Origin of the sequence: Bacteroides sp. CAG:633, from assembly GCF_000435115.1 — a bacterium.
In the GTDB taxonomy this organism is placed as follows: Bacteria; Bacteroidota; Bacteroidia; order Bacteroidales; family Bacteroidaceae; genus Bacteroides; species Bacteroides ndongoniae.
Genome location: NZ_FR882971.1, coordinates 1 through 91,613, shown reverse-complemented (window position 1 = coordinate 91,613; position 91,613 = coordinate 1). Strand labels below are relative to the sequence as shown.

Below are 91,613 nucleotides of genomic sequence, written 5' to 3'. Positions count from 1 at the left end.
TACCTGATTACAACAAATATATATAAAGGTGAGCGCAGAGGCAAACGAAAACAACGTTTTCTGGTTTGCATATGCCGAGTCGTATCCTATCTTATGGAGAGATAATGAAAAAACTACAATGTGGGAACTGGTTGCAAGGAGACAAATGGGAGGCAGCTTCTGTTTCCTTTGGCCATATATGCGGAACGGGCCGGGGATTACCCCAGCCCGTTTTTGCGTAATAATTCTTCTATTTCGTGTGAGGAAATGTTCTCGCGTTCGGCCTTGTCGTAAATGTAAAGTAGGTTGATTTCCGTTTCATCGACCGCGGCGATTACGGTAAATGTGATGACCCGCGCTCCGCCACTTTTTCCTCGTCCTTTCGAGGTGATGGCCATGCGTATCTTACGCAGACCACCGCCGAGGTCGGTACCAAGGTGGGGATTTTGTTCCAAAGCCTCAATCAGCGTTTCATAGTCTTTGGCAAACGAACGGTAATGTTTGGCCATCCGTTTGGCTTCCCGTTGGAAGGTTGGCTTAACCAATATCTTGTAGTTCATACAGAAACTCTCTTGCTGTTTTTTCTTCCAACTTTCCTTCTCGCGTTTGTTTGACTTCCTTCAGCCCCGCATCAATTCCTGCCAGAATTTCTTCCTTGCCGATGCTTTCCTCTTCTGTCTGAAGATCTTCAATCAGTTTGTCGGCCAGCCATTTTTTATTCTTTGGTGACAATGACTGAATGGTTTGCCACAGGCTTTCCATTGAGATGGTTGCTTTCATACGTTGGTTCTCCTTTTTAATCTATTTCTTGATTACAAAGATACGATATTCTTCGTAATAGCCTTGTAGAAAAGAAGATAAAAAATCCTTTTCCCGTCGTTGCTGCAAACGTTTTCCGGTAGGTTGAGAGCGGTTTGTGTACGAAGTTGCTGTAGGTTTGCCATATTTTCCCTATTATTGCAAACAGAAAAATAGAGACACAACTTATATCAACAAAAGCTATGAAACATCGTTTTCTTACTCTGTTGGCCGTACCCGTACTGATGTCATGTGGGTCGGCAGACAAAACTCCTTCTATTCCTGCACTGACAGTTGATGAACTGGGCGTGGAGGTCGCTCCCGAAGCAAACCGTGAATATTCGTATACCGACAAGAAGGCGGGATACTGGTATGGACGCACACATCAGGACGAGCCTACCGATTGGTATGCCGGATGGAATCAGGCTAAACGCCGTATTTTCTCAGACTACGCTTTGACAGTGGATGGTAAGCCTCTGTTAAGGAGCAAATCGCAAGTGTGTGTTTACCCCGACCGACTGGTACGTCGTTGGCCTGTCGCAATCGAAACACTGGCCATGGTGGACAACCGGGAATTGCTTAGTATTGTAGTGGACAAGGTGCAGGGCGACAGCATCGCCATTACACTGAATGAAACGCTGCTGAAGGATGCCAACCGACAGACTGACGCATTGTGTTACACACCACAGGAGGCAGAGAATAACCGGTTGAAGGTAGTCCCTTTGAATCCCGTTGGCATCAGCTTCAATGGTAACTGTATGCAGGCACCCGCATCTGCCGGAGGCTTCCTCATTGCTTATGGTACAGAGGCACATTGCGACTCGCTCATCGCCGGTTATCGGCAGGAAGGGGCGGAATGGCTGGCTCAGCGCAAGGCACGCATGAATCGTCTGATTACCGAAAACAATCCTCTGCATACCAATCTGCCCGAGCTGGATAAAGCTTTGGCTTGGATTACCCTGACCATGGACGAACTGATTACCGAGCAGCAGGGTAAGGGCATTTATGCCGGTCTGCCCTGGTTCAACGAGTATTGGGGGCGCGACATGTTTATCGCCATGCCGGGTGCTACACTTGTTACAGGCCAGTTTGAAGTAACGAAAGATATTCTGAAGGATTTCGCCAAGTTGCAGGATCGCGATACCACTTCAGTGACTTGCGGCCGCATCCCCAATCGCGCCAATCTGGAGGGGATTCTCTACAATACTGCCGACGGTACGCCGCGCTACGTCATCGAGGCTGAAGAACTCCTTCGCTATTCGGGCGACCGCAGTTTCCTTCGTGATATTTATCCTTCCGTTGTCCTCAGTATCGACCAGAGCTTGCGCCATCACACGGACGAGAAAGGTTACCTGCTGCATGCCGATGCCGACACGTGGATGGACGTGAAACGTAATGGCATCCCTGGTTCACCTCGCGGCAATCGTGCCAATGATATCCAGTATTTGTGGTACAAACAGCTGGAGGCCGGTGCCCACTTGGCTCGTCTGATGGATGATGCACCTCATGCCGAAGCCTGGCACGAAGCAGCCGTTCGCCTGGCTCGCAACTTCGAGGCCGACTATTGCAACAAGGATAGCCTTCTCATCTACGACCACCTGAATGCTGACGGCACTCCCGACCTGCAATACCGTCCCAATCAGCTTTATTGTTTCGACCTGATAGCCGATGAGGATTTCAAGCAACGCGTCACCCGTCGTGTGTGGGAAGAACTGGTTTATCCGTGGGGTGTGGCTTCATTGGCGCAATGGGATCTTCAGTTTCATCCGCAGCACGAGAACTGGCATTATTACCATAAAGATGATGCTTATCACAATGGCACCGTCTGGTTGTGGAATAACGGCATTGCCATGCAACGCATGATAGAGTATGGTCAGCAGGAGACAGCTTGGAAACTCTTCCAAAACATGAACCGACAAGCCTTACACGAAGGTGCAGTGGGCAGTCTTAGCGAAAACGCTGATGCCCATCCGCGTGAAGGACACTCGTGGGCAGGCCGTTCGGGTACTTTCCTGCAAGCGTGGAGCAACTCCGAACAACTGCGTGTATGGTACCAGTATTTCCTTGGCATCCGTCCCGACCTGATGAGTGGCACGGTGACTGTCGAGCCCAAGTTACCGGCTGATATCACAGAATTGCAGACTTCGGTCAAGATAGGCCGTGGTACATTATATTATACGTATAAGAATGGAAAGTTCGATGTACGTCTCGAAGGTGAGGATGCCAAGGTCAATCTCATTCTGCCTCAGGCTGCTGCTCCCAATCTGATATTCGACGGTGTAGACTTCTGTCTGCCTCGTCCGTTGGAACATTATCCATGTTTTGACACGTATCATGAAGAGGCGTTGACATACTAAAGGAATTACTTTACAAGTCATATAGTATTACCCGGATTTTCACAGATTAATGCACTGTGATAGTCCGGGTAATGTCGTTTCTGTATTCCCTTTTATTTCAGCAGATACCAGCAGGAGGTGGAGAAGAAACCGCGCAGTATGGGAAAACGGCTGAGCGGCTTCCACAGTTTGCGGGGGTACAGGTGGAATTTGGTTTCGTAGTGCGGATTGATGAACCACAGCTGTCGGTCGGCAATCCGGTAGTGCTGGCGGGCCAGTTTCTCGAATTGTTCGATGGTAGTACGTGTACGGCGGATATTCATCAGTTCGTTGATGCCACCTTGGGGTTCACCAGCCAGACGGAGTAGTCCTCGATAGGCTACTCGTGGCAACAGATGGATGAAGGGCAAGTGGGCAAGCAAGGTATGATGGCAAATCTGCTGGTGGCCACCGAAGGGCATCTGCCAGGCAGGAAAGGCGATGAAAAGGAGGCCGCCGGGCGACAGGAGATGCTTGATAGCGGCGAGCAACTGCCCTTTGTCTGCAATGTGCTCGATGACGTCGTGCATCAGGATAAGGTCGAAGGTTTCTTTTGTCACTGGTGCATATTGCAAGATGTCGGCAGCGAGGAAAGTACCTTTTGCTTCGGCCTGACGGAAGAAACGACGTGCCTCTTCAATACGCGTGGTAGCCAGGTCGATGCCTGTCACCCGGCAACCGGCTTGTGCGAAAGGTAGAAGGTTGCCACCTTCGCCGCATCCTATTTCCAATACACGAGTTTGGGACGTGATGCGGATAAAAGATTGCACATAGGGAATGTAGTGAAGGCGGCAGGTCTGTACCTGCTCGCGGAAGTAGAGTTCTCTGTTTTGATGTCTTTGCTGCATGTTGTTTTTGGTTTTGATGATGCAGCAAAGTTACGGGCTAATCTATGGTAGACGAAAAGAAACGGATGACATGATGATTTTGCTAAATGCTGTATTTCAGTATATTATGAACTATTCGCATGACATTTCATTTCCGGTTGCTTCCATGCGTAGTTTCATGCGTCGTTTGCGCTGGGCCACGATGCCTGTATCCGTATTGCCAAAGCAGAGGGCAATGGCAAACGTTCCGAAGCCTGCCGATGCCAGGCAGTGATAGAGCAGGTCGCCTTCGGTAAGGCGCGGATAGCGCTCTTTCAGGCGGGCGGTTTCATCGGCGTAGATGTCGGTTACGGCTTTTCGCAATTCGGTCTGTTCCTTCTCGGTCAGTACGCGAACATTGCGCTTGTCTTTGCTGTCTTGTTCGGACAGCAGGAGGATGCGGCGGCCAATGGCAGTGCGTTTCAGGGTCACGGCTCGCAGGTGGGCAATCTGTTCCTCGGTGTGTTGCAGCAGTGCTTCGCGTTCGCGGTCGTTTGCGTTCAGGTTATCCTTCAGCAAAGCTATTTTTTCGTTGAGTCCTTGTAGGGCAGCTTCGTACTTCAGTTGTTCTTCCCGTTTCTTGCGCCGCTGGTTTTGCAGGGCGAGGAGGAAAGCACTTGCGGCCACAGTCAGTGCAAGTATGCCCAAACCGATGTAGAGCCGGTGGCGCTCTTCTACCTGACGGATTTTCAGTTCGGCTTCGTGCTGGTAGGCCAGTTTTTCTATTTCGAGAGTCTTTTGTTGGGCGTATAGAGTGTCGGCAGATAGGGTATAGGTCAGTAGTTGGTTATAGGCTGTCGAGTCGTTTCCCAGGTGATGTTCCAGTTGGGCGCTCAGCATCAGACTGGTCATACGGTCCTTGGTGTCGGGTGCATGGATGCCTAAGTTGAAGTAATAACGGGCAGAATCTACGTCGAACCGATGTCGGTGGATTTCGGCCAGTGTGGCATAGAGTTTGGCCGGCTTTTGGCTGAAGTCTATGCTGAGGCGGGTATAAAAGGCAGCCGAGTCGAAATTGTTTTTCTCCAGAAAGTGCCAGCCGTGCAGACGATAGATTTCGGCTAAGTTGACCGAGTCCTTAATCAGTCGGGCCAGGTGGATAGCACGGTTATATAAGCGGATATTTCCGATGCTGTCTCCTAAGATATGTCGTATGGTGCCAAGGGCTTCCAATGTCTTGACCATGTCCGACGTGTCACACAATAGCGAATCCCGTTGGTAAGCCTGGGTATAAGCATCGGCGGCTTTATCGAAAACTCTGTCCCACAAATAAATGCTTCCCAAGTTATAATAACTGCGTGATTGGATGTGTGGATCGTCTGTCCGGCTCAGTACCTCGTAGTACAGGGCCATTGCTTCGGTCGGACGTTTGTTTCTCTGCATTTCGGTAGCTTGTTCGAATATGTCTTCTACATCGGGGCGTGGACGCAAGTTGCAGGCTTGTGTCAGCAGAAGCAGAAACAAAACGGGGATAATTGCAGGCTTGCAGTTCTTGATTCTCATGTTAAGGTGTTGTTGGTGTGAATGGAAGTATTGCCTAGAGGAACAGAGCTACAGTCCACATCCGGAAGTAGTCGAGGCTCATGTACATCAGTCCGTGATAGCGGTTGTTCGTTCCCCACGAGTTCTGTGCCACGAAGTAGGGACGGCCTTCGTTGTCTGTTACCCATCCTACAAGCAGCAAGGTGTGGTTGTCGTCCAAATGGCCACGGCGGTAATTGTTTTCGCGGTCGTCGGGACTGACGGGTGCATCGTGCCAGATGGCCAATCCTTCGCGCCAGTAGAAGCCGTTGTTGCTTGTGTCGCCTTCCCATACTACGGTGCCGCCTTTCTTCACTGTCTGTTCGGCTATGCGGCAGAGTGAGTCGAGGGGCAGGTTCAGGAAGGTTTTCCGTTCGTAGTTGTCAGGATAGTCCAGCACTAGTTCTTGGTTATAAGGCGTGTATTGGAAACTGGTCAGGCGTTTTACGTCGGGCATGCCGGCGGTCAGTCGGTGGTAATATTCTAGTGGCGACAGGGAGAGGCTGTCTGTCCCTATTCGTTCGGGCAGTGTACCCATGTAGCGGTCGAGTACGGTGTTGACTTCTTGTAGAAAGCGTTTACCGTTGTCCGTATCTTTACGATGTTGTTTCAGCAAGTCAGCCAGTTCACGGTTCATATCTTTCAGTCGGGTACGCGGGCGGCAGGGATATTCGTCTTGCGGAACAATGCCATAGCGTCCGGCCAGTGATAGAAAGGTATGTCCCATTCCGCGGATAGAAACCTTGCGGGCTTTGTCCTGCCAGGCGCGGAGGGCAGCTTCTTCGTAGGCTTTCCGTGTGATGAACCAAGGGGAAAGTGCGATTGTATCACCGCATAACATCAGCCGATTTTCCAGACGGGCGGTCATAGAGTATCCCCAGCAACTTTCTGCTTGTCCCTGATTGCGGGGTGGAGCGGGCAGTGGGCTGAGACATTCGTTGTGGAAAGTCAGTTCGGGCGCAGCCGGTTTGGAAGTCCATTGACAACCGGTTGTCATCAGCATACTGATTAAGACATAGAGCAGAAGATAGTGAGTTTTCATGGTGCTGTATCGACTTTATTCTTTTGGGTAAATGTTTTTGGGTGCAAATATCGCCTTTTTAAAGGATTCTCAGGTTAGTTTCGGGTTACTATTTTTGTGAATCGTTAAGTTGGAAAAGAGAAAGAGACTATTCCCTTTGGTCAGGAATAGCCTCTTTCTTATTGTATATTGGAATACTTTCCGCTTATTTGCGATAGTTTTCCAGCTCTTCAGCCTTGAACTTGCGGATGAAGTTGAAGTGTTTCTCAACTTCGGCTTCAGCGTAGTTGACGTACACTTGTGCTGACTGAGCGAAGAGTTCGGGAGCCTTTGTAGCATCCTGAATAATGAGTTGCGACATCACGCAGTCGGCAGCCATCTCGTAGAGGCGGCGTGCGGTGAAGTCGAGCAATTCCTGATTCTGGGCTTCCTTCACGGCATTGGTGCAAGCTTCCAGTTTGTTGGTCATTTCCTTTACACGGTCCATCAGCGGTTGCATGGCTTCGCTACACGGGATTTGTTCGTACTCGCGCAGGATAGAGGCATAAGTACCGTTTGTCACGTAGCGGATGGCAGCAACCGTTTGCAGCTGGGTAGTACCTTCGTAGATGCTGGTGATACGTGCGTCGCGGTAGATGCGTTGGCAAGCATATTCCATCATGAAGCCCGAACCACCGTGAATCTGAATACAGTCGTAAGCGTTCTGGTTGGCATATTCAGAGTTCATACCTTTGGCCAGCGGTGTGAAGGCATCGGCCATCTTGGCGTAGCGCTTCTGCTCCTGACGTTCTTCGGGCGTCAGCTTGCGTTCGCGGGCGATGTCATCCAGGGCTTTGTAGATGTCAACATAACGCGAAGTTTGGTAAAGCAGCGAGCGACCAGCGTCGAGTTTTGCCTTCATGGTAGACAACATGTCGTATACGGCAGGGAACTCGATGATGGCTTTGCCAAACTGCTTGCGGTCCTTGGCGTAGGCCAGACCTTCGTTGTAGGCTGCCTGGCTGAGGCCGACAGACTGTGCGGCGATACCCAGACGGGCACCATTCATCAGCGCCATTACGTATTTAATCAGACCCAGCTTGCGGTCACCGCAAAGTTCGGCCTTGGCATTCTTATAAACCAATTCGCAAGTGGGTGAGCCATGGATACCGAGCTTATTCTCGATGCGGCGTACGTCTACACCGCCGTCGCGCTTGTCGTAGATGAACATGGAGAGGCCGCGGCCGTCGTGTGTACCTTCTTCGGAGCGGGCCAATACGAGGTGCAGGTCAGCGTCGCCGTTGGTGATGAATCGCTTCACACCGTTCAGGCGCCAGCACTGGTTGGCTTCGTCGTAGGTAGCTTTCAGCATGACGCTCTGCAGGTCGGAGCCGGCATCGGGCTCGGTCAGGTCCATAGACATGGTTTCGCCGGCGCAGATGCGGGGGATGAAACGGCTGTGCTGGTCTTCGTTACCGAATTCGTACAGCGTTTCGATACAGTCCTGCAACGACCAGATGTTGCCGAAACCAGCATCGGCCTGAGCCACGATCTCCGCACACATGGTGTAGGGAGTGATGGGGAAGTTGAGACCACCGTAGCGGCGCGGCATGGTCATACCGTTTAGGCCAGCCTTCACCATAGCGTCGAGGTTCTGCTTTGTACCGCTGGCATATTCCACACGGCCGTTGGCACAATGAGGCCCTTCTGCGTCTACGCCTTCTGCGTTGGCGGCAATCACTTCGCCGGTAATCTCGCCGGTGATTTCCAATACTTTGTCGTATGAGTCCATAGCGTCGGCATAGTCCTGCGGCGCGTAGTCGTACTCATCCTTGTCTTTATATCCGCGTTCCTTGAGTTCGCAGATACGTTCCATCAACGGGTTGTTCAAGTGGTACTTGAGTTCCGGATGTTCGGTATAAAAGTTTGCCATAATTGTTAAAACTTTATTGTTTTATCTTGCAGGTGAAATGGAACACATTATATCCTTGATGAAGAAAAGTGTTTGTACAGGTTTACCATCTATCATACCTGGAGTGAAGGTTTGGCCTTCCAAAGCTGGTAGGACTTGGTCAAAACATTCTTCATTGAATTTTGGATCATCTGTACGAAGAATACACAGGTCTGTTACTTTTCCTTTTGGATCAATCCAAATGCCGATATCTGCAGTTAACTTATACAATTTATTGTCTGCCATATACTCTATCAGACCTTTAGAAAGCTTCATGTTGTGACTGATAACTTGAATCAATCCATTGATTCCGTTTGCATATTCAGCTCTCTTGTAGAAAGGTGTAAATTCGAGTGGAGTACCTTCAGCCGACAAAAAACTTCCCCCTTGGGAAACATCGTCTTTATAGATTTCCTGGCGTTTTGTTTTTCCGTTGGGGTAGAATTGTTGCAGCAATCCATTTAGCATGCCATCTTTGTATTGCCCTTGTGCCATGATTGCTCCGTCTGGGTAATAGTATGTTGCTAATCCGTTTCGGCGGTTATTGGTGTAGAACACAAATAGGCTATCCTGCGTACTGCCAGAGAATTTGTAATGTGTTTCTCCATGCAGTATACGAGAAGAGGCTTGTTTCTTGAATTTGCTGTACTCACTGCTTTGTGTAAGTTTCCCATTCAGTGTATAGAAAAATACCGTTGTCTTTTGTTTGCTTTCTTCTTGTACCAATGCGCATGAGGAGGCTTTGGCCTTTTTCTTGATAACATTTTGTTGTGCGTCAAGATAAAGGGTATCTTGTTGCGCCTGCATGGAAACACTGGCTAAAGCAAAGAAGAAAACTAAGAAAAGACGTCTCATGACTGCAAGATATATTGTGATTATTTACTGTTCTTCTTATAATACTTAATCATTTTAGGAATTACCTCTTCCACCGTTCCGTTGATGACATAGTCGGCGATGGCGTTGATGGGGGCATTCTCGTCGTTGTTGATGGAGATGATGATACCCGCATCCTGCATGCCGGCGATGTGTTGGATCTGGCCGGAGATACCGCAGGCGATGTACAGCTTGGGATGAACCGTTACGCCGGTCTGGCCAATCTGACGGTCGTGGTCGGCAAAGCCGGCATCGACGGCGGCACGGCTGGCACCAACTTCGGCGTGGAGTTCCTTGGCCAGTTCGAACAGCATGTCGAAGCCTTCCTTCGAACCCATGCCATAACCTCCGGCCACTACGATGGGAGCACCCTTCAGGTTGTGTTTGGCCTTTTCTACGTGGCGGTCGATGACCTTGACTACGTAGTCCGTTTCGGGCACGTACTTGGCCACGTCGTGACGGATCACTTCACCCTGATAGTCGGGGTCGAGGATTTCTTTCTTCATTACGCCTTCGCGGACGGTAGCCATCTGCGGGCGGTGTTCGGGATTGACGATGGTGGCCACGATGTTGCCGCCGAAAGCAGGACGGATCTGGTAGAGCAGGTTCTCGTACGTCTTGCCTACTTTCTTGTCCTCGTGGCTGCCGATTTCCAGCTGTGTACAGTCGGCGGTCAGTCCGCTGGTCAGGGCCGAAGATACACGCGGGCCGAGGTCACGGCCGATGACAGTGGCACCCATCAGACAGATCTGAGGCTTTTCTTCCTTGAACAGGTTGACAAGGATGGAAGTGTGGGGCAGGGAAGTATAGGGGAAGAGGCCCGGAGCGTCGAACACGTGTACGCGATCTACGCCGAAAGGCAACACTTGTTTTTCTACACCTTCGAGGCCGGTGCCGGCGCAGATGGCTTCCAGTTGGCAGCCCAGCTCATTGGCCAGCTTGCGGCCCTTGGTCAAAAGTTCGAGACTGACGTCGGCAACATGGCAGCCGTCCATCTCACAATATACAAATACGTTGTTCATAGTCTTTTTATCCAATCGTATGATTTGCAATCAGTTCTACAATCAGGTTCTCTACATCTGCGTCGCTGCCTGTCAGGGTCTTGCTCTCCTTGGCCTGGAAGACGATGTTCTCGATCTTCTTCACCTTGGTGGGCGAGCCGCTAAGACCGCATTGCTTGGTGTCGCCGTTGACGTCGGCTACGCTCCACTCTGTGATGTTCAGGTAGGGGCGTTGTTCGTACAGGTAGGCGTAGGGCAATTCGGGCAGGGCGTTGGGGTTGCAATGAGTGGCTGTCAGGGCTGCTTTCTCCTGTCCACCCATGGCACGTTTGTACTTTTGTACCAGTTTGGCATTGCGCGGACGGCAGGGAGCGGCGCTACCGTTTACGGTGAGTACGATGGGCAGCGGACCTTCTACGGTCTCCACGCCGCCGTCGAGGTGGCGTTTCACGCGGATGCGTCCGTCTTTCACTTCCTCAATTTCTTCTACATACGTTATCTGTGGCAAGCCCAGCTTTTCGGCTACTTGCGGGCCTACCTGTGCTGTATCGCCGTCGATGGCCTGACGACCGCCGACGATGATGTCATACTCGCCGATTTTGCGGATGGCTGTGGCCAGGGCATACGATGTGGCCAGTGTGTCGGCACCGGCAAAGGCGCGGTCGGTCAGCAGATAACCGCCGTCGGCACCGCGGTAAAGTCCTTCACGAATGATTTCGGCTGCACGTCCCGGTCCCATGGTGAGCATGGTGACGGTCGATCCCGGGTGTGCGTCTTTCAGGCGGAGCGCCTGCTCCAGCGCATTGAGGTCTTCCGGATTGAAGATGGCCGGAAGGGCCGCACGGTTGATGGTACCGTCGGCATTCATGGCATCCTTGCCCACACAGCGTGTGTCGGGCACTTGTTTTGCCAATACTACGATTTTCAAACTCATGATATTAAATAAATAATTAGTATAAGTATTTATCTTTTGTCGGAGCCAATGCCGGCAGGAGGGTTTGGGGCCTGTCCTGTCAGGATATGCAATTGGCTATCAGCTTGCAAATTTACTGAAAGTGTCGGGTTTGGCAAGAAATAGGAGCAGAAAATGCACAAAGCAGATGGAACTGAGCAATTTCTTTGGTTTCTTGTAGTACTCTGCTTGGTATATTTCCGGCGTTTGGCTTACGTCTTGGCTGCCGGGATGTATATCCCGGCGCGCGGGATGCACATTTCAGCACGCGGGATGTATATCTCGCGGCGCGAGATGAAACGTAAGTAAGGGAAAGAACATAGAAAGGCCACGCGTAAGTGCTACGTATGGTGGTAGTATGGGCAAGGCGGTACTGGCTTTGGATATGCAAAATGCCCGCCTTCCTCGTCAATAGGGGAAGTGCGGGCATTGCTTTAAAGGAATCTATTACTGGTTTAAAACAGTCGGACAGATGGTCAGAAGATGATACCGAGGCGGAATCCTGCGTTGTTCTGACCTTCGATGTCGCCGGTCAGTGTGGCCGTACGGTTGGTGGCATAGCTGTAGTAGCCGGCCAGGTGGAATCCCCAGTTCTTCTGCTTCGTGGGATAGATTTTCAGGCCGACTTCGGGCGAGGCATAGAAACCCCATGCCTTGTCGTAGAGGCCGCGTGTGCCGAAGTAGGTGGTGTTGCGGGCAAACATGGCTCCCAGCTTGGCGCCTACATAGGGGCACACTTGCGAGTGTGTGCAGAGTGCGTAGTTGACGGTGGCTCCGAAAGGCAACTGGAAGGCCGACCGTTGCTGGTCGGTCGTAAGGCTTTCGGTTGGCGAAAGTTGCAGTGTCTGCCGGCCGACGTATTGGTGATTGGTGTGAAACGATACGAAGGCACCCGCCGAAAGTCGGGGTGTGATGTCGTACAAGCCTTCGAAGTTCATTCCCCAGCCGCTTATCTTATCGGCAAAGTCGGTGTTCAGCGGGGCGTTCATCTGCCAGTCTACAATGAGGTGCGCCCTACGTTCGGGGTTGCATTGTGCGTTGGCTTGCTGGTTGATGCCCAGGATAAGGCAGGAAGCCAGCGTCAGGGTTTTCATCAGAGTTTTGATATATGTTTTCATTGTTTACCTCCGTTTCTTATTTGTTGGATTGGATATAGGGTGACTGTTCGAAAGCCTGTCCGATGGCATCGGTCATCAGCTGGATGTTGTACCAGGAGTTGTACTGGTAGCCCGAAGCGTTGGCGTACCAGATGACGGGCAGTTTGGCATTCTCGGTGCCATTGTCCGACAGGTCTATCATTTCCATCACCAGTGTGTTGGTGTCGTAGCTGTAGCTCACGGTGTAGGGGTAGTACCAGCCTCCCCACCAGGGACCCCAGTAGCCGTAGTCCCACCATCCATTCCAGTAACCGCCGCTTACGACGTGAGTGGTCTGTTCGATGTACGACAGCTGTACGCCCAAGTCGGCCTCGTCTTTCTGTTCGGGGTCGGTGATGCGTTGATATCCACGGCTGTTCATGGCGCTTTCGACGGCTTTAATCAGCTTTTGGGCGTTCTCGTCTTTCCAGTAGGTGGCACGGTAGGTCCCGGCTTCGAGAATACTGTCGGGCAGGAAGTAAGTTTGAAACTTGCCGAAGTCGGCTTCATTGTCATAGTCGGTGTAGACTACCATGTCGTTGTCCAGTTGGTCCATATCCGGATCTTTCTCGCATGACATTATGGCCAATGCCATGCAGGCCAATAACAAAATCTTTTTCATAATCTTCTGGTTTATTTTCTATGGTGAAGGAAAGCCCGTACGGATGGGGCTTTCCCGAATAAGTTTGCTTATCCGTTCTTCTGTATCAGAGGGAGCGTCCTTTGAATACGGTACTTTTCTCGATGGGCACGATGAAGCCGTTGAGCGTCATGCGGTTGGAGTTGAAGTTGGGGGTAATGTTTACGGATGCCTTATTACTGCCTTTGTAGAGCGTGATGTCTACGCGGGCTGAAATGCCGGTACCCATGACGTTGATGGACAGGTTAAGGTTCCCTTTCTTGTCTTTACGCAAGTCGTAGTCCGAGAAGCTGCCTTCTACCGTCACACCTCCCAGTCCGTTGGGACCGCTTACCGGTATGTTGAACGCCACCTGTACGACGGCTCGCTTGTCTTTGACGGATACGAAGTTGGTGTTGGAAGTCACGTAGGCGGTTTGACCGTATTTGAATACTACCCTGTCGGCTTCGAGGGTGAAGGCACGGTTTTCGAGTGCTTGTTCGGCTTCGACAAACAGCAGGCTGTCGATGTGCTCCTGCAATGCTTTCTTTTCGGCTTTCGTCAATTCTCTTTCTTGTTCTTGTTGTGCTGCGGCACTTCCTGCCAATAGAAGCAGGAACATTGTCATCATTAGAGTCAATTTTTTCATAATTCTGGTTTTTTAAGTTAGGCTTTATTTTTTGCTTGTCTGTTTATAAAACAAATTGAATCAGCTTTTACTGCTTAGTGTTTGATTAATAATGTTTAAGAACTGTTCTCTTTATCCTTTTTTAATCTTTGAACACTGCTGGAATGCTTTTTCCGGGATAAAGATAGCAAACGTTAACATAGCCGCAGTGCAGTAGTTGCCGAGCCGTACGAAAAGCGTGCTGAAGTGGTGGTGTATAGGGCTGAAAACAAAACGGGCCTCCACTTGGTGGAAGCCCGTTGCTGTATTAAGTCTGTTGTAAGTGAATTATTTGATTCCCAGTTTAGCCTTGATTTCGGCAGGCACAGCATCCTTGTGTACCAGGATGTTCATAGTCTTGTATGCTACGAAAGCTTTCGATGCATACCAGATGCCTTTGTACTTGCCGCTCAGTCCCCAAGAGTTCTTCACCATGAAATACTCTTTTCCGTTCTGATCCTTGGCAATACCGTAGATTACCATGCCGTGGTCGTCGGTAGTTTCCCAGTTGTCGAAAGCTGTCTGACGCATTTCCTGAGTAACATTGACTTCGGGCAGCGGTTTGCTGGTCAACTCCTTGCGCTTGTCAGCAGCAGTCATGCCTGTCCAGCGTGCCATGTCCGAACCGGTCAGTTCGGCACCGCGTGCTGCGTCGGGCATTACGGCGATACCGTCGCGGGTAAAGCCCTGTTCGCTTACGTCGCTACCCCAGGCAAAGGTGTAGCCTGTGCGGATGGCGTTGTCCATAACAGCCATCAGCTCGTCAATCGGCAGGTTGTAGGACAGACCGTTGCGCCAGTTGTCCTGGATTTCGATAGAGAACTGAGTGTAGAACGGATGGTGTGTGTACGAAGTCAGCGATACATAGTCGTCCGGATTGATGCCCAGGCTTTCGGCAAAGCTCTTCGGAGTGTATTGCTTGCCCTGATAAGTAAACGTTTCGGGGCATTTACCCAGATAAGTATCGTAGATGGCGCTGATGCCGTTCTTCCAGACCGGAGTCAGCTTGCTGAAGTTTCCTTTACCGATGGCTTGTACATAAGCTCCGGCTACGGCATCCAGTTCGTTGTGTACAGGCAGAGAGTCGCCGTACATGATGCCCGGCATGGCTTCCTGGGGTACAAGACCGTAATTCTTCATACAGTACATGATGTCGTAAAAGCTTCCGCCCGGCGAGAAAGAAGCATCGCCGTGGTAGCGTACGTAGTTAACTGCACGGTCGACCATCGTGTGGTGAACGACGAACATCTCGGAAAGGTCGTAAGTACCTTTGCCCAGACGCAACAGTTCGCTTTCCAGGAATCCGAGGCTGGAGAAGCTCCAACACGTGCTCGAACGGTTCTGGTTCTTGATACTGGTGATGGGGTTTTCTTTAACTGTGGTGAACACGAAACCCTCTTCTTTGGGTTCGGTCTTCTTCTTGGCCGACATGTCGAAGGCTACGAGAGCCAGTGCGGCAATGAGGATAGTTTTTTTCATCATGATTAAATTAGTTGGAAAATTCTGTTACCGATGGCAAAGATAGTGAGAATATCGCTAACAAAAGCTATCTTTGAGCGTTAATTCAAATGAATATATGAAGAAAACAATACAGATAGACAACAGTACGGGACTGGTGCTCGAAGGTGGAGGCATGCGTGGCGTGTTTACCTGCGGCGTGCTCGACAGCTTTATGGACCGGGGCATCCGTTTTCCGTATGTCATAGGGGTCAGTGCCGGGGCATGCAACGGACTTTCCTACATGTCGGGGCAGCGCGGAAGGGCCAAGTTCAGCAATATTGATCTGTTGGAGAAGTATCATTATATCGGTCTGAAGTATCTGTTGCGCAAGCACAATATTATGGATTTTGACCTGCTGTTTCACGACTTTCCCGAACGTATTCTGCCTTATGACTATCAGGCCTATTTCAACAATCCGGCCCGTTACGTCATGGTGACAACCAATTGCCTGACGGGTGAGGCCAACTACCTGGAAGAGAAGAAGAACAAGGAACGGGTGATAGACATTGTGCGTGCTTCGAGCAGTTTGCCGTTTGTCTGTCCGATAGCCAGGGTGGATGGCATCCCAATGCTGGATGGTGGTATTGTTGACAGCATTCCCTTGTTGCGGGCACGTGCCGACGGGTGTCGTAAAAACGTGGTTGTGCTGACTCGCAACCGGGGATACCGCAAGAAAATTCAGGGAACACGTGTGCCCCGTTTCATTTACAAAGAATATCCTTTGCTGCGTGCGGCCATCAACCGCCGCAGTCTGCTCTACAACGAACAGCTGGAACAGGTGGAAAAACTGGAAGAACAAGGCGAAGTCATTGTGATACGCCCCGTGCGGCCTGTTGAGGTAGACCGCATTGAACGCGACACTAAAAAACTTCTGGCACTTTACGAGGAAGGTTACCGATGTGGTATGGAACTCGAAGAAGTGACCTCGCATCCGTAAAAGGGGGCTTACACCATGTCTTCTCCCGTATGGATAACCGGCACGCGTACTGTTTTATGGAATGGAATGAAGCGCGAAACGATGGCAATGACCAGCGTAACGATAAAAAGCCATCCCAGAATATGCTTTAGTGCCAGCAGAGTGCCCTGTTGTTGCAATACGTTGTAGAGGGTATTTGTAGCCAGCTGCATAGCTTCGTCTATGCCATGCCCTTGTGCCAGACTGCTGCTTAATGTAGATTGCCACCGGGCGGCTGCCAACGGATCAGTGGCTGTGAGCGACTCGGACAGCTCTACCATATATTTCTGTTGCAGGTGGTAGAGCATGTTGCTGTAAAAGGCAGATGCGGCGACCGGCGTCAGCACCGAGCGGAAAAAAATGAGGAAAAAAGCATTCGACAACAGAAGTTTCGGTGGCATGTCCTCGACAGCAAACAGGGCGAAGGCTATGATAAGTGTCAGCATACCCAATCCGCGAAGAAACATCGGCAGGTAAAGCATCTCGTAGGTACTGTCGGGCGAGATACCGAAATAAAGCATCCCGAAAAACAGAGCAAAACAGGTCATGCCACCGGCTATGAGAAAACGAAACCGCCACCGTTGCCACCTGAACCACCAGAAACAGATGAAAGCTCCTAACATATAGCCCGGCAACAGCCAGATGTAGAGGGTATAGGTGTGAGTGGTGTCAACACGCAGAATGGTTGTCAGGTAGCTGGTGATCAGACTTGTGGAAGTACTGAAGAACATGACCATCATCATATAGAAATATCCTACAATGGCTTTCCACTGAAACAATGGCTTCAGGCTGACAAACGGATGTGAGGAATGGAACTGTTCCCAAAGAAAGAGGGCTATCAGCAGCGGAGCGATTACAATATAGATACAGATGCGGGTAGAGGCCATCCAGTCGAGCGTCTTGCCGTAAGTGATGACGTAGATAAGCATCAGAAGGCCGGTAGAGATGATGAGCATCTCGCGCGGATGCAGTTCTTTCCAGGGAATAGGGCGCGAAGGACGGTCCTGACGGAAGAACAGAATGACAGCCAGGATGGCCACCAGCAGAAGCAACATCATGAAGTAGTACATGTATTTCCAGTCGTAATGATAGGCCAGCAGGGCCGTGATGACCATCGAAAGTTGCCCGCCACCGAATACCAGTGGATAGAAGTAGGCATAGAATTCGCTTCGGATGTCTTTCGGGCTGAAGATGAACTTGATGCGCCGGATAATCCAAAGCATGAGGAAGCCTTTCAGAAATCCGATGATGAAGCTGGCGGCTATCAGCAATTCGATGTTGGCCTGACGGGCACAGAACCAGCTGAGAAAGAATTGGAGTGTAAGGTCGATGAGGAGCAGCGATTTGCCAGACAATGCTCCCAGAATTTTGGGTACGATGGGGTAGGCTATGGCCATGCCTGCCGATGCAGCATAGTAGCCGATGGTGATGTCTTCGGTGTAGACGCCCAGCGTGTTCGATACTTCTACCATACTGCCGGTATACGTGCCGTTCAGCATGGCGATGGGCAGCATGATCAGAAAGACGGTGGCTACTGACAGACGGTCGGGCACCCATTTCCGGGCAGGAATGTCAAGTTCGCGTGCTGTTTTCATTTCTTTCGTAAGGCTTCGGTTTCTACCATCATGCCTGCCCGGAGCAGGCTCATGCTTTTTTCGTCCACATCGTCCAGGTCGATGCGTACGGGGATGCGCTGCTGCACTTTGACAAAGTTTCCGGCGGAATTGTCGGTAGGTACGAGCGAGTACTTCGAACCGGTTGCTTCGGAGATGGCTGTTACATGTCCGTGAAGAATGCGATTGGGCAGGCCGTCTACTTTGATGCGTACGGGTTGTCCTATGTAGATGTTGGCAATCTGGGTTTCACGATAGTTGGCAGTAATCCATTTGTCCGACTGACGTACGATGTACGAAAGTGTTTGTCCGGCACTGACGTACTGGCCCGGCTCCAGTGTGCGTCGTCCCATATAGCCGTCGTAGGGCGCGGTTACTACCGTGTATGAAAGGTTCAGATTGGCCAGGTCGAGGGCTGCTTCGGCACGCAGGATTCCCGCTTCAGCATTTACATGCTTCTTGTTGGCTTCGTCGTATTGCGAATTGGCTGCTTCTTTCTGACGTAAGAGGGCATTGTAGCGGGCACGGGCAGCGTCGTAGTTGGCTTTAGCCTGGTCGAACTGTTGTGCGGGGACGGATTCTTCCTCTAACAGACGTTCGTAGCGGTGATAATCTTGCTCGGCTTGCCACAGTTTGGCTTGCGCTTCGGCCAGATTGGCATCCTGCTCGGCGATATGTGTGTGCGAGGTTCGAATGCCCGAGGCCAGTACGTCGCGTGAACCTTGCGCATCGAGCAGGGAGGCCTGTGCTTCTTTTTGGCGAATCAGGTATTCGCGGTTGTCGAGTACGACAAGTGTATCGCCTTTGTGTACAAACTGGTGTTCGGTGAAGCGTACTTCCTGAATGTAGCCGCCTACCCGGATATTTATGGGTGCGATATACTGATCGACAAAGGCGTCGTTGGTTATTTCGTAATTGATGTATCTCCAGAAATAGTTGGCGGTCCAGGTCAGTCCGGAACCGGCTATGAGGATACATATAATATTAAGGATGATGTTGCGCCGCTTTTGGCGTTTCAATCTTCTATATTTGGCTTGTAGTACAGACATGGTGGTTATGGATTGGTTAATGAAATTAGGTAATGGATGTTTCGGTCTGTATGTTCCCGATAGCTCGGTAACTATAATGCTCCCACTGCACGTTGCAGTTCGTAATAGGTGTATACGACTTGTGTACGTGCTGTTGTGAGTTGCAGTTCTGCGTTCAGGCGCAGGTTGTCGGCATCGAGCAAGTCGGTTAGAATGGCCAGCTGGTTCATATAGCGGTTTCGCATGATGCGGTAGTTTTCTTCGGCTTGCCGCACCGAGAGCTTCAGGGCTTCCACGCGTTCGGTTGCTTCGCGATGCTTCAGCAGTGCTTTTTGTATGGTCATGCGTATGCTTTGGGCTTTCTGCTGTTCGGCATTGCGCATCAGCAATACATTCTGTTGGGCCTCTTTCAATTTATGCTTGTTGCGATAGAGTGCCGACAGAGGATATGAAAACGAAAGCCCGATGTTCCAACTGTTGTTGTACATGTCGGCCAGCGTACGCGATACGGGTCGGGCCAGCGTGTTCGATGCAGTCAGTGACACTTGGGGCAACTGTTCGGCACGTGTCAGCCTGATGCTGTTTTCTGCCAGTTCGGTTTGCTTGCGCAACAGAAGCATGGAGGGATCAGTCTGTTCGGCCTGTTCTATGTAGTCGGCATACAGACCTGTATTGCATTCGCGGCTGAGCAATGCCGTGTCGGGGAGCAGGAGCAAGTGTTCGTCCAGTCCCAACAGGATGTCCAGCTGTTGCGATACAATCCGGATGTCATTCTCCGTCTCTGTTACGGCCAGGCGGTCGTCGGTTAGTTGCATTTCGCTACGCAGCACATCATTGTTTGTAATGATGCCTTCGTCCTTCATGCGTCTGATGTCTTTCAGTCTCCGTTCCGATTCTTCAATGTTGCGGCACAGTACGATGTGTTGTTTGTACAGGCTGAACAGGCTGAGGTATTGTTGTAGCATAGCCAGCTTGATGTCCGCTTGGTCGGTAGCTGTTTGCAGTCTGGCTATCTCTTGCTGAAGATCGGCCTGTCGGATGCCATATTTTATTTTGCCGCCTTGATAGATAGGTTGGCTGAAGTCTATGGCATAATTTTGCTGCCAGTCGGGCGATTCGGGATGTGTAGGATGGCTCAGTCCGTTTTTCCATACGACAGGCTGTCCTAAAAAGCCTCCACGTAGTCCGATGCTGATTTCGGGCAGGCGGGCAGAGCGTGCAGTCCGTGTCCGTTCTTCGGCCATTTGTTCTTTCAGACGGTCAGCGACCAGTTGGAGATGCTGGCGGGTAGCCTGTTCGAACAGTTGGTCGACGTTCAGATAGAGCGTATCGTTCGTAGCTTGGGCAAAGGTACAGGCGGGCACAAGTAGCAGGCATCCGATTGCGGCAAACAGTTTAATACGTTTCAATGGCATGTTGCAACTCTTTTAATAATTCATCGGTCTGTTTGAGTTTCTCGGTTCCGAGTATCTGTTCCAGCCGTTCATAGTAAGCCGTCAGTACGGGGGCAATCCATTGGTGGAATTCTTCACCTTTTTCGGTGAGATATACAAGCTTGTTACGGCGGTCTTTCGGATCTTCGTGCCGGCATACGTATCCCTTGCGTTCCAGATTCAGCATCAGGTTGGTCAGGCAGGCCTTGTCTTTGGCCGTGCGGACGGCCAGTGTCTGCTGGCTGATGCCTTGTTCGCTCCACAAACAACTCATTATTTGCAGCATTTCGAAAGTGATACCCGCGCCACTTTGTTTCAACAGCTTTTGCATAGCCTGTCGCGAGGCCATACGTGTCCGTATCAGTTGCAGAATACAATCTCTTGATGTCATAAAACTCATTCTTTGGAGGGCGCAAAGGTAGTATATCTCTGGTAAATAGTCAAATGTTTGACTATTTTCTTTGGGAAGCAGCAAGAACTTGATGGCAGGCTGGTAGTGGAGATGTTGTTTCCCGTTGTGAAGAATTGGAGTACAGAAGAGTCTATGAATCAGTTTTTTATTTCCTGTCTGTAGAATGAAATCAAGGAATAGAAAATCCCCCGACGCGGTTCCCTGCTTTTATTGAGTGATATAGACAAAGAGCATGAAGAGAGATGCCGGAAACTGGTCGGGGAATGGGCTGAGTAGTTTTGCCGAGGGCATTATCGTATCTGTCCTCCACCTAAGGCCTAGTAGAGGTTGATAAGACTTTGAATTTCTTTAAACCGGTTGGCGGTTTGTGATAACTGGGCTGACAGCAGGCTTTGACGTGCAGTGAGCACTTCTAGGTAAGTCGTATTACCGTTTTCCATCAATAGGGAAGTGCCGTTATAGGCGCGTTCCAATGCATCGATTTGTTGCCGGTAGTTGTCTTTCTTCCGTTTGCTGGTCTGGTAAGAGACAAGAGCGTCATTTACTTCGGTTCCTGCGTTAAGCAACTGTTGCCTGAAGGCCAGCAGAGCTTCTTCCTGTTGTGCCTTGGCTATCCGGCGTTTGGCTATCAGACTTCCCCGGTTGAACAATGGCTGGGTGAGCGAAGCTAAGGCAGAAGCAATGAACTTGCCGGGATTGGTTATCAGTCCGCCAATGGAATTGGTCCATCCTGCGCTTCCACTAAGCGTAATGGATGGATAAAAAGCAGCATTGGCTTGATTGGTAACATAGAAAGCCTGTTCCAACTGCCGTTCGGCCATACGTACGTCGGGACGTTGTGACAGCATTTGCAAGGGGATACCGGTACTTAGCTTTGCCGTAAACTGTTGTTCGGACAGCTTGCCACGCCGGTAGCTTTGGGGAGTCTCGGCTAAAAGCAGTGAGAGACTGTTTTCTACCTGGCTGATTTGTTCTTCCAGGTCGATAACCGAGTTCTTGACCTCAAGGTGGGTGGCCTGCATTTGTGAAACGGCTGTTTCATCGGCCAGTCCGGCCTCCATCAATGCTTGTGTGGACGATACGGTTTCTTCCCAGCTCCGGGCTGTCTGGCGGGAGATTTCCAATTGCTCGTCGAGCATTAACAATGTGTAATAAGTATTGGCTATGTTGGCTATCAGGTTGGAGTAGACGGCTTGTCTGTAGTCTTCGCTTTGGGCATAGGCTGCCTGAGCCTGTTTCTTTGCATTTCGCAGTTTGCCGAAAATGTCCAGCTCCCAGCTTGCCGTAACAGGCAGGGTATAGGTGCGCGAAACCTGGCTTTCCACTGCACTCAGACTTCCTTGAGGCCCAAGTGCAAAGGAGGGCAAAAAGGCAAGTTTGGCAGAGAGCAACGATGCCTTTGCCTCTTCGATACGCAGTCCGGCGGTCAGTACGTCGGTATTCTGTTTCAGTCCCCTTTCGATGAGTTCCTGCAGGTGAGGGTCGCTGAAGAAATCGTGCCAGTCAATGTTGGCTATACTGGCCGTATCGGCAGACAAGTCTGTAGCTTCTTCTCCGTACAGGCCTTCGGGGACAGATGCTTGCGGTTCGTATTTGGTGTATATACCGCAACCACTCAAGAAGAGTGGTGCGATTGCTATAAGGATTTTCTGTTGTATGTTCATAATAATCTCAGTTTACTTTTCTGTATTGAAGGCACTTTTTTCTATCAGTGTCTTTTCTTTCTCGTAGATGATTTGTGCATCGGGTTCTTTATGCATCGGGCCACGCAGTTTTTCCTGCAAATATTCGAAGACGATAAAGAAAACGGGGACCACGAAGAGCAGTGCTATGGTTCCGATGAGCATACCGCCCACAACACCTGTACCCAGCGAACTGTTTCCGTTAGCTCCGGCACCGGTCGAGAACATCAGTGGAAGCATTCCGAAAATCATGGTAAGAACAGTCATAAGGATCGGGCGGAAACGTGCTTGTGCTGCCGAGTAGGCTGAAGAAATGATTCCCATGCCTGTACGTCGGCGTTCCAACGCATATTCTGTAATCAGAATGGCTGTTTTGGCTAAAAGTCCGATCAGCATGATGGCTCCTGTTTGCAAGTAGATGTTGTTTTCAAGTCCTGCAATGCGGGCAAAAAGGAAGCTTCCCATCAAGCCAAAAGGAACGGACAGTATGACAGCCAGTGGTACGAGAAAACTTTCGTAAAGACATGTCAGGATGAGGTAGATGAGAACGGTACAGAGGGTGTAGATAAAAATAGTCTGTGCTCCACCGCTGTTGGCTTCCTCACGGGCCATACCGCCATATTCGTAACCATATCCTGAAGGCAATATCTGTTCTGCCACTTCACGGATGGCTTGTTGGGCTTCACCCGTAGAATAGCCTTCGGCTACATTGACATTTACATTGATTGTATTGTAAAGGTTGAAACGTTTGGCTATTTCTGCACCAAGTACGGTACGCAGTGTGACAAACTGACTGATAGGAGCCATTTCGCTGCCATTGCGTACGAACATGTTGTCTAATGCATGTTGGTCAAGACGGTTTTGCGGCGAGGCCTGAATCATTACACGATATACTTTTCCGAATTTGTTGTAATTGGAAACATACGAACCACCACAGTAGGCTCCCATCGCATTGAGTACGTCGTTTGGACTGATGCCGGCACGTTTGCATTTGGCGGCATCTACATCGACGGCTACCTGGGGAAAATTCATGGCATACGAAGTGTAGGCCATGGCTATTTCCGGTCTTTGATTCAGTGCACCGATATATTGCATGACTGATTTGTAGAAAGGTTCCATCTCACCGCCGGTTTTGTCTTCCATATAGAGTTCGATGGAGTTACCTGTACCATAGCCGGGAATCATGGCAGGCTGGAAACAGAATACTTGTGCTTCTTTGATGGCGCTGAACTGGGCATTCAGCCGTTTCATTACAGCATCTACAGTGTGTTCTTTGCCTTTTCGTTCATCCCAGTGGTACAGACGGATAATGACTGTACCATACGAAGTGCCCTGGCCGGAAATCAAACCGAAACCTGTGGTGCGTGAGTAGTGCTGGATTTCAGGAGTAGCCTTCAGTATTTTTTCTACTTTGTCCATGACTTTATTGGTTTCGACCAATGAATTACCGGGTGATGCGCTGATATTGATCATCATGGTTCCCTGGTCTTCTTGGGGTACGAGACCGGTCTTGGTGGTTGCCATCAGATAAACCAGCAATACACAGGAAATGCCCAATGAAGACCATACCATCCAGCGGTGGCGGAAGAAGAACATCAGTCCTTTTTTGTACTTGCCCAACATGGCATTGTAGGATGCGTTGTAGACTGCCCGTACCCGTCCGTTGAGGCTTCGTGCGCTTTTCTGTCCGTCTGCAGGTTTCATCATCATCGCACATAAGGCCGGACAGAGTGTCAGGGCGTTCAGACAGGAGATGCCGACTGCTACAGCCATGGTCACACCAAACTGAGTGTAGAACACACCTGAAGTACCTCCCATAAATTTGACAGGGATGAATACGGCCATAAAGACGCATGTACACGAAATGACAGCCATGGTTACATCGTTCATGGCATCTTTGGTAGCCAGATAAGGAGAACGGTAACCGACGTCAAACTTTGCCTGCACAGCTTCTACTACAACGATGGCATCGTCTACTACCGTACCAATAGCCAATACTAAGGCGAACAGAGTCAGGATATTGATACTGAATCCTGCGACAGACAGGAAAGCAAATGTTCCTATCAGCGAGACAATGATGGAAATCGAAGGAATAAGTGTGCTCTTGAAGTCGTGCAGGAAGAAATATACCACGAGGATAACCAGCAGTATGGCAACAATCAGTGTCTCGACCACATTGTCGATAGATGCGAAAAGGAAATCGTTGACACTCATCATGGAGAGGAAGTGCATACCTTCGGGCAAATCTTCAGCCAGTTCATTCAGCAGCTTGCTGATTTCTTCATTTACGGCTGTAGCATTGGCACCGGCAACCTGATAGACCATAAACATGACTCCTGGCAGTCCGTCGGCTTCGCCATGAAAGCCGTATGATTCACGTCCCAACTCTACCTCGGCAATGTCTTTCACGCGGAGTACCGATCCGTCAGCTTGCGAACGTATCACCATATTTTCGAACTCTTCCACTTCTTTCAGCCTTCCTTTGTATTTCATGGTGTATTGGAATACATGGTCGGAGTTTTCGCCTAACGAGCCAGTGGGCGCTTCGATGTTCTGTTCGCCCAGTACGGCTGTAATGTCAGAAGGTACCAGACCGTATTGTGCCATTTTCTCGGGCTTCATCCAGATACGGAGGCTGTACGTATTGCCCAACAGTTGCACATCGCCTACTCCCTGAATACGTTTGATCTGAGGGATGACGTTAATATCCAGATAGTTGGACAGAAAGTTCTCGTCGTAGCGTCCGTCCGGACTGATGAGGCTGTTGATTTGCAGGTAACTGTTCTGTCGTTTCATGGTGCTTACACCGATGGCCGTTACTTCGGCAGGTAGCAGGCCTTGTGCTTCGGATACGCGGTTCTGCACGTTAACGGCTGCCATATCAGGATCGGTTCCCTGTTTGAAATAAACCAAAATTTCGGCTGTACCGGCATTGGTGGCTGTGGAGGTGATGTATATCATGTTTTCTACACCGTTGATGCTTTCTTCCAGTGGCATGATGACACTGTTCATCACAGCATCGGCATCCGCTCCCGTGTAGGTAGCATCTACCTTGACTGTAGGTGGGGCAATGTCCGGATATTGTTCTACCGGTAGGGTATAGAGTGCTATAAATCCGACAATAAGTATCAGAATGGATATAGACATGGCCATAACCGGCCGTTTGATGAATATGTTTCCTTTCATAAGCGTCTGTTATTTTACTTGGGTTCCTTCGCGGATCATACCTGCTCCGCTGGCAATGATTTCATCGCCTGATTTCAGTCCTTCCACTACTATGTATTCTTTTCCATCGTTTACCGGGGCTACTTTGATGAGGGTTGATACCGCTTTTCCATCTACTATTTTGTAGACTAACAGCTGGTCCTGCAATTGTACGGTTGCTCCTTGAGGAATGACAATGCAGTTGGTATAAGTGCTGGGAATGAGAATGTTGCCTGATGCTCCACTGTGCAGCAGACGTTCTGGATTGGGAAATACAGCGCGTACGCCTACAGTGCCGGTAGACTTGTCGATGACTCCGCTGATTGATTCGATTTTTCCGCTTTCTTCGTAGAGCGAACCGTCATTCAGCTGTAATTGTATGGCAGGCATCTTTTGCAGGGCATTTTCGATGGTGCCGTATTGTCGGGCCAGTGACAGCAGCTGGTTTTCGGTCATGGAAAAGTAGACGTACATGTTTGAATTGTCGGACACAGTAGTCAGTGGCTGGGGCATACTCGAACTGACCAGTGTACCTACCCGATAGGGTAGCATGCCTACTACACCGTTGCTTGGACTTTTTACTTCGGTGTACGAAAGGTTGTTTCGGGCATTCACTTCCTGTGCCTCGGCCTGTGCCAGCTGTGCTTTGGCAGTCAGGTAAGCGTTTTTGTTGGTTTGCAGGTTGAAGTCGGAAACCACTTTCTGTTCGTGCAGCTTTTGACTGCTTTTGTAGGTAAGTTCTGCGGTGGCCAGGCTGGCTTTTGCCACTTCTACATTAGCTATAGCTGTTTGCAAAGCTGCTTTGTAGGGCACTTGGTCGATGACAAACAGCACTTGTCCCTTGTGTACAATATCGCCTTCGGCCACATTCAGTTTCTCAATGTATCCTGATACTTGCGGATAAATATCGATATCTTGCATACCTTCGATAGAGGCGGAATAAGAGGTTGTTATCTCTTTTTCAGCATTGGTGCTGATGGTGGTGATACTATATTCCTGTTGAGATTGTTTCTGTTGTTCCGAATGGCAAGCAGCGAAGATACCCATACTGCTGACTAAAGCAACAAGCCGTATTCGGTTTTGAAAGTTTTTTGTTGTCATATTACTCTTTTTAAAAATTTGCGCAAAAGTACTTTCTTGCATTTTATAAGTGACAACGAATTTTCTTGCAGATATATTGTATTTTCTACTTATATAGCTTAAAAAGAAACAAATATGGAAAATAGAATATATCTGGTGGAAAATGAAATATTGGATATATGACAGAATTTTCCATCTTTGCCGAAAAAATAGATGGAAGAAAATATTAAGTATATCGACATTAAAGCACTTAAATTGTATAACGAGCATGGAGGTTGTGTAGATGATTATCTCTTTATGACCGATAATTTGGATGATATCATGCAGGGGGATAAAACTGTTAAGCTAAAAGTGTTTATGATGTTGTATTGCATAGAAGGGGAGATAAGGTTGGAGTTGAACAATATAACATGCCGGTTAAAGGCTGATGATCTGTTGGTCAGTCTCTCGAATATGGTGATGAGTGAGGTGATGATATCTTCGAATTGCCGGGTGAAGATTATTTGTTTTTCTGGCCGTTTCATACAAAGACTTACACAAACCCAGAAGTATACATGGAAGTCCTTCCATTATTTGCATCGGAATCCGGTCAAGCATTTTAATGAGGACGAAAAGAATTTGTTTTCCAGATATTTGGAACTGATTGAGAAAAAGACTGCTTTGAGCACTGATCCGTTTCAGAAAGATATTCTGTTATATTTGTCGTCTGCGTTTTTTACAGAACTGATAGCTGCTGTCAGTCGGAAAATGTTGTGTCTGGAAGAGAAAGGCGACAGACGTGTCAATCAGCCGGACTTTATATTCAAGCGCTTTATGGAGGCTTTGGCTGCCGATAGTGGCAGACACCGGACTTTGGAGTATTATGCCAATCAATTCTGTTATTCTCCCAAATACTTGTCGCGTATTATCAAACGTGTGAGTGGAAAGAATGCCTTGACATTAATTCATGATAATGCTATAGAGCATATTATACAGGAATTGAAATTTTCCAGCAAAAGTATCAAGGAAATAGCAGCAGATTTTGAGTTTTCCAATGTATCTTTTTTTGCTCAGTATGTGAAAAAGCATTTGGGTGTTACGCCTTCCGAATACCGAAATAATAATTTTGTCCAGGAAGCGGGCATGTAAATCAGGAAAAAACAAGGTGCAGCTTCCGGAAACTGTCTGCTGATATAGTTGATAAAACAAAAAGCGCTAAGTTAAATCAGGAAAAGAAAAGGCGGAAATAGAGAAAAAAAAGTGCACCAGTTATTGCACTCATAGTGCAATAGTCACTGCACTGTCAATGCAGTAGGTAGTGCACTCGCAGTGCAATAACTGGTGCACTGATGATGCATAAGCTGGCATTGTGGTTTCTTCAATATACAACAATCCCCTGCAAGGTTTTGTGCCTTACAGGGGATTGTTTATGGTATCAGAAAGAAGTGGGAGCATGGTCCCCTTCTTTCTTTTTCTGAGCATTTGGCTTATTCAGCAACTTCTGTTCCCCAGTTTTCGCGGGCCAGACGCTTGTAGCTGTTGTAACGCCACTTAGCGTTGTCCTCGGCAGCCTGGAAGAGTTGTTCAGCTTCTGCAGGATATTGCTTCATTACAGATGCGTAACGAACCTCACCCTTCAGGAAGTCTTTGAAGCCTTCCCATTCGGGCTCTTTGCTATCCAGTGTGAACGGATTCTTGCCTTCAGCTTCCAAAGCCGGGTTGTAACGCCACAAGTGCCAGTAACCACACTTAACAGCTTTTTCTTCCTCAGCCTGGCTCTTACCCATACCAGCCTTCAGACCGTGGTTGATACACGGAGCGTAAGCGATGATGAGTGACGGACCGGGATATGCTTCAGCTTCGCGCAGAGCCTTCAGAGTCTGAGCCTGATCGGCACCCATAGCGATCTGTGCTACGTAAACGTAACCGTAAGTAGTAGCCATCAGACCGAGGTCTTTCTTACGTACGCGCTTACCGGCAGCAGCAAACTTAGCGATAGCACCTACCGGAGTAGCCTTAGAAGACTGACCACCCGTGTTAGAGTAAACCTCTGTATCGAGTACGAGGATGTTAACGTCCTTACCGCTGGCGATAACGTGGTCGAGACCACCGTAACCGATATCGTAAGAAGCACCGTCGCCACCGATAATCCACTGGCTGCGTTTTACGATGTATTGTTTCAGGTTGTAGATACCTGCGCAAACCGGACACTTGTCTTTAGCAGCTTCCAACATCGGAACGATGCGTTCGTAGATGTCTTTCGTCTTGTCAGCATCCAAAGCGTTGTCCAACCATTCCTGGAAGATAGCTTTGTACTCAGCCGGAGTAGCTTCGTTTTCGATGCCTTCCTGCATCAGTTTGGCAATGCGGGCACGCATCTTTTCGTTGGCCAGTTCCATACCCAGACCGAATTCGCAGAAGTCTTCGAACAGAGAGTTAGCCCATGCCGGACCGTGACCCTTCTCGTTCTTGGTGTAAGGAGTAGAAGGAACAGAACCAGAGTAGATAGAAGAACATCCTGTAGCGTTGGCTACCATTTCGCGGTCGCCGAAGAGCTGAGAAATCAGTTTCACGTACGGAGTTTCGCCGCAACCCGAGCAAGCGCCTGAGAACTCGAACAACGGAGTAGCGAACTGAGAGTTCTTCACGTTGGCCTTGATGTCTACCAGGTGTTGTTTGGTCTTCACGTTTTCTACGCAGTAAGTCCAGTTGTCGGCTTCGGCCATCTGGCTTTCCAGGTGAACCATTGACAAGGCTTTGCCACCCTTCTTCGGATTGCCCGGACATACGTCAACACAGTTACCGCAACCCAGACAGTCGAGTACGTCAACCTGCATGCGGAATGTCATGCCGTCGAATACCTTACCAACAGCTTTCAGCTGAGTGAAGTTAGCACCCTTCTGCTCTTCAGCATCGAGGATGAACGGACGGATGGCAGCGTGAGGACAAACGTAAGCACACTTGTTACACTGGATACAGTTTTCGGCATTCCATGCAGGAACGAATGCGGCAACACCGCGTTTTTCGTACTTGGCAGTACCTTGTTCCCAAGTACCGTCTTCGATACCCTTGAATGCAGATACCGGCAGCAAGTCGCCGTCCTGAGCATTGATAGGACGAACTACTTCGTTGATGAAAGCAGGATCGTTGTTGGCAGCCTTTTCGTCGTCGGCCAGGTTAGCCCATGCCGGATCGATAGTCAGCTGCTTGTATTCGCCACCACGGTCAACGGCAGCATAGTTCTTGTTCACAACGTCTTCACCCTTCTTGCCATAAGACTTCACGATGAACTTCTTCATTTGTTCTACAGCCAGGTCAACGGGGATAACGCCTGTGATGCGGAAGAATGCAGACTGCAGGATAGTGTTGGTACGGTTGCCCAAACCGATTTCCTGTGCAATCTGAGTTGCGTTGATGTAGTAAACGGTGATGTTGTTCTGTGCGAAATATTTCTTCACCTTGTTCGGCAGGTTCTTTGCCAGTTCTTCGCCTTCCCAGATGGTGTTGAGCAGGAACGAACCGTTCTTGCGCAGACCGCGGGTTACGTCATACATGTGCAGGTAAGCCTGTACGTGGCAAGCTACGAAGTTAGGTGTATTAACCAAGTAAGTAGAGCGGATAGGAGTGTCACCGAAACGCAGGTGAGAGCAAGTGAAACCGCCTGACTTCTTAGAGTCGTAAGAGAAGTATGCCTGACAGTGCTTGTCGGTATTGTCACCGATAATCTTCACTGAGTTCTTGTTGGCACCTACTGTACCGTCGGCACCCAGACCGTAGAACTTAGCTTCGAACATGCCTTCGCCACCTACTGCGATTTCAGCTTCCTGAGGCAGAGAAGTGAAGGTAACGTCGTCTACGATACCGATAGTGAAGTGGTTCTTCGGAGTCGGCAATGACAGGTTGTCGTAAACGGCAAAGATTTGTGCCGGAGTGGTATCTTTCGAACCCAGACCGTAACGTCCGCCAACGATAAGCGGAGCATTTTCCTGTCCGTAGAAGCAGTCTTTAACATCCATATAAAGCGGTTCGCCGTTGGCACCCGGTTCCTTTGTACGGTCGAGTACGGCAATGCGCTTAGCAGTCTTAGGCACAGCAGCCAGGAAGTGCTTGGCAGAGAACGGACGGTAGAGGTGAACAGCTACCAAACCTACTTTCTCGCCTTTGGCGCGCAGATAGTCGATTACTTCGCGGATAGCTTCGGTTACCGAACCCATAGCGATGATAACGCGTTCTGCCTCTGGATCACCGTAGTAGTCGAACAGACCGTAGTTGCGGCCAGTGATTTCGCTGATCTTCTTCATGTAGTCTTCTACGATAGCGGGAACAGCATCATAGAAGCTGTTGCATGATTCACGGTGTTGGAAGAAGTGGTCGGGGTTTTCAGCCATACCACGTGCTACCGGAGTCATAGGATTCATAGCGCGGCTACGGAATTCAGCCAAAGCTTCCTGATCGATCAGCGGAGCGAGGTCTTCGTTGTCCAGCTTCTCGATCTTCTGGATTTCGTGTGATGTACGGAAACCGTCGAAGAAGTTGATGAACGGAACGCGTGCCTTCAGTGTAGACAGGTGAGCAACACCGGCGAGGTCCATCACTTCCTGTACAGAACCTTCAGCCAGCATGGCGAATCCTGTCTGGCGGCAAGACATTACATCCTGATGGTCGCCGAAGATACACAGAGCGTGGCTGGCCAGTGTACGTGCAGATACGTGGAATACGCAGGGCAAGTTTTCACCGGCAATCTTGTACATATTGGGGATCATCAGCAACAGACCCTGAGAAGCAGTGTAGGTGGTAGTCAGCGCACCTGCCTGCAGTGAGCCGTGTACGGCACCGGCAGCACCGGCTTCCGACTGCATTTCCTGTACCAATACTGTTTCGCCGAAGATGTTTTTACGACCTGCGGCAGCCCATTCGTCTACGTGTTCAGCCATCGTAGATGACGGGGTGATGGGGTAGATGGCTGCTACCTCGGAGAACATGTACGAGATGTGTGCAGCGGCTTCGTTACCATCACAAGTGATGAATTTTTTCTGTTTAGTCATAACTAAATGAATTTTATAAAGTAAAAAATCGTTTTTCTTCTGTTTGGAAGTATTTGTTTTTCTGGGCTATATGCTTCTTTAGTATAAAAATCCGAATAGCCAAAGCGGTATCTGGTTATTACGTCCTATCTCTGCTTTGTGCAGGGCGTAGGTGATACCGGGGTTGTTCTTAATCTTCATACCTTCCGGGCATATCTTGAACGGCATGACCTCGTCTACCATAAACGAGACGTTCTTATCGCCTTTGTTCACCTTGTGGTCTTTCCACATGGTGTTTACAAAGAAGGTGTCGAGAACGTCCTGTTCTTCTACTTTCACCGGATAGATGGAGTACATCAGGTTGGGGTTGTGCATCATTATCTTCGATGGTTTTTTGGGGAATTCTTCTCCTTTCGGATAGACCATGTTGATAAGGCGTGCATCTGCCAGATATTTGATGTAATTCATCACCGTGGCACGCGATGTCTGTATGTCGTTTGCCAGTTGGCTGACGTTCGGAGCTTTCGGCCCGTCTACAGCCAGCAAATATAATAATTTTTTTATTTTAGAAAGATATTTCAGCTCGATTTGTTTGATAAGCAGGATGTCTACTTCCACCATCATGTTCATGGTCTTCAACAGATTCTCCGAGAAGTTGCGTTTTTCAAGGAAGAAAGGGTAGAATCCGTGGTGGATATAGTCCTGAAAATAATCCAGCGGGCGTACTTTCGATAAGATGCCTTTGGCTATCTGTTCGTGGCTGCTCAGGATTTCCTCCAGCGTATAAGCATGGAATTTCATTCCTGTCTGCAGGTTCAGGAATTCGCGGAAGGAGAATCCGCGCAGGTTGTAGCTTTTTACCACATCGCGCAGTTCAAGGTTCTCTTCTTTCAGTCGCATGACCGACGAACCGGTAAATACTATTTTCAGGTTGGGGAAGCGGTCGTAGCACATTCGCAGTTCCTGACTCCAGTCGGGGTGTTTGAACACCTGGTCAATCAACAGCACTTTTCCCCCACGGCGTTGAAACTCGTAGGCAAAATCGACCAAGCTATGTCCCGAGAAGTAGAAGTTGTTCATGTTGATGAACAGGCAGGAACGGTCGGTGCCGAATTTTTCTTTGGCATATTGCAGCAGGAAAGTTGTTTTGCCTACGCCACGTGTGCCTTTGATGCCGATGAGACGGTCGTTCCAGTCGATCTCGTCCATCAGGTCGCGGCGGACAGGGGCGTTGGTATGTTCTACCAGATAAGCGTGCGTACGATAAAATGCTTCCATGCTTTATATTCCATATTTATCAGGCGACAAAGATATAGCTTTTTTATAGATTTGCAAAGTGGAGATAGCAAAATATTGGAAATTAATTCTTATCTTTCCTCCCGGAAACAGCAGAAACAGGTGTATATGGAACTCTATCTTTTCAATCCCGATGCCGACATGGCGCTTGCAGACAACGGCGGACATTACATTGCTCCGGCTTCCGTACGTCGTATGACTGCGGATTTGGCTTGGTTACCTTTGTGGTATGCCGCACCGGGAAGCGGTGTGCTGATGTCGGAAGAGGCAGAATATGATTTTGCCGGGCAGATGCGACAATATTTCCCGTTGGATGTGAGGCCGGTAGTATGGAATCAGTTGCCGGAAGTTTCACCTGCAAGCTTATATCCCTGGGGATGGAATGTTTCTTTGCGCCGTTCTTTACTGAAAGCTGGAGTGTGCGAAGACGCATTGCCGACGGTGGAAAGTCTGAACCGGTTGCGGGCTTTAGCGGGACGCGATGTAGGATTGCGTATTCTGCAAGCCTTGGCAGGATTGCCTTTTTGTTGTGGTAGTGGTGTGGTTCTGTTGGATGTACAGGCGTGTAGCGATTACGCCCGCAGGCTGGGTAGTTGTGTGTTCAAGACTCCCTGGTCGGGCAGTGGAAAGGGATTGCTGTGGTGTCGTAGTGGCTTTACGGAGTTGATGTCCAGCCGGTGTGCGCGCATTATCCGTGAGCAGGGATTTCTGACAGGATTTCCTATATATAATAAGGTATTGGACTTTGCATTGGAATATCAGTCCGACGGGCAGGGAAATGTGGATTTCATTGGTTATTCACTGTTTGATACAGATGAACGAGGTGCTTATTCGGGTAATAGGCTGTTGTCCAATGAGGCAATCGAACAACAGATTCTGCATTTTCTTCCTTTGGCGGCCTGGCAGCAGATATGTATCTGTCTACAGCAAGAACTTACCAGTTGTTATGGTTGGGCATACAAAGGCTTCTTGGGAGTAGATATGATGATTTGCAGGGTGGGGGATGAGGAGAATGGTGAATATCGTGTTTTTCCTTGTGTGGAGGTAAACCTGCGTATGAACATGGGAGTGGTGGCCCGTCTCTTCTTCGACCGTTTTATGTTACCCTCTGCTAATGGATGTTTTCGCGTGGAATATTTCTCCGATCCTGCCAGTCTGCACCGTGCGCACGAGGCTGACAAGCGGGAGTCGCAGGCTGTGATACGCGATGGTAAACTTTTGTCGGGTTATTTACCATTGGTGCCAGTCGGTTCGGAAAGCCGTTATCGGGCTTACGTTAAAGTTGCTGAGTAACAGTTTTGCTATCTGTAATGTTCAAAAAATGTCCTTATCGTTTTATATATTCTTCCTTTTTATTATTTTTGCATAATGCAGCCGGAATTTTCCTGACTACTGAAAAACATTATCCATGGAAGACTATGATAAATTAATCAACGGACAGTTGGAAAGCATTTTGTCCGTAATGGACCGGCGTAACGTGTCGGCCGAAGATCGTATACGCATTAGGGAAGCGTTCGAGTTTGCCCGAGAGGCTCATGCCGGACAGAAACGTAAAAGTGGTGCACCCTATATTATACATCCGGTAGCAGTGGCACGGATTGTGGCCGAAGAATTGCAACTGGGGCCTAATCCGGTGATTGCTGCGTTTCTGCACGACGTGGCCGAAGATACGTCGTTTACACTCGATGATATAAAGGCACGTTTTGGTCCCGATGTCGCCTACTTGGTCAGAGTCGTGACGAAACAGAAAAAAATGCAGTATGAAACTTCCAAGCAGGTGGAAAACTTCAAGCAAATGCTCGACTCGCTGCATTACGACATCCGTGCCATCCTTATCAAACTAGCCGACCGCTTGCATAACATGCGTACGCTGGACAGTATGCGTCCTGAAAAGCAGATGAAGATAGCGGGCGAAACCGATTACTTCTATGCTCCGCTGGCCAACCGTCTGGGGTTGTACGGTATTCGTCGCGAACTGGAGAATCTAAGTTTACGCTACCGTTGTCCGCTGGAGTATCAGGAACTGGAACGAGCCATCGAAGCCGATAAGGCTGAAGACCGTCAGCGTCTGGATGCCTTTACCGGCGAAATGCTGGAGTTGTTGCGCCGCAAAGGCATTCAGGCGCGTACGGAAGTGCGCTATCGTATGCCTTACAGCATCTGGCGGAAGATACAGTCTACCGGGCGTGACTTCAAGCATTTGGATTACCGTCATGTAGTCCGGTTGATTTATCCGGCCGAACGTGAAGAAGATGAAAAGCGCATCTGTCTGCACATCTATTCCATCCTGACCGACCGTTTCAAGGAAAAACCGGGCAGCATCGTCAACTTTATCGACTCTCCCAAGGAGAACGGTTATCAGAGTTTCCATATCCGTCTGCTTAGCGAGCATGGCATTTGGGAAGAAATCCATATCTCTTCCGAACGTATGGTACTCAACTCCAAGCTGGGGTGTGCCGTTGAACGGATGGAAGGGGCGTGGGACAACTGGATTGCCAAGTTCCGTGCCTTGCTGAAGGATGCGGCCAGCCAGACTGCCGAAGGCTGGTTCATGGACAGTGTGGTAAGTTCGCTTTACAACGAGGATATTACAGTTTTCACTCCACAGGGTAAACCTATCAATCTGCCACAACGGGCTACGGTGCTCGACTTTGCTTTCGAACTGCACAATTCGATCGGGGCGCATGCCCAGTATGCCAAGGTGAATGGTAAACTGTGCTCGGTCAAGACTGAACTTCATCATGGTGACTGTGTGGAAGTCGGGGTTAATCCGGAATTTGCTCCTCGTCCCGACTGGCTCGACTGTGTGCAGACGTATAAGGCCAAGAGCTTCTTGCGTTCTTATTTGGGTCAGATAAAGTCTATTCCCAAGAACCGTTGCCTATGCTGCCATCCGTTGCCGGGCAATGAAGTGATAGGTTTCAGAGAGTTGGATGGTACGATAACCATCCATAAGCGCGATTGTGCTTTGGCTATCCGCCAAGCGTCGCAGGACGGTGATTCCATTGTCTCAGTCGATTTTCCAGAAGATAAGGATGTGTTCTATCCCGTGCGTATCAATGTACGTGCTGTCGACCGCTATCATTTACTGATCGATCTGGTGGATTGCATTACTAACGGCATGAAGCTTTCCATCTCTAGTCTGAATACGGAGACTGTTGACGAGATTGCCGATTGTACTATCAACTTTTCGGTTCATTCGTTCAGCGAGCTGCAGAAGGTGATAGCATCCATTAGCAGTATCGACGGAGTAGACGAGGTTCATCGGGTAGAACTGTAAGACTCGGCTGCCGTTGTGCTTTCGTTGCCACAGCGGTCTAGTGCGGTGACGGCAAAGTAGCGTTTCACGGTCCAGGGCAGTATAGGGGCATAGATGAATTCTGTGCCCTGTATGCGTTGTGCTACAATATTCTCGGGACGGCTGGTGTCGACAGGGTAGGTGTCGGATGCATAAATCACGTAGGTAGGTGCATTACGAGAATCATTGTCGGTGCCAGGTTTCCAGCTTAGTTTCCAGTAGCCTTCTTTCAGCTTTTCCACTTTCAGTGCAGTGGGGGCGGTAGGCGGTATGCTGTCTATCCATGTCATGGGTGGTTGCAGGGCAGGGGCTGTGTAATACTTTTCAGTCAGGATGTCGTACAGTTCCTGTGTGTTGTCCATCAGGTATTTTACCCGGTAATGTCCTTCTCCGTCCAGCTTGTGGGTACGCACAAAGTGAATCTGTCGTTCCACTTCGTCCACAGTCCAGTTGCCTTCGCTGGGATCCAGAAAGTAAATGCCCAAGCCGGGGATGACTTGTCGTCCGTTGGATTGTTCTTTCCAGTCGAGTGCGAAGGGATAGAATCCGTTGCCGCGGAAATACATCATGGGATACACCTGATCCTGTATGCCTTCTCCCAGCCAGCCTTGTACGTCCTGATAGACGGTGTGGAAGGCGTTCCATCCGCGCGAGGAATAACGCGAGGTGTCGCGGTACTTTCCGACCGGACAGGTGCTCACCTTGACCCAAGGCTTCAGTTGTTTTACACCTTTATATATATAGCGCACGATTTCCGTGATGTTGTCTCTTCTCCATTGGTCCAATGTGCGTCCCTTGCCGTATTTGCGGAAGTCGTACTTGTCGGGGAAGTTGGGGGCGTTTTCCGGATAACGCAGATAGTCGAAGTGCACGCCGTCTACGTCGTATCGTTCTACCACTTCGCGCACCAGGCTCATCAGGTATTCTTTGGTTTGCGGATTACCGGGATTCAGAAAGTATTCCCGTTTGTAAGGCACACAGATGGCAGGTCTTTTCTTGGTAACCGAGGCTTTGCCCAAGGCGGAAACGTGTTTCCGGTTTCCCAAAGGGATGGTTACCATCCAGGCATGGCACTCCATACCACGTTTGTGGCATTCTTCGATGGCAAAGGCCAGCGGGTCGTAACCGGGATCTTTTCCGACCTGTCCGGTCAGAATGGAGTTGTATGGCTCGATGGCCGATTGGTACAGCACATCGCCCCGCGTACGGGTCTGAAACAGTACGGTGTTGAAATGTGCATCCCGTAGTTTGTCCAGTATTTCTATCAGTTCATTTTTCTGTTGTTGTATCTTTTGGGGTGAGGTGGCACGTGTCCGGGGCCAGTCCAATCCGTAAACGGCGGTAACCCATGCTGCTCTGACTTCTTGTTTGGGCTGGGCTGTAAGTTTTTGCATACTTCCCAGACAGATTAGGGATATCAGAAGAAAAATGAGTCGTTTCATTTAAATCGTTCTTTTTTGTGCCAAAGATAGCAAAAATGCGAATAAAGTTGTGCCATTATTTAAAATACTGTTACATTTGTGCACTCTAACATAATAAAAAGAAACACACAATGATTACTTTTACACTTTGTTTACTTGCTCTTATTGCAGGCTATTTCATTTACGGTCGTTTTGTAGAACGGATTTTTGGTCCGGACGACCGTCAGACTCCGGCTTTGACGAAAGCCGACGGAGTAGACTATATGCCACTTCCCCGTTGGAAAATCTTTATGATTCAATTTCTGAACATAGCAGGTCTGGGACCTATCTTTGGTGCTATTATGGGAGCCAAATTCGGTATGGCTTCTTATTTGTGGATTGTGTTGGGTAGTATATTTGCCGGTGCTGTTCACGACTATCTGGCGGGTATGCTGTCTTTGCGACATGGCGGAGAAAGCCTTCCTGAAATAGTCGGACGCTATTTGGGACTGACAACCAAGCAGATTATGCGTGGTTTCACGGTGATTCTGATGATTCTGGTCGGTGCTGTTTTCGTGGCTGGTCCTGCAGGATTGCTGGCTAAGCTCACCCCGGATGCGCTGGATGTGACTTTCTGGATTATCGTGGTGTTCCTTTATTATATTCTGGCTACACTGTTGCCGGTGGATAAGATTATCGGTAAGATCTATCCGTTGTTTGCCATCGCATTGCTGTTCATGGCGGTAGGTATTCTGGTGATGCTGTATGTCAATCATCCTGCATTGCCCGAACTTTGGGACGGTGTTGAGAATACTCACCCGAATGCCGATACCTTACCTATTTTCCCTATTATGTTTGTCAGTATCGCCTGTGGCGCTATCAGTGGTTTTCATGCAACTCAAAGTCCGCTGATGGCACGGTGTATGACCAGCGAGCGTCACGGTCGGCCTATTTTCTACGGTGCTATGATTACCGAAGGAATCGTCGGACTGATATGGGCTGCCGCAGCTACTTACTTTTTCCATGAAAACGGTATGGCAGAAACGAATGCAGCTGTCATTGTCGATGACATCACCAAAAACTGGTTAGGTACGGTTGGCGGTGTGCTGGCTGTTTTGGGAGTAATTGCCGCTCCTATCACCAGTGGTGATACGGCTTTCCGTTCGGCTCGTCTGATTGTAGCCGATTTCTTGGGTATAGAACAAAAATCCATGCGGAAACGTTTGTATATATGTATTCCGATGTTCCTGGTGGCTATTGCCTTGTTGCTGTACAGCATGCGCGATGCGGCTGGCTTTGATATGATATGGCGTTATTTCGCATGGGCCAATCAGGCGTTGTCGGTATTTACTTTGTGGGCTATAACGGTTTATCTGGCACGTGAACGGAAAGGATACTATTTCTATGTCACTTATTTGCCGGCTTTGTTTATGACAGCTGTTTGTACTACGTACATTTGTGTAGCTCCCGAAGGTATTGGTTTGTCGGTGGATAAAGCGGCGATCATAGCTGTACTGGCTGCGGTGGTTGCTGCAGTGTGGTTCAGGATATGGTATTTCAAGACTGCTAAAAAACTTTGTTGATGAAGAAAATCAGAAAATCGACCGGACTGACCATTGCTTTGCTGATCTATGTTTCGGCAACGGCTGCTTATTTCCTGCCCCGTAATACGGAAATTGAGCAGGCGGAGAAGTATATTACGGTAGTGGCTTCGTACGTCATAGTGCTGTTGCTCTGGCTGGTGCTCCGTAAGAAAGAACAGCTGCAGCAGAAGCGGTGGGATGAAGAGCGTAGAAACTGAATATTTACGGATTAAAATTGAAATAATATGAAAAAACTGATGTTGCTTGTTTGCCTGTTGGTCGCTTCGGTAGCCGCCCGGGCACAGTTCGAGAAAGGAAAATGGGTTGTTAATCCTTCGCTGACAGGATTGGAACTGTCGCACGATACCGGTACGGATAAGACTTCTTTCGGACTGGAAGTTAAGGGAGGTGCTTTTTTGATTGATAACGTGGCTTTGCTGGTGAACGGTGCCGCCAAGTGGAATGAGAATGGAGCCGACATCTATTCGTTGGGTGTGGGTGGCCGTTATTATTTCAGTAAGGTGGGTGTGTTTCTGGGTGCTAATGTTAATGTGGATCGTTACGACTGGGGAAATCTGGATGACACCAAGTTCTCATTCGGGATGGAGGCTGGATACGCATTCTTCCTTTCGCGTACGGTGACCATCGAGCCTGCCGCTTACTGGAATGTGAATGGCGACCGCTCTAAGTTCGGAGTAAAAGTCGGGTTCGGATTGTATTTCTGATAGAACTGCTTTTCTGTGTGCCGCTTTGGCAAACAGGAGGATATAATAAAGGTGTGAACAGGGCAAGAAGATGCGCTGTCCACACTTTTTTTTATGCGAAGAGCTGGGCATAAAATTTTCTTCTGCTTTCTGTTTTTTCCCTTATTGTCTCTCATTTTTTCTCAAAGTATGAGAAGGGTATTCTCATAAGTATGAGAATAGTTTTCTCATAAGCGTGAGAATGTTGTTCTCATACTTGTGAGAAACGAATAAAATTATAGGGCGTTATGTGAAAAAGTAAAGTTGGCTTATGTTTCTTTGATATTACCATCCGCACCCTATAGGGAGATGCTCTCCTCGTCGGGTGCGGATGGTGCTGTTTTTATGCCTGTAGTTTTTCTTGCAGGAACTGTCCGGTATAGCTGGCTGCACATTGGGCTACTTCTTCCGGAGTGCCTGTGGCTACGATGTAACCACCTTTGTCGCCACCTTCGGGACCAAGATCGATGACATAGTCGGCACACTTGACAACGTCGAGGTTATGCTCGATGATGACAATGCTGTGTCCCCGCTTGATCAGCGAGTCGAAAGCTTCGAGCAGTTTTCGGATGTCGTGGAAATGCAGGCCGGTGGTAGGCTCGTCGAAGATGAAGAGGGTAGGGTCGGCCTTTTCCTGACTCAGGTAGTAAGCCAGTTTGACGCGCTGGTTTTCGCCTCCCGACAGGGTGGACGAAGACTGTCCCAGCTTGATGTAGCCCAAACCGACTTCCTGCAACGGTTGCAGCTTCTTTACAATCTTTTTCTGTCCGTGCTGCGTGAAGAATTCGACAGCCTGATTGACCGTCATTTCCAGTACGTCGTAGATGCTCATGTCGTGGAACTTCACTTCCAGCGTGTCGGCCTTGAAACGTTTGCCGTGGCACGATTCACACTCCAGTACCAGGTCGGCCATGAACTGCATTTCGACGGTGATGGTACCTTCGCCCTTACATTCCTCACACCGTCCGCCTTCGCTGTTGAAGCTGAAATAGCCGGCGGTGTATCCCATTTGTTTGGCCAGTGGCTGTTCGGCCCAGAGTTTTCGTATCTCGTCGTAAGCCTTGATGTAAGTCACTGGATTGCTTCGCGATGATTTTCCGATGGGGTTCTGGTCGACAAACTCTACGTTGCGCAGACTCTTCAGGTCGCCTCCTATCGATACAAACTCACCGGGGCGTTCGGTGCACTCGTCCAGTTCGCGCTTCAGGGCACGGTAGAAGATGTCGCGTACCAGTGTACTTTTTCCCGATCCGCTGACACCGGTGACTACCGTCATCACGTTGAGGGGGAAGCGTACATCCACACCTTTCAGGTTGTTCTCGCGCGCACCTTTTATTTCGATGTAGTTGTTCCAAGGCCGGTGGTGGGTCGGTACAGGGATGGTTTCTTCGCCCAGCAGGTAGCGTACGGTGTAGCTTTCGCTGCCCTTCTGCAAGTCCTTCATGTCCCCCTGGTAAACTACTTGTCCGCCCAGTCGTCCGGCTTTAGGACCGATATCGATGATGTAGTCGGCTGCGCGGATGATTTCCTCGTCATGTTCTACTACGACAACGGTGTTGCCCAGTTGTTGCAGCTGCCGCAGTACGTGTATCAGTTTGTCGGTATCGCGGCTATGCAGTCCGATGCTGGGTTCGTCCAGAATGTACAGACTTCCTACCAGACTGCTTCCCAACGATGTGGCCAGGTTGATGCGTTGGCTTTCACCGCCCGAGAGTGAATTGCTGAGTCGGTTCAGGGTCAGATAGCCCAGTCCTACGTCGAGCAGGAACTGCAGCCGGCTGTTTATCTCGGTCAGAATGCGTCGGGCTACGTCAGCATCGTGCTTGCTTAGTTTCAGGTTATCGAAGAAGACTTTCAGTTCGGTGACAGGCAGGTCTACCAGTTCGGAAATGCTTCGTCCGCCCACTTTCACGTAGCCGGCTTCGGGTTTCAACCGTGTGCCGTGGCATTTGGGGCAGAGGGTTTTTCCGCGATAACGGGCCAGCATGACGCGGTATTGTATCTTGTATTGGTTTTCCTGCAACATCTTGAAGAAAGCGTTGATGCCTTCGAAGTAAGGCGTCCCCTCCCACAGCATGCGGCGTTGTTCGTCGGTCAGCTGATAGTAGGGAGTGAAGATGGGGAATCCTGCTTTTTCGGCTCCTCTGATCACCATGTCTTTCCACTCGCCCATCTTTTCGCCACGCCAGCACACTACAGCACCGTCGTATACCGAAAGGGAGCGGTTGGGAACTACCAGGTGTTCGTCGATGCCGATCACCCGTCCGAATCCTTCACACTCGGGACAGGCACCGATGGGCGAGTTGAACGAAAACATCTGGTCGTTGGGCTCTTCGAAGGTAATGCCGTCCGCTTCGAACTTTGTACTGAAGCGGTAGAGGCTGGTTCCGCCGTCCGCCTGATAGAAACGCAGCAAGCAGGCACCGTCGCCCTCGTACATGGCAGTTTCGGCCGAATCAATCAGGCGGCTGATGCTGTCCTTCTCGGTCGAGACAGTCATACGGTCGACCAGCAGGAAGATGGTGTCGCCTTCCCGGGGCTGATATTCATCGATGCGTACCATCTGGCCGTTTACCTCCAGCCGGTTGAATCCTTGTTGCATGTCCACCTCCAGCTGCTGGGCCAGTGTGCGGTCTTCGCGCAGCAACAGAGGAGCCAGTACGGTGAACCGGGTTCCTTCGGGGTATTCGGTCATGCAGTTTACGATGTCCTCGGTAGAGTGTTTCTTTACCTCCTGCCCGCTGATGGGGCTGAAAGTTTTGCCCACCCGTGCATAGAGCAGGCGCAGGTATTCGTATATTTCAGTCGATGTGCCCACGGTAGAACGCGGGTTACGGCTGCTTACTTTCTGTTCGATGGCGATGGCGGGCGGTATTCCTTTTATAAAGTCGCATTCGGGTTTGCTCATTCTCCCCAGAAACTGGCGTGCATAGCTGCTGAGGCTTTCCACGTAGCGGCGTTGGCCTTCGGCATACAGTGTGTCGAATGCCAGCGACGATTTTCCCGAACCGGACAGTCCGGTAATGACAACCAGCTTGTTGCGCGGTATTTCGACATCAATGTTTTTCAGGTTGTTGACCCGTGCACCCTTGATGATGATAGATTTTGATTCGCTCATGTTTCGTCTTTCGCTTATTAGGATGCAAACTTACGCAAAAAACGGATGAAACAGTAATTTTGGGGTGGATTTTATAAGGTCCCACATGTTTCTACGAGCGTTTCCGTCTTCTGTACTCTGTTGGCGTCATCTGGAATCTTTCTTTGAAATGTTGCCGGAAGAGTTTCGGAGAAGTAAAACCGGTACGATCCCCGATTTCGTTGACGTTGTATTCCGGATGGGTATCCAATAGTCTGGCTGCTTCCTGTATGCGAATGTCTAGAATGAATTCTAACGGAGTCTGTCCGGTTGCCTTTCTGCACTTGGTGAACAGCAGTGTACGGGATATACCTAATTCTTGAGCCAGAAGTTGGACAGAGAGATCCGAATTTTCCAAATGTCTGCGTATTGCTTCTGTCGCTTTGTTGATGAAGTCCTGAGACTGAATGTCGTTGGCCAATTGCTGGGGAATATGCGTTATGGTGGAGGAAGGATCGGTTAATTGTTCTTTTACTCTCATCCGGTTTTTTATCAGGTTGTTGCATCGTGAAATTAGCAACTGGATATCGAATGGCTTCACAATGTAATCGTCCGCACCGGTTTGCCATCCTTTTAATATCTGCTCTTGCTCGATGCAAGCTGTAAGAATGATGACGGGGATGTGGCAGGTTGCTTTGGTCTCTTTGATAAGGCGGCACAATTCTGTTCCTTCCATTTCAGGCATTACTACATCGCTCAGTACAATGTCGGGCAATTCTGCCTGCACTTTTTCCCATCCTTCCTTGCCGTTGACAGCCGTCTGTATGTGGTAGAAAGGTGTGAAAAGCTCTACCAACATATTCCGTAGTGTCTGTTGGTCTTCTACTATGAGCATCTTGCATTTGCTTGCGGGAGAAGTCGCAGTTGTTTCTGCGTCTTTATGATCGTCGGTTAGGGGCAATGGCTCAGCTAAATTCTCTTCATTATCAGTAACTTCTTTGCTTTCCAACTCTTCTGCATTTGCTGGGGAAACAGGTTCTATTTCTTCCGGTTTGAAATGTGAATATCCTGTTAGTAAATGTACGCGGAAGGTGGTTTCGTCGCCAGGATTGCTGTAGGCCTCGATGCGTCCGTGGTGTAGTTCTACAATACCTTTAGTCAGATTCAGTCCGATACCGGTTCCGGTAGACGAATGGGTATAGTCTGCCTGATAGAAACGGTCGAATATACGGTTGATATCTTCCGGCTTGATGCCATTGCCGGTGTTGGTTACTTCAATAAGTACTTCTTCGTCGGCTTTCCGTACCGACAATACAATTCGACCTTTAGGCGATACATATTTGAATGCATTGGATAATAAGTTGTTTATAACTTTCTGCATTTGCTTGTCGTCGAACCAGAGGAGGATATGTTGATGGCTTTTTTCGAAGCGGAAATCTATGTTTTTTTGAAACGCATAATCTTCGAAGTAACGGTATTGTGAGTGGAGGAAGCCGACAATGTCTTGTTGTCGGGCATGAATCGTCATAAAACCTTGTTCCAATTTCCTGAAATCGAGCAATTCGGTAATCAGACTGTTCAGCTGCTGGCAGTTTTGATAAACCCTCTTCAATGCTATGTGCAAAGAACTGCCGGCCTGTTGCCGGGCCAATAATATCTCCATTTGTCCTAAGATAATGCTTAAAGGAGTCCTGAATTCGTGTGAGATGTTGGTGAAGAAACTTAGTTTAGACTGATTCAGCTGTTCTATGTCTTCGGCATGTTTCTTTTCGTAAATAATCTGTTCGGACAAGCGGATGCGTGTGTTGTGCATTTTCTGCAAGTAGAGCACAATCAGTAAAGCTGCTGCCAGGTAGATTGCATAAGCCCATCCGCTTCGATACAGGGGAGGAATTATCCGGATATGGAGTTGATGGGCAGACAAAGTCTCTCCGTTTTCGTCTGTTGCCTTGACTTTTAGTGTGTAATTACCAGACGGCAAGTTGGTGTATGTAATGAGATTTTCTTCGTTGAGTGGAATCCACTTCTCAGAATAACCATCCAGCTGGTAGGATAGCCGGTCTCGTTTGACTGGTAGAAAATTGGTGGTTGTGTATTCTAAGGTAAAGACATCCTGACCGGCATGAAGAGTAATCTGATCGGCCATTGAAATATCTTGTTTCAGAATTCCGGTTCCGTCCTGCACCGAAACAACGGCACCGTTAACAGTCAGCTTGTAAGGGTAAATGGAGTAGGTATGAGGCTTTTTGTGAAGGATATCTTCCTGGAAAGAGACCATACCGTCCAAGCCACCGATAAAGATTTCTTTGGTGGTCGTAGAATAATATAGAGAATGTTCGTTGACTGAGTTCAGGGGGAAGTCACGCCCACGTTCATAGTTGGTGAATGTTTTTGAAGCTTCGTTTAGGACGGAGAACCCTTGATCGGTCGTTACAATCATTTTGCCATCGGACAATTCGCGTATTTCATAAACGACATTACTGCCCAGTCCATTTTTGTCGGTATCAAAGTTTTCGAAACGGTCGGTTTCGGGATGATACAGATCCAGTCCATTTCCGTTGGAACAAATCCATATTCTATGATAGCTGTCTTCGTAAATGGCGTTGAACAGGTTACCGTTGATGCTGTTGGGAGTATTTGGGTCGTGCTTGTATTCTTTCAGTGTACGGCGTCGGATATCATATTTACAGAGCCTTTGGCCTGCACCGCTTATGATCCACAAATTATTTTGACTGTCAACATGGAGGGCGTATGTATAATTGGTAATGGCTTGTTCTTCTGTAGAAGAGAAGAAAGGTACAGATTTTCCCGTACTGGGGTTGAACAGAGCCAGTTGGCCTTGGCCTCCCAAAAGAAGTCTGTTCTGATGGGGAGTTATGCTCATAATGATGTCCGATGGGATGGTGGTTGTATCTTGCGGGTTGTGGCGGTAATGTTTAAACTGTCCGGTTGAGATGTCCATTCGGTTTAATCCTCCTAAATGGGTACCGATCCACAGAAAGTCGTTTTCGGCATCGTAGTATAAGCATTTTGCATGGTTGTGCGACAGACTGTTGGACGACTCATTATGTCGGTATTGTTGAAATCTGTTTTCTTTCTGTATGTAACGGCATATTCCACCACCTTCCGTGCAAAGCCATAAGTCTCCTCTGATATCGGTGGTCATTTCTCCTATAATAGGTGAGCTTAATCCGTTCTTGTTGTTAGGCACTGCATAATACTTCTGATAATATTGTGAAGTTGGAGTGAAATAGTTAACGCCTCCGTAATAGGTGCCAGCCCAGATGATTCCTTGACGGTCGCACATCAATCCCCAGACAGACGATTCTGTTAGTCCATTGGCTTCTGCTGCGTAGTAAGCTGTGAATTTACCTGTTTCTCGGTTGTATTTGTCCAGTCCGTGGAATGTTGAAATCCAGATATTACCGTTATGGTCTTCACAACAACGGTGTGTCTGGTTATGACTGAGGCTTTCCGGATCGGAATTAGAATGGGAAAAATGTTCTATCTTCCCATTTTTCAGGCAATATAATCCTTTCCCGTCATAGCTGGTTATCCATATCCATCCGTGGGAGTCGCAGAATAAGTCACTGGGGCGTACGTTCTCTATCAGACAAATCGTTTTTCCTCCTTTCAGCAAATAGAGTCCATTGCTTGTGCCTGCCAATAGAGAGTCTGCTTTTTGTAACAGGCATAAGATGTTTTGTCCGGCTGCACGTTCTGTTAAATGGAAAACCTCCTCTTTTTCCCCTTTTTCTTTCCATCGGTAAATTTGATCTCCCTGGCAATAATAAAGGTCTTGGTTAAAATAGATTGATTCTACAGGATGATTGGTCAAGCGGCTAAAGCGATTGGAAGGAATATTATAACGTACGAGCCCTTTGTTGCAACGGATGTAGACGTTTCCTTTGCCGTCACCAGTTATCTGATGAATCAGATTGCTGTGTAAACTTTCAGGTTGTTTTTTATTATATCTGAATATCTGTATATTTTGTCCGTTATAAAGGTTTAAACCGTTACGCGTACCAATCCAAATAAAGCCACGTTCGTCCTGATAAAATGTCATGCCTGAGTTGTGGGATAGTCCATCGGCTACGGTGAGGTGGCGAAAAAATATAGGAGTACTGTATGTTTGAAGAGTGGCCAGCAGCAGATAGAGCAATAATAAGTTTATTTTCATGGTACTTTTCCTGTTTTTTTCTTACTGTTTGTCTGATGCAAAAATAGATTGAGAAGTATTATTGAGCAATAGAATAGTGTATTTTTTAGCCTTGTTGTACGATTCTTGCTCATTTTTTGGACGAGTTGTCCAATTTGCAGATGGCTATTTATGACTGTATTCTTTAGCGGTTATCTGTTTGGAAGAGCTGTTAGGCTATTTGAAGCGTGAGGCTGAATCGTACACAAAAGAGGTTGAATCGTACAGAGTATGTTTTTAAGCAGGGTATGAACTTACATTCTCTTCTTTTGCACAATTCAGTATTCTGGTTTGTAGGAATGTGAACTACATTTGCATCATTGACAAAATATGTATCCTTTGATTAGGAAATGACTGGTTAGCTGAAGAAAAGGTAATACTGTTTTGTTGAAAGGATAACCAAACCGGAGAGGGCATTTCGGCATTCAGCTCTTGGGGTGAAGGGATGACCTCTTCCTTTTTCTGTGATAAAACGTTTGTGATATATGAAAAATAATGTATTGAATATCGGAACAGGTTTGTTTTTTGCTTTAAACTGTTTTTGTTTAGGGGAAGTTGCTGCACAGAACCGTGAAGCACAGATGGCTGAATGTTGTTATTTGCGTTATTACCAGGGAGCCCGTCAGGTGCAGGATGCCGCCAAAGGACAGGCCATTGAGAATTTCAGGCAATTTTATGCCAAACATACTTATTTGAATCTGAATAATTATTCCAAGGACTATCGCCCTTATCTGGAGACTTTGCAGGCAGATGGTACGTTTGCCGATTTGCATGACAAGGATGCGGGGAAAGTGGTTGGTGGAAATTCGGCCAACAGTGGAGGTTCGATTACGGAAGGGTACTATCGGTTGTGGGCTATCTCCGAAGCTTTCCGGCGAGGCGAACTGGATTGGCAGAAAGATGGTGAGCTTTGGAGGCGTTGCCAGAAGGCCATTGTGCATTATGGCGAACTGGAGATTTCGCGCGGTAACGAGTGGTATCGTTTTCATGCTTCGTGTTTTGCCTTGCCCGAGGCTGCCGTCAATATTTATTTTTGCCATTTGCCTCAAATGGATGCCGTGGAGAAGGGCAAAACGGATGACTTCTTGCTGAAAAAGGCATGTGACATGCTGAAGATGATAGCTTTACAGGCTTGGACGCAGCCCTATCGCAAGGATGAGACCGACCTGAATGTGGTGTCGGAAGAACGATTTCGCAAACATGTGTGGTGGGTAGGAGGTAACGGTGTGGGATATCGGGCACTGTTGCAAGCGGCTTTTATGTATCGTTCTATTCCTATGATCGATGTGCTGGCCGAAGTGTGCCGTAAGGGGATTACGCCTACTTCACAGACTACTTACGACGATTCTTTTTGGAACGAAGGCTTTACGGCCGATGGTGCCGGTTGGGGGCACGGACGTCAATGCTTGGTGTGGGGATATCCCATCGACGGTACTCGCGGAGCGTTGGGGATACTTACTTTACTGAAAGGCACTCCTTGGGCACAACAGCTGGATAGAAGAAATGTGGAAGCATTGATGAACTATTTCCGAGGGGCTAATTTCTATTATTACAAAGGGTATAAGCTGGCTTGCGTAGATCGCAGTTCGATGTTGTATATGGATGCTCCGGCTGCTATCCCTTACAGCAGTCTGTTGGATAATGTACTGGCTAACTGGATTGAATCGTTCACTCCTGATGAACAGGAGGAACTGAAACGTTTGCGGAGTGAAATACCCTCGATGAATATAAATATGAATGGTGATGGCCGCTACAATGGTACGCGCTGGTTTTTCAATAACGATGATCTGGTGAAAAAGAACGACCGTTACCACGTGATAGCCAATATGGCGTCGGTGCGCTGCGATGGTCTGGAAAGTGCTTACACCTTTGCCGATGCGTTCAATTATTACACGAACGATGGTGCACTGATGTTTCAGCGCCGAGGAAATGAATATCGTAACGTGTATGGTGCGTACGATGTGACTGCATTTCCGGGAGTAACTGCCCGTGAAGGTATGGAACAGCTGAAACCTGTTGAAAATTGGCGTGGCTATTGCAGCAAATACAATTTTGCCGGTGCTGCTACTTCGGGAGGCGAAAACGCTGCGGCAGGTTTTGTATTCGAGAAGATGAATGCTTCTGACAAGAAAGGAGTGAATGACAAAGGCCGTGGCGGAGCCGACCGTGTGATTTATGGAGTGAAGGCATATAAAGCGGCTTTCATTTTAGGTGATTATGTAGTAGCTTTGGGAGCAGGCATTACTAATCTTACACCCGAGGTAAACGGGAATATCCGTACCACACTTGATCAGACGGAGCGTACGGGCAACGTTTTTGTTCATCATGGCAAAGGTATTGACTGGATTGTACAACAGGGTGGTTTTGCCTATTCTGCTTTCCCGGAGTATCAGAAACGGATGCACTATGTCTGTGAAACCAAACGGATGGATTGGGTGAAAATGAATCCTGCCAACCGGGGACGAAAGAATCTGCCTGCTGAGGTTGATATGCTGCGTCTATGGATAGATCACGGAACTACTCCTACGGACGACACTTACGGTTATGCAGTGTACTGTGGCGATGGTTTGCCTGCCGACCGTTATCCTTTTCGGGTATTGCGCAACGATACTACGCTGCAAGCGGTTCGTTCAACGGACGGAAGAGTGACAGGAGCTGTCTTCTATCGTGCCGATGAGGGTTTGAAAGCTAAACATCTTCAGCTGTCTGTCTCTGCTCCTTGCGTAGTATTGATAGAACAGACTTCCGAAGGTACATTGCTTAGTGTGACCGATGCTTGTATGGATAAAAATCTGAAAGAAATCAGAGTAAATTGGAATGGTAAGACTTATATTTGTCCGATGTCGCAGGGCGAGCTATGCGGAAAGCCTACGGTTGTAAAACTGTAAACCTCCGGAGCAGAAAAATGCCTGAAACTTTGATGAACTGGTGATGAATGCCACGTGTGCAGGACAGAACTTGTTTGGGTGCTGACTTCATTGTATTGCTGTCGGCCACTGGTTATGAATTTACTGCATACAAGTGTGCAGCAGTTCTGCAACTGGCTTGCAGTGTCACTGCATACAGGTTTGCAGCGGCTCTGCAACAGGCTTGCAGTAACTCTGCAACAAGTGTGCAACGCATGGGGCACAAGTGTTTGTCTGTTTACAGGTTTGTACGATAGATAAGAATTAGAAAAAATAGAATACCATGATTAAAATGAAAAAGATTTTTGCTTTGTGTTTGTTGGGTAGTATGTCCTTGGCCAATTATGCAAAGGATTGGGAGAAACAGTTACCTTATCAGAATCCGAAACTTTCGGTAGAAGAGCGGGTAGAGGATTTAATCGGACGTATGACGCTGGAAGAGAAACTGTATCAGATGTCCGCCATTTATTTTGGAAAGAATGCCGAAATTTTTGATGCGACCGGTGAGTATTCCATGGACGAAGTCCGTAAACAGTTCGGTACGCACGGAGTAGGACACTTGAGCTGCCCTACAACAGACATGTCTGCCCGGCAGGCGGTCAGAACCGGTAACAAAATACAGCGAATAGCAGTGGAAGAAACCCGCCTCGGCATTCCGGTGATTATCGATGCCGAAGCTATTCACGGGCTGCGGGCGACTGGGGCCACTTCTTATCCTCAGTCTATTGCCTTGTCGTGCACTTGGAACACGGAACTGATGGGGCGCATAGCCGATGCTATCGGGCAAGAAACTTACAGTCGAGGCATTCACCAAGTGCTGTCGCCTACTTTGGATTTGGCACGCGATCCGCGTCACGGACGTCTGGATGAATGTTATGGCGAAGATCCTTATCTGGCTTCACGAATGGGAGTGGAATTTATTAAAGGCGTGCAGAAGAACCGTGTGATATGTAGTCCCAAGCATTTTCTGGCCAATTTCGTGGGCGATGGAGGGCGCGATTCCGGTAATGCCGGAATGAGCGAACGTGAATTGCGCGAAATTCATATGCCACCTTTCGAGGCAGCAGTCCGTGAGGCTCATGTAAAGTCGTTGATGGCAGCTTATAACTCTTTGGACGGCATACCCTGTTCGGCCAACCGTTGGTTGCTGACCGACGTATTGCGGAAAGAGTGGGGATTCGACGGTTATGTAGTGTCGGATTGGAGTGCTGTCAATCATGCACACGGTGCTCTTCATATCGCTCCGACCAAAGCCGAAGCTGCGGCTTTGTGTGCAAAGGCTGGAATGGATGTGGAGTTGCCACGATTGAATACTTATGTCAAATTGGGCGAGATGATCAGGCAAGGCAAAATATCCGAAGAAGATATTAATGAGAATGTCCGTCATATACTTCGGGTAAAGTTCGAAATGGGTTTGTTCGAACATCCGTATGTCGATGAGGCTTTGGCCGAAAAGTTGTGTGATGCTCCTCATTTTCGTAGCTTGGCACGCGAAGCAGCTAGGCAAAGCATCGTATTGCTGAAAAATGAGAAAAATCTTCTTCCTTTGAAGGGTGCCCGCAAAATTGCTGTGATGGGGCCTAATGCTGATGTTGTTCAGTTGGGAGGTTATTCGGCCAAAGGTGTTTCCGGTGTTAGTCCGCTGCAGGGAATCCGTAATATTTGGGGCAATCGTGCGGAGATAACTTTCACGAAAGGTTGTGGAATGACGGATAACAGCAAAGATGGATTTGAACAGGCAATCAAGAACGCCCGTGAGGCTGATGCTTGCATTTTGGTGATGGGAGGGGCTAACTGGCATACTGGCGGTGAGACTCGCGACCGTAATAACCTTGACTTGATGGGAGTACAGGAAGAATTTATCGAGGAAATTGCCAAAACCGGTAAGCCGATAGTAGTGGTGCTGGTCGAAGGCCGTCCTGTGACAATGACTCGCTGGATGGACAAGGCCGATGCCATTGTCATGATGTTCTATGCCGGTGAGGAAGGAGGTAATGCGTTGGCCGAAGTACTGGCAGGAGAGGTCAATCCGTCTGGTAAACTCTCTCTTACCTGGCCACGGAATACGGGCGATTTACCGATGTGTCTGCTTCATCGTCCTTACGGTCGTGAAGGGCGCATTGTAGAGTACGATAATAACGGGAAGGATTTTCTGCCGAAGGATCGTTATGTTTCCCTTTATCCTTTTGGTTATGGTCTTTCGTATACTACCTATACTTATACGAATCTGAAACTGGAAAAAACGGCAATAAAAGAAGGAGAAGATATCCGCTTTACGGTAGACGTTACCAATACCGGTCAGATGGATGGCGATGAGATTGTACAGGTATATCTGACAGATTTGTATTGCCGGATCACCCAATCGGAAAAACGCTTGAAAGCTTTCCGTCGTGTGCATATCCCTGCTGGAGAAACTTGTACAGTCTCTTTTACTCTGCCTTATTCTTCACTTTCCTTTCTGAACGAATACCTTAAACCGGAAGTTGAAGCAGGAGAGTTTGAGTTGCGTGTGGCTCCTAATTGTATGGAGGGGCTGACTGTACGCTTGACGGCTGAAGGAAAGTAGATGGCTTCTGGTTCAAAGAGAAAGTGCTGAAAGATTTGATAGGCTATCGTTATTGAAAAATAAAGAAATGAATCAGAACTGAATAAAACATCAATGTAATGAGAAGGTATATGAACATAAAGTTGAAAACATTAATAATGGGATGTCTTGTAGCTTCGTCACTCCAAGTGGGGGCTTTCGCGCAGGAAGCAGTATCTTACCCTGGTTATCGTCTGGTATGGGCAGAAGAATTTGAAGGTGCGGGATTGCCTGATTCAAACTATTGGAATACAGGTGATACGGGTGGTGTCATCAATAACGAATGGCAAGACTATCGGAAAGAGAACCTGAATTGTACCCGATTGGAGGATGGCAAACTAATACTTACTGCTTATAAAGATCCGCACAAAGGTGTTCGGGGCTGGGGAAGTAAAGAGGATTATCATTTTAAGTTCTCATCTGGAGAGGTACATTCTTGTGGCAAAAAGACTTTTAAATATGGACGTATTGATGTTTCTGCCAAAATTCCGACGGGTCGTGGCGTATGGCCTGCTATATGGCTGCTTCCAGACAAAAGTCCTTATGGGGGATGGCCCAATGGAGGCGAGATAGATATAATGGAATATGTATGGGGAGACGACGAAAAACATAGTACGACTTATTCGACCGTGCATACGTTTGACTCTGACAGGAACGGAAATAAAATAGGGTCCGGGTATGGGCATTCTTCTACTTTGGATACTGATTTTCATCTGTATTCATTGGTGTGGGAAGAGGAGCGATTGGATATTTTGTTTGACGATCAGGTCATCTTCTCATATCACAAGAAGGAAGATTCATATAAGACGTGGCCTTTCGACCAGCCGTTCTATTTGATAATGAATATCGCGGTTGGAGGTACTTGGGGAGATGACTGGGGCGTGGATGAATCTATTTTTCCGAAAACAATGGAAATAGACTATGTACGTTACTATGAGAAAGAGTCTTGTGAAGTGATAAATCCAGTTATTGACATACGCTACAGTGCCGATCCGTCGGCACGTGTGTTCAACGATACACTTTATATTTATCCCAGTCACGATCGTGACGAAGCCCGTTGGTGGGATATGGAGGATTATTATGTATACTCTACGACAGACATGTGCCATTATAAGGACGAAGGTCTGGTATTCGAACCACTGAAGCAAACGAGTTGGGCGAAGAAATATGCTTGGGCTCCCGATTGTGTAGAGAAAAACGGAAAGTATTATTTTTATTTTCCTACAGATCAGGATTATATCGGTGTAGCGGTAGGTGATTCTCCTGTCGGACCGTTCAAGGATGTGATTGGCAAACCGCTGGTAACACGTCATTCGCCGGGCATAAAGGCTCCACGTGATTTCATAGATCCGGCTGTATTTATAGATGATGATGGTACAGCCTATCTGTTGGTTGGGCAGAATGCATTGAACATCATACGCCTGAATGAGGACATGATGTCGTATGGAGGCAAGCCTGTGGTATTGAACAATGTGAATCAGTTGCCTTATTTCTTTGAAGGTATCTGGATGCATAAATACAAAGGCAGGTATTATCTGTCGTACTCAACAGGTCCTAATATTCCAGGTAGGGGACCGCAAATTGCTTATGCCGTGGCCGATTCCGTATACGGACCTTACCAATATAAAGGAGTGATATTAGAGGAGGTAAGTAGTGGTACCAATCATTCGTCTATTGTAGAATATAAAGGGCAGTGGTATTTGTTTTATCATACCTCAGAGCGGGCATTATCACTTATCCCAGAAGGATCCCCAGAACGTGACTTTATCCAATGGCGTCGTTCTGTATGTGTAGCACCTCTTTATTATAATGAAGACGGAACTATTCGTCTGGTAGAGGCAAAGAAAAGTTTCAAAATTGTCTGTGGAAAATAATGTGATACCGTAAGTTGTGATGTACGAATAATATTCACATAATGGTTTTACATTGTCTTTGTTGAGTATTTGCCTTGTTCGTAAGAAGTGTTTATCTTTGGCTATTGTAATGACAAACATAAATGGATTATCTTAAATTTAAAAACATGAAACAGAAACTAAGAAACAGTTTGTTTATTTTGGGGGCACTTGTCCCGTTGTTGTCGTGGGCGCAATTAGCTCCGCAAATTATGAATATTGATGCACGACAGGTAACTTCGCTTGACGGGCAGTGGAAAACCATTGTCGATCCTTTCGAGAATGGGTATTACGATTATCGTTTGAATCCATACGATGATGGTTATGCTCAGGACAGAACTTATTCGGACCGGACAAAGCTTCAGGAATATGATTTTGAAACGAATAAGACTCTTTTTGTGCCGGGCGACTGGAACACGCAACGTCCACAGCTTTATTATTACGAAGGAACGGTGTGGTATCGGAAACATTTTACTTACGATTTACAGCTGGGCAAGCGTCTGTTCCTGAATTTTGGAGCCGTCAACTATGAAGCTATTGTTTGGCTGAACGGTAAACGCTTGGGCAGTCACGTCGGTGGTTTTACAGCTTTCAATTTCGAGATAACCAATTTATTGAAAGAGGGGGTTAACAGTCTTGTAGTTAAGGTAGACAACAAACGCCGTCCTGAAGGAGTGCCTACCGTAAATGCAGATTGGTGGAACTTTGGTGGCATTACACGTCCGGTTACGCTGGTTGAGGTTCCATCGACTTACATTCGCGATTATTATGTGCAGTTGAAGAAGAACGATACCAATACAATTGAAGGATGGGTGCAGCTTGATGGTGATAGCAAGTCGCAGAAAGTGTTATTGGACATACCTGAACTGAAACTGAAGAAGGAAGTAGAGACTGATGCCGACGGATATGCTTCGTTTGAGGTGAAAGCCAAGCCTGTACTTTGGACACCCGAGGAGCCGAAACTCTACACTGTTTCTTTGGCTGCCCAGTCTGATAAAGTGACCGATGAGATAGGTTTCCGAACTATCCGTACGGAAGGTACCAAGATTCTGCTCAATGGTAAGGAAATCTTTTGCCGAGGAATCAGTATTCATGAAGAAACTGCTTATTCGAGCGGTCGGGCTTATTCGAAAGACCATGCCCGTACGTTGTTGGGATGGGCCAAAGAGTTGGGCTGTAATTTTGTCCGTTTAGCACATTATCCGCATAACGAAGCAATGGTGCGTGAAGCTGAGCGTATGGGATTCCTGGTTTGGTCGGAAATTCCAGTGTATTGGACTATTCATTGGGAGAATAAGGATACGTACCGGAATGCGGAACAGCAATTGTGCGACATGATCGGACGAGACAAGAACCGTTGCAATATCATTATCTGGTCGATTGCCAACGAAACACCGGTCAGTGAACCGCGTCAGGCTTTTCTTGCTTCATTGGCCGAGAAAGCGCGTAGTCTGGACAACGTGCGTCTGATTGGTGCAGCAATGGAGAAGTCGGAAGTAGAACCGGGCGTACTGACGGTGAACGATCCGTTAGGCAAGTTGCTGGATATTATCAGTTTTAATGAATACGTGGGATGGTACGACGGTAATGCCGAAAAGTGCGACCGGGTGAACTGGACATTCGACGTGCAGAAACCGGTCTTCATCAGCGAATGGGGAGGTGGTGCTCTGTATGGACATCATGGACCTAAGAACGAACGCTTTACGGAGGAATATCAGGAGGATTTGTACATTCGCCACGTGAATATGCTGAAGCGTGTTCCCGGATTGGCAGGTACGACTCCCTGGATTCTGAAAGATTTCCGTTCGCCCCGTCGTCAGGTGCCGGGTATACAGGATGACTTCAACCGCAAAGGTGTGGTTTCGGATCAGGGACAAAAGAAGAAAGCATTCTTTGTGTTGAAGAAGTGGTACGAAGAATTGAAGGAAGCGTATAAATAACCAATAAACGTATGGAACAATAGATTTCTTGAAAATCGATTTGGAAGGCGAGTGCGAAACATACGGTTTCTCTTTGCATTCCGGTGTTCGAGTTGGAGCTTTATAACCGCGACATGGATACACGGTAGAGCCAGGCGAATTTGAATTGCAAATAGGCGCTTCGTCGGAAGATATCCGGTTGACGGTCATGAAGTGATTGATGTCAGACTGCGGATGAAGTAGTCCGTGGAGATGATGAAGAGCGATGCAAGGGGCTAATCGGGGCTCGAACGCCGGTGATTGACAATTTGACATTTTGCATCTTTAACCCCGCGAGGCTCGCGTATTTCCGTCCGATGTATTTGGAATGCGGAAATATGCGAGTCTTTTTTTGTATATCGCTGAACAGTAATATGATAGTGAAATGTTTACATTTGAAATAGAACGGAAACCGGTCTTTTTTCTCTGCAAACTGGTTTTCGGAGGCAGAAAAAAGGTATTTTTTTTCTGTGACAAGTAATGTGGATACGGTTCACAAGCATTGTTCGTGTTCCGTACAAGCGTTGTTCGCGTTCCGCACAAGCGTTGTTCGTACTCCGTACAAGCGTTTTGCGAGTTAAAAAGGTTTTTTCTTGCATATTTTCTGTATGTTTATGTCATTTTGAGCATATATATTCTTGTTTATTTGTCTGCTTTGTGTTTTTGGCTTTCGGTGCTTGTTAGTGCATTGCTTCTTTTGACGATGTTGTGGCGGAAAGTATGCTGATTTTGTGACAAATTGTTAGGACGGTAGGGCGATTGTTACGATACAAAGTTTCTTTCCTATTCGTTATTTTCGCGGAAATGTTTAACTTTGCGACCTTACGTAGAATTTAGTTAATTGAAAATACCGGATTATGAAGATTAGAATACTATTATTGCACCTGTTGCTGTGTGTGTCGATGCTGACGGTATCGGCACAAAATATCGCGTCGGGACGCTATCCCAAACGTGAGTTCCGTGGAGCGTGGATTCAGGCCGTGAATGGCCAGTTCAAAGGCATGTCGACAGAGAAAATGAAGCAGACGCTGATAGAACAGCTGAATTCGCTGCGTGGGGCGGGTTTCAACGCCATCATCTTTCAGGTACGTCCCGAGGCGGATGCCTTGTACGCATCGCGTCTGGAACCCTGGAGCCGCTATCTGACGGGAGTACAGGGACAGGCCCCCGAACCGTATTGGGACCCCATGCAGTTTATGATTGAAGAGTGCCACAAACGTGGCATGGAGTTTCATGCGTGGATCAACCCGTATCGGGTAAAGACATCTTTGAGGAACGAGCTTGTGCCCAATCATGTGTACAATCTGCATCCTGAATGGTTTGTGACTTATGGTGACCAGATTTACTTCGACCCGGCCTTGCCCGAAAGTCGCCGTCATATCTGTCTGGTAGTGGGCGATATCGTTTCGCGCTACGATGTCGATGCCATCCACATGGACGACTATTTCTATCCTTACCCGATTAAGGGAGTCGATTTTCCTGACGATGCCAGCTTTGCCCGTTACGGAGGCGGTTTTGATAACAAGGCCGATTGGCGCCGCAGCAATGTAAATACACTTATCAAGCAGTTGCACGAGACTATCCGTGAGGTGAAACCCTGGGTGAAATTCGGTATCTCGCCTTTTGGCATCTATCGCAACGAAAGCAGCGACCCGCTGGGTAGCAAGACGAAAGGACTGCAGAACTATGATGACCTGTATGCCGACGTACTGCTGTGGGCACGCGAAGGCTGGATCGACTATAACATCCCGCAGATATATTGGCACATCGGACATCCGGCTGCCGACTACGAAACGTTGGTAAGATGGTGGGCCAAACATACCGAAAACCGTCCGCTGTTTATCGGACAGTCGGTACAGAACACCATCCAGAATGCCGATCCGCAGGATCCCGGAATAAACCAGTTGCCGCGTAAGATGGCTTTGCAGCGTGCTTACCAGACCATCGGCGGAAGTTGCCAGTGGTATGCGGCTGCTGTAGTCGAGAATCAGGGACGTTATCGCGACGCATTGGTTGCCGAATATCACAAGTATCCGGCTTTGCCGCCAGTGTTCGACTTCATGGACAATCAGGCTCCCGATAAGGTACGTAAGCTGAAACCGGTATGGACGGAAGACGGATACATTCTTTTCTGGACGGCTCCCAAGTATAAGGACGAGATGGACCGTGCCGTGCAGTTTGTAGTATATCGTTTCGATAGCAAGGAAGATGTCGATTTGGATGACCCCTCGCACATTGTAGCCATTACCCGTGACTGCTTCTACAAGCTGCCTTACGTAGATGGAAAGAAGAAATACCGTTATGTAGTAACTGCCCTCGATCGTTTGCAGAACGAATCCAAGCAGGTATCGAAGAAAATAAAACTGTAACGGAATAGATAGATGTCCCGATAGCCGACTTGATTGTCGGTATCTTCGGACAGAATAAAGGCGCGGATTTCACAGACACGACGGATCGCTTGTTGTTTTTTGATCCGTACACTCTGTGAAATCCGCGCCTTTTATATAGGAAAGTGTAGACCACCGCTTAGTAAAGCAGCAGCCCAGCCAGACCACAGGCAATAATCATCCCGATAGGATTCAGCTTGTACTTCTTTGTTCCGACAAAAGCCACCAGGAAAATGATGCAGCTGATGACGAACGAGTAAGTATCTTCGGTAGGCGAGCTGAAATTCTCGGTGTTCATCAGAACCAGCGCTGCGGAAGCAAGCAGTCCTACCACAGCAGGGCGCAAACCGCTGAATACGGCTTCTACTGCCGGATGCTTCTGGTACTTCAGGAAAAAACGGCTGATGGTGAGCATTAGGATAAAGGACGGAAGTACCACGGCAAACGTCGCAATCACCGATCCCCATACACTGCCCGTAGCCGTAAAGCCGACGTAGGTAGCCGAATTGATACCGATCGGACCGGGAGTCATCTGACTGATGGCGACAATGTCGGTAAACTCCTGAGGTGTGAGCCATTCGTAGCGTGTGACCACTTCGCCTTGTATCATCGAAAGCATGGCATAACCTCCGCCAAATCCGAAAAGGCCTATCTTGAAAAAGGTATAAAATAGTTGCAGAAATATCATATCTTTGTTTCCTCCTTTTTAATTCTTTATTCTTCATTCTTCATTTTTCTGTATCTTCCCCATACGTATCCGCCGACTCCTGCGGCAATGATAATCCAGATGGGCGAAAAGCCAAGAAGCCAGATCAGCAGGGCAGACACGACCGGAATCCAGACGTTGTACTTGTTTATCTTAGCCGATTTTGCCATGCTGAAGGTAGGGGCTGCAATCAGGGCTACAACAGCAGGACGTATGCCTTTAAAGATACGTTCGACAACCGTGTTTTCCTTGAAGTTGTGGAAAAACAGGGCAATGGCCAATATAATAAGGAAAGAAGGCAGAATGGTACCCAATGCGGTGACGATACTGCCGCGGATGCCTCGCAGACGGTAGCCGATGAAGATGGATATGTTGACGGCCAGAATGCCCGGTGACGATTGTGCAATGGCAAGCAAGTCTATAAAATCTTCTTTGGCTATCCAGTTGCGTTTCGTTACAATCTCGTCTTCTATCAGCGGCACCATGGCATAACCTCCACCGATGGTGAAGGCACCGATTTTGAAGAAGATGGAGAAGGCTTCGAGATAAATATTCATAAAATGATAAGAGTTTATTAGTCAGTTCTTAAGATGAAATGTGTATGTTGCCCTTTCTCTTACGATGGGTTTTCGGGCGACAGGCGCTTCTCTTTTTCCTGTAGCTTGTCCTTGGCATATTGGCTTGGACTGACGTTGAAGTGCTTTTTGAACACTTCGCGGAAATATTTGGCATCGTTGAAACCTGTCTTTTCGGCTATTTCCGTGATGCTGTATCTTTGTTCTTCCAGCAGTTGGGCAGCATATTTCAGTTTTATCAGGCGGATATAGTCGGCCGGCGCCTGGTCGGTCAGTGCTTTTATCTTGTTGTAGAAGCTGGTACGGCTCATATTCATCAGGCTGCAGAGGGTATCGACATTGAAGTTGGGGTTGTCCATGTTTTCATCAACGCCTTTCTTCACGGCTGCGATGAACTCTCGGTCAAGGTCGTTGCTGCAATTGCTGCAAGGTATGTCTGCGCCTTTGTCATTCAGCTCCAGGTTGGCATATTTGCGGCGCAACAGTGCACGGTTGGCCAGCAGATTGGCTATCGTAGCTCGCAGAATACCGATGTTGAACGGCTTCACTATGTATTCGTCGGCACCGCTTTGCAGGCCTTCGATGATGTTTTTGTCTGTGCTGAGTGCTGTCAGCAGAATGATGGGGATATGCGAAGTCTCGATATCTTTCTTCAATATCTGGCACAATTCGTCGCCACGCATTTCGGGCATCATAATGTCCGAGATGACCAGACTTGGCATTATTTCTTTTGCCATGACAAGGGCTTCCTTGCCATTGTTGCATACCTGAATACGATATTCGTCGGACAAGCTGTTTTGCAGATAAGTTCTCAGTTCGTCGTTGTCTTCTACTATCAGCAGTTTAGGCAGGTCTTCCGACTGTTGGTTGGGGTTTGATTGTTTTTCTGCTGGCATACGGACCTGTGCAGTCTGGACAGTTATATTATGTCCGGCATTTCCATCGTTCTGTTCCGGATGAGCAAGTGCCTTTCGGTACTTCCTTTTGTCTTTCGGGAACGTGACTTTGATGGACGAGCCTTTGTTTTCGGTACTGCTGAAGCTGAGTTTTCCCTTGTGTATGTTGACCAGTTTCCATACCAGTAGCAGTCCGATGCCGCTTCCTGTTATTTTTGAGTTGACGGCGTTACTTCCGCGGAAATGCATTTTAAACAGTTTCTTCTGTTCGGATGCCGGTATGCCGATTCCGGTGTCTTTTACTTCGATGCTCCACGAGTCGTTGTTGTCGGTAGCGCAGATTTGTACGCTGCCTCCTTCTGGTGTGTATTTAAGGGCATTCGATATGATATTTTTCAGGATGGAATCCATTTTGTCCTTATCCAACCAGACGTTGAGGTACTGGAAGTTCTTTTCATAAGTCAGGGCAATCCGTTTGACATCGGCATATGCCTTGAACACATGAATGGTTTCTTCAATATAAGTATTCAGCTCATATTCGGCTACGTGTAGGTTGCTGGAGTATGTATCTGCCCGTTCAAAATTGAGCAGGTTGGTAGTCAGACGCAATAAGGCATTCACATTCCGCAAAGCGGTGTTCAGGTTGCTTTTTCCTTTTTCGCTCAGTTGTTCGCGTTCTTCCACTTCTTCCAATGGGGCTTTTATCAGAGTTAACGGGGTACGGATGTCGTGTGCCGTATTGATGAAGAAACGAATTTTCTCGTCCGAAACTTTCCTTTGCTTTTTCATCATTAAAATACGCATGCCGGTAGCGACAATGCTTAACAGCAGGATGATGTAAAAGGCGATAGCCCATCCGCTCAGCCATATTGGTTTTTCTATGATGATCTGCATGCTGCGTTCTTCCAGAATGACATTGCGGTTTTCGTTCGAGATGGCTCGTATGCGCAAGGTGTATTCTCCCGGATTCAGGTTGGTGAAGCGGATGGTGCTTTCCCGGCTGGGGCGGCTCCAGGCATCGTAAAAGCCTTCCAGTTTCCAGGAATAAAGAATCAGCGAAGGGTAATCATAATTGATGGACGATACCTGCATGGAGAATGTATTCTGATCGTACTTCAGCCTGAGGGTTTCTGTTTCGTTGATGTCGGTCTTCAGAGGAGAGTCCTCGTCGTTGGGATAAACCGTCTGGTATAGCACACGCAGGTCGCTTAGTACCATTTTAAACTTGTAATCACTGGGAAGCACAATGTCTTTGCTGAATTCGATGGCACCGTCCGTGCTTCCGAAAATGAAATTTCCGTTTTTGCGCAACGTTCCCGAGGATGCGTTGAAGTGGTCAGACTTCAGACCATGTTCCTTGGTCCAGTTGTGGAAAGTTTTATCGACGGTGCTGAAGTTACTTAATCCGCTTTCTGTACTAAGAAATATGTTATCCTGTCCGTCGGACAGAATATCGTAAATGTTGTTGGATATCAGTGCGCTGTTCTCTGTATAATAGCGTTCGAACTTGCTTGTCCGGATGTCATAGATCAACAGACCGGCATTGTTTGTTCCGATATACAGCAGACTGTCGCCAGCCTGATAAAGAGAATAAATGTAATAAGACTCAATAGGCATGGAGATGGATTGCGGCTTTCCACTCTCTTTGTCGAGCAGGTAAAGTCCGTTTGTAGTTCCTATCCACATGTGTTTCTTGTCTTTTTCAAGAATGGTAGTGACTCCTGTCAGATCGTCGAAGTAGCGTATCTCCTTCTTCTTATAATCTATCTCTTTCAGGTTATAATAACCTCCCGACCACACTTTGCCTTCCGAATCCAGTGTAATGGAACGGATGTATTTGTCGGGGCGGATATTCAGGTTGCCGAACAAAGAAGGAGTAAAGAAGTTTACGCTGTTGTTGTGCTTGTTGATTTCGTAGATACCGGAACTGTATCCGCCTGCCCAGATGATGCCGGGAGCTACCTCGCACAGAGAGAGGAAAGCATGGTTCTTGCTATGGAGTTCCTGGTCGAACATACTGAGATATGAAGTCCATTTTCCGTTCTTCACCTCATAAAGGCTGATACCGTTGTTGGTAGCAAACCACAAGTCGCCATCATGATCTTCGATGATGGCATTTACCTGATCGTTGACGAGCGACTGACGGTTGCCGATGGAGTGTTTGATCCATTGATAGGAAGCATAGCGGTTGTTGCGTACGGTGATTCCTATGGGATAATTGGCCATCCAGATACGTTGTTCGTTATCGATGTAGATATCGCTGATGTTGTTGCCATTCATTCCATTGTTACTGTTGTAGTCGGCTACGATATATGGTTCCGATTCGTAGGTATGGACGTTGCTTTTGTAAATTCCGGCTCCGTCGGTAGCTATCAGTATTTCGTTATCGTTCAGAGCTTGGATGCAGTTGATGGTGATGTCCATCAGGCCGGCCTGAAGAGGGCGCATCCGGTGGTTGTCCAGTTCGTAGACATAGACTCCGCGCTGAAAGGTACCGATGAAGACCTTGTGTGAAGGACGGTGGTAGTATAACTCGTTGATTTGGAGTGTGAGGTTGTCCAGCTGTTCGCAAGGCGACACCTTTAGGGTATTGTTCTGAAGTTGGGCATAATGAATGCCGATGTCAGTTCCTATAAAGTAATGTGTCGAATCTATTTGTTCGATTCCTGTGATGTTTCCGTTTATTTCGTTTTGAATGGTGGTTACCTTGCTTGTATCCGAATGGAACAGGTAGATGAGGTCGGAAGTGCAAAGCCAGACAACACAGTTGTCATCTACAAAGCCATAACTGACAGGGGAATGGATTTCTTTGGCAAAAGCGCTTTTAGGAAGTTTGTAGACCAGTTGAAATGTGTCGTGTACGTCGTCGTAACGGAAGACACGCCCTTGTTTGCCTATTTCCCACAATGTTCCTTTCTTGTCGATACAAAGCCAGTTCAAGTTCAGGATAGAGCTTACCTCTTCTTCTCCGTCCATCAGTTTGTAGGGCTTGAAGTCTTTTCCGTTGAAGCGGTCTATTCCGTCGTGTGTAAGAAACCACATGTATCCCTTTTTATCCTTTTGGATAGCATATACTTGTCTGTTGCTTAGTCCGTTTTCTACTCCAATGTATTTGTAAGTCTGAGCTATGCAAAGCAGTGGAAACAGGAGGAATATGAAAGAAAGAACCTTTTTCAACATGATTGTCGGTTTTTATTGGCACTAACAGAGAATGTGCCCTTGTATTAAGATTACAAAAATAGGATTTTTATTTGAGATAAGCAAAAAGGAGGTGGCATATCTTACGGATAAAATAAATACGGATTGTACGTGAAGTCACTGAATAATTGAGGAATATCCTCGTGACACTGCGTACAATCCGTATGGTGTCCTCTAGAAAGAGGGAGGTAAAATGATTTTATTTATTATTCATCTTTTCTTCTACCCACTTGCGTGCGTTGACGAAGGCTTCTATCCACGGCGTTACCTGGTCGCTGCCCAAACGGTCGGCTGGGTAGTAAGCGTTCTGCCATGGGAAGATGGCACGCTCCAGGTGAGGCATGATAGCCAAGTGGCGGCCATCGGGGCTGGCAATACCTGCTACCGAGTAGTCGGAACCGTTAGGATTGCCGGGATACTCATCGTAGGTGTACTTGGCCACGATATTGTAGTGGTCTTCGTTGTAAGGCAGGGAGAACTTGCCTTCGCCGTGAGCCACCCAGATGCCCAGCTTGCTGCCACTCAACGAACCGAACATTACGCTGCGGTTGGTCGGGATAGTCACACCCAGGAAGCGGCTTTCGAACTTATGCGAGTCGTTGTGGAGCATGCGTCCGCGTTTCTCGTCGGTGGGGTTGATGAGGTTCAGTTCCATCATCAGCTGGCAACCGTTACATACACCCAGTGAGAGGGTATCTTCGCGGGCATAGAACTTGTCAAGCGCTTCTTTGGCTTTGGGATTGAAGAGGAAGGCGCCCGCCCAACCTTTGGCTGAACCAAGTACGTCGGAGTTGGAGAATCCGCCGCAGAAGACAATCATATTGACATCTTCCAGCGTTTCGCGTCCGCTTACAAGGTCGGTCATGGTTACGTCCTTCACGTCGAAGCCGGCCAGATAGAGTGAGTAGGCCATTTCGCGTTCGCCGTTCGTACCCTTTTCGCGGATGATGGCTGCGCGGATGCCGCTCGGTGTGCGACGGTCGGGGCTGATGCCGTATTGCGAGAGTTTGCCTGTGAATTCGGGCATGAAGGCCAGATCCATAGGCTGCATCTTGTAGTTCTCGAAACGCTTCTTGGCGCAACCGTTCATTGATTGACGACGGTCGAGCAGGTAAGAAGTAGAGTACCATACGTCGCGCATGTAGTCGATGCCGAACTGATAAGTGGCACCGTCTTTTTCGACGAGGATGTGACGCTCATCGGTCGGCTTACCAATCTTCACGAAGCCTACACCTGCGTCTTCGAGTATCTTCTTCACTTCGTCCTTGTGCTTGTCGGCTACCTGAATAACGATACCCGGGTTTTCGGCAAACAATATCTTGATGAGGTCGTTTTCCTTAATCTTGTCGAGGCTGATTTCCATACCGCCTTCTACGTTGGAGAAGCACATTTCGAGCAGCGTGGTGATGAGACCGCCTGCCGAGATGTCGTGTCCGGCCAGGATGAGGCCTTTGTTCACCAATTCCTGAACGGCGAGGAAGGCGTCGCGGAAGTATTCGGGATTCTGTACGGTAGGTACGTCGTCGCCGACTTTGCCCAGCGACTGTGCGAAAGCCGAACCACCCAGTTTCAGGGTGTCGAAGCTGAAGTCGATGTGGTAGAGTGTGGTCTTATGGTCGTTCACCAATACGGGCGAAACCACTTTCTTCACGTCGCTCACTTCACCGCCAGCCGATACGATGACCGTACCCGGAGCAATGACTTTGCTTCCGTCGGGATATTTCTGTGTCATGGACAAAGAGTCCTTACCGGTAGGCACATTGATTTGCAGGGCGCAGCAGAAGTCGCTCAATGCTTTGACTGCCGTGTAGAGGCGTGCGTCTTCACCTTCTTGTGAGCGGCAAGGCCACATCCAGTTGGCGGAGAGCGATACGCTATCCAGACCTTCGGCCAGCGGTGCCCATACGAGGTTGGTCAATGCCTCGCTGACAGAGAGTACAGAGCCGGCAGCCGGGTTGGCCAATGCGGCTTGCGGAGCATGACCCAGCGAAGTGGCGATACCTGCCTGACCACGATAGTCGAGGGCTACCACACCACAGTCGCTCAGCGGCAGCTGAAGTTCGCCTACGCATTGCTGGCGGGCAATCTTACCTGTTACGGAACGGTCCACCTTGTTGGTCAACCAGTCTTTGCAGGCTACAGCCTCCAGTTGGAGTACGTTGGCCAAGTATTCATGCAGTTTGGGCAGTTCGTAAGTCGGCATTTCGTAATGACGCTCTACGGTTTTGTCTACCATGTATGTTTTGGGTGAAGAACCGAACATTTGGTCAACGGCCAGGTCGAAGGGGCGTACGCCGTCAGCTTGCTCGAAGCAGAAGCGGTGGTCGCCGGTTGTTTCGCCTACGACGTACATCGGGGCGCGTTCGCGTTCGGCAATCTTACGTACGTGTTCGATGGCTTCTTCCTTGATAAGCAATCCCATACGCTCCTGACTCTCGTTGGCAATGATTTCTTTGGCCGAGAGGGTCTTGTCGCCGATGGGAAGTTTGCTCATGTCGATGTGTCCACCACATTCTTCTACCAACTCGGAGAGACAGTTAACGTGTCCGGCCGAACCGTGGTCGTGGATGGAGACAACGGGGTTAACATCTTCTTCGCAAAGGGCGCGTACTACGTTGTAGGCACGTTTCTGCATTTCGGCGTTGGCGCGCTGTACGGCGTTCAACTCGATGCCGCTGCTGTATCGGCCTGTGTCTACAGACGATACGGAGCCGCCGCCTAAACCGATGCGGTAGTTGTCGCCACCCATCACTACGACCTTGTTGCCTGCTTCGGGTTTGCCTTTCAGGCAGTCGCGTTGCGTGCCGTAGCCTACGCCGCCGGCCAGCATGATCACTTTGTCGTAGCCGTAGACTTCTTGTTTTTCTTTATGTTCGAAGGTCAGCACCGAACCGCAGATAAGCGGCTGACCGAACTTGTTACCGAAGTCGCTGGCACCGTTGGATGCCTTGATCAGAATCTGCTCGGGTGTCTGATACAACCATTTGCGCACGGGCAGGATTTCTTCCCACTCGCGTCCTTCTTCCGAACGGGGGTAGGAGGTCATGTAGACAGCTGTACCTGCGATGGGCCAGGAGCCTTTACCGCCACCCATACGGTCGCGGATTTCACCACCCGTACCGGTTGATGCACCGTTGAAGGGCTCTACAGTGGTGGGGAAGTTGTGTGTTTCGGCTTTCAGCGAAATGACACTCTTGATGTCCTTCACCTGGAAGTAGTCGGGTTTCGAGTGGTCGGCGGGTGCGAACTGCTCGATAACGGGACCTTCGGCAAAGGCTACGTTGTCTTTGTAAGCCGATATGATTTTGTTGGGATTTTCCTGTGTTGTCTTCTTAATCATCTGAAAGAGCGAGGATTCCTGCTCTACGCCGTCGATGATGAACGTACCGCCGAAGATTTTGTGACGGCAGTGTTCGGAGTTGATTTGGGCGAAGCCGAATACTTCGGAGTCGGTCAGCGGACGTCCGAGGTCTTTCTCCACTTTTTTCAGATAGTCCATCTCTTCTTTCGAGAGGGCCAGACCTTCCTGCTCGTTGTAGGCTTCGAGGTCTTCGATGTGGACGATAGGTTCGGGCTTGCGGTTAGTGGTGAATACTTGTTGGTCGAGTCCTTTGTACATGCGTTGCAGCATAGGGTCGTGGTCGGCGTTTTCGTCGGCTACGGGGAAGTACTCTTCTATGCGCAGAATGCCGTTGAGGCCCATGTTCTGAGTGATCTCTACGGCATTTGTACTCCAGGGAGTGATCATTTCGCGGCGCGGGCCTACGAAATATCCTTTCAGGTTTTCTTCACTTTCGGGGGTGGCTTCTCCAAAAAGCCAGCAGAGCTTTTCGCTTTCTGCCTGCGAAATGGCGTGTTCGCATTCTACGGCAATCACGCTTTTTTGAGGAGTTCTGTAGAAAGAAATCATAATTATTATAGCGCTATATTGATGATAAAATTCTTTATTATCAAGTTGTTTCGGGGATTATGGCTCCCTTTGTCCTTTTTCGTATGCAAAGATAGTGTAAACCGAGTGAAGTACAAAGCAAAAACCTTGTTTTTAGCTTTTACTTCGGAGGTGTGACATGTTTCACTTCGGTTTTAGAGTAGCGCAAAAGCTGCTTCACTTGCACGTACGTTACATTGGCATTTGCACGTACGTTACATCTTTCACCGCATTCGTCTGTATATCAAGTGATTAAGAATGGGGATTTTCATAGAGTGAAGCCAAGGAAAATGGGAAGATTCGGAAGAAGTGAAACCAAAAGGTGAATCTTCCGTGAAACCATATGTTTCACCGTATTGCACTGAAAACCAGTATGCTGAAAGCCGGGTGAAAGCGTGAAGGAAAATTGGAGAATTTAAGGTTTAAAGTTGGAGTTGGAGGGCTGAAGTTTCATCGTAATATCCTGTAGGTAACCTGTTTGTGGTGGAAGATGGATACGCGGACGACGCAGAGGGAGCGGACGAACGCGGAGTTTGATTTTTAAATACAGGCGGAGCGGATTTCCCCGAAAGTGGGGGGGAGCAGATATCGGTCTTGCAATGATTTTTCCCCAGTTAGGAAAAAATCATTGCCCAGTTAGCAAAAAATATTTTCCTAACTGGGAAAAAAACGAAGGGCTTTCCGCCCCATTCCGCGTATCCATTCTTCACCCGCATGATTCATTATTTCATTTTCAAAGTGCCACTTGACGTTCGTAACTACTTACTTTAGCCCTGCAACATCGGTAGTTGGCTGACGAAACAAGCAAGCCCTTCGCATATTACGAGCAATGCCGTGGGGGCGGACGAATAATTCCCGCGACTTCTATTTGTAATTCCGCCAAGCATAACCCGCGACTTCCACGTGTATTGCTGGCATGGCCTGCAAACCGTGCTTGTGTTGCTTTTGTTATGGGGCATGCCTGTGAAAACGCAAGAGTCAAAAACTCGTTTTTCGCTTTGTACTTCCCTTGGTTTGCACTATCTTTGCACCCATGATTCAGATTGAAACCATATTGGACATATTGTGGAAGGGCTTTATTATAGGTGTCATCGTGTCGGCACCGTTGGGTCCTGTAGGGGTGCTTTGCATACAGCGTACGCTGAACAAGGGACGCTGGTATGGTTTCGTGACAGGTATAGGCGCGTCGCTTAGCGATATATTCTATGCGTTGCTGACGGGATACGGAATGAGTTTCGTATTCGACTATGTGAATAAAAACATCTTTTATCTGCAACTTTTTGGCAGCATTCTGCTGCTGGCATTCGGCGTCTATACTTTCCGGAGCAATCCGGTGCAGTCCATCCGTCCGGTTTCGGGCAGCAAAGGCACTTATTTTCACAACTTTATTACGGCTTTTTTCGTTACACTTTCCAATCCGCTCATCATATTGCTGTTTGTCGGACTTTTCGCCCGTTTTGCTTTCATCAGTCCCGGCGTGCTGTTGTTCGAGGCTGTTACGGGCTATCTGGCCATTGCATTGGGTGCCCTTTCGTGGTGGTTCGGTATCACCTATTTTGTCAATAAAGTGCGGACTCGCTTCAACTTGCGAGGCATCTGGATGCTGAACCGTATCATTGGAAGCATAGTGGTGATAGTATCGGTCGTGGGACTGGTATTTACGTTGATGGGAGAATCTTTGTATTGACGAAAGAAGCAGATTTGGAAGATTAATCAGGAAGAGTGGTATGAAGGTAGCACAGAAACTGAAAGAAGAAAACATTGCCGAATACCTTATTTATATGTGGCAAGTGGAAGATCTGATACGTGCCAACGGGTGCGACATCGACCGTATGTGCAGCAACATCGTTTCGCGTTATCCCGAAGAAGAACGTGCCGTGCTGAAGGAATGGTATGGCAACCTTATTGAGATGATGCGTGCCGAAGGAGTGACGGAGAAGGGGCATCTGCAGATCAACCGCAATGTGATACTGAACCTGACCGACCTGCATGCCGCCCTGTTGTCGTCTACCAAATATCCGTTCTACAACGCAGCTTACTTCAAGGCGTTGCCTTTCATCGTGGAGTTGCGCCAGAAAAACGGAAAGACCGACGAACCCGAACTGGAAACCTGTTTCGAAGCCCTGTATGGCGTATTGCTGCTTAAACTTCAGAAACGGGAAATCACTCAGGGAACAGCACGTGCCATCGAAGCCATCAGCAGTTTTCTTTCCATGCTGGCGGCCTATTATGCCAAGGAGCGGAAAGGTGAACTGGAAGACCTGTGACAGGATTTCTGGAGAAGGCTTCTGCTCAAAGACGAAAATTGTTCATCGTAACATTATATTTTTAAGTATCAATTTTTTAAATGAATATTTTAATAACCGGTGCCAACGGTCAGCTTGGCAATGAGATGCGGGTTTTGTCCGCCGAAAATCAACAATATACCTATTTCTTTACCGACGTGCAGGAACTGGACATCTGCGACGAGCAGGCTGTGCGTGCCTTTGTAAGCGATCATGCAATCGACCTGATTGTGAATTGTGCCGCTTATACGGCCGTGGATAAGGCTGAAGACAACCGCGAACTGTGCGATAAACTCAATCATCTGGCATCCGGCTACCTGGCCGAAGCTGCCGAAGCTCGTGGAGCAGCATTGATACAGGTGTCGACCGACTATGTGTTCGACGGTACTGGGCACATTCCCTATACGGAAGAAATGCAGCCTTGCCCCAATTCGGTATATGGTATAACGAAGTTGGCAGGCGAGGAGGAAGCTATGCGGAAATGCAGCCGTACCATGATTATCCGTACGGCATGGCTGTACTCCATCTATGGCAACAATTTCGTAAAGACTATGATCCGCCTAGGTCATGAACGTGAGTCGCTCGGAGTTGTGTTCGACCAGATCGGTACTCCGACCTATGCCCGCGATTTGGCTCGTGCCATCTTCGCCGCTATTCGTCAGGGAATCGTTCCCGGCATCTATCATTTCAGCAACGAAGGTGTTTGCTCGTGGTACGATTTTACCGTAGCCATTCATCGCCTGGCAGGCATCACCACTTGCAAGGTCGGTCCTTTGCATACCGATGAATATCCGGCCAAGGCACCCCGTCCGGCGTATTCGGTGCTCGACAAGACGAAGATCAAGAAAACATTCGGCATTGAGATTCCCCATTGGGAAGCGTCGCTTGCCGAGTGCATCGGAAAATTGTTAGAAGAATCAGAAAAGTAATTCAGATATATGGCAAGTAATCAGGAAATAGAAAGACGACGTACATTTGCAATCATTGCACACCCCGATGCCGGTAAGACATCGTTGACCGAGAAGTTGCTGCTTTTCGGCGGACAGATACAAGTGGCAGGAGCCGTGAAGAGTAACAAAATCAAGAAAACGGCTACTTCCGACTGGATGGATATCGAGAAACAGCGTGGTATCTCTGTGACTACTTCGGTGATGGAGTTCGACTATCACGACTATAAAATCAACATCCTTGATACACCGGGTCACCAGGACTTTGCCGAAGACACTTACCGCACGCTGACGGCGGTAGACAGCGTTATCATCGTGGTGGACGGTGCCAAAGGTGTGGAAACGCAGACACGCAAGCTGATGGAAGTGTGCCGTATGAGGAACACGCCGGTCATCATCTTCGTCAACAAGATGGACCGCGAAGCCAAAGATCCTTTCGACCTTCTTGACGAACTGGAGGAAGAACTCCATATTCACGTGCGTCCGCTGACGTGGCCCATCGAGAGTGGTCCCCGCTTCAAGGGTGTTTACAACATTTACGAACAGAAGCTCAACCTCTTCCAACCCAGTAAGCAGGTCGTAACCGAAAAGGTGGAGGTTGACATCCATACCGAAGAATTGGACAACCGGATCGGACAGAACCTTGCCGACAAGTTGCGCAGCGAACTGGAGCTGATAGACGGCGTTTATCCCGAGTTTCAGGTAGACGACTATCTGAAGGGCGAACTGGCTCCTGTATTCTTTGGTTCGGCTCTGAACAACTTTGGTGTGGAAGAGTTGCTCGATACGTTTGTGGAGATAGCTCCCAGTCCCCGTCCTGTGAAGGCCGAAGAACGCATCGTGATGCCCGAAGAACCCAAGTTCACCGGTTTCATCTTTAAGATTACGGCCAATATCGACCCGAACCACCGTTCGTGTGTGGCTTTCTGTAAGATCTGTTCGGGCAAGTTTGTCCGTAACGCTCCTTACTATCACGTGCGTCATGGCAAGACAATGCGTTTTTCCAGTCCTACACAGTTTATGGCACAGCGTAAAACGACCATCGACGAGGCTTGGGCAGGCGATATCATCGGCTTGCCCGATAACGGAACCTTTAAGATTGGTGATACGCTGACCGAAGGCGAATTGCTCCACTTCCGCGGTTTGCCCAGCTTCTCGCCCGAAATGTTCAAATACATCGAGAATGCTGACCCCATGAAGCAGAAACAGCTGGCCAAGGGTATCGACCAACTGATGGACGAAGGTGTGGCACAGTTGTTTGTCAATCAGTTCAACGGCCGCAAGATTATCGGTACGGTAGGACAGTTGCAGTTCGAGGTGATCCAATACCGTTTGGAGAACGAATACAATGCCAAGTGCCGTTGGGAGCCCGTCAGTCTGTACAAAGCCTGCTGGATTGAAAGCGACGATCCGGCCGAATTGGATGCCTTCAAGAAGCGCAAATACCAGTACATGGCCAAGGACCGCGAAGGCCGCGACGTGTTCCTGGCCGATTCGGGTTACGTATTGCAGATGGCTCAAATGGACTTCAAGCACATCAAGTTCCATTTTACGAGCGAATTCTGATACGGAAGAGTCATGCAGTGAAGCGGAAGTACGGATGAGTTGCTTCCGGCTTCATGAAAGAAATAGGCGAAGCATTGACGAATATAGGCAAATATCCCAATTAATAAAGAAGGATATTTGCCCATTTCTTTTTTATGCAGTTAGCTTTTAAGGCTTTCTGCAAGTAGTATGAAATGTTATTTTATAACGAATTTGTAACTGCCGTTCAGTTTCTGTTGTGTGTCGGTCAGCACAATGCGGTAAATCTGTTCTCCCCATACTTTCGAAAGACGTGGGTCGGGCAATTCAATGGTTTCGAGTGTAGCCTTGAAGTTTGATGGATATTCGAGTGTAGCCTTTTGCCCTTTTACTTCGATAGTCACTTTTCCAGCCTTGCTTATATCAATCTTGCCCCAGGACAGGAAGTTGACCTGATTGGCTGCTTTCGCTTCTTTCAGGGAGAATTTATCTGTAATGGTAAGTTCTTTGTTACCAAGTTTGTACGAGCGAACCCAGTTCTTTACGGCTGCTTCTTCAGGGTAAGCTGTTGAGATATCGGCCGAAAAGTAGCGTTGCTTTTCACGGCATACTACGTTGGTGGCTTTATATTCCTGTCCGTAGCGTTGCGGAACTCCGTTTATGACAGGCAAGTTATGATAGTTGCTCTGCATGGTCCAGATGGAATAGCGTTCGCTGCTGAAAGTCTGGCGTGTATATGTTCCTACGCCGGCGTCGATCAGCATAGGCAATGTATTTATGTATAACGAAAAGGTTCCCACATCGTTGTGGTTATGGCTTTCGTTGTTGAAACCTCCTTTCGTGGCAAGAAACCATCCGTTGTTGTTGGTAAAGTAGCAGAATTCGGTTTCAGGATACCATGTGCAAGCCGGAATATAGTGCTCGGGGACAGTCTGCTCAAGCTCCTTATTGAATAACGCACATTCCAATGTTCGGAAAATGTCGCTACCCAATTGGATGGTAGGGCGTTTCCCTTGCAGGAGATATGCTGCAAAATGTATCATCTCTTCGCTGCCGACAGCCTTTCCGTAGCGGTATATCAACGGTGCATCGCCGCCACCTTTTGCAGAGGCATCGGCAAAGTTGACAACCCATCCGTTTCCTACATACGAGCGGCTGATATACTCGCCCATGCGGCGTATCATCGGATTATTGAATAGTGATAGTTTCCCATTGGTTCCGTTCGAAAGGATTTGCAGATAATCGTACATCTTTCCGGCTGCATGTCCCCAGTATGAAGGTCCTTCTTCGCAGGCGCCGTCCGATTTTACGAAATTGATAAATTTGTCAACAGATTGTATGGTGCGCCATACGGCTTCCGTAAGTTTGTTACGGTCGTTTTCGAGCAAGAGGAAACATTGCAATACGTTGGAGTTGCACCAGGGGTTCCAGTTGTTGATGATTTCTCCCGGTTTCCAGTGGAAAGCCATCCACCATTCGCGGTCGTTCTGCATAAAAGGATCCATTATTCTTTCCTGAATGCTATGGCGTATGCGTAGAGAAATTGCTGGATCGACTTTGTCGAATGTATCATGGAAGAAGTAATGCACCCATGCCAACAGAGAACCGTAGTTTCCTGAGCCCAAATCGATGACCTGTTCGCGCCAGTCGGGCAACGAGCGTTTCGTACTTTGACGCGTCAGGTGGGCTGACAGTACCCAAGAAGTCATTTCGCAACTGAAGAACACTCCATTGATAAGTTGGTCTACAAAGCGGCCTTTTCCTTCAGCCAGTTCGGCCATCATCAGTGTGCTGATGGCTTTTCTGTTGGCTTCGTATGGGTTTTGCATGATGTTTCTTTCTCCACTGCGTTCATATTCCAGATAGTCTGTAGCTCGTACTACCTGCCATCGGTAATTCAGCATTTTCTCTCCGGCTCGGATCAATGCCTGTTTGTCTTTATCAGAAAGCATGGCGTTCCATCCTTCACGGTCGGCATAGGCAGGGTAGGGCACCCATGCGGCGTCCATGACAAGTATTTCTTTCAGCTGTTCTTTGTTTACCGCGTTTTGAAGGAGGTTCCTTTCGGTGTATGCATGCGATGCTGTTGTAATAAGTAAGAGCAGAAACAGTGTGCTCCATGTACGTAATACCATGTTTTTTTTCATGATTGATGCAATTATTAGGTTAGTGAATATGTCTAAATGAGAGGTTAGAACTATTGCTGTTCGGATGGTTGTGGTTTGAATTCTACCGGATATAGTGTCTTACCGTCTTTGTCAACTGGATATAATGCATCCTCAAGCTGCAATCTTTTTATCATCAAACGACTCATTTCTTTAAGCTTCTGGGGATTGACAGACGCCAGATCGGTCGTTTCGTATGGATCTTCTTTCAGATTGAACAGTTTATAAGAAGGAATACCATCCTTTTCAGGGTTGTAATAATAGATAATCTTCCAGTCTCCTTTGCGATAGGTTGTGAAATAACTGCCACGGTGCTGGTGTGGAAAGTGGGTCAGTACATCATCTCTCCTGCTTCTGTCTTTTTTTCCTGCCATTAGCTTCTTCATATTGCTTCCGTCCAAAGTCAGATTTTGTGGAGTGTCAACTCCTGCGACTGAAAGTACGGTAGGATATATGTCCATTACTGTGCCAAACTGTGTCTGCACATAGTTTTGTGCTATTGGAAACTGTTTCTGAAACTTGTTGGACGGATCGGGTTTGGCCCAGGCTGCAATAAAGGGAACTCGGACACCTCCTTCGTATTCCGATCCTTTTTTCCCTTTTAGAGGTGCGGAAGATCCATAATCGGCTGCATCGCCAAGAGGTGCGTCGCCTCCGTTGTCCCCAAGAAATATGATAAATGTATTTTCGGCTATTCCCATTTCATCCAGTTTGTTCATTAAGTCCCCTAAAGACTTGTCCATTCCCTCGATAAGAGTAGCGAACGCACGGGCTTTGTCATTTTTCTCTCCTTGGGGATAATGGTTAATGAAACGCTCATCGGTTTCAAAGGGGGAGTGAACCGCATAATGGGCAAGATTTAAGTAGAATGGTTTGCCTTCGTCCACAGCTTTTTTTACTTCTTTCAAAGCTTCAAGGGTAAGCGCATCGGAAAGGAAGGTATTGGTTCCGTGATACTGTTTCAGGTCGGGAACCGCTCTGGCTCTTTGTCCTTTAATCCAGCCATAGCCATTCTCTCCGTGATAACTGCCTGGGTGTCCTATTGCAGAACCGGCTATGTTTACATCAAAACCGATATGACACGGGTCAGCAGCAAAACTGTCGTTGCATCCGAAATGTGCCTTGCCTACGTGAATCGTTTTGTATCCTGCGGATTTAAGTACTGAAGGATAGGTTACGTCAGTAGATTTTAGTCCTTTCCAGTTCCATTCGTACGGGCCGAACTGGTCTCTGTTGTTACTTTCTGCATTTATCCAGTTTGTGGTTCTGTGGCGGGCTGCATTTTGTCCGGTCATAATGGAGGTACGCGAGGGAGAACTTACACTTTGTGCATAGAAGGTAGAAAAACGTACTCCCTGATTGGCGAGACGCTCCATATTGGGAGTACGGTACCATTCATTCAAAGGTTGTGGAAGAACATTCCCTTTGGAATCTGTTATAAAAGGAACGGAAGTATCCATAACTCCCATGTCGTCAACCAGAAAGACTATTATATTGGGCTTTTCCTGTGCTTGAACGAGTGATATCGCTGATAAGGATGCGATAATGGCCGAATGAATTTTTTTCATAGATATTTGTTCTTTTGATTTATGTTTCATTTATTACTCTTCATCATTTTCTTCATCCTCTTTTGCATTTTCGGGTGAAGAAGCGTCTGTCCCTTTTCGATAAGCGGTCGGGTTGATATGGTATTTCTCCTTGAAACATTTGCTGAAGTATTTGGGAATGTTGAAACCTGTACGGTCAGCAATCTCCGAGATGTTCAGTTCCGGATTGTTTTTCAGCATGTAGGCTGCTCGTTTCAGACGGATGGTGATAATCAGGTCGTTAGGAGTCTGTCCGGTGACGGCTTTCAATTTAGTAAACAGCTTGGTACGTGCAATGCCCATTCGGGTAGCCAGTTGGTCTACATTGAAGTCGGCATTGTCTATCTCTTCTTCAATGATGGCCATTGCCTGGTCCAGGAATTTTTTATCAAGGGTATTGGTTGCCAGTATCTGCATGTCGGTCTGGGGTTGTTTGCTGAACTTCTCTTGCAGCATGATACGGCTGTTTACCAGATTGTTACAACGCGACAACAGCAGGTTGATGTTGAATGGTTTGGTTACGTAGTCGTCGGCTCCCATTTTCAGCCCCTCCATATTGTATTCGATAGCTGTTTTAGCCGTGAGCAGCACTACCGGAATGTGACAGAGGTCGAAGTCTTTTTTGATGGCATGGCATAGTTCTGTTCCGGACATTTCGGGCATAACAATGTCGCTTAGTACGATATTGGGTTGCTCGGTCCGTACTTTTTCCAGCCCTTCCTTTCCGTTGGTGGCAGTGACTACCGTATAGAACGATTCGAAGATTCCTACCAGCATTTCGCGTAACGAGTCATTGTCTTCTACGATCAGGATTTTGTATTTTTCTTTCGGGTTTTCATTGTCCTGCATGGCTATCTCCTGTTTGTCCAAGTAGGCTTTGTACTGGTTGTATTCTTTCAGGTCGATACCTGTCGAGGCATCCTGACAGTTTTGCTGAGTACAAATTTGTTCGGGAGTGAAGTGTTCGTTTCCTGTTTTCAGATGAATGCAGAAAGTAGAGCCTTCTCCTTCTTTACTGAAAACTTCAATAGTACCATGATGAAGTTCGACAATACCTTTGGTCAGTGACAGCCCGATACCGCTTCCTGCCTGTGACATAGAGTTGATATGATCGGCCTGATAAAAACGGTCGAATATTCTTTCGATGTCTTTGGGAGCGATTCCCTGTCCGTTGTCAGTTACTTCGATAATGACCTCATTGCCTCTTTTCCGGACAGAGATAGAAATGCGTCCTCCATCTGGTGTGTACTTGAAGGCATTGGATATCAGATTATTCATTACCTTCTGCATCTGCTTTGCGTCATACCACATCGGTATGTCATCATGGCTCTTTTCAAACGTGAAGGTGATGTTGCGCAGTTTGGCATAGTCGGCAAAGAGCAGATAATGCTCGTATACGAAGTCTACAATGTTGTACTCGCTTACTTTGATGTTCATGTAGCCTTGTTCCTGCTTGCGGAAGTCAAGTAGCTCGGTTACCAAGCCTTTCAGTTGCAGGCAGCTTTTGTAGGTACCTAACAGCTTGTTATAAATTTCGGGCGAAAGCTGGCGTGAGAGCAACATTTCCATTTGCCCGATGATGAGCGATAAAGGAGTTCGGAATTCATGCGAAATATTGGTGAAGAAACGCAGCTTAAACTGGTTCATCTGTTCGATATCGTCAGCATGTTTCTTTTCATATTTCAGCATTTCCTGCATTCTGATACGGCTTTTGTAGACTCGGTTCAGGTACCATACCGCCAAAACCAGAATGATAAAGTAAAGCACATAAGCCCAAACCGTTAGATAAAACGGAGGAAGTACCCGGATAGTCAGCCGACTGGGGGGAACCAATGTCTCGTCGGTATTTTCGGCTTTTACAATCAGAGTATACTTGCCGGGTGACAGATTGGAATAAGTAATAGTATTCTGCTTCAGGTCGTTCCAGCTTCGAGAGAATCCTTCCAAACGGTAGATGATGTTGGCTTTGTTGAAAGGCAGAAAGTCGGTAGTAGTATATTCTATACTGAAAATGTTTTGTCCGGCTCTGAGTGTAATTTCTTTGGTGAAGCTGATATCCTGTTTTAGTATTTTACTTTTGTCTCCTACTTTTACTTCTCTACCATTAACAAATAGTCGGTAGGGCAGAATATTGTACGAACGCGATTCTTGTTTCAGATCCTGCTCGTGGAATGAGATGGCTCCTTGAGTTCCACCGATGATGATTTCTCCTTTTCGTGTTCTGTAGAGGGCATTTTCGTTGAGGCAGCTTAAAGGTAGCTGATTGTAGTTTTTGAATGTTTTTTCCTTATAGTTTAGGATGGACAAACCTTTGTCGGTAGTAACCAACAGCCTGTTGCTATCGAGTTCACAAATGTTATAGACAATGTTACTGGAGAGTCCGTTATGGCTAGCATCGAGATTCTCAAAATTATCTGTTTCTGCATGATATAAGTCTAATCCGTTCTCGTTGGTACAGAACCAAAGCCGGTGCTGGCTGTCTTCATAGATTGAGTTGACACTGTTACTACTAAGGCTATGCTCAATGGCGTGGCTTACTTTGTAAGTAGACAGTTTATTGGTCGTTGGATTGTAGGAACATACTCCGTTATTGTTTCTGATAATCCATAAAATGCCCCGACTATCCAGTACAAGTCCTTTGCTATAGCGCGTTTTTTCGTACATTTCATCGTTTTTGAAAAAACGTTCGCATTTTTCTGTGGTTGGATCGAAGAAAATGATTCCATTATCAGTGGCAACCAGAAGTTTGCCTTGATAAGGGAGTATAGATTCAACATTATTGGAAGGCAGGTTGTGGGTGTGTTTCAGATAACGTGTACCTTTATTTGTTCTGATGTCAAGTTTGTAAAGTCCTCCCATGTGTATACCCATCCATAATACTTCCTGTTGCGGATCGTAGTAGAGGGCTTTTATGTTGTTTTTCATAGTTCCGTTTTCAGGCTTTTCAAGTGTATACCATTTGTATGTTTGTGTCTGCTTGTTGTAGAAGTTCACTCCGCCTCCTTCTGTTCCTATCCAAAGGTTACCTCGATTGTCTTCGGTAATACGGCTAACTATACTAGAGCTTAACCCTTCTTCTTCAATAGGAGAGGGTTGATATTCGCGAAATACTTGTTGCTTTGGATTGAAGTAATTCACACCTCCAAAATAGGTTCCTACCCAAATATTACCTTGACGGTCGCAATACAAACTCCAGATGGATGAATAGGACAGACTTTTCGGAGTCTGTTGTTTTTCAAAATGTCGGAATTCTTCTTTTACTGGGTTATATTTGTTCAAACCGTTAAAGGTGCCTATCCAGATATTTCCTTGCAGGTCTTCGCAAAAACGGTGAACGAAGTTGGAACTAATGCTGGCGGGATTATTGGGGTCGTGTACGAAATGGGTTATCTGTTTCCCTTGTATGCGAAATGCACCCTCACCCGAACGTGCTGCCACCCAATAGCAGCCTTTACTGTCTTTGAAGATGTCACTGATGTTTCCATTGGGAATAAGTGTTTGCAATTCTTTGGAGGGGGGAAGCAGATAAAGTCCACGATTAGTCCCGATGAAGATGGAATCATTGGATACAAGTAACCGACGTATGTTCCGTTGATTGTTTAACTTATATACGAGGCGAAGTTTGCTTCCATTGTATTTGAATATTTCGTAAGTAGTAGCTATGTATAAAGAGTCGGTAAAGAATCCTGCAGCTACGTCTTGAGTTGTCAGGTGGGTGAACTTATCTTCGGATATGTCATATTCTGAGGCTCCTCTATTTGTTAGGATATACAAGTGTCCTTTCCGGTCACCCAATATCTGATAAATGTCGTTGTACTGGATACTGTTAGGATTGTCCTTCTCTTTTTGATAGATTTTGAAGTCTTTTCCATTATATAGGCTGAGTCCATTAGCTGTTGCGAACCACATAAAATCGCGTTCGTCCTGATAAATGGATACTACAGAATTGTGTGATAGCCCATTGTCGGTTGTCAGGTGGTGAAAAGGTATGCTTTGTGAAAAGCACTGAAAAAAGTATAGAAATAAAAGATAAAAGGTTAGCAGAAATTCTTTTTTCATTGTATTTCGGTTTTATAAAAAGCAAAGATAGCTTTTTTAATTAAAGAGGAGATGTTTTTTCTAGGTAAAAATGGTCTTCTTTTATACGTTTTGCCTGTCATTTTTGTACATTCTCCGATTTTATCAGATAACGTATGCTTTTTCCCTTATCATGAATATTAGGCTACATCATATAATGTGTTTTTGGTTACATTTGTAATGTCTTTGTTGACCGTTTGAAAAATATAAAGTTATGTGTCTATGAAAAAGTCAATAAAAATAGGATTATGTACCGGAATACTGTGCTGGATTATTCTAAGTTGTATCGCGGATAATCATCCTGTTGGATTTGTTGCAGAAAATGTGATATTTGCAACCGAACAGTATGCCACGCAACTAAATGAACTGACGGATAGAGGAGAGAATCACATTCCTCGTACGATAAAGTCTGACGGGACGATGGTGTATGCTTCAACTGCCGGATGGGATTGGACAGCAGGGTTTTATGCCGGCAGTCTGTGGTATCTTTATGAATTGACGGGTGACGAACATTGGAAAAGTCTGGCAGAGAGATACACTGCGTTATTGGAAAAAGTGCAATATAACAAGTCGACTCACGATGTAGGGTTTATCATTGGTTGCAGTTATTTGAATGGTATCCGGTTAGGAGGGGAAGAACAATATAAATCGATTATTGTCTCAGCTGCACAGTCCTTGTCGACTCGTTTTCGCCCTGCAGCAGGAGTTATCCAGTCGTGGAATGTGCATTCGGGCTGGCAAGCGAAAAGGGGATGGAAATGTCCTGTTATCATTGACAATTTGATGAATCTGGAATTGTTGTTCGAAGCTACTCGCATGTCTGGCGATTCGACATATTATCGTATAGCGGTATCTCATGCAGACAAAACGTTGCAAAATCATTTTCGCAGCGATGGAAGCTCATTTCATGTAGTCGATTACGATGGAGAGACAGGAGAAGTACGCAGCCGATGTACAGCTCAAGGATACTCTGATGAGTCGGCATGGGCTCGTGGACAGGCATGGGCCATATACGGTTATACAATGTGTTATCGTTATACACAGAATCTTGCTTATCTGAAACAAGCCGAGAAAGTGTGTGATTTCATTTTTACTCATTCCAATATGCCGGATGATCTGGTTCCTTATTGGGATTATGATGCAATAAACATCCCTCATGAACCACGTGATGTTTCTGCTGCGGCTATCACTGCTTCGGCTCTTTATGAGCTGAGTGGGTATACTCGTAAAGAGCAATATCGGAAAACGGCCGATTTGATACTGAAATCTTTATCATCTCCGGCATATCGATCGCCTTTGGGTATGAATGGAGGATTTTTACTGATGCATTCGGTCGGCAGTATTCCGCATGGAAGTGAAGTGGATGTTCCGTTGGTTTATGCAGATTATTATTTTCTGGAAGCCTTGAAGCGGAAACGGGATATGGAAAAATAATTCGGATCATTTAAAATCAAGATACTATGATAATACGTAGATTATGCTTATGTTTTTTGTTGTTATTTTCAGTCGCTCGTTATCTGTCGGCACAAGTGATGGGATTTGAGGATGGAATACCTGCTGGTTTCCGGTGTGACGGGAATGGCAATTTGGCGTTGACTTCTCTTTATTATAAAGAAGGAACAAAGTGCCTGGAGTGGAATTATAAACCCGGTTCGGCATTGTATATACCGTTAGAGTCTCCTTTGGAACTGACGTCAAAAGTAAAACAACGATATGGCATTACGTTGTGGATGTACAATGAAGTTCCTCAACAGGATTCTATTCGTTTCGAATTTTTTTCTTCGGATAATAAGATTGTTTATCAGTTCGGGTTCCGGCTGGCTTCCTCCGGCTGGCGTGCCTGCTGGATTGGTTTTCAGCATATGGCAGGCAGTAAAGAAGGAAAGGATATTGCAGGCTGCAGGTTAGTTGCTCCTCAGCGGAAAGGACGTGTCTTTTTAGACCGCCTTCTCTTCCCTGAAACTGAAACCAATGAGCGGACTACTCCGGATATGCAGATGCCTTACAACAATTCTTTTGATTTTAGGGATTTATGGCATTGGTGTCGTGTCTGGCAATGGGAACAATATGAATATGATATTCCTTTATCTTTTGCATTGACTTTGCAGGAGCAAACAGAGCTTAAGACGATAGAATCCAGATTGACGGAAATGCTTTGTTCTTCAAAAGGTGATATGGATAAAGCTGTTTCTGACGCATATTCTGTATTTCAGCAGGTCGCTATCCGCCCTTCGGGTTCGGGGTTTGTGGGGGATCCGCTTGTTGCACCCGACGAGTTGAATCGGGAAAAAGGTGAGATTTCGTGGAATGACTTGGAAACCATGTTGTCTGGCTTTGCTTATGATGCGTATTATAATGGTTCTTCTCAGGCTGCTGAGTATTATTTTCAGGTTTGGAAATATGCTATTGATCAGGGATTTGCTTATGGAAGCGGCATGGGGACTAACCATCATTATGGATATCAGGTTCGCGATATTTATAAAACAGCATGGCTGATGCGGGAGGCTATTTGGAAGAATCGGGACAGGGACCAGATTCTTTCAGCCTTAGTGTTTTGGTCTGCTTTGCAGGAAACGCGTAAGCCTTGCCAGTACGGACGGGATGAACTGCTGGACAGCTGGCATACCTTGCTGATGCCTAAAATCGTGTCGGCTTTGATGTTTGTAGATGAAAGAGAGCGGGTACGGGCATTGAAAGGACTCTCGCGTTGGCTGTCTACATCGTTGCAATATACGCCGGGAACCATAGGCGGTATCAAGGTGGATGGAACGACTTTTCATCATGGTGGTTTTTATCCGGCCTATACAACGGGAGTACTGGAGACGGTTGGACAGTTTGTTTCGCTCACCACTCATACGGACTACGAACTGACGGTTGATGCCCGGCAGGTTTTAAAGTCGGCTTTTATTGCCATGCGTAATTATAGTAATAAATATGAATGGGGGATAGGCATCAGCGGGCGTCATCCTTTCGGTTTTTCAATGGGTGAGGAAGATGTTGCGGCTTTTGCTTATCTGGCTCTTTCAGGCGATTTGTCCGGCGAAGGCCGTGAGTTCGATCATCATTTGGCTGCCGATTATCTTCGGCTTTGTGAAAAAGATACGCCTGAAGCCCGTTATTTCAAAGAGCAGGGTATCAGGCCGGCTAAAGCTCCCGAAGGTTTTTGGGTGTATAATTACGGTTCGGCCGGCATTTTCAGGCGTAAGGATTGGATGGTCACTTTGAAGGGATATAATACGGATGTATGGGGATCGGAAATATATAAGAACGATAACAGATACGGACGGTATCAGAGTTACGGATCAGTTCAGATTATGGGCCAACCTTCGCGGCGGTTGAGTGGATATGAGGAGAATGGCTGGGATTGGAATCGTTTACCGGGAACCACTACGATTCATTTGCCATTCGACTTGTTGGAAAATCCCTTGACGGGAACAATGATGGCGCATTCCAAAGAGAATTTTTCAGGAAGTTCTTCATTGGAAGGTACGAACGGCATGTTTGCCATGAAGCTGATGGAAAGGAACTATCGGAATTTTACACCCGATTTCGTAGCCCGTAAGTCTGTCTTTTGTTTTAACGACAGGTTGATATGCCTCGGAACAGGCATTCGTAACAGCAATGAGAATTATCCGACAGAAACGACACTGTTTCAAAGTGTATTCCGAAACGGTATGAGCATCCGGTTAGGAAATAATGAGATGACAGAAGTCGGGAGTTCATTGGAAATGATGGGGGATACCTTGAATCCGCTTTGCCTGCAGGATGCTTACGGAAACTATTATTTTGTGAAACATGGAAAAGTCAGAGCACAGATAGCCAGACAGGAGTCGCGCCATGAAAAAACGAAAGAGGTAACCTATGGAGAGTTTGCTTCGGCCTGGATTGATCATGGTAAATCTCCTCAGGGTGAAAGTTATGAGTATATGATTTGGATACAGCCGAATGAGCAGGATTTGAAGAATATATCTGCGCAGAATACTTATACCGTACTTTTGTGTAATGATACGGTTCATGCTGTGCGCGATGCACAGACTGGAATTACCGCCTACGCAGCGTTCGATTCCGTTAGCTTGTCGGATGACGAGTTGCTTTTACGTCTACCGGCAGAGGCGATGATAATGTATCGGCACGTAAATGGAGGTATCCGAATCAGTGTGTGCGATCCTAACCTGAATATAAGTGCTAAGACTTATACAACGAAGGAACCAAGCCGGGTAATAGTTAAACAGATTCTGTTGAAGGGTGTTTGGAATTTGAGTTGTAAGGACGAAAAACTCTCTGTGAAACATCAGGAAGGAAATACCCTACTTACTGTCTTTTGCCAACATGGCCAGCCCGTGGAATGTGAGCTGCATTTAATCTCTGATAACTCCATAAATTAGGATTCAGAATCGGGTTAACTGAGTTTTTGCACGCATTCTTTTATTCCGTTAGTTTCTCATAGGTATGAGAAGACCATTCTCATGCTTATGAGAAAACTATTCTCATAGTTATGAGAATGTTATTCTCATACTTGGAGAACCGAAACGGACCTTAATAAGGCGAGGAAAAGATTGTAAGCCAAAGCGAAATCCGAAAATCAGGTAACGTGTCTATGGGGTAAAATTGTACTTAAAAGGGTGCTTTTTGTACGTCTTTTACGTGATTGGGTATTTGTATGTTTTTTACCGTTTTTTAGAATATTTGTGGGAGGAGGGATCGGCAGGAATACTCTACATTTGTCGTACTCATCATTGCGAATAGAGTTTAAATTAACATTGTTACTAACTTAAATTTAATTGAGATGAAAAACTTCTTCACTCCAATGAAGATACCTCAAAAGCAGGTATGGCTGTTGACTGCCTCCTTACTGTTCGGGCAGACAGCTTTTTCTTCAGAGAATCTTGTGTCGGAAGGAACAGCAGTTGCTATCACGCAACAGAATCGCAAAACGGTGACAGGTACAGTGACGGATAATTTTGGTCCGGTAATTGGAGCCAGTGTGTTGGTGAAAGGCACCACAAATGGTGTGATTACGGATGTAGATGGTCACTTTACGTTAGAAGTTCCTGTTGGAGCTACTCTTGTGATTTCTTATGTGGGCTACGAAGACAAAACCATTGTTTACAAAGGTGAGGCTAAACTGGACATCAAACTGAATGAAGGTATCCAGGAACTCCAGGAAGTGCAGATCATTGCTTATGGTGCCCAAAAGAAAGTTACGGTTACTGGTGCTATGGCATCTGTTAATTCTAAAGAACTGTTGAAAACTCCTGTTTCCAGTCTTTCCAATGCCTTGACCGGTAAAATGCCTGGTCTTTCATCGATTCAGAGCACTGGTCAGCCGGGAGCTGATGATCCTACTATCTTTATACGTGGTGTAGGTTCTCTTTCTACCGATTTGTCTGCTCCGTTGGTATTGGTGGATGGTGTGGAACGTTCTTTTAACCAGATCGACCCCAATGAAGTAGAAGATATCACTATCTTGAAAGATGCATCGTCTACTGCAGTGTTTGGTGTACGTGGTGCGAATGGTGTAGTATTGGTGACTACAAAACGTGGAACAGAAGGTAAGCCGAGAATGAATTTTTCGACTTCCTTTGCAGTTCAGATGCCTACCCGTTTGCCTGAATTTGCAAACAGTTACGAGTATGCGACAACGTATGTCAATGCACAACGCCGTGACGGAGTAGCAGAAGATCAATTGGCATTTACTGATGAAGCTATTGAGGCTTATCGCACTCATAGCAATCCGTTGGCTTACCCCGATACTGATTGGACAGACTTGTTGATTAAAAAGGCTGCCTTGCAGACTCAGCATAACTTCTCTATTTCCGGTGGTTCGGAGAGAGTGCGTTATTTTGCATCTATCGGTGTATTTACTCAGGATGGTCTTTTCAAATCGTTTGAAGACGATTATGACGGTAATTTCAAATATACCCGTTATAACTATCGTATGAATTTGGATTTTGATTTGACCAAAACTACTTTGATGCGTATTAACTTGGGTGGCCGGGTGAACAATAAGAATCAACCTAATTATGATGGTAGTGATATCGGTTATCTGTTCCGTGATATTTATTGGGCACCGCCTATGTCGGGTGCTGGTGTAGTAGATGGAAAATGGTTATGGATTGATTCTAAGACTCATAATCTGCCGGGTACTGTACGCGATGCTTTGTATCCTTATTATGGTAAAGGATATAACACTCGTAATGGCAATACACTGAACTTTGACTTCCAGTTGGAACAGAAATTGGATTTCCTGACCAAAGGACTGAAAGCACATGTAAAAGCTTCCTATAATAATACGATGAATCTGACAAAAGTATTCACTTGTTCGTATCCGTATTATGAAGTGGTTGCCAATGAAGATGGAACCAATAATTTCCGCCGAGTGGGAGATAAATCTAATTTGAGCTATTCGGAAAGCCCAGGTAAGGCAAGGGACTGGTATCTGGAGTTCGCGCTGAATTATAAGCGTGATTTCGATAAGCATCATGTGTCCGCATTGGCTATGTATAATCAAAGTATGACTTACTATGTAAGCGGACCTTCGCAGTTTGCCTCTATTCCCCGAAGCTATATTGGTTTTGTAGGACGTGTTGCTTATGACTGGAACAACCGTTATATGGCAGATGTGAATATCGGTTATAATGGTTCGGAGAATTTTGCTCCAGGAAATCGTTTTGGCTTATTCCCTGCTTTTTCGCTTGGTTGGATTTTGACTGAGGAGAATTTCATGAAACCTTTGAAGCCGGTTCTTGACTATCTTAAGATACGTGCTTCTTACGGTATTGTAGGTAATGACCGTACCAGCGATAATTCCCGTTTCTTGTATTTGCCTGATTCATATTCAACCGGACAGGGCAGTTTCTACTTTGGAAATACTTCCCAGATCTTGTTGCAAGGAGCTAAGGAATCAAAATTAGGAAATCCTTATGTGACGTGGGAGACTGCAGCGAAACAGAATTATGGTATAGATGCCTACTTCTTTGGCAGTAAGCTGAAACTTAATTTTGATTACTTCATTGAACATCGTAAAGACATTCTGATTACCCGCCAGGTATTGCCTACTTATTTGGCAGTGACGTTGCCTACGGCCAATTTGGGTAAGGTAGATAACAAAGGTTTCGAAATTGCTTTGAATTGGAGAGACCAGATCAATGAATTTGGGTATAATATTGGTTTTAATGTGTCTTACGCAAAGAATAAGGTTGTATTTATGGACGAAGTGAACTATCCTTATGAATATATGCGTCAGACAGGACGTCCGGTAGGTCAGAATTTCGGTTATAAATATGATGGCTTCTTCTCAGAAGAAGATGTTGCTAATTACGAAAATCTAAAGGGTAAGGAAGGCGGAATTCCTGATCATGGTTCCGGTTACACTCCGTTGCCTGGTGATGTGAAATATAAAGATCTGAATGGTGATGGCAAAATTGACCAGAATGATAAAGCAGCCATCGGATATCCTATTTATCCGTTGTTGACTGGAGGTCTTAATCTGGGCTTCTCTTATAAAGGTTTTGATTTTAGCATGACGTGGGCTGGAGCAACAAAAACTTCACGTCTGTTGAAAGACGTGTATCGCGAACCGTTTGGTTCAACCAATTCACGCTCCTTGTTGAAATATCAGGTAACGGATGCCTGGACTCCGGAAAAAGGAAACTCGGCTAAGGCACCGGCTATCACGTTTGTAAATAAGACCAATAATTATTTGGATTCAGACTTGTGGTTGCGTGATGCTTCTTATATCCGTCTGAAGAACGTGGAAATTGGATATAACTTCTCGGAGAAAGTCCTGAAGAAATTACATGTAGGTAACTTACGTGTTTATGCTACAGGTTATAACTTGTTGACTTTTGATAAACTTAAGATTGTAGATCCGGAATCGGATGCAAATGGTAACATCATGTATCCGCTGGTAATGGTAGTGAATCTGGGTTTGAAAGTTGGTTTCTAAATACTAAAAACGAATAATCATGAAAAGGATAAGAAAACATATTCATCTATTGGTGTTGTCTTTATTGGTATCCTTGTCTTCATGCGAAGACTTCGCTTTGGGCGAGAAGTTTCTTCAGAAGGCACCAGGAGGAGACATCACGGCCGATACCATTTTCTCTACTGCAGAATATGCAAAGCAGGTATTATGGTATAGTTATTATACGATGCCTTACGGATTTCCGACCGGGTGGAATACAACGACAGCCATGTGGGTCGGTGTACTTGAAAATTTGACAGACCTTGGCCAGTCTTGTATTGGTTATGGTGGTCCGGAAGAACTTTATTATAGCGGTGTGTACAATGCGGCATCCGAGGATAAGACTGGTGCAGCGAAAGGTGCGACTAAATATAAGTTTCAGGGCCGCTATTCCTGGCAAGGTATTCGTAATGCGTGGATCTTGATAAAGAATGTAGATCGGGTTCCTGACATGTCGGAAAGTGAGAAACTGCGTCTGAAGGCTGAAGCCAAGATTATTATAGCTTTGCAGTATTCGGAAATGTTGCGTCATTTTGGTGCTTTGCCTATTGTCGATCATGCTATCGATGTAGAGGAAACCAATCTGCCGGCTCGTGCCACCCTACAGGAGACAGTCGATTTTATTGTAAAATTGTTGGATGAGGCTATTGCTTGTAAGGAATTACCTTGGGCACTGACCGGTGATGACTTGAGCAACTGGAGTGGCCGTCTGACGCGTGCATCGGCTATGGGTTTGAAACTTCGCACGTTGTTGTTTGTTGCCAGTCCGTTATTTAATTCCGATTCTCCTTATTATCAGGGAGAAGCTTCTACGCAACTGATGACTTGGTTTGGCGGATATGACCAGAAACGCTGGGAAGCAGCCGCTGCAGCCGGTAAGGAGTTTTTTGATGCAATGGCTAGTGAAGGATTCTATCGTTTAGTCGATAAGAATACATCGGGTACGTACCGTCAGGCATTCCAGGATGCTTACTATACACGTGGTACTACCGAATCTCTGGTTTCGGTCCGCAGACATTATAAGACTAGCAATCTTTCTTTTTTATTACAGTCCATGCGTTGGGGTGGCTGGTGCCCGACCAAGGAAAGTTTTGATATGTTCCCTATGGCCGATGGTACTGATTTTGATTGGGATAACCCGGAACACCGTAAGAATCCTTTCATAAATCGTGATCCTCGTTTGAGTGAGACTATTCTGCTGGATGGTGATGACTTCCAGGGTACAAAAGCTGAAGTTTTCCAGAAGAAAGGCGATGATCCCAATAATTATCCTGCCGGCAAACATTGGAACAGTAGCGCCGCTTCTTTGGATACCAAGTCTTTGGCTACTGGTATAGCTGGTCGTAAATTTGCTCTTGACCGTAAAAACGAGTATAGTGGTCGTATTTTCCAATGGCCGTATTTGCGTCTGGCAGAGGTCTATTTGTCGTATGCCGAAGCTTTGAACGAGTGCGGACGTACAAGTGAGGCTTATCAGTATGTCAATGCAGTACGAGCTCGTGTCGGATTGCCGGGATTGGTCCTGAAAGGTGAGCAAGACGAAAAGACAGAATTCCGTGAAGCTGTGCTTCGTGAACGCGCTTGTGAGTTTGCTTGGGAAGAAGTACGTTTCTTCGACCTGATTCGCTGGAAACGTGAAGCTGACTTTACAAAGCATTTGCATGGTATCAATGTCTATCGTAATAAGAATACTTTAGAATACGATTTCTCTTTCCCGCAATTAGCAGAAAGAGCTTGGCAGAAACCCGGTGGTTTCTCTCCTAAATGGTATTTGAGTGCTTTCCCCAGTAATGAGGTGAACAAAGGGTATGGCCTTGTACAGAACCCAGGATGGGAATAACAAAAGATGATTCAATGAACAAAGTAACAAGAATGTACTTATGAAAAGAAGTATGAAATTTATCGCTGCTTTTTTACTGTTGCCATGCGTAGCAACGGCACAAGTAACAGACAGCATTCAACAATATGGACGAGGTATTTCTTTCGATATGAAGGAATCGACTGTCGCAGGGGCAATGGCTACATCCGAACAGATTTCGCATAAGACCAGTATTGACCCGTCGAATTCATTGTATGGACTAATTCCTGGATTGCAAGTTCTTCAAAACGAAGGATATGCCTGGGACGATGGCGCTACCTTATATATACGTGGAGTAGGAACCAGCAACAGCAGTACGCCGTTGATTCTGGTAGATGGATTTGAGCGGGAAATATCTTCTTTGACCGTTCAAGAGATCGAATCGGTTACAGTTCTGAAAGATGCTGCATCGTTGGCACTTTACGGTATTCGTGGAGCCAATGGAGTAGTATATATTAAGACCAAACGCGGTGCGGTTCATGCTCCGGTAATTAATTTTGGATATGAGTTTAATTTCTCTACTCCTAATCGTTTGCCCGATTTTGTAGATGGATATACGTATGCGCAAGCGCTGAACGAAGGCATGAAGAATGATGGACTGTCTCCTCGTTACAGCCAGCGTGAACTGGATGCCTTCCGTGACCAGACGTATCCGGAATTCTATCCCAATGTGGATTGGTGGGATGAAGCATTACGCGATCATGCTTATGGCAACAATGTGAATTTCTCGATTAGTGGAGGTGGTGAAAGGGTGCAGTATTATGCACAGTTGAATTACCTGAACAATTTGGGTATTTATCAGCCTACTGAGGAGAACGACGGATACTCTACACAGTTGAAATACTCTAAAATGAATATTCGTACCAATCTGGATATCAAGGTGAGCAATACGACGAAAGTGAAGTTGAACTTGCTGGGAGTTTTCTCTGAGAA

At 47.3% G+C, this 91,613-nt stretch carries 54 protein-coding genes; 22 read left to right on the top strand and 32 right to left on the bottom strand.

Annotation, left to right across the window (positions count from 1 at the left end; genetic code table 11):
• Positions 1-197: 197 nt before the first annotated feature.
• Both QVP67_RS01585 and QVP67_RS01580 read right to left on the bottom strand, forming a co-directional pair.
• On the bottom strand, positions 198-539 hold the full coding sequence (locus tag QVP67_RS01585) for a type II toxin-antitoxin system RelE/ParE family toxin (protein WP_022161814.1): 342 nt from the start codon (positions 537-539) through the stop codon (positions 198-200).
• A complete protein-coding gene (locus QVP67_RS01580) occupies positions 517-759 on the bottom strand; it encodes a hypothetical protein (protein ID WP_022161813.1) in 243 nt (80 codons plus the stop codon). The genes QVP67_RS01585 and QVP67_RS01580 overlap by 23 nt, the downstream gene beginning before the upstream one ends.
• Before the next feature lie 221 nt (positions 760-980).
• Between QVP67_RS01580 and QVP67_RS01575 the strand changes: the two genes are divergently transcribed.
• Complete coding sequence (locus QVP67_RS01575; protein WP_022161812.1) at positions 981-3,134, top strand: amylo-alpha-1,6-glucosidase; 2,154 nt, start codon at positions 981-983, stop codon at positions 3,132-3,134.
• A 92-nt stretch (positions 3,135-3,226) separates the two neighbouring features.
• On the opposite strand, the gene QVP67_RS01570 is transcribed toward QVP67_RS01575, so the two are convergent.
• The 11 genes from QVP67_RS01570 to QVP67_RS01520 all read right to left on the bottom strand — a co-directional run bounded on the left by QVP67_RS01570 (position 3,227) and on the right by QVP67_RS01520 (position 15,217).
• Entirely contained in the window at positions 3,227-4,000 is a 774-nt protein-coding gene (locus QVP67_RS01570; protein WP_022161811.1) for a class I SAM-dependent methyltransferase, read from the bottom strand.
• 111 nt (positions 4,001-4,111) lie between these two features.
• Positions 4,112-5,521, bottom strand: coding sequence for a hypothetical protein (locus QVP67_RS01565; protein WP_022161810.1), 1,410 nt, complete (start codon positions 5,519-5,521; stop codon positions 4,112-4,114).
• Positions 5,522-5,555: 34 nt separating this feature from the next.
• Complete coding sequence (locus tag QVP67_RS01560; protein WP_022161809.1) at positions 5,556-6,581, bottom strand: C1 family peptidase; 1,026 nt, start codon at positions 6,579-6,581, stop codon at positions 5,556-5,558.
• Between the two features lie 184 nt (positions 6,582-6,765).
• Complete coding sequence (locus QVP67_RS01555; RefSeq protein ID WP_022161808.1) at positions 6,766-8,472, bottom strand: acyl-CoA dehydrogenase family protein; 1,707 nt, start codon at positions 8,470-8,472, stop codon at positions 6,766-6,768.
• A 21-nt stretch (positions 8,473-8,493) separates the two neighbouring features.
• Positions 8,494-9,345, bottom strand: coding sequence for a tonB family domain-containing protein (locus QVP67_RS01550; protein ID WP_022161807.1), 852 nt, complete (start codon positions 9,343-9,345; stop codon positions 8,494-8,496).
• Positions 9,346-9,365: 20 nt separating this feature from the next.
• Positions 9,366-10,385, bottom strand: a complete 1,020-nt coding sequence (locus QVP67_RS01545) for an electron transfer flavoprotein subunit alpha/FixB family protein (protein ID WP_022161806.1) — start codon at positions 10,383-10,385, stop codon at positions 9,366-9,368.
• A 7-nt stretch (positions 10,386-10,392) separates the two neighbouring features.
• The gene (locus QVP67_RS01540) at positions 10,393-11,298 is read right to left on the bottom strand and encodes an electron transfer flavoprotein subunit beta/FixA family protein (RefSeq protein ID WP_022161805.1); all 906 of its coding nucleotides are present in this window, start codon (positions 11,296-11,298) and stop codon (positions 10,393-10,395) included.
• A gap of 494 nt (positions 11,299-11,792) precedes the next feature.
• Complete coding sequence (locus tag QVP67_RS01535) at positions 11,793-12,434, bottom strand: outer membrane beta-barrel protein (RefSeq protein WP_022161804.1); 642 nt, start codon at positions 12,432-12,434, stop codon at positions 11,793-11,795.
• A gap of 16 nt (positions 12,435-12,450) precedes the next feature.
• Entirely contained in the window at positions 12,451-13,074 is a 624-nt protein-coding gene (locus tag QVP67_RS01530) for a DUF4136 domain-containing protein (RefSeq protein WP_022161803.1), read from the bottom strand.
• An 85-nt stretch (positions 13,075-13,159) separates the two neighbouring features.
• Positions 13,160-13,720: a DUF4251 domain-containing protein gene (locus QVP67_RS01525; protein ID WP_022161802.1), complete on the bottom strand. Its 561-nt coding sequence runs from the start codon at positions 13,718-13,720 to the stop codon at positions 13,160-13,162.
• A 306-nt stretch (positions 13,721-14,026) separates the two neighbouring features.
• Positions 14,027-15,217 (bottom strand): aminopeptidase C, encoded by a 1,191-nt coding sequence (locus QVP67_RS01520; protein ID WP_071149391.1) that lies wholly within the window; start codon positions 15,215-15,217, stop codon positions 14,027-14,029.
• Between the two features lie 97 nt (positions 15,218-15,314).
• Between QVP67_RS01520 and QVP67_RS01515 the strand changes: the two genes are divergently transcribed.
• Positions 15,315-16,175 carry a patatin-like phospholipase family protein gene (locus tag QVP67_RS01515; RefSeq protein ID WP_022161800.1) on the top strand — a complete coding sequence of 287 codons (861 nt, stop codon included), beginning with the start codon at positions 15,315-15,317 and terminating at the stop codon, positions 16,173-16,175.
• 8 nt (positions 16,176-16,183) lie between these two features.
• Here QVP67_RS01515 and QVP67_RS01510 read toward each other — a convergent pair whose 3' ends face one another.
• The 7 genes from QVP67_RS01510 to QVP67_RS01480 form a co-directional block, all read right to left on the bottom strand.
• Positions 16,184-17,788 carry an MFS transporter gene (locus tag QVP67_RS01510; RefSeq protein WP_022161799.1) on the bottom strand — a complete coding sequence of 535 codons (1,605 nt, stop codon included), beginning with the start codon at positions 17,786-17,788 and terminating at the stop codon, positions 16,184-16,186.
• Positions 17,785-18,855 carry an HlyD family secretion protein gene (locus QVP67_RS01505; RefSeq protein WP_022161798.1) on the bottom strand — a complete coding sequence of 357 codons (1,071 nt, stop codon included), beginning with the start codon at positions 18,853-18,855 and terminating at the stop codon, positions 17,785-17,787. Before QVP67_RS01505 ends, QVP67_RS01510 begins: the two co-directional genes overlap by 4 nt.
• 71 nt (positions 18,856-18,926) lie before the next feature.
• Positions 18,927-20,249: a TolC family protein gene (locus tag QVP67_RS01500; protein WP_022161797.1), complete on the bottom strand. Its 1,323-nt coding sequence runs from the start codon at positions 20,247-20,249 to the stop codon at positions 18,927-18,929.
• Entirely contained in the window at positions 20,230-20,658 is a 429-nt protein-coding gene (locus QVP67_RS01495) for a MarR family winged helix-turn-helix transcriptional regulator (protein WP_022161796.1), read from the bottom strand. Before QVP67_RS01495 ends, QVP67_RS01500 begins: the two co-directional genes overlap by 20 nt.
• 338 nt (positions 20,659-20,996) lie before the next feature.
• A complete protein-coding gene (locus tag QVP67_RS01490) occupies positions 20,997-22,343 on the bottom strand; it encodes an efflux transporter outer membrane subunit (protein ID WP_022161795.1) in 1,347 nt (448 codons plus the stop codon).
• 12 nt (positions 22,344-22,355) lie between these two features.
• A complete protein-coding gene (locus QVP67_RS01485; protein ID WP_022161794.1) occupies positions 22,356-25,547 on the bottom strand; it encodes an efflux RND transporter permease subunit in 3,192 nt (1,063 codons plus the stop codon).
• 9 nt (positions 25,548-25,556) lie between these two features.
• Positions 25,557-26,666 (bottom strand): efflux RND transporter periplasmic adaptor subunit, encoded by a 1,110-nt coding sequence (locus tag QVP67_RS01480; protein ID WP_022161793.1) that lies wholly within the window; start codon positions 26,664-26,666, stop codon positions 25,557-25,559.
• Positions 26,667-26,858: 192 nt separating this feature from the next.
• On the opposite strand from QVP67_RS01480, the gene QVP67_RS01475 reads away from it, so the two are divergent.
• Positions 26,859-27,773: a helix-turn-helix domain-containing protein gene (locus tag QVP67_RS01475; RefSeq protein WP_022161792.1), complete on the top strand. Its 915-nt coding sequence runs from the start codon at positions 26,859-26,861 to the stop codon at positions 27,771-27,773.
• Between the two features lie 338 nt (positions 27,774-28,111).
• Here the strand turns inward: QVP67_RS01475 and nifJ are convergent, their stop codons facing one another.
• On the bottom strand, positions 28,112-31,669 hold the full coding sequence (nifJ, locus tag QVP67_RS01470) for a pyruvate:ferredoxin (flavodoxin) oxidoreductase (protein WP_022161791.1): 3,558 nt from the start codon (positions 31,667-31,669) through the stop codon (positions 28,112-28,114).
• Between the two features lie 78 nt (positions 31,670-31,747).
• Positions 31,748-32,926 carry an ATP-binding protein gene (locus QVP67_RS01465; protein ID WP_022161790.1) on the bottom strand — a complete coding sequence of 393 codons (1,179 nt, stop codon included), beginning with the start codon at positions 32,924-32,926 and terminating at the stop codon, positions 31,748-31,750.
• A gap of 126 nt (positions 32,927-33,052) precedes the next feature.
• On the opposite strand from QVP67_RS01465, the gene QVP67_RS01460 reads away from it, so the two are divergent.
• Entirely contained in the window at positions 33,053-34,237 is a 1,185-nt protein-coding gene (locus tag QVP67_RS01460) for a hypothetical protein (RefSeq protein WP_022161789.1), read from the top strand.
• A 115-nt stretch (positions 34,238-34,352) separates the two neighbouring features.
• Positions 34,353-36,224: a RelA/SpoT family protein gene (locus QVP67_RS01455; RefSeq protein WP_022161788.1), complete on the top strand. Its 1,872-nt coding sequence runs from the start codon at positions 34,353-34,355 to the stop codon at positions 36,222-36,224.
• Here QVP67_RS01455 and QVP67_RS01450 read toward each other — a convergent pair.
• The gene (locus tag QVP67_RS01450; protein ID WP_022161787.1) at positions 36,206-37,684 is read right to left on the bottom strand and encodes a glycoside hydrolase family 10 protein; all 1,479 of its coding nucleotides are present in this window, start codon (positions 37,682-37,684) and stop codon (positions 36,206-36,208) included. The two genes, QVP67_RS01455 and QVP67_RS01450, sit on opposite strands and share 19 nt — an antisense overlap.
• Positions 37,685-37,794: 110 nt before the next feature.
• Between QVP67_RS01450 and QVP67_RS01445 the strand changes: the two genes are divergently transcribed.
• Genes QVP67_RS01445 through QVP67_RS01435 form a run of 3 tightly spaced genes read left to right on the top strand, consistent with a single transcriptional unit; the run spans position 37,795 to position 39,950 of the window.
• Complete coding sequence (locus tag QVP67_RS01445) at positions 37,795-39,225, top strand: carbon starvation CstA family protein (protein WP_022161786.1); 1,431 nt, start codon at positions 37,795-37,797, stop codon at positions 39,223-39,225.
• Positions 39,225-39,443, top strand: coding sequence for a hypothetical protein (locus QVP67_RS01440; RefSeq protein ID WP_022161785.1), 219 nt, complete (start codon positions 39,225-39,227; stop codon positions 39,441-39,443). The genes QVP67_RS01445 and QVP67_RS01440 overlap by 1 nt, the downstream gene beginning before the upstream one ends.
• Positions 39,444-39,470: 27 nt before the next feature.
• Entirely contained in the window at positions 39,471-39,950 is a 480-nt protein-coding gene (locus QVP67_RS01435; RefSeq protein ID WP_022161784.1) for a hypothetical protein, read from the top strand.
• A gap of 361 nt (positions 39,951-40,311) precedes the next feature.
• Here QVP67_RS01435 and uvrA read toward each other — a convergent pair whose 3' ends face one another.
• Positions 40,312-43,086, bottom strand: coding sequence for an excinuclease ABC subunit UvrA (gene uvrA / locus QVP67_RS01430; protein WP_022161783.1), 2,775 nt, complete (start codon positions 43,084-43,086; stop codon positions 40,312-40,314).
• Positions 43,087-43,177: 91 nt separating this feature from the next.
• The gene (locus QVP67_RS01425; protein WP_022161782.1) at positions 43,178-47,224 is read right to left on the bottom strand and encodes a hybrid sensor histidine kinase/response regulator transcription factor; all 4,047 of its coding nucleotides are present in this window, start codon (positions 47,222-47,224) and stop codon (positions 43,178-43,180) included.
• A gap of 503 nt (positions 47,225-47,727) precedes the next feature.
• Here QVP67_RS01425 and QVP67_RS01420 point away from each other — a divergent pair.
• The 5 genes from QVP67_RS01420 (at position 47,728) to QVP67_RS01400 (ending at position 58,951) form a co-directional block, all read left to right on the top strand.
• The gene (locus QVP67_RS01420; RefSeq protein ID WP_022161781.1) at positions 47,728-50,130 is read left to right on the top strand and encodes a polysaccharide lyase family 8 super-sandwich domain-containing protein; all 2,403 of its coding nucleotides are present in this window, start codon (positions 47,728-47,730) and stop codon (positions 50,128-50,130) included.
• A gap of 301 nt (positions 50,131-50,431) precedes the next feature.
• The gene (locus QVP67_RS01415) at positions 50,432-52,714 is read left to right on the top strand and encodes a glycoside hydrolase family 3 N-terminal domain-containing protein (RefSeq protein WP_022161780.1); all 2,283 of its coding nucleotides are present in this window, start codon (positions 50,432-50,434) and stop codon (positions 52,712-52,714) included.
• Between the two features lie 110 nt (positions 52,715-52,824).
• The gene (locus tag QVP67_RS01410) at positions 52,825-54,606 is read left to right on the top strand and encodes a family 43 glycosylhydrolase (protein WP_288179778.1); all 1,782 of its coding nucleotides are present in this window, start codon (positions 52,825-52,827) and stop codon (positions 54,604-54,606) included.
• Positions 54,607-54,752: 146 nt separating this feature from the next.
• Entirely contained in the window at positions 54,753-56,564 is a 1,812-nt protein-coding gene (locus QVP67_RS01405; protein WP_288179777.1) for a glycoside hydrolase family 2 protein, read from the top strand.
• Between the two features lie 875 nt (positions 56,565-57,439).
• On the top strand, positions 57,440-58,951 hold the full coding sequence (locus QVP67_RS01400; protein ID WP_022161776.1) for a glycoside hydrolase family 10 protein: 1,512 nt from the start codon (positions 57,440-57,442) through the stop codon (positions 58,949-58,951).
• A gap of 157 nt (positions 58,952-59,108) precedes the next feature.
• On the opposite strand, the gene QVP67_RS01395 is transcribed toward QVP67_RS01400, so the two are convergent.
• The 4 genes from QVP67_RS01395 to purL all read right to left on the bottom strand — a co-directional run bounded on the left by QVP67_RS01395 (position 59,109) and on the right by purL (position 68,254).
• Positions 59,109-59,657 carry a chromate transporter gene (locus QVP67_RS01395; RefSeq protein ID WP_022161775.1) on the bottom strand — a complete coding sequence of 183 codons (549 nt, stop codon included), beginning with the start codon at positions 59,655-59,657 and terminating at the stop codon, positions 59,109-59,111.
• Between the two features lie 26 nt (positions 59,658-59,683).
• Positions 59,684-60,232, bottom strand: a complete 549-nt coding sequence (locus tag QVP67_RS01390; RefSeq protein ID WP_022161774.1) for a chromate transporter — start codon at positions 60,230-60,232, stop codon at positions 59,684-59,686.
• A 59-nt stretch (positions 60,233-60,291) separates the two neighbouring features.
• Complete coding sequence (locus tag QVP67_RS01385; protein WP_022161773.1) at positions 60,292-64,326, bottom strand: hybrid sensor histidine kinase/response regulator transcription factor; 4,035 nt, start codon at positions 64,324-64,326, stop codon at positions 60,292-60,294.
• Positions 64,327-64,543: 217 nt separating this feature from the next.
• Positions 64,544-68,254, bottom strand: coding sequence for a phosphoribosylformylglycinamidine synthase (gene purL / locus QVP67_RS01380; protein WP_022161772.1), 3,711 nt, complete (start codon positions 68,252-68,254; stop codon positions 64,544-64,546).
• Positions 68,255-69,305: 1,051 nt separating this feature from the next.
• Here purL and QVP67_RS01375 point away from each other — a divergent pair.
• The 4 genes from QVP67_RS01375 to QVP67_RS01360 all read left to right on the top strand — a co-directional run bounded on the left by QVP67_RS01375 (position 69,306) and on the right by QVP67_RS01360 (position 73,070).
• Positions 69,306-69,959: a LysE family translocator gene (locus QVP67_RS01375; RefSeq protein ID WP_022161771.1), complete on the top strand. Its 654-nt coding sequence runs from the start codon at positions 69,306-69,308 to the stop codon at positions 69,957-69,959.
• Between the two features lie 40 nt (positions 69,960-69,999).
• On the top strand, positions 70,000-70,539 hold the full coding sequence (locus tag QVP67_RS01370) for a DUF4924 family protein (protein ID WP_022161770.1): 540 nt from the start codon (positions 70,000-70,002) through the stop codon (positions 70,537-70,539).
• An 80-nt stretch (positions 70,540-70,619) separates the two neighbouring features.
• On the top strand, positions 70,620-71,486 hold the full coding sequence (gene rfbD, locus QVP67_RS01365; protein ID WP_022161769.1) for a dTDP-4-dehydrorhamnose reductase: 867 nt from the start codon (positions 70,620-70,622) through the stop codon (positions 71,484-71,486).
• Between the two features lie 9 nt (positions 71,487-71,495).
• Positions 71,496-73,070 (top strand): peptide chain release factor 3, encoded by a 1,575-nt coding sequence (locus QVP67_RS01360; RefSeq protein WP_022161768.1) that lies wholly within the window; start codon positions 71,496-71,498, stop codon positions 73,068-73,070.
• Positions 73,071-73,246: 176 nt separating this feature from the next.
• On the opposite strand, the gene QVP67_RS01355 is transcribed toward QVP67_RS01360, so the two are convergent.
• The 3 genes from QVP67_RS01355 to QVP67_RS01345 form a co-directional block, all read right to left on the bottom strand.
• Positions 73,247-75,163: a heparinase II/III domain-containing protein gene (locus QVP67_RS01355; RefSeq protein ID WP_288179776.1), complete on the bottom strand. Its 1,917-nt coding sequence runs from the start codon at positions 75,161-75,163 to the stop codon at positions 73,247-73,249.
• Positions 75,164-75,225: 62 nt separating this feature from the next.
• Positions 75,226-76,761, bottom strand: coding sequence for a sulfatase (locus QVP67_RS01350; protein WP_022161765.1), 1,536 nt, complete (start codon positions 76,759-76,761; stop codon positions 75,226-75,228).
• A 33-nt stretch (positions 76,762-76,794) separates the two neighbouring features.
• Positions 76,795-80,838: a hybrid sensor histidine kinase/response regulator transcription factor gene (locus QVP67_RS01345; protein ID WP_022161764.1), complete on the bottom strand. Its 4,044-nt coding sequence runs from the start codon at positions 80,836-80,838 to the stop codon at positions 76,795-76,797.
• 240 nt (positions 80,839-81,078) lie between these two features.
• Here QVP67_RS01345 and QVP67_RS01340 point away from each other — a divergent pair, with 240 nt between their 5' ends.
• The 5 genes from QVP67_RS01340 to QVP67_RS01320 form a co-directional block, all read left to right on the top strand.
• Positions 81,079-82,290 (top strand): glycoside hydrolase family 88 protein, encoded by a 1,212-nt coding sequence (locus QVP67_RS01340; protein WP_022161763.1) that lies wholly within the window; start codon positions 81,079-81,081, stop codon positions 82,288-82,290.
• A 32-nt stretch (positions 82,291-82,322) separates the two neighbouring features.
• Positions 82,323-85,241, top strand: coding sequence for a chondroitinase family polysaccharide lyase (locus QVP67_RS01335; protein ID WP_441293825.1), 2,919 nt, complete (start codon positions 82,323-82,325; stop codon positions 85,239-85,241).
• A 422-nt stretch (positions 85,242-85,663) separates the two neighbouring features.
• Entirely contained in the window at positions 85,664-88,804 is a 3,141-nt protein-coding gene (locus QVP67_RS01330; RefSeq protein ID WP_288179775.1) for a SusC/RagA family TonB-linked outer membrane protein, read from the top strand.
• A 19-nt stretch (positions 88,805-88,823) separates the two neighbouring features.
• Positions 88,824-90,662, top strand: coding sequence for a RagB/SusD family nutrient uptake outer membrane protein (locus QVP67_RS01325; RefSeq protein WP_022161760.1), 1,839 nt, complete (start codon positions 88,824-88,826; stop codon positions 90,660-90,662).
• Positions 90,663-90,714: 52 nt separating this feature from the next.
• The coding region (locus QVP67_RS01320; RefSeq protein WP_288179774.1) for a TonB-dependent receptor plug domain-containing protein at positions 90,715-91,613 on the top strand (899 nt) is incomplete at its 3' end.

Excerpts from the sequence above, each read along its gene's own strand:
- QVP67_RS01585 (WP_022161814.1), bottom strand. The coding sequence starts at position 539 with ATGAACTACAAGATATTGGTTAAGCCAACCTTCCAACGGGAAGCCAAA.
- QVP67_RS01580 (WP_022161813.1), bottom strand. The coding sequence starts at position 759 with ATGAAAGCAACCATCTCAATGGAAAGCCTGTGGCAAACCATTCAGTCA.
- QVP67_RS01575 (WP_022161812.1), top strand. The coding sequence starts at position 981 with ATGAAACATCGTTTTCTTACTCTGTTGGCCGTACCCGTACTGATGTCA.
- QVP67_RS01570 (WP_022161811.1), bottom strand. The coding sequence starts at position 4,000 with ATGCAGCAAAGACATCAAAACAGAGAACTCTACTTCCGCGAGCAGGTA.
- QVP67_RS01565 (WP_022161810.1), bottom strand. The coding sequence starts at position 5,521 with ATGAGAATCAAGAACTGCAAGCCTGCAATTATCCCCGTTTTGTTTCTG.
- QVP67_RS01560 (WP_022161809.1), bottom strand. The coding sequence starts at position 6,581 with ATGAAAACTCACTATCTTCTGCTCTATGTCTTAATCAGTATGCTGATG.
- QVP67_RS01555 (WP_022161808.1), bottom strand. The coding sequence starts at position 8,472 with ATGGCAAACTTTTATACCGAACATCCGGAACTCAAGTACCACTTGAAC.
- QVP67_RS01550 (WP_022161807.1), bottom strand. The coding sequence starts at position 9,345 with ATGAGACGTCTTTTCTTAGTTTTCTTCTTTGCTTTAGCCAGTGTTTCC.
- QVP67_RS01545 (WP_022161806.1), bottom strand. The coding sequence starts at position 10,385 with ATGAACAACGTATTTGTATATTGTGAGATGGACGGCTGCCATGTTGCC.
- QVP67_RS01540 (WP_022161805.1), bottom strand. The coding sequence starts at position 11,298 with ATGAGTTTGAAAATCGTAGTATTGGCAAAACAAGTGCCCGACACACGC.
- QVP67_RS01535 (WP_022161804.1), bottom strand. The coding sequence starts at position 12,434 with ATGAAAACATATATCAAAACTCTGATGAAAACCCTGACGCTGGCTTCC.
- QVP67_RS01530 (WP_022161803.1), bottom strand. The coding sequence starts at position 13,074 with ATGAAAAAGATTTTGTTATTGGCCTGCATGGCATTGGCCATAATGTCA.
- QVP67_RS01525 (WP_022161802.1), bottom strand. The coding sequence starts at position 13,720 with ATGAAAAAATTGACTCTAATGATGACAATGTTCCTGCTTCTATTGGCA.
- QVP67_RS01520 (WP_071149391.1), bottom strand. The coding sequence starts at position 15,217 with ATGAAAAAAACTATCCTCATTGCCGCACTGGCTCTCGTAGCCTTCGAC.
- QVP67_RS01515 (WP_022161800.1), top strand. The coding sequence starts at position 15,315 with ATGAAGAAAACAATACAGATAGACAACAGTACGGGACTGGTGCTCGAA.
- QVP67_RS01510 (WP_022161799.1), bottom strand. The coding sequence starts at position 17,788 with ATGAAAACAGCACGCGAACTTGACATTCCTGCCCGGAAATGGGTGCCC.
- QVP67_RS01505 (WP_022161798.1), bottom strand. The coding sequence starts at position 18,855 with ATGTCTGTACTACAAGCCAAATATAGAAGATTGAAACGCCAAAAGCGG.
- QVP67_RS01500 (WP_022161797.1), bottom strand. The coding sequence starts at position 20,249 with ATGCCATTGAAACGTATTAAACTGTTTGCCGCAATCGGATGCCTGCTA.
- QVP67_RS01495 (WP_022161796.1), bottom strand. The coding sequence starts at position 20,658 with ATGACATCAAGAGATTGTATTCTGCAACTGATACGGACACGTATGGCC.
- QVP67_RS01490 (WP_022161795.1), bottom strand. The coding sequence starts at position 22,343 with ATGAACATACAACAGAAAATCCTTATAGCAATCGCACCACTCTTCTTG.
- QVP67_RS01485 (WP_022161794.1), bottom strand. The coding sequence starts at position 25,547 with ATGAAAGGAAACATATTCATCAAACGGCCGGTTATGGCCATGTCTATA.
- QVP67_RS01480 (WP_022161793.1), bottom strand. The coding sequence starts at position 26,666 with ATGACAACAAAAAACTTTCAAAACCGAATACGGCTTGTTGCTTTAGTC.
- QVP67_RS01475 (WP_022161792.1), top strand. The coding sequence starts at position 26,859 with ATGGAAGAAAATATTAAGTATATCGACATTAAAGCACTTAAATTGTAT.
- nifJ (WP_022161791.1), bottom strand. The coding sequence starts at position 31,669 with ATGACTAAACAGAAAAAATTCATCACTTGTGATGGTAACGAAGCCGCT.
- QVP67_RS01465 (WP_022161790.1), bottom strand. The coding sequence starts at position 32,926 with ATGGAAGCATTTTATCGTACGCACGCTTATCTGGTAGAACATACCAAC.
- QVP67_RS01460 (WP_022161789.1), top strand. The coding sequence starts at position 33,053 with ATGGAACTCTATCTTTTCAATCCCGATGCCGACATGGCGCTTGCAGAC.
- QVP67_RS01455 (WP_022161788.1), top strand. The coding sequence starts at position 34,353 with ATGGAAGACTATGATAAATTAATCAACGGACAGTTGGAAAGCATTTTG.
- QVP67_RS01450 (WP_022161787.1), bottom strand. The coding sequence starts at position 37,684 with ATGAAACGACTCATTTTTCTTCTGATATCCCTAATCTGTCTGGGAAGT.
- QVP67_RS01445 (WP_022161786.1), top strand. The coding sequence starts at position 37,795 with ATGATTACTTTTACACTTTGTTTACTTGCTCTTATTGCAGGCTATTTC.
- QVP67_RS01440 (WP_022161785.1), top strand. The coding sequence starts at position 39,225 with ATGAAGAAAATCAGAAAATCGACCGGACTGACCATTGCTTTGCTGATC.
- QVP67_RS01435 (WP_022161784.1), top strand. The coding sequence starts at position 39,471 with ATGAAAAAACTGATGTTGCTTGTTTGCCTGTTGGTCGCTTCGGTAGCC.
- uvrA (WP_022161783.1), bottom strand. The coding sequence starts at position 43,086 with ATGAGCGAATCAAAATCTATCATCATCAAGGGTGCACGGGTCAACAAC.
- QVP67_RS01425 (WP_022161782.1), bottom strand. The coding sequence starts at position 47,224 with ATGAAAATAAACTTATTATTGCTCTATCTGCTGCTGGCCACTCTTCAA.
- QVP67_RS01420 (WP_022161781.1), top strand. The coding sequence starts at position 47,728 with ATGAAAAATAATGTATTGAATATCGGAACAGGTTTGTTTTTTGCTTTA.
- QVP67_RS01415 (WP_022161780.1), top strand. The coding sequence starts at position 50,432 with ATGATTAAAATGAAAAAGATTTTTGCTTTGTGTTTGTTGGGTAGTATG.
- QVP67_RS01410 (WP_288179778.1), top strand. The coding sequence starts at position 52,825 with ATGAACATAAAGTTGAAAACATTAATAATGGGATGTCTTGTAGCTTCG.
- QVP67_RS01405 (WP_288179777.1), top strand. The coding sequence starts at position 54,753 with ATGAAACAGAAACTAAGAAACAGTTTGTTTATTTTGGGGGCACTTGTC.
- QVP67_RS01400 (WP_022161776.1), top strand. The coding sequence starts at position 57,440 with ATGAAGATTAGAATACTATTATTGCACCTGTTGCTGTGTGTGTCGATG.
- QVP67_RS01395 (WP_022161775.1), bottom strand. The coding sequence starts at position 59,657 with ATGATATTTCTGCAACTATTTTATACCTTTTTCAAGATAGGCCTTTTC.
- QVP67_RS01390 (WP_022161774.1), bottom strand. The coding sequence starts at position 60,232 with ATGAATATTTATCTCGAAGCCTTCTCCATCTTCTTCAAAATCGGTGCC.
- QVP67_RS01385 (WP_022161773.1), bottom strand. The coding sequence starts at position 64,326 with ATGTTGAAAAAGGTTCTTTCTTTCATATTCCTCCTGTTTCCACTGCTT.
- purL (WP_022161772.1), bottom strand. The coding sequence starts at position 68,254 with ATGATTTCTTTCTACAGAACTCCTCAAAAAAGCGTGATTGCCGTAGAA.
- QVP67_RS01375 (WP_022161771.1), top strand. The coding sequence starts at position 69,306 with ATGATTCAGATTGAAACCATATTGGACATATTGTGGAAGGGCTTTATT.
- QVP67_RS01370 (WP_022161770.1), top strand. The coding sequence starts at position 70,000 with ATGAAGGTAGCACAGAAACTGAAAGAAGAAAACATTGCCGAATACCTT.
- rfbD (WP_022161769.1), top strand. The coding sequence starts at position 70,620 with ATGAATATTTTAATAACCGGTGCCAACGGTCAGCTTGGCAATGAGATG.
- QVP67_RS01360 (WP_022161768.1), top strand. The coding sequence starts at position 71,496 with ATGGCAAGTAATCAGGAAATAGAAAGACGACGTACATTTGCAATCATT.
- QVP67_RS01355 (WP_288179776.1), bottom strand. The coding sequence starts at position 75,163 with ATGGTATTACGTACATGGAGCACACTGTTTCTGCTCTTACTTATTACA.
- QVP67_RS01350 (WP_022161765.1), bottom strand. The coding sequence starts at position 76,761 with ATGAAAAAAATTCATTCGGCCATTATCGCATCCTTATCAGCGATATCA.
- QVP67_RS01345 (WP_022161764.1), bottom strand. The coding sequence starts at position 80,838 with ATGAAAAAAGAATTTCTGCTAACCTTTTATCTTTTATTTCTATACTTT.
- QVP67_RS01340 (WP_022161763.1), top strand. The coding sequence starts at position 81,079 with ATGAAAAAGTCAATAAAAATAGGATTATGTACCGGAATACTGTGCTGG.
- QVP67_RS01330 (WP_288179775.1), top strand. The coding sequence starts at position 85,664 with ATGAAGATACCTCAAAAGCAGGTATGGCTGTTGACTGCCTCCTTACTG.
- QVP67_RS01325 (WP_022161760.1), top strand. The coding sequence starts at position 88,824 with ATGAAAAGGATAAGAAAACATATTCATCTATTGGTGTTGTCTTTATTG.